Source organism: Streptomyces sp. NPDC099050 (assembly GCF_044759865.1).
Taxonomy (GTDB): Bacteria; Actinomycetota; Actinomycetes; order Streptomycetales; family Streptomycetaceae; genus Streptomyces.
In genome coordinates this window covers 1-113,787 of record NZ_JBIWAE010000006.1, presented here as the reverse complement: position 1 = coordinate 113,787, position 113,787 = coordinate 1, and the positions used below count along the sequence as shown (strand labels likewise).

Below are 113,787 nucleotides of genomic sequence, written 5' to 3'. Positions count from 1 at the left end.
GGCCTTCTCCCGGCCGGATTCGCGGGTGCCGATCTGGAAGTTCACGTAGACGTCCGGGCCGCCCGCGGCGATCAGCTTCGCGGCGAGCTTCTCGGGGTTGTCCCCGTCCATGGCCTGCTTGTTCCCCTTCCACAGCGGGGAGTCGGGGACGATGTCGACCCCGCTCGCGATGGCCGCCTTGAAGCGGTCGGGGTGCTTCAGGACGTGCTTGAAGGCACCGAATCCGCCCGCCGAGGAGCCCATGAAGGCCCAGCCGTCGCGGGAGGTGAAGGTCCGGAAATTGGCCTTCGTGAAATCCGGGACGTCTTCGACCATCCAGGTGCCCATCTTGGGCTCTCCGGGGATGTCCGAGGCGTCGAAGTGGTGCTTGGTGTCGGCGTTGTGCACCGGCATGACCAGGATGAAGGGCAGGCTCTTGCCGGACTTCGCCCCGTCGCTCACGGCCTGCTGGAGGCCGAGGCCGGGGCCCGTGCCCCAGTAGTTCGTGGGGTAGCCGCGGCCGCCGGGCAGGGAGATCAGGACCGGGAAGGCGCTGTCGGCGTAGGCCGGATCGTCGTACTCCTTCGGCACCCACACCCATACGTCGCCGGTGAACCCGGACTTCTTGCCGGTCAGGGTGGTCTTGGCGATCTGGGTGCCGTCGGGCAGCCGGGAGGTCCGGACGAACGGGGCCTTCGGCCCGGTCGGCATCCGTACGCCCGGCGCGGACGCGGTGTCGGAGGCGGCGGAGGCGGCGGAGTCTGCGGAAGGGGGCCTCCCGAAGGAGACGGGATCGCCTATGTCGGAGAAGAGGCCGAACTGGTACGCGGCCCCGCCGCCCGCCAGGAGGGCGAGCCCGAGGCCCCCGCCGATCAGGATCCGGCGGAGCCGGCGCCGGGGGCGGCGGGCCCCGGTCGCGGGGGCGCCTTCGTTCGCGGGCGCGCCCTCGGTCGTGACGGGGGCCTCCCCGGTGGGAGTGGCGGCCCTGTCACCCTGCAGGTCTTGGTGCACGGATCGTTCCCGTTCCTTCTCCGGCGCCCCTGGGAGCGCGGGCTGGACCGTGTGGTCCCCCCTTACATCCTTAACAGAGGTATGAACGACCGGATGGGTTGCCTGGGACGGGCGGACGTGGCGAGGGCCACGCCGGTCAGCCCGTTTCGGGCTTCGGACCCTTGAGGACCTTGCTGACCCATTCCAGTGAGCCTTCCTTCATGCCGCGCACGTAGTGCCAGCCGTTGTGCTCGCCGTTCTGGATGTCCCGGATGGTCACCTTGACCGGGCCCTTGCCGTACTTCTGCCGGAACTGCGCCATGCGGTCCTTGCCGGTCTCCCGGGTGCCGACCTGGAAGTTGATGTAGACCTCGGGACCGCCGGTGTCGATCAGCTTCTGGGCGAGCTTCTCGGGGTTGTTCGCGTCCATCTCCGCCTGGCGGCCCTTCCAGAACGGGGAGTCGGGGAGGATCTCGCCGCCGCTGGCGATCACGGCCTTGAACCGGTCCGGGTGCTGGAGCACCTGCTTCATGCCGACGAAGGCGCCGGAGGAGGAGCCCATGAAGGCCCAGCCGTCGCGGGACTTGTACGTACGGAAGTTGGCGCGGGTGAAGTCCGGGACGTCCTCGGCGATCCAGGTGCCCATCTTGGGCTTCCCGGGGATGTCGGAGCCGTCGTAGTAGTACTTCGCGTCCGGGTTGAGCACCGGCATGATCACGATGAACGGCAGGCTGGTGCCGGCCTTGACGCCCTCGCTGATGGCCTTCTGGAGGCCGAGGCTGCGGTCGGCCCAGTAGTTGTCCGGGAAGCCGTTGCCGCCGGGGAGGGCGATGAGCACCGGGAAGCCGCTCTTGGCGTACTTCGGGTCGCCGTACTCCTTCGGCGTCCACACCCAGACATCGCCCTCGAAGCCGGACTTGGCGCCCTTGAGGCGGGTCTTGGCGATGACCGTGCCGTCGTCGAGCTTGGCGGTCTGCTTGAACGCGGAGACCGGGCCGGTCGGCTGCTGTACGTCCGGGTCGCCGGTCGGGGCGGGCGGGCTCGCGGGGGTCTGCCCAGGGTTCCCCCGCTCCGGACCCGCGCCGGCGGGGGGCGAGGGCTGGCCGAAGCTCACCGAGGAACCGTTGCCGGAGAACCAGTCCAGCTTCCAGGCGGCGAAGCCACCACCGCCGAGGAGGAGCGCGAGGGCCAGGCCCGCGCCGGTCCACAGGACGCGGCGGGAGCGGGGGCGGGCGCGGCGCGAGCGGCGCGGGGGCTCGTCCGGAGCGGGGCCGCCGGGGGGCCCGGGTATGTGCGGGGGGACGTACGCCTCGTTGCCGTACCCCTGGTGGGACTCGGGTCGGTACGGCGGGTGTGGCTGGTGCGGCGGGTGCGGCGGGTACGGCGGGTGCGCTCGGTCAGGCTGGTCATCGGGCCGCGGGCGCTGCGGGTCCTGGTGCACGAACTTCGCTCCGAACGGTCATGACTGCCCCCCGGTGGGACAGAAGGGACTGGGCTCCCCTAGTCCTGATGTGTGAATCCCCCGGAAAGTTCCAAATCAGCGCAAAATCATGATCCGAATTCCGCTGCCCGGTTCCGTCAGCCCCGCAGGTAGGCCAGGACGGCGAGGACCCGGCGGTGGGACTCCTGTGCCGGGGGCAGGTCGAGCTTCATCAGGATGTTCCCGATGTGCTTGCCGACCGCCGCTTCCGAGACGGTGAGGCGGCGGGAGACCTCGGCGTTGGAGTGTCCCTCCGCGACCAGGGCGAGCACCTCCCGCTCGCGGGCCGTCAGCCGCTCCAGGGGGTCGCGCCGGCGGCTGATGAGCCGGCGCACCACCTCGGGATCGACCACGGTGCCGCCCGCCGCCACCCGCGCGACGGCGTCGAGGAACTCCTCCACTTGCCCGACGCGGTCCTTGAGCAGGTACCCGACGGCCGTCCCGTCGCCGGAGTCGAGCAACTCGGCGGCGTACGAGCGCTGCACGTACTGGGAGAGGACCAGGACGGGCAGGTCCGGCCGGGTCTCGCGCATCCGCACGGCCGCCCTCAGCCCTTCGTCGGTGTGGTCCGGGGGCATCCGCACGTCGGTGACGACGATGTCCGGCCGGTGCTCGGCGACGGCCGCTTCGAGCGCGGAGGCGTCGCCGACGGCCGCCACCGTGCGGTGGCCGAACCGGGCGAGCAGCCCGACGAGGCCCTCGCGGAGCAGCACGGAGTCCTCGGCGAGGACCACGCGCAGGGGCTGCCGTGCGGCTGCCGCCGCGGGGGCGGACGGGGCGGACGCGGCGGACGGGGTCACCGGGCCTTCGGTGCCTTCGGTGCCTTCGGCGCCTTCGGGGTCTTCGGAACGCAAGGGATCTCCACACGCAGCAGGGTCGGACCTCCGGGAGGACTGGTCAGGGTCAGTCTGCCGTCCACGACGGACACCCGGTCGGCCAGTCCCGTCAGTCCGCTCCCCCGCCCCGGGTCCGCGCCGCCGCGGCCGTCGTCGGTGACCTCCACGGTGAGGCGGGTTCCGTCGTGCCGCCCCGCGACGGTGATCCGGCGGGCCCCGCTGTGCTTGGCCGCGTTGGCCAGGGCCTCGCTGACGAAGAAGTACCCGGCGGACTCGGCCTGTTCAGGCAGCCTGCCCGGGAGGTCGAAGTCGGTGTCGACCGGGATCGGCGAGCGGTCCGCGACGTCGGCGACCGCGTCGGGCAGGCCCCGGTCGCTGAGCACCTGCGGGTGGATGCCGTGGACGAGCTCGCGCAGCGAGGTCAGCGCCAGCCCGGCCTCGGCGTGCGCGGCGGCCAGTTGTGCGGCGAGCGGGCTGCCGGGCGGGGCGTCGAGCCGGGCCAGGCCCAGCGTCATGGACAGCGCGACGAGCCGCTGCTGCGCGCCGTCGTGCAAGTCCCTTTCGATGCGGCGCCGTTCGGCGTCGAAGGCCGCCGCCAGCCGGGCCCGGGAGCTGGTCAGCTCGGTGACCTTGACGGCCAGGTCGCCCGGGCCGGGGCCGAGCATCAGCCGGGCCAGGGCCGCGCGGGCGGCTGCCGCCGCGCCGAGCCCGTAGAGGAAGAGCGGGAGGAGGAGCAGGCCGGCGGCGGCGCAGAGCAGGGCCTCGGGGTAGCCGGTGATGCCGTGGATCTTGAGGGGGTTGGCCTGCTGCCCGTCGAGGGCGAGCAGCACCGGGGTCGCCAGGAGGTCGGCGGGCAGCAGGATCGCGGCACCGACGGCGAGCAGTTCCAACGGCCACAGCAGGGTGGCGGCGAGCACCACGTAGCCCAGCTCCCGCCAGGTCGCCTGCTCGCGGAAGCGGGTGCCGGCCCACGCCGCGGGCCCCGTACGGTCCGGATCGCGGTGCGGGTCGGGCAGCGGCGCGGAGGCCGGGTCCCACAGCCGCAGCCGGCGGCGCTCGAGGGCCGCGAACGGTACGCCGGCCAGCGCGAGCGCGGCCAGCAGCGGAAGCCCGACGAGGACGATGGCGAGCAGCGCCCCGGACACGGCGAGCAAGGTCAGCACGGTGAACGCGAGGGCGCCGGTGATGCCGCCGGTGAGCAGGTAGGCGGCGGCGCGCCAAGGCCGGGCGGTGCGCAGGTATCGGCCCGGGACGGGGAGGGAGAGCGGCATGCGTCCACCGTAGGCGGCGCGGTGGGGCGGCGCGGTAGGGCTGGCCGTACCCCCGGGACTCGTCCCTGCCCCGCTGACCGGGGGCCGCGCGGCCGGTTGGCTGGGAACCATGCTGAAGATCGCGTTGAGGTCGCTGCGGCGGCGCTGGATGACACAGGTGGGGACGTTCGTGGCGGTGGCCCTGGGGGTCGCGCTGATGACCGTCATGGGGCTGGGGCTGGCCGCTTCGGCGGCGCTGCCGGACGGTGCGGAGGTGGTGGCGCTCAACTCGATGCTGGGCACCGCGGGCGGGGTGAGCTCGTTCGTGGCGGCCTTCGTGGTGGCGTCGACCTTCTCGTACGCGGTGGCCGCGCGGCGGCGCGAGCTGGGGCTGCTGCGGCTGGCCGGGTCGACGCCGGGGCAGCTGCGGCGCCTGGTGATGACGGAGGCGGCGGCCGTCGGGCTGGTCGGTTCGGCGGCCGGGATCGCCCTGGGCGCGGCGGGCGCGCCGCTGATGGCCCGTTGGACGGTGGCGCAGGGGCTGGCGCCCGCCGGGTACGCGATCGGGGATCAGAGCTGGCCGCTGCACACGGCGTTCTGGACGGGTCTGCTGGTCGCGCTGTCGGGTGCGTACGCCGCTTCCCGGCGGGCCGGCCGGGTCGGTCCGCTGGAGGCGCTGCGCGAGGACGTGACCGACGAGCGGCCCATGACCCCGGGGCGCTGGGTGGCCGGGGGCGGGCTGCTGCTGTGCGCGGTCGCCTTCGTGGGGTGGCGGCTCGGGTCGGACCCGGGCTCGCTGCTCAAGCGCAAGACGTACACCGTGCAGCCGATGCTGCTGATCTCCGCGTGCGGGCTGCTGGCGCCCGTGCTCGTACGGCCCGTCGTACGGCTGCTGATGTGGCTCCCGGCCCGGCTGACCTCCTACGCGGGCCGGCTGGTGCGGGCGAACGCCGCCGCCGGGATCCGCCGCACGGCCGCGGTGGCGGCGCCGGTGCTGGTGATGGTCGCGCTGACCGGATCGCTGCTGGGCGCGGCGTGGACCCTGAAGGGGGCGAAGGCGGTGGAGGCCCGGGCCCGGACCGGGGCGGACTACGTACTGACGGGCGGTCGGCTGCCGGACCCGTCGGCGGGACGGGTGATGGACGGTGTCCCGGGGGCGAGCGTCCTCGCGGTGGCCGACACCCGGCTGACGGTGCTGGAGGAGGGGTTCGTGAAGGTGCCGACGGAGGCCTTCGCGGTGGACCCGGCGGCGCTGGCGGAGGTCTCGCGGCTGCCGGTGGTGGCGGGGGCCGTCGCGGACCTGGACGACGGCGGCATCATCGTCACCGAGGAGTGGTGGCAGCACCGGCTCGGCGACTCGGTACCGCTGTGGCGTGCGGACGGCACCGCCGCCCGGCTGCGGATCGTGGCCGTGATGCGGACGGGGACCGGCGACAACGGGGCGTACGTCACCCCGCGCAACGCGCCCGGCGCGAAGGTCTCGCGCCTCGAGGTCAGGGCCCCCGCGGCGGCGTACGGCGCGGTCCGCGAGGCGGCGGCCCGGTACGGGGCCACGGCCCGCACCACGCAGGAGTGGGTGGCGGCCACGCACCCGCGCACGAACCGCTTCACGGTGCTCGGCTACGTGCTGGTGCTCGGCATCGCCCTGGCCTACACGGCGATCGCGCTGGCCAACACCCTGCTGATGGCCACCTCCGACCGGGCCGGCGACCTGCGCCTGCTGCGGCTGGCCGGAGCCACCCGCGGCCAGGTCCTCGCCGTGACGGCGGCCGAATCCCTGCTGGCGGTCACGGTCGGCGCCCTGCTCGGGACGGCGGTCACCGCGGTCAACCTGGCGGGCGTGCGCGCCGCCCTCGCGGTCCTCGGGGTGGACGCGCCGGTGGTGGTCCCCTGGCTCGCGATGGGCGCGGTCACCGGTGTCTGCGCCGCGCTCGGGGCCCTGTGCACCCTGCTCCCGACGGCCCGCGCCCTGCGCCGCCGGACAGGGCGGCGCAGGGCGCGGTCGGGTGAAGTGCCCGGTGGTGTAGCCGGTGGTGCAGCCGGGTTGGCCTCGGCCTGAGGTCCGCCGGCCGAGCCCGGGTCCACCGGTCGAGCCCCGGGTCCTCCGGTCGAGCCCCGGGTCAGTCCAGGGTCGGGGCCTGGCGCAGGATCTCGACCTCCAGGCGCTGGAGCGCGGGGCTCGACGAGATGCCCAGGTCCTCGGCCATGCGCCGCTGGTGCATGCGCAGCACCGAGAGCGCGTCGGCCTGCCGTCCGGCCCGGTACAGGGCCAGGCTGAAGAGTTCGCAGCCGTATTCGCGGAGCGGGTGGGCCTGGGTGAAGCCCGCAAGTTCCGAGACGGCCACTTCGTGGGCGCCGACCGCGATCAGTGCCGCGCAGCGGCCTTCGACCACCGAGAGGCGCAGTTCTTCGAGGCGCACCACCTCGGGCGAGACGTGCGTGGCATCGGAGACTTCCGCGTACGCCTCCCCGCGCCACAGGGCGAGCCCGGCCTCGAACTCGTCGAGGGCCCGCTGCGGGTCACACCGGTCAAGGGCCTGCCAGCCGGCGGTCGCGCAGGTGCCGAACCGGTGGGCGTCGACGTCGACGGCACCGCTGTCGAGTAAGTAGCCGCGGCCCCGGGTGCGCAGGACCTTCGCGGGCTTGCGCGGCGCCCGGTCCGGCTCCAGCACGCGCCTCAGGTTGGCGATGTAGGCGTGCAGCGAGGAGATCGCCGACTGGGGCGGCTGGCCGTCCCACAGCGCTTCGACGAGCACGTCGACCGATACGGGCTGGCCCACCTGGCTGACCAGCAGGGTGAGCGCGGCCCGCTGCTTGGTGGCCCCGAGATCCACGTAGCGTCCGCCGATGGTCGCCTCGATCGGACCCAGTACCCGGAACTCGACCTTGGCCGGCGCGGCGTCCCGGGCCTCCTCCGGGTCCTCCTGTGCCCACCGGACCCCGCCGTGCGGCCGCGGGGCGGGGGGCTGGGGCGCGACGGCGTGCGCACCAGCCCGTTCGCGGGCCATGTCGAAGACGGCGGCGGGAGGCGGGGACTGGAGATCGAGCTCCAGCGCCATCGTGAAGTACATCTTCAGCGTCTCGTTCGCGTGCCGGAGTTCCCTCACTTCCCGTTCCAGCTCGGCGACGCTCCGTGTTCCCCTGGTGCTGCCTCCCAAACGCTGTCCGACGACAATGTCCGTACTTCGCCTACCGCCTCCCCTGAGGTCCGCGGTCAACTCGCCAAAATCAATTTGTTCGTTCACTGCCTCTGTACTCATCAAGCTCCCCCGAAAGATGCGTACGTCCCGGCCTCGGCCGGATGACGAGTGTCGTCACCTCTGCACCAGGAAGGATCCAGCATGCCGATCAAGAATTACAACCCCCGTTTAAAATCTGGTGAGTTGAACTTTGGCCAGCCGGAAGGCATATGCCCGAGGAGGTAGATCCGGGCAACGTTCGGAATCCCCCGCTCCTCCGTGCGGTGACGTTCTGCTCGTCACTGATCATGCTCGGAGCGCCGGGGTGGGGATCATTCCGCTTCCCCTCCGACCGGCGCTCCGCATTTGGGCCTTCGACTACCGCGCGAAGATCAACGTGGTCGGCGAAGGCGTGCTCTGGAAGGTGATTTCAGCGAAGCCCGCCTTGGTGAGCCAGGCGTGGTAATCGGCCCTGCTCCAGGTACCCCCGTGCCTGCTCTTGAGCAGCATTTCCGAGGCGAAGGTCAGCGCGAAGGCGGGGCCGCTGCGGTCGTCCTCGACGATGTAGTCGGAGACGACGAGCGTACCGCCGGGCTTCAGGGCGCCCCGGGCCCTGGCGAAGATCGCGATGTTCTCCTCCGGACCCTCCTGGTGGGCGATGTTGGAGTACATCACGACGTCGTGCGCGGAGTCTCCGAAACCGGTCGTGTGGAAGTCCCCGTCGATGTAGCTGACGCGGTCGCCCACGCCCCGCTCGGTGAGCAGCCGGCGGGCGATCGAGTTGATCGGCTCCCAGTCGAGCTGGGTGGAGCGCGCGTCGGGGTTCAGTTCCAGCCAGATGCCCGAACAGACGCCCGAGCCGCCGCCGATGTCGAGGATCGAGATCTCCCCGGCCTCCGACAGGCGCAGCGCCTCGGCGGCGATCTTCGCGACCGGAACCGACTGCGCGGCGATGGCCTGCACCAACTGCTCCCAGTGCGGGTTGTCGGCCACCTCCACCACGGCGTCGGAGAGCGGGCCGCCCGCGCGGACGACCTCGGGCAGCACCGAGAGGCTGCCCATGTGGCCCATCTTGAGCTTGGCGAACCCGCTGAGCGATTCGGCGCGGCCCTCCACCAGGAAGGCGGAGGCCTCGGCGGTGTTGCGGTAGCCGCCCTCCGCCGTCTCCACCAGGCCCATGCTGACCAGGCCGTCGAGGAGGGCCTGCGCGCCCCGCTCGGATATCCCGGCGCGGTCGGCCAGGTGGGCGGCGGAGGTGGCGCCCTCCTCCAGGTGCGTGAAGAGGGAGCAGCTCGCCGCCGTGCCCAGGATGCCGGTCGCCCAGTACCCGGTGATGAGCCGCATGATCCGATCCGACGTCGGCTGGCCGTTGCTCATGCCGTTCCCACCATGCTTCCCGAAAGCTGACGCGGTACCGACCGGGCGGCCGGGTTCGCTTCGACGTGCTGCGGGGCGGCCGGAACCCAGCTCCCCAGGACCATTTCCGCGGTGATTCCCGGACCGAATCCGGCGATCACACCGGTGGACCCGGCCGACAGGCGCTCGGCTTCTTCGAACTGCCGGCGAAGGGCGTCGAACACGACCGCGCTGGCGATGTTCCCGTATTCGGTCAGCGTGGACCAGCTGTGCCGGAAGACCGTCCGGTCGACGTTCAGGAACTTGGCGAGGTCGTCCAGAATGCGGGGGCCCCCGGCGTGGATGATGTAGAAATCCAGATCGCCGATGTCCCAGCCGTGGAGCGCGGCCAGGTCGCTCAGCACCGGAGCGATCGGTTCCATCGTTCCGGGAACTCGGCGGTCGAGCTGGAAGTGGAATCCGGTGTCGCGGACGGAGTACGAGATCCAGTCCTCGGTGTTCGGAATGAGGTAGGAGGCGTTGCGCTCCAGCAGGACCCCGGAGCCGCCGCTGCCCCGCACCACCGCGGCCGCGACCGCGTCACCGAACAGCCCGTCGGACAGCAGCGAGCCGACGTCGTCGGCGGTGGGCTGGTAGCACAGCGAGCACAGCTCACAGGAGACGATCAGGACGTTGCTCTCGGGGTGAGCCACGCAGAAGTCGTGGGCGCGGTTGATCGCCGCACCACCCGCGGCGCATCCGAGCTGCGCGATGGGGAGCTGACGGGTGTCGTAGCGGAACCCCATCTCGTTGATCAGCCACGCGGTGAGCGAGGGCATCATGAACCCGGTGCACGACACGTAGATGATCGCGTCGATGTCCGTCGCCACCAGGCCCGCGTTCTCCAGGGCCTTTTCTATGACTTCCGGGCACCGCTTCTTCGATTCCAGCTCGTAGATGCGATTGCGTTCCTGGAAACCGGGGTGGCTCAGCGTCTTTTCGATCGGCTGGACCAGGTGCCGCTTCCGCACCCCCGTGTTCTCTATCAGTCGAAGGGCCAGCGGAAGCTGCGGCTTGCCCGCGTGCGCTTCCCTGGCGAATGCCAGAGTGTCTTCCATCGTGATGATGTGTTCCGGCACGCTCACCGAAGGCTTACATAGAATTGGCATACCTGGCATCTATCTCTCTGATGTAGAGAATGTTCTGCTGCCCTCACAGCGTGTACGTTCCCCAACATCGCGTATGGCGCTTGCTGCTGGCTTGGCGGCGACTTGCCTTCCCCGCATCCATTCGCCCGCACCTTTCACCGAGGACTTTCGCCGGGCCTTTCACCGGGGCCCGGCGGATTGGGGCGGGGCGGCCCGCGGGCACACTGGCCGAAACTCGTCTGCGCCGGGACCCCGGACGCGGGGAAGCCCCGGCCGGGGGCGGCGACCCCGAAGGTCGTCCGCCCCGGCCGGGGCTTCCCCGCCGCGCCGGTGGAACCGGTCGCCGCCCTGCCTGCCTGCCGCCGCCCTAACGCGCCTGCGCGTGCGCGTGCCCCTGCGCCTGCGCCTGCGGGGCTCCGCCCGCGCCGGCCAACTCCTGATCCACCAGGGACGGTGCGGCGCCGGTGTAGCCCTCCGGATCCAGCAGCCGGACGATCTGGGCGTCCGTGAGGTGCCGCTTCACCTTGGGCATCGCGCCCAAGACCTCGGCCAGCGAGCCGCCGGTGCGGTCCGCCTCGGCGGAGGCCCGGGTCAGCAGCTCCTTCGCCTCGGCCTTGCCCAGGCGCGGCGCCAGGACGGCGGACATCCTCTCCGACACCACTTGACTTCCCGTCAACTTCAGGTTCTCCCGCATCCGTTCGGGCCGTACGACCAGCCCCTCGGCCAGTTCGACGGCGGTGTGCGCGGCTCCGCCGGCCAGCCGCAGGCATTCGCGCAGCAGCTGCCACTCGGCGTGCCACACCCCGGCCGAGCGCTCGTCCTCGCACACCAGGCACTGCGTCACCCCGGCCGCCAGCAGGGGCACTTGGAGCGCGGCACTGCGGATCAGGGTGGCCAGGACGGGGTTGCGCTTGTGCGGCATCGCCGAGGACGCGCCTCGCCCCTCCACCGCCGGCTCGGAGACCTCTCCCACCTCGGTCCGGGTCAGCGACTGCACGTCCACGGCGATCTTGCCCAGGGCGCCCGTGACGAACGCCAGGGCCGCCGCGAGATCGGCCATCGGGGTGCGCAGCGCGTGCCACGGCAGCGGCGGGCGGGCCAGCCCGGTCTCGGCGGCGTAGGCGTCCAGCAGCCGGTCCGCGTAGTCGCCGTGGTCGCCGCGGTCGCCGTGGTCGCCGCGGTCGCCGCGGTCGCCGTGGTCGCCGTAGCTGCCGCCTTCTCCGGGCGGGGCGAACTCCAGGTATCCGGCGAGGGTCCCGGCTGCTCCGCCGAGCGATACGGGCAGACCTCCCTCGAGGACGGCGGCCACCCGGTCGCGGGCGTCCAGCAGGAGCCTGCGCCAGCCGGCCGCCTTCAGTCCGAAGGTGGTGGGCACCGCGTGCAGGCCCAGCGTGCGGCCCGCCATGGCGGTGTCCCGGTGCCGGGCGGCGAGGACCGCCAGGGCTTCGGCGGCCCGCTCCAGGTCCGCGCGGATCAGCCGCAGCGTGCGGTCGGCGACGAGCATGGCGCCGGTATCGAAGACGTCCTGGCTGGTGGAGCCGTGGTGGACGAACTCGGCGGCTTCCGGGGACTCCGCGGCGACCAGCCGGGTGAGTTCCCGGACCAGTCCGACCACGGGGTTCGCGGTCTCCCGCGCGACCAGCGCGAGTGCGCGCACGTCGAGGCGTTCGGCGCGCGCCGCGCGGCTGATGGCGGCGGCCGCCGCGGCGGGCACGCTGCCGACCTTGGCCTGGGCGCGGGCGAGGGCCGCCTCCGCGTCGAGCATGGCCTGCAGCCAGGCCAGGTCGGAGGTGACGGCCTCGGCGGGCGTGCCGGCCCGGACCGGGGACAGCAGCCCGGAGTCGGGGCCGCATCCGGCCGGTTCCGCGTCCGGCGCGCTCGCCCGGTTCTCTGCGCTCATGCGGTCACCTCGAGGGGATCGGCGGGCGAGCGCCGGTGCCTTCCGGGCGGACGCTCCGTCCCGGGGGCGGAGGGCAGCGCGAGGACGGCGCAGGCGATGGCGTCCGCGTCGCCGAGGGTCATGGAGTTGACGCCCGGGCGGCTTCCGGCGGCGGTCACCCAGTGCACCGCCTCCGTGGGCACGCCGTAGGCGAACCGGCGCGGGTGGGCCCGGCCCGCGGCGTCGAGAAGCCGGTAGGGCCGCTCGGTCACGGCCAGCCCCTTCGTCTCGTACGCGATGCCGCAGGCGCCCTCGATGCGGTGTCGGGCGGCCTGGCCGCTCTCCAGCAGGTCCCGCAGCAGCGGCTCCGCCGTGCGCGGCAGGTCCGGCTCCGGCAGCCGGGCCTCGACGAGGGCGGTGGCGGCGACCGGCGGGCCCGGAACCACGTCGGAGGTGACCGTGAACACCGCGGGACCGGCCTCGCGGCCGTCCGCGGAGGGGGCGCGCACCCGCACGCCGGGGCCCATCACCTCCACGACTCCGGCCTCGATCAGCGCGATCAGTTCCTCGATGCGCGAGGCGGGCGGCCCGATGGACAGGAACGCGTTGAGCGGGGTGTACCAGCTCTGGAGGTCGTCCCGGTAGGAGGCGCCCTCGAGTTTTCCGTGGTCGACCGCCAGGCGTATCTCGTTGCGCAGATCGCGCAGGACGTCCAGGGCCGCCTTCAGCGGGCCGCGGACATTGCCGGCCCTGGCCTGGCGGACGTCCTCGGCCAGGTGGCCGAGGAGCCAGGCCCGGTGCTCGGCGCGGTCGCCGAGGAAGCGGCCCCGGTAGGGCCGGGCCAGCGTCTCCCAGTCCCAGCGGTCCCCGGGGGCGATGCCGGCGGAGTCCAGCAGCAGGTCCTGCGACTCGGGGTCCGGTGCGGCGAGGTAGTGCTCGACGAAGGACTCGCGCTGGCGCTCCTGGCCCCGGGCGGTCAGCAGGGCCCCGTAATAGACGCCCTCCACTTCCTTGGCGATCAGCGGCCACAGGTCGGTGAGGAAGTGCAGCCGCTCGCCGTCCGCCGCCCGCCGGTGCATCCGGTCGATGGCCCGGGGGGTGAGCAGCCGCGGCTCGTGGCGTTCGTACGGGCCCTTCTGGTTCTCGCCGCGCGCGTGGTACGGCACCCCGCGCCGCGAGCCGGCGACGATCTTCGGCTCCCGGCCCGAGGGCAGGTAGCGCAGCGCGTCCCCCTCGCGGGCGAAGGTGCCGCCGCGGCCCTCGGTGAGCAGGGCGAGCACGTCGAAGCAGTTCAGCCCGAGGCCGCGGACGAAGACCGTCTCCCCCGGCGCCACCGCGGAGAAGTCCACGTCCGCGGGGTTCGAGGGGGCGATGTACGTCAGCCCGTGCGCGGCGGCGGCCTCCGCGAGCTGGCTCTCGCCCCGGGTGGGCCGGGCCGGTACGTGGCCCAGGGACAGGACCACGGCGTCGAGGCCGGTGAGGCGCGTGCCGTCGGCCAGTTCCAGGGTCTGCGGACCGCCGTACGCGGCCGCGTCCGTCAGGGTCACGGCCCGGGTGCGGTGCTCGACGACGGTGACGTGCGCGGGCGCGGCGGCGGTCACCGCGCGGAAGGCGTCCTCCAGGTAGGCCCCGTAGAACGCGCGGGTGGGGTAGTCGTCCGGGCCCAGCCGGCGCGCCTCGGCCAGCGCCTCTGCGGGGAACCGGTCCCGTACCCCGGGCTCCTCGGCGGTGCGGGCCAGCCCGGCCGCCCATTCGTACAGGCTGGGGCCCTCCTCGACGGGGCCGTCCATCAGCACGCTGTGGTCGGTGTAGACGGTGACCTGCGAGGCCACGGTGTTCATCAGCAGCTGGCGCGGCTGCCCGGTGCGCCACACCCGTCCGGGGCCCGGTGCGTGCGGCTCCACGACGTGCACGGTCACCGCGCGGTGGGACGGGGATTTGCGCTCGTTGGCACAGAGCCGCTCCAGGACCGCGAAACCGCGGGGCCCCGCGCCGACAAGGGAGACGGTAAGCACCAACACTCCTCACACACAGGTTCCGGCTCGGGGGACGGCGCGGCAGCAGCCGAGTCCTGCTGCCGCACCGGGGGTTCGGCGACCGCGCCGGGGGTTCGGCGACCGGGCCGGGGGTTCAGCGGCCGCGCCGGGGGTTCAGCGGCCGCGCGCGTGGGTGCGCAGTTCGGTCCGCAGGACGCTGACGACCCGCTCGACCTGCGCCTCGGTCAGTTCGGCGTGCATCGGGATGGCCAGGTTGCGCGCGAAGAGGTCGGCCGAGACCGGGCACTTGCGCTTGGACTGGTACACCGGCTGCACGTGGGTCGCCCAGGTGCCGTGTCCGCAGCCGATGTCCTGGGCGCGCAGCGCGGCGGCGAGGCCGGCGCGGTCCACCCGCGGGTCCAGGGTCACCATGTAGGACTGCCAGGCGTGGGTACGGTCCTCCGGCACGTGCGGGAGCCTCAGGAGCTCTTCCTCCGCCAGGAGTTCGCCGTACAGGGCGGCGATCTCGCTGCGGCGGACCAGCAGTTCGTCGATGCGGCCCATCTGCACGCGCAGGATCGCGGCGGCGATGTCCGACATCTTGTAGTTGTAGCCGATGTCGGTGAACTCGGGGATCGGCAGCCCGACGATCTGCGACTGGTCGAAGATGCTGCCGATGCCGAAGGAGGAGCGCAGCCGCGCGTCCTGTCCGATCACGGGATCGGCGGAGAGCAGCGCGCCGCCCTCGCCGCTGCTGGCGCCCTTGCGTCCGTGGAAGGACAGGCAGGCCACCGGTGCCAGCGTGCCGGCCTCGCGTCCCTGGTAGGTGGCGCCGACCGAGCAGGCGGCGTCCTCGACCACGAAGAGTCCGTGGCGGTCCGCGATCGCGTTCAGCTCGGTGTAATCGGCGGGGAGGCCGACCGTGTCCACCGCGATGATGCCGACGGTCCGCGGCCCGATCAGGCTCTCCACCGCCCGCGGGTCAACGGTGCCGGTGTCGGCGCGCACGTCGGCGAAGACGGGGACGGCGTCGACGTAGCGCACCGCGTGGGCGGGGGCCGGGAAGGTGTAGTCGGCGACGATCACCTCGTCGCCCGGCTCGACGCCGAGGGCGAGCATCGCCAGGTGGAGCGCGGCGCCGCAGTTGCTGAGCGAGACGGCGTCACCGACGCCGTAGCGCTCGACGAGCTGGGCCTCCAGCGCCTTGCCCTGGGGGCCCTGGCCGGCCGGCCAGCCCGAGGAGAACACCTCGGCCACGGCGGCCAGTTCCTTTTCTCCCAGACTCGCGTGAACGAGGGGAATCCTGTCCATGATGGTCACCTCTCGTTACGCCGTACGGTCGGTCGCGGACCGAAGATTCGGAAGGACTGGGGGTTCGAAGCGCAGGGGCGTGATCTGGTCGACGTCATAGCGCTCGCGCATCAGGCGGACGGCCTCGGCGTCCACCGAGGGGCCGGCCGCGAAGATCTCGACGATCTCTTCGAAATAGTGCTCGTGATCGGGCGAGGGATAGCTCTGGAAGAGCATCCGGGCCGGGGTGTCCGACGCGTTGCGAAATGCGTGCGGGGTGCCCGGGGGGACGAACATGCAACTGCCGGCGGTCGCGGTGACGGCCTTGTCCCCCTCGGCGGATTCCCAGGTGCGCCAGGTTTCCTTCGTGCGTTCGGCGGGCTCGAACGCCAGGAGTTCCAACTCCCCTTCCAGGACGTAGAAGAACTCCTGAGACTTGGTGTGCACGTGGGCGCCGACGTCGAATCCCGGCGGCACGATCACTTCGAAGACCGATATGGAGGAGCCGTCCGCCGCGGTGACCTTGAAGGTCACGTCCTGTGCCTTCGTGACCAGTTTTCGCCCCTGGCCTGGGGGAAGGATAAGCCCGCTCATGTGATTGATTTCCTCGTAGTCTGTGCGAATTCCCGCTCGGGAGCGAGCGGCCCGACGACCTGCGGCAACGGCCCGGCGAGGTGCGCCTGGGCCCGCCCGTTTCAAGCCGGTTGACTGGAGAGGCAGAGGTTCGCCCCCGTCCCCCGAGACGGCCGATTCCCACGCCGGACGGACGGAATCCGGCGGCTTTTGGGCCGCCCCCTCATTTGATTGATGGCTTGCACGAAGAGGATCACCGAGCCGGGACGGATCCGTCAAGGAGCCCTTTCCGTGCGCCTAGAATTCCCCAAGTCGAAGGGGACGCGCTCCAGTCGGGAGGCCTGCAGGGCGCGCACAGCCGATGGTCCGCGCGCGACTTGGCCGCGACTGTTTTCCGGATTGGTATCGGCTTGCCCCAAGCCAATACCAATCCGCCCCTCAGTCCCCGGCAAGCCATTTGACCGAAGATGACCGTCGCAGCTCGGAAAGCCCGAAATCCTGCGGCCTGAATTCACGCGTTCCCGGTGGCCGGATCCGTGACGGCTGCTGCCCGACGAAGTGACTGCCAAGGAGAACGTCTTGTTCAAACTTTCCGCGGAACCGGACCGGCCCGCGCCGCAGGCCCCCACAGGAAGCGCCGGCGTGGACCGTGACGCCCGCGACAAGCTCCTGGCCCGGGTCGGCGTGGTGATCGACGACCTCCTGAAGACCGAGGCCGAGCGCTGGGGGGCCGTCGACGCCCGTGTCGCGGTGCCGGTCGAGGCGATCGCGGACATCGTCAGGGCGGGCGGGAAGCGCCTGCGCCCGGCCTTCTGCGTGAGCGGCTACCTGGCGGCCGGCGGCCCGGCGGACGAGGAGGCGCGGGAGACCGTCGTCGCGGCCGCCGCCGCGCTGGAACTCCTGCACGTGTTCGCCCTCATCCACGACGACATCATGGACAACTCCGATACCCGGCGCGGGACTCCCACCGTGCACGCCAAGCACGCCGCCCTCCACGCGGAGCGCGGCTGGGCCGGCGAGCACCGCCGGTTCGGGGAGGGCATCGGCATCCTCGCCGGCGACCTGGCGCTCAGCTACGCCAACCGGCTCGCCAGCGGGCTGACCGGCCCGGCCCTGCGGATCTGGAACGACCTGGTCACCGAGGTGATCATCGGTCAGCAGCTGGACATCGCCCTGGCCGCCGAGCTGACGGCCGACCCGGCGCTGTCCCGCTGGGTCGCCGTCTGCAAGTCCGGCAACTACACCATCCACCGGCCCCTCGCGCTGGGCGCGGCCATCGCCGGACGGCCCGAACTCCTGGCTCCGTTCGAGAAGTACGGGGTCGCGGCGGGCGAGGCGTTCCAGCTCCGCGACGACCTGCTCGACGCCTTCGGCGACGGGGCGGCCACCGGGAAGCCCGCCGGGCTGGACCTCGTGGAGCACAAGATGACCCTGCTGCTGGCCCTGGCGGCCACCAAGGACGAGCGGGTGGCACGGCTCGTCGAGGACGGCAGGAGCGGTGGCTGGGACCCGGTCGAGCTCCGCGACGCGCTGCTCGCCTCCGGCGTCCGCCGGGAGGTCGAGGAGCAGATCGACCAGCTCGTCGCGGCGGCCTGCGCGGCGCTCGACGACGCGCCGCTGGCGGACGACTGGCACAAGCGCCTGGTGAAGATGGCCGAGCAAGTGGCCTACCGGGACCGCTGAGCCGTCGTCCCACCACCACGAAGGGCCTCCCGGCGGCTGCCGGGAGGCCCTTCGTGTGTGCGGGGTGTCGTCACTTGCCGCCGAGTGCGGGCTCCAGGTCGGGGGTCTCCACCCGGGGCTCGGGCTCGTCCTCGCGCAGGAAGAGCTTGCTGGGCCACCACATCCAGCGGCCCACGTCCAGGGTCAGCGCCGTGACCAGCACCGAGCGGACGATCATGGTGTCCAGCAGGACGCCGAAGGCCACCGCGAAGCCCAGCTCGGCGGCGAACACCAGCGGCAGCGAGGCCATCGCCGCGAAGGTGCCGGCCAGCACCAGACCCGCCGAGGTGATCACACCGCCGGTGGTGGACAGGCCCAGCAGCGCGCCGCGCCGGGTGCCGTGCTCCGCCGACACCTCACGCACGCGGGTGACCAGGAAGATGTTGTAGTCGATGCCGAGCGCGACCAGGAAGACGAAGGTCAGCAGCGGGAAGGAGGCTTCCGCGCCGGCGAAGCCGAAGACGTGGTTGAACACCAGGCTGCTGACGCCGATGGCCGCGCCGAAGGACAGCACCACCGTGGCCATGAGCAGGATCGGCGCGACGACCGAGCGCAGCAGCAGCATGAGGATCAGCAGCACCACGACCAGCACGATCGGGATGATCACCTTGGAGTCGCGGGCCGCGGCCGTCTGCGTGTCGAGCATGACCGCCGAGCTGCCGCCGACCTGGGCGTCGGCGCCCGCGACCGCGTGGACCGCGTCCCTGGCCTTCTTGACGGTGTCCATCGCGGTCGTGCTGCTCGGGTCGTCCTTGAGCTCCCCGAGCATGACGGCCTCGCCGTCCTTGGACGTCGGGGGCGTGACGCTCACGATGCCGGGGACGGTGAGCAGCGCGCTGCGCACCTCCACCGCCGAGTCGGCCTTGCTGACGACGAAGATGGGGTCGCCGGACCCGGCCGGGAAGTGCTCCGACTGGATCTGCTCGCCGACGGCCATCTGCGGGGTGTTGGTGAACTGGTCCTTGTTGGCGAGCCCGTCGGCCTTGAGGCCGAGCACGCCCAGCGCCATGACGGCGAGCGCCAGCGCGGTGCCGATCCACACGAGCCGCGGCCGGCCGGAGACGGCGGTGCCGACCCGGGCCCAGATGCCGCCCTCGGCGGTGACGGGCGCTCCGTACGTGGGCTTCACCGGCCAGAAGATCCAGCGGCCGCAGGCCACGAGCAGGGCCGGCATCAGGGTGATCATGGCGAGCAGGCCGACGAGGACGCCGACCGCGCAGGCCGGGCCGAGGCCCTGGGTGGAGTTCAGGGTGGCCAGCATCAGCAGCATCAGGCTGACCGCGACGGTCGCGGCGCTGGCGATGATCGCGGGGCTGGAGCGGTAGAGGGCCTCGGCCATCGCGTCGTGCCGGTCCTCGTGCCGCAACAGCTCTTCCCGGTAACGGGAGATGAGCAAGAGCGCGTAGTCCGTGGCGGCGCCGAACACCAGGACGGTCAGGATGAAGCTGGTCTGCTTGTTGACGACCAGGCCGGCGTTCTTGGCCAGTACGTAGATCACCGCCTCCGAGGTGACCAGGGCGACGCCCACGGTCAGCAACGGCAGCAGCGGCAGCAGTGGGCTTCGGTAGGTCAGCAGCAGGATCGCGACCACCACGAGCGCGGTGATCGTGGTCAGGGCCCCGCCCCCGCTGAACGCCTTGATCGAGTCGGCCGCGTAACCGCTCGGGCCGGCGACGTGGAAGCCGAGACCGTCGGCGTTCTTCTTGCCGACCTCGGTCATCGCGTCGACGACCGTGCCGATGCCCTCCCAGCCCGTCTTGTCCTTCTTGACCTGGACCACCGTCTGGATGGCCTTGCCGTCCGCGGACTTGATCGGCCCCTGGGCCGGCCCGACGATGTTCTCGATGCCCTTGAACGCCTCGACGTCGGCCTGGGCCTTGGCGAGGTCGGCATCGGTGACGCCCGCGGACCGGTCGTAGATCACGACCGCGGGCAGGGTGTCGGCGGACATGAACTTCTCGGCCCGCTCCACGACGGCGGTCGACTCCGCGTTGCCGGGCAGCCAGGCCGAATTGTCGTTCTCTTCGACGTCTCCGAGCTTTCCGGCCAGCATCAGGGCCGGAACGAGCAGGGCCGCCCAGAGTGCGATGACGACCCATTTTCCCAGCCTTCCACTGGGCAGGGCCGCTATCTTGCGCATCATGTCAATTCCTCGGTCTTCCGTCGAAGGGTAAGTCGAAGGGCAAACAGCATCGCGGTGGTGCTCCTGAGTCGTTAACAGTCAAGAGGCTAGGGCACGTTGACCCCGCACGAAGGGAGGAGGAGGTCCAAGACCCCCTCCTCCCTCAGGTGTTTCATCGGCCGTGGTGACGTTGAGTGGGCGATTCCTCAAACGCCGCGCGAACGGTTGTGGATCCGGACCTCAGTTCGCTCCCTGGAGCACGGACGCCATGTCCCAGATGCGGGAGCGGACGTGCCCGAAAGCGAGGAGCACGGGAGCGTCGGTCAGAATGGGAAAGCTGTACGGGAACGGGCGCGGGCCGACCATGTCGGGCGGGCCGCTGTAGCCGCCGTCCGCGTTCTGGTGCGCGAGCAGCCAGGACAGCGCGCGCCCGATGGGCCGGTGATCGGTCCCGTAGCACAGCGTGATCAACCCGTAGGCCGTACTGATGTCGTCGCTCGGGTCACCCGGCTGCATGCCCCAGCCGCCGTCCTCGTTCTGCGTCTCCAGCACCGTGCGCTCGATCCGCTCGGCCATGCGGGCCACGTGGTGGTCCTGCGGTCCCGCGGTGCAGGCGGCCAGGCGCGCACGGAAGATCGTGTGCAGTCGGCTGCGGCTCCAGCCCGGCTCGAAACCGCCGTCCTCCAGCTGGCTTTCGGTGAGGAAGGTCAGGGCGCGCTGCCGGGCGGCCAGCGTGTCGGGGTGCGGAGCGAGCCCGCAGATGGCCGCGGCCGTCATGCACGGTTCGGAGGAGGCCCCCGCGACGTACGTGGGGAACCCGCCGTCGGCGCCCTGGACCGCCAGCAGCCCCGCCACCCCGCGCCGTACGGAGTCCCCGTAGGCGATCGGGTCGATGGCCTGGAGGAACTCCAGGGCGCACGAGGTGTCGTCCACGTCGTTCTGCGCCACGATCTCCGACATCGACCAGCCGTCGGTCAGCGTCGCGCCGCGGGAGAGCGAGCGGGTGGGGGCGCCGCCCTGGTGGTCGACGAGCATCCCCGCCATCCGGCGCAGCAGCTCGGTGGGGGCGCCCGCCGCGACGAGGGCCGTACCGGCGGTCGAGGTGCACCAGTTGTGCATCTCCAGGACGAACGGGAAGCCGCCGTCGGCGCGTTGGTGACGCAGCAGCGTCTCCAGGCCGGCGCGCACGGTCTCCTCGTTCCCGGGGAAACCGGCGAGCCCGTGCAGCACCAGCAGGTGCATCAGGGCGTAGCCCTCCCACACCGTCGTCGCGGGGTGCGTGGCGGCCAGGGTCTCCAGGGCGGCGGCGGTGACCTTGTTGTCCACCCCCGCGGCGGCGGCCAGGATCAGGGTCACGGAGGCCTGCTGGACGGCGGCCCAGGAGTGCAGGGGGTCGGAGGGGACCTCGTCGGCGACCGCGGCCAGGACCTCGGGCGGCAGCGGGCAGCCGAGCACCGACAGCACCGCGCACACCATCATGCGGCGGCGGGCGGAGATGAAGCCCGGGGCGTCGCCGAGCACGCCCTCCGTCAGCTTGGCCACGAGCTCGGTGTCACCGGCGGACGTCCGGCCGGTGGCCCGCGCGACGGCGAGCGTCGCGAGGACGCGTTCGAGCTTGTCCGGGGTGTCCTGGTGCGCCCGCAGGAAGTCGAGCAGCCGGTCCCGGGCCGGCGACGGGTCGGCGGCGGTGCCGACGCCGGTGCGCGTCATCAGCGACAGGGCGAGCGCCGATTCCAGCACCCGGCTCTGGCACTCCTCGCGCAGCGCGCCGTCGGCGTCGACCCGGCCGGCGACGTGGGCGATCAGCCGGTCCGTGGCCTCACGCACGTGATCGGGGTCGACTTCGGCGGGCCACGGCATCGGGGCCGCGTACTCCAGATCCGCTATGTACACGGAAGGCTCCTATCTGAACGGCTGGGGAGCGGGATCGGGTTCGGATCGGCACCGGATGCCGGGGCGCGCCACCGGGCGGCCCGGCCGGCCGTGCGCCCCAGGACACGGCCGGCCGGGCCCCTGATCAGCGGATCAGCGGATCAGCGGATCAGCGGATCAGCGGACGCTCTGCGCGAACTGGAAGAACTTGTACGGGTCGTACTTGGCCTTGACCGTGCGCAGCCGCTGGTAGTTCTCGGCGTAGTACGAGCGCTCCCAGTCGGGCAGCCGCGCGTCGATGAAGTTCTGGTACGTCTCGCCGTTCGAGTAGGGGTCGATGGCGGCGAAGCCCGCGTCGACCCACCGGTTCGCCGAGGCCTTGGCCTCGTCGGCGACCGGCGCGAAGGCGTTCGCGGTCAGGAAGCTGACCGAGAAGAGGGAGTCGCGGTGGACGTACGCGGTGGCGGTGCGCGCCACCTTGTTGGCCTCTCCGCCCAGGGCGGAGATCTGCAGCTGGCGCATCTGGCCGGGCATCCGGTCGCTCTCGAAGACCTCCAGGGCCTTCGCCCAGCCCTCGCGCGGCATCGTCTGCTTGAACAGACGGCTGCGCCAGGCACCGAACGCGGCGCGCGGGACCTTGCCGCCGGGGCTGGTGTCGTCGCGGTGGCATTCGTCCACGGTGAGCTCGGCGCAGCGGTAGAGCTGCATCATCACGTTCTTGTACGGGGCGGTGAACTTCTGCTGGTACACCGGGGGCACGCCGACGATCGAGAGGAGACGGGCGATCTCCGCGTCGAAGGCGGGGCCGGTGTCCACGGAACCGAGGAAGATCGACGCGGTCGGGACGGTCCCGGGGGCCGCGTCCGTCAGCGTGACGTTCATGCCGCTGCCGATCGAGTGCGGCGCGTCGACCAGCCACTTCGCCCAGCCGTCGAGCATCTCCAGCGCCTGGGCGTAGGGCCAGACGATATTGATGGCCGCCACGTTGGTCAGGGGCGAGGGGGTGACGTCGTAGGAGGTCACGATGCCGAAGTTGCCGCCACCGCCGCCGCGCAGGGCCCAGAAGAGGTCCCGGTGCTGCTCCGCCGAGGCGGTCACGATGCGGCCGTCGGCGAGGACCACCTTCGCCGAGGTCACCTTGTCCGAGGCCATGCCGATGGACCGGGTGAACAGGCCCATGCCGCCGCCCTGGAAGAACCCGCCCGCCGCGACGGTCGGGCAGTAGCCGCCGGATATGCCCAGCCCGGCCGGCGCGAGGGTGTTCGCGATGTCGACCAGCTGCGCGCCGGTGCCGATCCGCGCCGTGCCGTTGCCGGCGCCGAGGGTGACCTCGTTGAGCCCGGACACGTCGATGACGAGGCCCTGGGTCGTGGAGTAGCCGGCGGCGCTGTGGCCACCGCTGCGCGCCGCGACCTCGACGCCGTGGTTCTGCGCGAAGGTCAGACACTTCGCCACGTCGGAGGGGGTCTTGCAGTAGGCGACCGCGCGGGGGTTCGCGGCGTCGAACTGGACCTGGTAGAGCTGCTTCGCGCGCTGGTAGTCGGCGTCGGACGGCAGGACCAGGTGTCCGCTGATGCGCTCGTCCAGCCGGCCCCACCGGATGCCGGACCGGGTCCGGGCGCTCACGGAGGCGGAGGCGGAAGCGGGGAAGACGGCGGACGCGCCGGTCACGGCGAGGGCGGCTCCGCCGGCGCCGACGAGGAACTTTCTGCGATCGATCATGTGCTGCGCTGCCTCTTCTACCAGGAGATCTTGCGTGCCGGATGGGTGAGTGCCGGGGCACTCGGGGAGGGCGCTGACCGCGCCCTCCCTGATGCGGGTCCCCGTTACGGGGCCTTCTGCTCCAGGACCTGTGAGAGCGCGGCGGCCAGGGCCGCGGCCGGGTCCTCCTCGCCGCCCGCGCTGCGCCAGGCGATGTGGTTGTCGGGCCGGACCAGCACGGCGCCGTCGGCCGCGGTCTGCCGGACGGCCTCCCACGCACCGTCGACGTCGGCGTACTGCGCGCCTTCGCCGATGGCCGCCACGGTGACCGGGACCGAGAACGTCTCGGACGCCCGCGCGGCCGCCTCGGACCACGCCGTCCCCTCCGGGCCGGTGATCAGGACGAAGCCGGTGGCGGCGCCGGTCAGGTCGTGCGTGGACAGACGGCGCCCGTCCTGCTCGATCCAGGCGTGGGGCAGCCGGTGTCCCGGGCGGGTGGTGGGCTCGTACACGTCGCCCAGGGCCGCGCGGACCGGCGGCCGGCTGCCGTCGGGGACGACGGCGCCCGCCTCGTAGGCGAAGCCGATCTCCACGTCGTGGGCCTGGCATTCGCCGCGGTGGGTCGCGAAGATCTCCGCGGCCCGCCGGCGCTGGGCGGCGCCGATCGGGGTCGGGGCGAAGTAGCCGAAGAACACCGGCGTACGGCGCTCCGCCGGAATGTGCTGGCCGAGGCCGATGGCCCCGTCGATGACCACCTGGTGGTGGGAGGCCGCGGACATGGCCCAGCCCAGGTTGAACTGGCCGACCGGCTTGCGCTCGGCCTCGTAGGTGTCGAGCAGGCTGTCGGGCGCCTTGCCGGAGACGACCGCCGCCAGCTTCCAGGCGAGGTTGTGCGCGTCCTGGATGCCGGTGTTCAGGCCGAGCCCGACGGCGGGCGGCTGGCGGTGCGCGGCGTCGCCGGCGAGGAAGACCCGTCCGTAGCGGTAGTGCTCGGCGAGCACCGCCTCCACGGTCCAGCTCGTCACGTCGTGCAGGGTCACTTCCAGCTCGGGCAGACCGAGGACCTCGCGGATCCGGGCGGTCACCGCCTCGGGGTCGGTGCGGTCCACGCCGACGAGGGCGAGGTGCAGACCCCACTCCTCGCAGTTCTTCCCCCAGGTCGGCCCCATCTCGATGAGGGCGCTGGAGAGGTCCTGGCGGTAGGGGTTGAGGAACCAGGTGATGAGCGAGCCCTCGTTCCACACCTCCGACAGGTCGGCGGAGAAGTAGACCGTCGTGGCGTCGAACAGCGAGGGCAGGCCCTGCATGTTCACGCCGAGGGCCGCGCCGACCGTACGGCCGCCGTCGGCCGCGATGGCGTACTGGGCCACGATCGTGGTGGTCTCGCCCGTCTCGACGTCGCGGACCTCGGCGGTGACGCGGTCGCCCTCCTCGGAGATCGAGGTCAGCTCGTGGCCGAACAGGACGCGTCCGGGATTGCGGCGCTCGGCGTGCTCGCGCAGGATCGGCTCCAGCCGCACCTGCGGCAGCTTCGCCGACAGGGCGGGACCGGCCGCCGCGTACGTCTCGCTGAGCTCGCCGCCGCCGAAACCGTCCATCTCGTGGATCAGCCGCTTGTCCAGCGGACCCGCGCCGGTCAGCGTGGTCTGGTAGCGGACCTTGCCGAACTTCTCCAGCGGCGCGCCCTGTTCGAGCACCTCCGCGTCGAGACCGTGCTGGCGGAAGACCTCCATCGTGCGCTGGTTGATGTAGTGCGCCTTCGGCAGCCGCGAGGTGTCCGCGCGGCGCTCCACCAGCACGTGGCCGACCCCGTGGTCGGACAGGAAGGAGGAGGCCGACAGACCGGTCCCGCCTCCGCCCACGATCAGGACCGGAACTTCGATGGTTCCCATGTTCGTCTTCGTCCTTCCAGAAAATGACAGCCCGAAATGAGCAAATGCGCAGATGAGGGAGGGTGGTGGGACCGGACGTCGTTACACCGGGCTTGCGAGCGCCCCGTCTTCCAATTGCATGATGTCGAGCACTCCGGGCTGCCACCGGTAATAGGACTGGAGTTTGTAGTACTCCCCGTCGGGCTGGGAGGCGACGGCGTACACGAACTTCGTGGCGGGATCCGCCGCCAGCACGTGCTTCACGAACCCCTCGACCTTCGGGTCGAGCGGGACGGACAGCGAGGTCGGATCCTCGGTCGCCACGGCGAAGCAGATCCGCTCGACCTTCGGGGAATCCCAGTTCAGGGTCACGTAGATGCCGAAGGCCTGGCGGCCGAGCTCGAGCATCTGCTCGCTCGGCTCCGCCTGGTCGACCTCGCGGAGCATCGACCGCACGGCATCCGGTGCGAAGCCGCCGGTGGGCGGCTCGCCGAAGTACACGTTGACGGTCTTGCTCCGGTAATCGATCCCGATGAGGCCGACCGTTTGACCCATGCCGTACCGGTCGAAGAACTCGATGCTCTTTCCGAGGCTCGGCGGCATCGACGGAATTCCGGCGAGCTTCGATATCGCCTGGAGGTCGTTCCGGGGAAAGACGATCCAGATCTTCTTGAATCCGCGGACGACCCCGAAGTCGATTCCGTAGCTTTCCACCGGACAGTTGTCCCGGATGTCCGAGAGCAGGGCGCCCACGGGGTGGTCCGTCCGCGGGGTCAGGCCGTGCTCCACGGCGAGCGCGTACGGGTCCACGTCCAGCGGGGTCGTGAACCGGCAGTCGAGCTCGCCCTCGTGCTTCTGCCCCGTCCCGAGCCGGAACGCGACGACGGCCTGCGCGAGGGCGTCGCCGTACATGTCCAGGATGGGCAGGACCTTGTCCCGCGCGCACTCCACGTCCAGCAGGCCGGCCGATTCCTCGATGGCCGCGTAGAGAACTTGCACCGGGCTTTCTTCGGTGCCCCCGGTCGCCTCACTCATGGCTGTCATCATCTTGACGCTTCATGTGGGCAAGACTCGGACACCGATCTTGCCGTCCACTGTTCCGCGACTTGCGGCCGACTTGGCGGGGATCCGCGGGCCGGACGCCCCGTACGGGGGCACGCCGAACTCCCGGCGGACCGGGGGCCCTCGTCCGAGAACCCGTCCGCCGGGAGCGTGGGGTGCGGCCGGGCCGCCGTCCCGCTCAGGCCCGCTCAGCCCGGATCAGCCCTGCTCAGCCCTGCTCAGCCCTGCTCAGCCCTGCTCAGCCCTGCTCAGCCCTGCTTCAGGAGCTTCTCCTCCAGTCGCCGGGACAGTTCCACCCGGCGCGTCTTCATCGTGGCCGTACGGGGCAGTTCGGCCAGCGGGATCTGGATCGGGTCGGCCAGCTGCGGGTAGGCGGCGACGGCCGTGCGCCAGCGGTCCTGGTCGAGCGGCACGTCACCGTGGGTGCAGACGATCGGAACGCCCCGGGAGTCCGGGCCCAGTACGACGACGAGTTCGACCAGTTCCTCCAGCCGGTCCAGCACGAGGTCCTCGATCTCCAGGCTGCTGCCCACCCCGGGGATCATGTCGATCTCCCGGTCGAGCATGTGCAGGCAGCCGAACTTGCTGCGGTAGCCGACGTCCCCGGTGCGCCACCAGCCGTCGTGCACGTTGGCGTCGTAGCGCTCCTGCTCACCGTGGTACGTCTTGGCTATGCCGTCCCAACGGGCGTCGATGAGACCGGGGTTCTGCGCGGAGGGCCGCTTGCCGTTCTGGCTCACCAGCCTCACCCGCGCACTGCCCGGCAGCGGGTAGCCCACGCAGCGCCCGTCCATCCGGTGTGCGGACCAGCGGTAGTACGGCCGGCCGACGGCGGGGCCGACCTCGCTCTGCCCGTAGATCTGGAAGAACTGCGCCCGGCGCCCCGAGGCCCCGAGGAGCCGGCGGACCGTCCTCGGGTGGATCGCGTCGAAGGTGCTGCTGAAGTACTTCACCGAGGCGAAGGGCTTGCGGGGATCGTCGGCCAGGCTCTCCCACGCCAGGAAGGAGTTGGGGAGCGCCTCGATCAGACCGGGCCGGTGCTTCAGGAAGAACTCGGCGACGTCCTCGGGGGCGCCGCGGTTGACCAGCAGCACCGGCATGCCCTTGGCGAGGCACAGGGCCATCGCCGCGAACATCCGCGAATGCCCGAAGGCGATGTGGATCGCCACCCTCTCGCGCCCCCGCATCAGCGCCAGCAGGACCAGCTGCGGCCGCAACCGGGCGCGCATCGTCCGCGGGGTGTGCACCACCAGCTTGGGTATCCCGGTGGTGCCGGACGTGTGCGTGATCATCGCCGGCTCGTCCAGACCCTGCAGCACGGGCCGCACCGCCGGAGAGCCGGCGAGCTCGGCGAGCGAGACCGCTCCGGGGGCGGACGCGCCCACGCTGATCACGCTCCGGGTGAGCTCGGCGAGCGGCAGCCCGGCCAGCGCCTCCAGCTTGGGGCCGTCCGTGAGCAGGTGCGGCTTGTCGAGCCGCTCCAAGAGGGCGGCGAGCGTCGGCCCGTCCAGCGTGTGCGACAGCATGACCGGGACCGCGCCCGTACGCGCCACGGCGGTGGCCAGCAGCCAGACGTCGAAGTTGGCGGCCTTGTGGACCACCACGTGGTCACCGGCCTTCACCCCGGCGGCCGAGATCCGGCCCGCGAGGTCCTCCACGTACCCGGCGAGCTCGGCGACCGTCAGGTGCCGGCCCGCCTCGGGCAGGACGTCGAGATCGTGATCGAGGGTCAGCGGCGTCGAGCCGTGAGCGCCCGCCGCCCGTTCCGGGACGGACCCGAGATAGAGACCCTGCTTGTGTATCGAATTCCGCCTCATGAGACCTCCGTCCAGACCCGCGTCGCTCCCGGTGTTCACTGGTCAACGGCGGTCTGTATAACGACACTTCGGAGCCCCAGCATCCGCCAGAGGACTTGGTCGGAACTGACCCCCGAGTTGGCCGCCACTTGGCCCTTCGTCACCCGCGTCAGAGCCCCGTGATGTGCTCCGCCCGGTGGCGCCGGGACCAGGAGCGGCCCGGAGCAGCTGAGGAGCCGGCGGGGCATGCGGAAGGGGCCGGACTCGGTCAGAGTCCGGCCCCTTCCGCACTGCACCAGCTACAACCGCACGGTCACAGCCGCTTCGCGCTCCGCAGGGCCGCCGCGTAGTAGCCGTTGCCGTCCAGGCGGGAGGTGCCGCCCTTGTCGCCGATGGTCGGGCCGTCGGCCTCTTCGCGGCTGGAGATGAAGATCTGGTGTCCGTCGGTGTCGGTGCCGAGGTAGATGCCCGTGTGGTCCAGCCGCTCTCCGGTGCGCCCGTCCAGCTTGAAGAACAGCAGGTCGCCCGGCTGCAGGACGTCGATGGACGTGGGGCGGCCGTCGTCGCCGATCCCCTTGAGCGGGATGACGCTCACGCCGACCTTCGAGCGCGCCATGCCGTTGGCCGTGCGCGGCAAGCCGTCGCCGGTGCCGGCGTCCGAGGCCATCAGCGGGTAGCGGGCCCGGTAGCCGAAGACGGTCCGGATGAAACCCGAGCAGTCCATCGAGCGGGCGCGCATCGCTTCGGGCTTCGCCGTGGTCCCGTTGCGGAAGGTGTACGGGATCCCCAGGTAGTCGTAGAAGTCCGACTCCTCCAGGCGGAGGTCGTTGCCGGCCGAGCCGTTGGGGTTGATCGGGCCGAAGCTCGCGTCACCGGCGTACGAGACGCCCTCCGCGTCCTTCTTGACCGGGGCCTGGTCGCCGTACTGGAAGGCCATCGCGAAGAGGTCGTCCTCCTCGCTGCCGCGGTACTTGTTGTACCACTCCTGGAACCACTGCTCCTTCTCGGCGCCGCTGCGCCAGGTCTCCGGCATCAGCCGCACCCAGTTCTCGGTGACCACCCGGGTCTTGGTGGTGGCCGGCTCGGTGAAGGTGCGGCTGGGGCCGGTCAGGGTGGCGGTGCGGGCGCCGTCCGTGAAGGTCGCGAGGATCCCGCCCTTGCCGTCGCGCAGCACGGAACGCTCCGGGTTCTTCAGCCGCTCCCACTTCTGGGCGGTCTCCTCGCCGCCCCCCTTGCCGGCGACGGGGGCGTCTACGATCGTCTGGATGGCGGGCGCCTTGGCCTGCTCATCCTTGCGCAGCTCGATCGTGAAGTAGACGCTGCCGGCCAGCAGTGCGACCACGGTGGCCGCGTGCAGGACGGGACGTGTGCGGCGCTTGGACGTGGCGGTCATCGGTTACTCCGGGCGAGGTCGGTCGAGCGGGCGAAAGGGCGGGCGGGGGCGGACGGCCGGGCCGGGGTCACGCGTGCGGCATGACGCCGAGCAGGATGCCGGCGGTCAGTACGACGTACGTCATGAGCGTCGCGGAGCCGGTGGCCAGCAGCGTGGCCCCCTTGGGCTGGCGGACCAGCTGGTAGGCGATCAGGCCGGGCACGATGAAACCGAGGGTCTGGTTCGCGTACAGCAGCGGGAACTGCATCTGCAGCAGGATCACGACACCGGCCTGGAGCAGCACGCCGATGAGCACGACGGTCGCGAACAGCCGCTTGCCGTAGAGGATCACGTAACGCTGGGCGACGAGGGTGAGCGAGTACGTCAGGACGGTGACGCCGACGACGATCGCGGCGCGCTGGAGGTCCTCGATGAGGGTGAGGGCGAGCCAGCCCGGGGTGATCATGCCGCCGGGGGACAGGTTGGTCGTCAGGTAGCAGACGAGGGAGAACAGCAGACCCAGGGCGATGCCGATCGCGGCGATCTCGGGGGTGAGGACGGCGGGGATCAACGGGGTTCTCCTGGGTTAGACCACTGCGGGGGCTGCGGGTTCTCGGGCTGGGGTCGCCGCGGCGGCGGGAGCTGCGGCTGCTGCGGCTGCTGCTGAAGGGGCAGGGGCTGGTGCTGCAGGGGCACCGGCTGCTGCGGGTGCAGGGGCAGCGGCTGGGGCTGCTGGAGTTGCGGCCACGCCGCCGACGTCAGCTCCGGACGCCGCGGCTGCTGCGCCGCCGCCGCCTGGTACTGCTCGTACGCCGGGTCGTACCCCTGCTGCTGCGGCTGCTGCTGCGGCTGCGGCTGCTGGAACTGCTGCTGCTGGAACTGCTGGTGCGGGTACTGCTGCTGCAGGAACTGCTGGTTCGCGTAGCCCTGGCTCGCATAGTGGTGCTGTCCCTCGCCGCGCGGCGTCGGGATGTGGGGGTTGCGCATCCGGCGCTCTTCCTCGGCTGCGGGCAGGTTCGCGTACGGGTCGAGGTGCTTGACGTACAGCGCCATGGTCTGGTCGTGCCGCACGTGCTGGGCCGGCGTGCCCTGCGTGCCCGGCGCGGACGGGGCCTCGCCGTCCTCCTCGAAGGAGGGCAGCTCGGCGAGGTGCTCCAGCAGGATCTCGCCCTGGCCGTGGATGTTGCCGATGGCCACGAGCGAGGACTCCTGGCCGAGGTGGCCGAGGAGCTCGTGCATGAACTCCTCGCCGTCGCGGTCGCCGCCGAGGTCGACGGCGCGGTCGCGCCAGTCGGCGGGGATCGCGTCGATGGCGCTCTTCGCCGGGTGGCCGATGACGAACACCTTGTCGGGCTGGAGATCGGGCACGATCTGGCCCATCTGGCCGTTGCGCTCGACGCGGTCGGGGCGGCAGTTGATGACCACGTTGAGCGGTCGGCTGATCGCGCCGAGGTCCAGGAGCTGGTTGATGTTCATCAGCGTGGACTCGGGGTCGTTGGCCGCGAACACGTTCGCGAACCGCAGCCGCTTGTCGCCGGGGCCGATGTAACGCTCGACGGAGAGCACACCCGGGTCCGGCGGGGCGTCGTACATGCCCTGCAGCGCGGTCTCCCGGTCGATGCCGAGCAGCTCGGCCACGACGAGCGCGATGGCCACGTTCTCCTTGAAGGTGAACCAGCTGAAGCCGCGCAGCTCCTCGTCGCTGACGATCTCGGGGTCGGCGTAGATGAGCCGGCAGTTCCGCGCGTCCGCTTCCTCCTGGAGGACGTGGAAGCGGTCCTTCTCGGCGGTGACGCAGATGCCGCCGTGCGGCATGGAGCGGGACAGCGAGCGGCCGATGTCGTCCAGGGTCGGGCCCATCTCGGCCACGTGGTCCTCACGGACGTTGCACAGCACGCCGATCGTGGACTGGATCAGCTTTTCCTGATTGAGCTCCTGGAGCGGGGGCATAACAGCCATGCACTCCATGACCAGCGCGTCGGGCTTGTAGGCCGCGGCGCGGCGCACGATGCCGATCTGCTCGACGACGTTGGCGATGCCGAACTTGCGGTAGACCGGCTCCTCGGTGGCGTCCGGGTGGATGAAGCGGGCCGCGGTGCCAGTGGTCTTGGCGACCGTGACCAGTCCGCCGCCGCGCAGCGCGCCCGCGACGAGGCGGGTGATGGAGCTCTTGCCGCGGATGCCGTTGACCAGCACCCTGGTGGGTATTTCTTCCAGGTTGGCGAAGTGTCGCCGCTGCTCGACGACGCCGGCGATCAGCATCACCACGCAGCAGACGACCAGCACGCTGAAGAGAAAGTACACGGGGTCAGTTCCTTCCGGCCTTGGCAGCCTGGCCGGACCGGCCGGCGGTTCCGCTCGCTTCCCGCTTGCGCAGCTCCTGGAGCTGCTGCCTGATGACTTCCAGGCTGCGGGTGACGGCGCCGACCTCGTCGTGGTGGCGCGGGTAGAGGACGGAACGGCGGTCGCCGTCCGCCAGGGCTTCGGCCCGCTGAGCGAGTTCGCGCAGCGCCTGGATCACCACGATGTACAGCCAGCCGAGACAGACCAGGGCGGCCGTGAGGCCGAGCAGACCGGCCAGCACCGTGCGGTTCTGCAGGTTGTACTCGGGGATGGCGAGCCCCTTGGCCGGCTGCCAGCTGACCACGGTCCAGGACAGCGGCTTCGCGGCGCCGCCGCCCGCCATCGGGACCGCGGCGGCGATGGTGATGTCGTCGTTGCCGCCGCGCAGCAGGGCGCTGCTGGGCCGCGGGCCCTTGCCGACCTTCTGGTTGGCGCCGGCCGCCAGTGCCCGGATGCTCTCGTTGGGCAGCTGCTGGAAGGCCAGGTAGCCGTTGTTGCCGCCGATGACGCGCTGCTTCTCGTCGATCACCCGGATCTCGCCCAGGCCGGGCCGCTTGAGCAGCGAGTTGAGGAAGTCGATGCGCAGCTCTCCGACCACGGACGCGCCCTTGAGGCCGGGCGCCGCGGCGGTTTCGACGATGACCGGCGCGTTGCCGGACTCGAGCAGCACGACGGGATCGCCACCGGCGGCGGGGGCCTTGCCGTTCGGGCGCCGGGGCGGGGCCCCGACCTTGGAGGTGATGGTGCCGTCCGCCTGGAGCACGTACAAGGACTCGTAGCGCTGGTGCTGGGTGCGGGTGCGCTCCAGGATGCCGGTGATCTCGGCGGGGGTGGTCTCCGGGCCGATGACCGAGCCGACGGAGGTGAGGTCCGCGTGCCCCTCGTTGAGGGCTCGGCGGACCCGGTCGGCCATGGTGTCGGTGCGTTCGCGCTGGTCGTGGACGAGCGTCTGCGGTACGGGGACCGAGTCGCCGGCCCGGTTGAGCAGCAGCACCAGGGGCGCGGACCACAGCAGCAGGAGCGCGCCGCAGGTCGCGAGCAGAGCGCGGGCGCCGATCCGGCCCCGGCCGCGGCCGGGACTGTGGGCCTTCTGGGCCTCGGCGGTCTCGCCGAGCAGCTGGCGGCGCAGCCGCTCCAGGGCGGTGCCGATGCGGGCGGCCTCGCCGTACTTGGGACGGTTGACCGGACGGTTCAGGTCGCCGCGGCTGAGCCGACGGCTCTCCAGGAAGAGCTGGAGCAGCGGCTTCTGCACGGTGCCGATGAGCAGGGAGACCGCGAGGAGGCCGATGACGAGCAGCACGGCGGCGGCGATGACCCCGAAGAGGGGGTCGACGACGGCGGTGCGGTCCTCCGTGACGCTGACGAGGGAGACGACGGTCAGACCGAGGGCGGTGGCGGCGGTGCCCTTGCCGGCCTCGGGGCCGGTCAGGCTCGCGTACCCGACGACGGTCCGCTCACCGTCGTCGGAGGGGCCGAGCAGGCTGCCGCTGACGCCGCGGAAGCCGCCCGAGCCGGGCTCCTTGGTGGTCAGCGGGTTGACCTTGGTCTTCCTCGCGGCGACCTTGGCGTACTTCTTGAGCTGCTTGCGGGCCTTCTCGGTGTCTTCCTTGACGTCCTCGGACTGGATCTGCTCGCTGTTCGCGAGGCCGTCGCTGCTGAGGATCTGTCCGGTGGAGTCCGTGACCGCGATGGCCCGGAACTTGCCGAGGCTGACGCCGGGGAACCGCAGGCTGCTGGAGGCGACGAGCAGCTTCTGGGGCTGGCCGGGCCAGGACAGTACGGCGAAGGTGAGCAGGCGGGTCTCGCCGTTCTCGAGGCGCACCATGCGCGGGACGAGGCCGTCGGCCGCGGCGAGCTTGGTGTGGTCGATGGCGGTCAGTGGCACGTTCTCGCCGCGCTGGGCCTCCAGCCGCCCCGACTTGACCTCGATGACGGCGGTGCCGCGCCACTTCTGGTAGACGTTGCCGAGCTTGTCCAGCACCGTGTCGGCGGAGACCGGGCTGCCCGCGTTGAAGAGGGTGGCGGTGCGGGAGATGTCGGTGATCGACTCGTCCAGCGAGGCCCGCATCGCGATGGCGCCGTCCTCGGCGAAGTACTGCTGGGAGGTGCGGACCGCCTCGGGGACGGACTCGTTCGCCACCTTGCCGAGGTGGAAGGCGGTGAGCGCGGCCAGTGCGAGCAGCAGCGCGGACAGCGCGGCGATGGGCGGCCGGATACCGCCCAGCAGCGACATGTCGGCTCTACGGCGGGCCTTCTGCCGCCGCTTCGTGCGCGACGCGGACAACGGGACTCCTGAGAATGTGGGTAAGGGTGCGGGTGCGGTGGTTCGCCGTATGACGGGTCAGGGATGCGTCAGCGGTTCGTCAGGGGCGCCAGCCCGTCCTTGCCGCCACCCCGGTTGAGCAGGGTGCCCTGGGTGCGCTCGTAGGCGAGCTCGTAGCGGGCGCGCCGCTCGGGCGTCACCGCGCTGCCGTTCTTGAGCGCCGCGGTGACCTCGATCAGCCGGTGGTCCTTGACCTGTCCGGTGTCGGCCACCTTGACCGCGGGGTCGGCCGCCTCCAGCTCCGGCGGCAGCTCCACGAAGGTGGGGGCGTAGCGGGCCCGGACGTCCCACTTGCCGTTCTTCTCGGCGAACTCGAACCAGCCGATGATGCCTTCCTCGGACAGTCCGCTGGGCACCTCGTGCCGGGCGAGCTGGTTGCCGAGACCGTACGCGACCCAGATGTCGCCGACCTTCTCCAAGGGCTGGACCACGTGGGCGCGGTGGCCGATGACCAGGTTGATGCCGGTCTTCTCGGAGATCTTCTTGGCGAGGCTCAGCTGGAGCGCGTTCGGGGCGGGCTGCTGTTCCGTGCCCCAGCGGATGCTGAGGATGACGACCTCGGCGCCGGCGGCCCGGGCGGCCTTCTCGGCGGCCGAGATGGCGTCCAGCGAGGTCTTGTTCACCAGCCAGGGCTTGTCCTTGGGGACCTCGCGGCCGTTGAACCCGCCGGCGAAGGAGATCTGCGCGACCTTGACGCCCTTGACGTCCATGATCAGCGGCGTGCCGGCCTCCTTCTGGCTGCGGGCGGAGCCGCTGTGCTTGAGGCCCGCCTTGTCGAGGGCGTCGAGGGTGTTCTTGACCCCGCCCTCACCGTGGTCGAGCGCGTGGTTCGACGCGGTCGAGCAGGTGTCGTACCCGATGTCCTTGAGGGTCGTGGCGATCTGCGGCGGCGCGACGAAGTCGGGGAAGCCCCGGAACGGCCCCTCCGGCTTGCCCAGCACCGTTTCCATGTGGCAGATCGCCAGGTCGGCCTTGCTGATGACCGGCTTCACCGACGCCATCATCGGGCCGAAGTCCATGCCGCCCTTGCCTCCGGCCTTGCCGTCCTGCTGGGCCTGGGTGGTCAGCTCGGGGTGGATCAGTACGTCACCGGCCGCGGCCACGGTGAACGAACGGCCCTTGGCTCCCGCCGCCAGACGACCCTTGGCATCACCACCGGATCCCCCGCCTCCGAGAAGTCCACAGCCGACGAGGGCGGTGGAGAGGAGCAGGGTGAGCGCTCCGGTGCGGAGCGTGACGAGAGAGGCGGATATCTTCACTCGGTCTATCTTTATCCGATCATGACTCCGATCCTCGCGAAACGTATAACGATTAAGGCAACTCTCTGCGCGCTGGCAGTCGTGGCCGCGATTGTGGCGTATTTCACGCTGTCATCGGGGCAACCATCAGGCGAAATGCAGGTGAATTCACGCCCCTCGGCGGGACCCGAGGTCGATCTGGAAAAGCGGATTACGGGATTCACCCAGTCATTCGGCGAGCGCGGGGGCTACCGGGTCCCCACGGCGGACGAGCGCCGGACGGTCACCCAGGGTGTCGCCCGCCTCCTGGACGGCGACCAGGAGGGGGCCCACAGAAGGCTGGCCGAGGTCGATTTCACCGTGCAGTCGTTCACGGACTCGGTGAGCGGCCGGCACTTCGCCGAGGTCGCCGACGCGGCGGGCGGTTCGGGCCCCGCGAGCCGGGGTTGGGGCCGGGTGTACGTGGACCTGGACGCCCGGCCCAGCTGGAGCGTGCAGGTTCCGCACCCGATCGCCGACCAGGAGACCGAGCGGCTCGGCGCCCGGGTGCTGCGCGGGGCTCCCGGCGGGGTGATGGTGCTGGCCGGCGCCCACCGGACGGCCGGGAAGGGGGACTCCGCCGATGTGGCGCACCGCACGGATTCGGTGTTCCACCAGGTCGTCGAGGAACTGATGGAGCGCGGCCTGCCGGGGGTGCAGCTGCACGGGTTCGCCAACGAGTCCTTCCCCGAATTCGACGCCGTGGTCTCGACGGGGGCCGGGGACCGGGCGGTGTCCGAGGCCAAGGCCCTGTCGACGGCGCTGAACGGTGAGGGCCTGGAGGTCTGCCGGGCCTACGTCCGTAAATGCAAACTGGCCGGCGCGTCGAACGAGCAGGGCTTGGTGGCGGCCGAGGAAAAGCTCCGTTTTATCCATATTGAGCTCGCACGGGCGATGAGGACCGATAGCGACCGCGTCGACGATGTCACCGAGGCGATCACCGTCCTCACCAAGCGCTGGTCCCGGTCCTGACCGGACCCGGGAAGGGGCCGGACTCCTCCGTGGAGTCCGGCCCCTTCCCGTTCGCTGCGGCGGCGGGCGCCCGCCGCCTCACTCGAGATAGGCGAGCACCGCCAGCACCCTGCGGTTGTCCGCCTCCGACAGCCCTCGGCCATGAGGGAGAGGACCTCGCGCTCGCGCGGGGTGAGGCCCCGCCACGGCCAGCCCGAGGACGGACAGCCCCCCGCCGACGGCTCGGACACCGGTGCGGATGTTCAGCTTGTTCACGATCGTCCCGTTCCCCTTTGCGCACGGCTCGCTGCCGTGGTGATGCACCGATTCTTCTCGGCTCCGGTCCGGCGTGCACGGGACCTGCGTCCCGTGTGCGGTGGTGTACCCAGGTCCCCCCTCGGACACCGCCGAGGTGGCTTCTTCGCGCAGGCCGTGGCGACTTGGCCGTACGGGTGACGACGGCTCGGTCCGGGTGAGCGCCGGCGAGGGGGCGACGCACACCACGGCGATCACGCGCCTCGGCGAAGCGGCCCGTCCGCCTCCGGCAGCCAGATTCCCGCGCCCCAGTCATCGAGTTCGGCACGCAGGTGCTCGTGGTCGGTCAGCGAGCGGCCGATGGTGCGCCAGAACTCGGGGGTGTGATGGGGATGGTGGAGGTGAGCGAGCTCGTGAACGAGGACGTAGTCGATCAGGCGAACGGGCAACTGCATGGCGGCCCAGTGGATGTTGACCGTGCCACCGGGGGAGCAAGATCCCCAACGGTAGCCGAGCGGGCGGACGTTCAGGCCCTGCGCCGGAGTGTCCATGCGCAGGGCCCACGGGGCCATGCGGGCGGGAAGCCAGGCCCGGCCCCGGGTGGTGTACCAAGCTGCGAGATCGCGCTCGGCGGTGTCACGGTGGTCGCGGCGCAAGTGGAGACGGCCGCCCTTCAACGCGACGGGGGCGGCTGCGGGGTCGCCGCCGAGTTCGAGGCGGTGGCTGCGCCCGAGGTACCAGAAGCCCTCGCCGTCGATGAAGCGCCGCTCGGGGCGTTCGGCGGCCTCGGCCCGGCGGGCGTTGACCTTGGTGTAGAGCCAGGGAAGTCGCGTACGGATCAGGGCGGCAAGCGCGTCGCGGTCGGCGTCCGCGGGCACCTGGGCAACGACGCGGGCGTCGCGCTCGACCGTGACGCGGACGCCCGTACGCCCCGCGGTGGGGACCACATGGACGGTCAACCCGCCGACGTACAGCGGGCTGTCGTTCTCGGCGGCTCTTCCGAGCGCTTCAGGCGCGATGGCGGCCGACGTCCTTGCGGTTGTGCTGGACGATGTCGCGGAGCGCGTCGGCAAGAGAGTCGGCCTTCTCGCGGGTGTGGGGGCAGGCCACGGCCTCCATCCAGATGTCGGTACGGAAGTCGTGCTGAGCCGCGGGGTTGGTCCAGAAGTCGGGTTTAGCGCTGTAGCGGACCGCCAAGTCGTGCACGGTGCGGGCGAAGGGGACGAAGGCGCCTCGTATCTCGTCACCGATCACACCATCGGTCAGCACACTGCTCAGCTGCTGGTAGAGGGCCTGTTCCAGCGGGGTGAGATCGCGCACGCCCTCGGGCAGGTCCGAGCCGGCGCCGCCCTCCATGTCCTTCACTTCCCGGGCGAGGAGCTGGAACGCGGCCAGTTGGGCGTCCCAGTCGACGGCGTGCTTCTTGAGGATCTCTTCCACCCGCTTGCGCAGTGCGGCATAGGCGGCCGGGTTCTTGCCGAAGCTCAGGTCGATGTGGTTGCGAAGGGCGTGCCGCATCATGGACGCCTTCGTGCGGCTGCCGGGAAGCTGCCGGACCTTGGTCTCGAAGTCCTCGGAGGTCAGCCTGGTGGGTTCGATCATCTTGTCCACCCCGAGGGAGCGGACGTGGTGATTGATGAGCTGCTGGACCTTCTTGCCATAGGCCGCCGGGTCGAAGGCGTCGGCTTCGCTGAAGCGCTGACGGGCCAGCTGGGCGACGAAGGTGAACAGCCGCACGGCCTCGGCATAGGGGCGGGCCGATTCCCGCGGAGTGACGACGGTGTAGGTCTCCAGGAAGTCCCGCAGGAGGGCGCGGAAGGCGATGCGGCGCTGGTCGTCCTCCAGCGAGTCCACCAAGGCGTTGACGGCCGCGATGTCGTCGGGGTCGGTGAGGGCGCGGGGGAGATCGAAGTGCTGGCGCAGAGCCGTGCACCGGGTCCGCAGTATGTGCTCCTCGACCTCGAAGTCGATGGGCTTGCCCTCGCGCTCGTCGGCGGCGTACTGGTCCATGGCCTCCTTGAGGGCCGTGGCGACTCCGGCGTAGTCCACGACGAGCCCGGCACTCTTGCCGTCAGCGGTGCGGTTGACCCGGGCAACCGCCTGGAGGAGTTCGGCCTCCTTCATCCGCCGGTCCAGGTACATGACCTGCTCGATCGGGGCGTCGAATCCGGTCAGCAGCATGGTCCGCACAATGAGGAACGCGACGGGGCGACGCGCTCCATCCAGCTGATCAGGGTCGGGGAAGGGGCTGAGGAAGGACTTTTCGGCCCTTTTGTGCGTTGATTCCTTCGTCCACTCCTTCCAGTCCTTGTGATCGTTCTGCCCCTCGGAGATGACGGGCACGAAATCGATCGCCTTGAGCAGGCGCAGGTTCTCGTACGCGGCCACCAACGTCTTCTGCTTCGCCTTGAGTTCCTCGGGCTTCTTGGCCAGCAGCCGGCGAACCCGCTCCTCGGACAAGGCCTCGACCTCGGCCACGAGCTCGTCCCGCGCGTCCTGAAGCTCCTTGCGGTAGCCCACGGCGATGCCACGGGAGTAAGCGACGACCTGCGCCTTGAATCCTTCGGGCAGCACGCTCTGCACGTAGTGGCGCAGCATGTGGCGGGCCTTGCGCCGGATCATGTCGTCCGAGTTGAGGACCGTGGTGGAGGTCGCGTACCGCTTCTGGAGCTGTTCGTACTCTTCGTCGGTGAGCTGCTCGAACTCCTCCTCCATCGACTCGTCCAGCGCGGCACCGTCTTCGACCGCGCCCCTGGCGATGTGGCCCTCGTAGTAGATCGGAACGATCGCGCCGTCCTCCTCGGCGTCGGCGATCCGGTACTTGTCGATGAACTCGCCGAAGGTCGTCTCGGTCAGCTTCCGCCGGTTCATCAGGATCGGCGTGCCGGTGAAGCCGATGCGAGCGGCGTTCGGCAGCGACTCCGTCAGGTTGTCGTGCAGGCCGGAGCTGTGCGAGCGGTGCGCCTCGTCGACGAGGATCACGATGCCCTCGTCGGCATTGACCGGGCCCCACCCGGCGACCTGCTTCTTCGCCGCCGACGCGGCACGCTCGGCACGGGTCTTCTCGCCGTCCTGCTGTTTCTGGATCATCACGAAGACCAGGCCGGCTCCGTGCCGGGCGAGCACCACCGGCACCTGATCGGCCCGAGTGATCGTGTCCGGCTTCTCCCCGGTCAGGGCGGCCGTGTCCGACAGCTGCTGCTGGAGCTGCTTGCGGTCGGTGACCACGACCACCTTCAGGTGCTCCAGGCCCGGCGTGGAACGCAGCTTGCGCACCAGGAACACCATCGTGAGCGACTTGCCCGAACCCTGGGTGTGCCAGACGATCCCGCCCCGCTTGTCCTCCTTGCCGTGCACGGCCTTGGTCTCACCGCCCCGCAACCGCGCGACGGCCTTGGCGACCGCCCGGTACTGCTGATACCGCGGCCCGATCTTCACCCGGGCCGTACGCCCCTCGGCGACTTCGACATCGCGGAACAGTACGAAGTTCCGCACGATGTCCAGCAGCCGATGCGGATGCAGCACGCCGGCGGCCAGCACCTTCTGCGCCGCCGCGTCCCGGTCCTCGGGAACGTGGCTCCGGGCGGCGACGTCCTGCGCCTTGAGCGGATACGGGTCGCGCCACACCACGTAGTCCTGCCGCCGCGCGGTGAACGTGCCCAGCCGCGCCCGGTCCCCGGTCGTGGCCACCGTCAACTGCACCGTACGGAAGAGCCGTTCGCTGCCTTCCGGGACGGCCGAGTCCCGCCGGTTCGCGTAACGCTGGAGCTGCTCCACCGCGTCGAAGAGGTTGCCGCCCAGCGCGGTGGGCTTCTTGCACTCGACGACGGCCAGGGGGATGCCGTTCACGAACAGCACGAGATCCGGTGCGATCGTCTCCCCACCACTGCCGGGGATCGTCATGCGGAACTGGGAGACGACCAGGAAATCGTTCCGCTCCGGAGACCGCCAGTCGATGAACCGCACCGTCCGGTTCCGGCCTCCGTCCCAGTCGTCGAACCCCGGAACGTCCACACCGTCGAGCAGGTGCCGGGTGGCGCCCTCGTTCGCCGCCACCAGCCCCCCGCCGGCCGCCACGGCGCCCCGCGTCAGCGCCGACACGGCCTGGTCCGCACGCGCCTCGTCCACCCACGGGCCACCGTCCGGGCGCCGGTTCAGCTCCACGAGCTTCGCCCGCAGGATCCCCTCGAGCACGGGCGCGTCATAGCCGCTCCGGACGTACGCAGGCATGCCCGGTGCCTGGAACTCGACGCCGGTCGCCCCGCGCACGTGCCGCCACCCCATGTCGCCACTGGTCAACTGTGCGATCAACGGATTCTCGACGAACAGGTACTCCGGGCCGGACTCGGCCATCAGTCATTCCTCTCGAACGGGTGATTTCAGCCGGTCCCGGCCAGCAATCCATCCATGAGCGCGCGCTTGAGGTGTTTCACCTTCTCGATGTTGGCATCGACTTGATCCAGGTAAAGGCTCGCCTGGAGCAGCACCCGGGAGATCTCCTGCTGCCTGGGCAGCGAGGGGGGCGCCATCACCTGGATCTGCGAGAACGTCGACTTGTTGACGATCGGGGTCACCTGCAGGCTGGATGCGACCTTGATCTTGGCCGACGCTTCACAGATGGCGTGGAAAAGGAAGTGGGGGTCCACTCCTTCCCCGGGAATGACGGCATTGATCTGCTGATTCACACATGCGCTGTGGCCCAGCAGGCCCACTTTCCCCGTACCGAAACCGATGCACACCACGAGGGTCGAGCCGCTCGGAATCTCCACCACATTGAAGTCTCCGCGTCGCGCTTCCCTGGCGGAGTCCAGAACCGACTCACCATCGACGATCTCGCTCGGCGTGACGAAAGGGACTCCGTCCCCTTGCCCCAGGCGAGGGCCGGCGTCCGGCGTCCTCCCGGTGACTACCTGACCCAGCCGGCCGATCTCGACGAGCTCACCGTCGCCCTGCTCGGAGATGAGACGGCGCCGCACACCTTGAAGCCAATGCGCCGCCTTCGCCCGCACGCTGCGCAATCCGGCCAGCTGCTCGTCCACTTCGTCGAGGATCTCGGCGATGTTCCGCTGCTCTTCGGGCGACGGCAGGATCATTTTGAGCGAGAAGAAATCGGGAACGCGGACATTGAGCAGCCCGTGGTTCCTGACGCCCTCCTTCGCGATGTCCCGGATGGCATCGTCGAGGACGCCCGAATCGAAATAATGCTGCAGGAATTCCGGGGACACTTTTTCGCGGTGGGGCCGAAAACAAATGTACAGGGGTGATACCACGCCCGACTCGTAGCGCTCGAGCTGGCGCACCACGCCTACGGGCCACCCGTCCGAGTAGCTCTTGTTGTAGGCGAAGTCTCCCCGCTCCAGGAGGTAGTACTGGGAGACGTCCGCGCTCGCGATGCGACGGTTGAAGAACTCCCTCTGATTCACCAAACCGTGCACGGCGGAGATGGTCAGCACGTTCTCGTTGCCGACGCTGTTGCGGGTGGCCACACGGGACACGACGTCACCCAACTGGACCTCACGCATAGCCCAGCTCCTCCAGGTACCCGCGCAGCCGCTCCGCCGACGCCTCTCGTTCGCGTTCCAGGTCCTGCAGCGTGACGGCGTACTTGTCGCCCCAGTTGCGGTAGGCGTCGGTCATGGCGCGCCGGTCGGCGGCGACGAACCGGTCCATGCGGGCACGGAGGTCGGCCTTCAGGAAGCCGAGGACGATGTGCTGGGCCTGGCCCGGGCTCAGCCTGTCGGCGGCTTCGCGCAGCTCGGTGAGGAAGCGGGCCTTGAGTACCGCGAGGTCCTTCCTGGCGGCAATGAGCTGCTTCCTCAGCGCGGCGAGTTCCTTGGGCGACAGCACTCCCGTCAGGTCGGGCTCTTCCTCGTCGTCCCCGTCGGCGCCCTTGGCCGCCTTCGGCGCCGAGCCGTCCTTGACCTCGGCCTCGAGTTCCTCGACGAGCGCCTCCGCGGTGTCCAGCCGCTCCACGTACGCGGGGATCAGTTCGGGTACGAGGCGGTGTTCGCGAGCCTTGCGCTGGGCGGCGCGGATGCGGGCCCTGGTCTTGGTGTCAGCGCTCTCCGGAGGTTCGGCGAACGCGGATTCGATGCTGGTGACCCATCGGTCGATGACGCCGGGGAAGCCGGTGAGGGCGAGGCTGCGCAGGTCGTTGCGGGAGTCGAACCACCAGGCGGCCACGGTGCCGGCGAGCTGGTGCTCGTCCAGGACCTTCAGCGGATCCAGGGCCCGGGTGAAGGTGTCGAGGAGCTCGGCACGGGTGTCGGCGAGCTGCTGGTGCTTGGGAAGCTCGTCGAGCCGGCCGCGGTGCTCCTCCCACCAGGTGTCGAAGGCGGCGCCGAGTTCGGCCTCCCGTGCGGCGGCGAGCTCCGGGATGCGGTCGGCGACGGCCTCGTGGCCCGCTTCGGGGAAGTCGTAGTAGTCCTCGTCCCGTTCGACGAAGAGCTGGCTGCCGGGGTCGATGCCGAAGGCTCGGAACTGGAGCGCACGGTCACGGACTTCCCTCTTGGGGACGCCGCCGTACAGGTGCGCGCGGACGTCCTGCGGCTCGGGGGACGGGGTGTTGTCGACGTACCGGCGGATGTTGAGGTTGTAGTCGTTCTCCTCCAGCTCCTGGAAGGGCACGACGCGCGCGAAGTTCTCGATGTTCTGCCAGCTGCGGTAGGCGGAAACGATCTTCTCGGCGTGCTGGGCTTCGAGGAGGTTCTGGGCGCGGCCGGCGGTGACCTCGCGGTCCGCGTTGATGAACAGGACACCGTCCCGGCGGCCTTCGGGGGCGCCGTCGCGTCCGCGGAGGATGAGGATGCAGGCCGGGATGCCGGTGCCGTAGAAGACATTGGCCCCGACCCCGATGACGGCCTCCAGCCGCCGGTCCTCGATGATCTTTTGCCGGATGTCCTGTTCGGCGCCGCCGCGGAAGAGGACGCCGTGCGGCATGACGGAGGCCGCGACGCCGTCGGCCTTGAGGACGGCCAGCACGTGCTGGATGAACATCAAGTCGGCCTTCTTGCCCGACTCGGGGCACCAGCCGTACTCCATCCGCTCTTGGTGCTGCATGTCCTTGCGGCGGTAGTTCTGCGCGAAGGGCGGGTTGGTGAGGATGCGGTCGAAGCGCGTCAACTCGCCGCTGGGTGAAGCGTGCTTGGGGTCGGCCAGGGTGTCGCCGTGCCGGATGTCGCCGTCGGCGACCTCGTGCATGAGCAGGTTCATGCGGGCCATGGCCCAGGCGCTGCCGTTGTCCTCCTGTCCGAAGACGGAGACATGGGCGGCGTTCCCGCCGTGCTCCTGCACGAACTCCTTGGCGAGGATGAGCATGCCGCCCGAGCCGCAGCAGGGGTCGTAGACCGACATGCCCTCACGGGGCTGGACGAGCTGGTTCATCATGCGGATCACGGAGCGGGGCGTGTAGAACTGCCCGCCCTTCTTGCCGCCTTCGTCGGCGAACTCACCGATCAGGTACTCGTACGCGTAGCCGAGCAGGTCCGGGAACTCGAAGTCCTCGTTGCTCAGCCGGTACTGGTCGAAGTGGTCGATCAACGCCTGAAGGACGGGCTTGCTCAGCTTGGTGTTGCCCGATCCGCGCTTGAAATCGATGTAGCCGAGCACACCGTCCAGCGACCGGTTCTCGGTTTCCAGACCGCCCAGGGCCACGTTCAGCGCCTCGGCCGGATCGGAGCGCGACGCTTCCTTGATCGTATTCCAGCGCGAGACCTCGGGGACGAAGAACTGGTGCGAGTGATAGGCCGAGGGGGACTCGGCCTGCAGCTCGGCCACGGACCGCTCCAGGCCCCGTTCCACGAATCGCTGGACGGCAGTCTCTCGCGCCACGTCGAACTGGTCCGAGGCCCGCTTCAGGAACAGCATCCCGAAGATGTAGTCCTGGTACTGGGCGGCATCCATCTTGCCGCGCAGAATGTCCGCCGCGGCGTAGAGGTGCCTCTCGAGCTGCGGCAACGTGAGCTGAGCCACAAGCGTTCTCCTAAATTCTTCGAGCCACCTCGCGTCTTGCACGGCGGTGTTGTGTGCGTCGGGGGTCGGGCCTCCCGGCCCCAAGGATAGAAGCGGCCTACGACAGTCTTCTCGGGCGCGGCCCCCGCGCCGTACGCCGTGCCGTTTCCGGCGCGACAGCGGGTATCGGCAGACGCTCGCCGGGGACCTCCCCACCGAGAAGGTGGGTGATCAGCGCCGGACGCAGGGCCGCCAGCCGGGCGAGCGATCGGCGATGGGTCTCCATCTGGGCGTCCACCTCGGCCAGCGCCCCGGCCAGCAGTCGCTGCTCGGCCAGCGGCGGAACGGCCACCGGCAGATCCTCGACCATGCGCGCGGTCACCGTGGTCACGGTTCCCACGTTGGCGTGCGCGAGGAGCTGGTCCACCACCTTCGGGTGTGCCAGGTAGGCGACGAGGTAGTCGGGGTCGACCTGCTCGCGGAGCGGCCGGATGCGCACGCACGCGGAGTGGTAGAGCCAGCCGCGCGAACGCTCCTCCACCAGCGCGATGCGCCCGACGGCTCCCTGGCGGACCATGACCAGGTCCCCCGGCAGCACCCTGAACCGCTCCAAGGTGTTCGGCACCGTTTCCAGGCCGCGCAGGAGGGACCGCTCCGCGACCCTCCCGCCGACGAGGTCCCCCGGGGAGATCACCGGAGTACCCCCCAGCCCTTCGCCGAGCCCCGCGAACTGGTCGCTCGAAGGGCTCGGCCTGACCTCGCTCAGGTCCCCGAGCCGCTGAATCCGGGTCACCGCACCTCCCCTCCTCTCCCGCCACCTCCCAGAAGAACCTGTCGTGTATCTAGCTACCCAGGAGGGTGGGGTTGAATTTCATATCAAGGCAAGACTAGAGTCCGTAGCGCCTTGGGGGGGATTCTAACATCGGCGCAGAGCCCCCACCAGCGGTGCCCCGTCCTGCCCCGGAGCCGCCACGAGCGACCCTCCGGACTGGGGCCAACCCCGTTGAAGAAAGGGACGATAGACGTGCGCACCACGGACAAGAGCGACCCGGACGACCCGAAGAAGCCGGCCGAGGCGGAGGGCCCGGACGAGCCGAAGGACCCGAAGGGGGCGCGCTGGCGCAAGATCCGCCTGATCGCCTCCGCGATCGCGGCCCTCAGCTCCGCCGCCTACCACATCGGTCGCCTCTCGATCTGGCTGCGCAACTGGCTGTGACCGCCAGCCCCCGAAAACGGTTTGGCGGCCGAGGGGGCTGACAGCCACTCCACGGGAGTCCCGTCGCAACCGGCGGCGGGACGCCCGCACCAGCTTGGCAGCATACGAAACGACACGACAGCCGGCCAGCCCGGAATCCCTTTCCGGGGTTCCGGGCGGCCGGCCCCGTGCGGGACCTACACGTCGAAGCGGGATGCCTGAGGTGGCCCACGCCAGGACCGCGACGACGTACCCACGGTGATCACGCGCCGAGGCAAGGAAGTCGCCGCCGTGGTGTCCATCGAGGTGCTGCGTAAGTACCAGGAATGGGAAGAGCGCGAGATCAACCGGATCATCGACGAGCGCATGGCCAACCCTGCCCCAGGCATCCCGATCGAGGACGTCATGAGGGAGACGCTGGCACGCGGTGAGTGAGTACCGAACCGTCTTCCGCCCCGAGGCTCAGGCCGAGCTCCAGAAGATCCCCCGCGACATGGCGCTGCGCATCCTGGCCAAGCTGAACGAGCTGGAGACCGACCCCCTCGGGTGCAACACCACGGCCCTCGTCTCCCAGCCCGACGTCGCCGCCTCCGCGTCGGCGACTACCGCGTCGTCTACACGATCGACAACGGGGAACTGGTTATCTGGATCGTTCACATCGGACACCGGTCCACCGTTTACGAGACCTGATGGCCACTGACCACACGCACGGTGACGACGAAGGGGTCGGACTCGCCGGAGTCCAACCCCTTCTGACCTGCATGTTTAACGAAACCGCCTAACGTGCGGTAACGAAACGGCTACACGTTGAAGCGGAACGCACACGACAGCTCTCCACCTGCGGAAACGCGGTTCTGCGAGGCTCAAGTCAGCACATAATCAGCACGGGAAAACAAGGTCGACACTCCCGCCCCGCGACCGAGCCGGCGGATCAGAGCTTCAGTAACGCGGCATGTTCGGGATCGCCTTCTCCGCGAGCTCGATGAGCGCCTCCACCTTCGCCAAGTCGCCCACAACCTCCTCCGGCGTCACAGCGGGGGCCTCCGACGACCGGTACTCGACTTCGTTGCGCCGGGCGCGCATGCGATTGAAGGGGCGCAGCATGGACCCGAGCGGCGGGTCGAGCTGCGCCCGCACAGCCTCGTAGATGACGGTATGGCCACCACGACTGGTCGCACGCAGCCCCTGGTTCTGCAATACCGCGGCCAGCGCTCTGCGTGCGGCGTCATAGGCCAGTGTGTACGCACCCTCCGGGTCCGTGGCCGCCAACTGCCGCGCGGAGCCGACATGCGTACGCGCCCGGACCAGTTCCGCTTCGGCGGCCTCCTGAGAAGCGGGGACTCGCTCAAGTCCGCCACTGGCGATGAGCGCGTCAACCGTCGACCGCCCTTGATTCCAGCGCGTCATTGCGGCTCCAAGTCAAGGTTCAGCTGCACCAGCGGACGTTCGCGAACGCTGATGAGGAACGGATCGTCCGTGGGGGCCTCCCACGCCTCGACGGAGACCCGATGAATGTTGACCTCACGACGCAAGCGCCGTGACGCCTCCTCGGCCAGGTCGAAGAGCGCGTCGGCATCGGGGGCACCCACAACGAGGACATCCACGTCAGCAGGCGGAAGCCCCGGCTCACCGTTGTACCGAGCGGCCCACGAGCCATAGATATAGGCGCGCTCCACGCCTTCGAGTCCGGCGAGTGCATCGGTGAGCACGGGCACGGGGCCGAAGGAGACGGACATGAGCTCGCTCAGCGGACGGTACAGCGGAGTATCCGTACGAGCCTTGACGAGGCGACTGCGCCCCACTCGCCGATCGGCCAGGATGCCGCCGCCGGCCAGCCGGTCAACCTCCCGCAGGACAGCAGTGGGCGTCACGCCGACCTCGGCCGCGAGCTCAGTGATGCTGTACTCGCGGTCCGGGTGCAGGAGCACCAGCGCGAGGAGCTCGCCTTGCATACGAGACCGGAGGATGGGGAGCAGACTCGGCGACACTTTCATTGGACGCAGGATATCAAGCGTCCAACGAAAGTAACAATCTGCACCCGACTGCTCACCGAATGCCCACGGGCACCTACCGCGAGGCCCCCCAGGTCAGCACCAAGTCAGCACGGGAATGCAGAAGGGGTCGAACTCGCCAGAGTTGGACCCCTTCTGACCTGCCACGGAGCCAGCGTCTTCGATGTCCGCCTCGTGTTCCGGGTTCTCCTCCACCCGGAACTCGTAGACCTTGGGCAGCTCCGAGGAGAACAGCTGATGGCCCACATCCATGACGAAGAGGATGCGGCGCTGGGGAGGAAGGGTCGCGATGCGCCGGCCTGATGTCGACTGATGTCGACGATGACGTACGGTTCCGCCTGCTCCCGTTGGGCCTTCTCCGTGGGGGCGTTGGCCTGGGCAACCGCCCTCGCCTGACGCCGGTTGTAGACGAGAGCCCAAAACGCGGCCGTCGCGGAGAAGAAGACGAGAGCCGCCACGGGACCACCGTGGCGATCTGAACCACTGAGTCGCTCATGACCGGATGCTAGGCAGATGGCTGGTTACAGCGTGGAAGTTGCCGAAAATCATCCGGCTGAGATCGCTGGCTCCCCAGCCTGAGCTTCAGGCCGCTACCGTGAAGCCATGACCGCACTGCCCGACTGGATGCGCCCGCCGCGCGCGGAAGGCTGGTTCGCGGAGGACCTCGACCGCCTCCCCGAGGCGCCCCGCCACACCGAGCTGATCGACGGAGCCCTCGTCTTTATGATGTCGCCCCAGAGGTGGTGGCATGGCCACCTCGTCACGATGCTCACGGTCGCACTCATGGAGCAGGTGCCCGCCGACACCAGAGTCGGCCGCGAGATGACCATCAAGCTCGACCCGCGCAACCGTCCCGAACCGGACCTGCTGGTGACGACGGCCGACTTCGACGGTGACCGCACCTGGTTCGCACCAGAGGACGTCCAGCTCGTCATCGAAGTCGTCTCCCCCGAGTCCGCCCATCGCGATCGCACAGTAAAGCTCCGCAAGTACGCGGAGGCCGGCATCCCGCACTACTGGTGCGTCGAGGACGAAGACGGGGCACCCGTCGTCCACGTCTACGAGCTCGACGAACCCACCGGCGCATATGCGCCCGCCGGGATCTTCCGGGGCACCCTCCAGCGCCCCGTGCCCTTCGAGGTCAGCCTGGACCTCGACAAGCTCACACCGCCCCGAAGAAGCTGAAAAGTCAGCACCAAGTCAGCACGGGAATGCAGAAGGGGTCGGACTCGCCAGAGTCCGACCCCTTCTGACCTGCCCATTTGACGAAACTAGGCAATATGCAGTAACGAAGCGACTACACGTTGAAACGGAACTCCACCACGTCGCCGTCCTGCATGACGTAGTCCTTGCCCTCCATGCGGGCCTTGCCCTTGGAGCGGGCCTCGGCGACCGAGCCGCAGGCGACCAGGTCCTCGAAGGAGATGATCTCCGCCTTGATGAAGCCGCGCTGGAAGTCCGTGTGGATCACGCCGGCGGCCTCGGGGGCGGTGGCGCCCTTCTTGATGGTCCAGGCGCGGGTTTCCTTCGGGCCGGCCGTCAGGTAGGTCTGCAGGCCCAGGGTGGCGAAGCCGACGCGGCCGAGGGTGGCCATGCCGGGCTCCTCTTGGCCAACCGACTGGAGGAGCTCCAGGGACTCGTCGTCTTCGAGCTCGATGAGCTCGGCCTCCAGCTTGGCGTTCAGGAAGATCGCCTCGGCGGGGGCGACCAGCGCGCTCTGCTCCGCCTTGAAGGCGTCGTCCGTCAGCTCGTCCTCGTCCACGTTGAAGACGTAGAGGAACGGCTTGACCGTGAGGAGGTGCAGCTCGTGGAGGAGGTCGCCCTGCTCCGTGCCCTTCATGATGCCGTGCGAGAAGAGGGTGTCGCCCGCTTCGAGGATCTTCACGGCCTTCTCGACGGCCGCCAGGACCGCGACCTTCTCCTTCTGGAGGCGGGACTCCTTCGTCAGGCGCGGCACCGCCTTCTCGATGGACTGGAGGTCCGCGAGGATCAGCTCGGTGTTGATGGTCTCGATGTCGTCCTTCGGCGAGACCTTGCCGTCGACGTGGACGACGTTCTCGTCCTTGAAGGCGCGGATGACCTGGCAGATCGCGTCCGACTCGCGGATGTTCGCGAGGAACTTGTTGCCGAGGCCCTCGCCCTCCGACGCACCTCGGACGATGCCGGCGATGTCGACGAAGTCGACCGTCGCCGGGAGGAGCTTGGCGGAACCGAAGATGCCGGCCAGGACGCCGAGGCGGGCGTCCGGAACGCCGACGACGCCGACGTTCGGCTCGATCGTGGCGAACGGGTAGTTGGCCGCCAGCACGTCGTTCTTGGTCAGGGCGTTGAACAGGGTCGACTTGCCGACATTCGGCAGGCCGACGATTCCGATCGTGAGCGACACGTTGGCGACTTCCCGTAGCTGGAGGGGGCGGCGGCCCGGAGTGGGCCAAGGAGCAGTTTACTTTCCGATGAGGGGGCCCCGATGTACGCGTGTCCGGGCACGCGATCGGCGGGCTCCCCGCCTAGTTTTGGGGGGTGGAGCGATACGAGGCGCGTGCGGTACGTCACCCGGCGGAGCGGTCTGCGGAGCGGACCGCCGAGCGGACCGCCGAGCGGGCCCCCCAGCGAGCGCCCGCCGCCGTGCGCAGGCTGCCGCGGCCCCGGCTGACCGGGCTCGGCGGCGGCCTCTTCGCCTGCGCCGCGATGTTCCTGATCGGCGGCCTCGACTGGCTGCTGTTCGACGCCTCGCTGTTCGTCTACGGCCTGCTCTTCCTGCCCGTCGCGGCCGCCACCGCCCTGTGGGTGCGGCCCGCCGACCTGATCACCGCGCCCATCACCGCCCCGATCGCCTTCGCCGCCGGAGTGTGGCCCGTGTCGGGCGGCTCCGGCGGCTTCGCCGGGGAGGTGATGGGTCTGGTGTCCGCTCTGTCCCTGCACGCCGGCTGGCTGTACGCCGGCACGCTCGTGGCCGCGCTGATCACGGTGGTGCGCAAGGCCGTCCTCATCGGCCGCCGCCGGATGCCCCGCCGCGTCGCCTGAGCGGGGTCGCCTGAGCCGGGTCGCCTGAGCCCGGTCGTACGGCCGCTCCCCCGCCGAGCCGCTCCCCCGCCGAGCCGCTCCGCCCGCCGAGCCGCTCCCCCGCCGGGCTACTCCGCCGCCGAGCGCGCCGCCATCGCCGCGCCCACGATGCCCGCGTTGTTCTGCAGCTCCGCCGGTACGATCCGGGCCCGGACGCCCTCGATCAGCGGCAGGAACTTCTCCGGCTTGCGGCTCACGCCCCCGCCGATGATGAACAGGTCCGGGGAGAACAGCATCTCCACGTGCGCCAGGTACTTCCCCACCCGGTGCGCCCAGCGCTCCCAGGTCAGGTCCCCGTCCTCCTTCGCCCTCACCGAGGCCCGCGTCTCGGCGTCGTGGCCCTTCAGCTCCAGGTGGCCCAGTTCGGTGTTGGGCACCAGCCGCCCGTCCGTGAACAGCGCACTGCCGATCCCGGTGCCCAGCGTGAGCAGGATGACGGTGCCGTCGACCCCGCGCCCCGCCCCGTAGGCCATCTCCGCGACTCCGGCCGCGTCCGCGTCGTTCAGGACCGTCACCGCACGGCCGTCGAGCTTCGAGGAGAGCAGCGCCGCCGTGTCCACACCGACCCAGGCCTTGTCCATGTTGGCCGCCGACCGGGTCACCCCGCCCGTGACCACCCCGGGGAAGGTCACCCCCACCGGGCCGTCCCAGTCGAAGTGACGCACCACCTCGACGACGCAGCCGGCCACCCCGTCGGGGGTGGCCGGCTGCGGTGTCAGTACCTTGTGGCGCTCCTGCGCCAGGTCGCCACGGTTCAGGTCCACGGGAGCGCCCTTGATCCCGGAACCGCCGATGTCCACGCCGAAGATCTCCATGGACTCACCGTACGAAAAGTCCCGCCGGAGCGCCCTGCCGGGGTGATGCCTACTTCTGTACGCCCGCCCCGGCGCCCGACCCCGCGCCCGGCGCCGCCACGAGCTCCGCCGCCTCCGCGCGCAGGTCGCGGCGCAGTTCCTTGGGCAGGGAGAACACGATGGACTCCTCGGCCGTCTTGACGATCTCCACGTCGCCGTACCCGCGCGCGGCCAGCCATTCCAGCACCTCGTCGACGAGCACCTCCGGCACCGAGGCGCCCGAGGTCAGACCGACGGTGGTGACGCCTTCGAGCCAGGCCTCGTCGATCTCGCTCGCGAAGTCCACGAGGTACGAGGCCTTCGCGCCGGCGTCGAGGGCGACCTCGACCAGCCGGATGGAGTTCGAGGAGTTCTTGGAGCCGACGACGATGACCAGGTCGCAGTCCTTGCCCATCACCTTGACCGCCTCCTGGCGGTTAGAGGTGGCGTAGCAGATGTCGTCGCTGGGCGGCGAGACGAGCAGCGGGAACTTGGTCTTCAGGGCGTCGACGGTCTCCATCGTCTCGTCGACGGAGAGGGTGGTCTGCGACAGCCAGACGACCTTCGACTCGTCGCGGACGGTGACCTTCTCCACGTCGTGCGGGCCGTCCACGATGGTGATGTGGTCCGGGGCCTCGCCGGAGGTGCCGATGACCTCCTCGTGGCCCTCGTGGCCGATGAGGAGGATGTCGAAGTCCTCGTTCGCGTAGCGGATCGCTTCCTTGTGCACCTTGGTGACCAGCGGGCAGGTGGCGTCGATCGTCGCGAGCTTGCCGCGGGCCGCCTCCTCGTGCACCACCGGGGCCACGCCGTGCGCGGAGAACATCACGATGGAGCCCTCGGGGACCTCCTCGGTCCGCTCCACGAAGATGGCGCCCTTGTTCTCCAGGGTCTTCACGACGTACTTGTTGTGCACGATCTCGTGCCGCACGTAGACCGGTGCGCCGTACTGTTCGAGAGCCTTCTCGACGGCGATCACGGCTCGGTCCACGCCCGCGCAATAGCCGCGCGGGGCGGCGAGCAGAACGCGGCGGGATGCGGGAGCGGGGGCGTCAGCAGTCATGGGCTCCATCGTACGGGGGTGTCCAGCAGGCCTGGGGTCCCCCGTTCGGCACAAACTGGGTCGAACATCCACACCGGCCCCACCCCCGGAGGAAAGATGGCGTCCGCGACGGATCCCAGCACGCCGCCCGGCGCGTCCGGCCCGGCCGGCCCGCCCGGCGGCCCCTCCGCCGCGCCCGGCACCTCGCTCCGCCGCAGTCTCGGATTCCGGGACCTGGTGGTCTACGGGCTGCTCTTCATCGCCCCCATGGCCCCGGTCGGGGTCTTCGGCACCCTCGACGCCAAGTCGCACGGGGCCGTCGCCCTCGTCTACCTCTTCGCGACGATCGCGATGGCCTTCACCGCCTTCTCCTACGCGCAGATGGTGCGCGTGGCCCCGCAGGCCGGCTCCGTCTTCACGTACGCCCGCAAGGGCCTCGGCGAGGGTCCCGGGCTGATCGCCGGCTGGATGGCGATGCTCGACTACCTGCTGATCCCGGCGGTCGCGTACCTGTTCTCCGGGATCGCCATGAACGCCCTGGTCCCGGAGGTCTCCCGGTGGGTGTGGACGGCCCTGGCGGTGGTCGTGACCACCCTGCTGAACCTGTGGGGCGTACGGGCCGCCGCGCGCGTGGGCTTCGCCGTGCTGGCCATGGAGATCGCGGTCCTGCTGGTGTTCCTGGTCTCGGCCGTGACCGTACTGGTCCAGGGCGCGGCCCACCGCGACTGGCTCTCCCCCTTCACCGGCGACGGCTCGCTCGGCGGGTTCTCCATGGCCGCCGTGCTCGGCGCGGTCTCGGTGGCGGTCCTGTCCTACCTGGGCTTCGACGCCATCGCCTCCTTCGCCGAAGAGGTGACGGGCGGCAGCGCGAAGGTGGCGCGGGCGGTGCTGTTCTGTCTGGCGCTGACCGGGGTGCTGTTCATCGCCCAGACCTATCTGGCGGCCCTCCTCAGCCCCCTCTCGGCGGCCGAGCTGGCCGCCGATCCGGGGAAGCAGGGCTCGGCCTTCTACACGACGGTCGAGGCCTCCGTGGGGATGTGGCTGCACGACCTGGTCGCCATCAGCAAGGCCATCGGGGCCGCCTTCGCCGCCCTGGCCGGGCAGGCCGCGGCGGGCCGGCTGCTCTTCGCGATGGCCCGCGAGGGGCGGCTGCCCCGCGCGCTCGCCCGCACCTCCCACGGGACCCCGCGCCCGGCCCTGCTGGTGGCCGCGACGGTCACGCTGATCGCGGCCGTGTGGGCGGCCCGGCGCGACGACGGGCTGGACCACCTGGTCTCGGTGGTGGACGTCGGGGCGCTCGTGGCGTTCACGCTGCTGCACGCCTCGGTGGTCGGCTGGTTCGTGGTCAAGCGCCGCGAGGGGGCCCCGAACTGGTTCAAGCACCTGGTGATCCCGGTCCTCGGCGCCGCCGTGACCCTGGCGGTGATCGTCGAGGCCTCGTGGACCGCGCAACTGGTGGGGGCGGTGTGGCTGCTGGTGGGCCTGGGCATCCTGGTGGCCCAGCGCGGGCGGCGCGGCGAGGACAAGGGCTCCCGGCCCGGCGCCGGTGTCGGTGCCGGCGGTTAGCCTGCGTGCATGGCTCTGAATTCGTCGGCTGACGCGCCGCTGCCGGTCGGTCAGGTGTCCCGGCTCATCGGGGGCTGGATCGACCGCCTCGGCCAGGTGTGGGTGGAAGGGCAGATCACGCAGCTCTCGCGGCGGCCGGGAGCGGGGGTGGTCTTCCTGACGCTGCGCGATCCCTCGCACGACATCTCCCTGAGCGTGACCTGCTTCCGGCAGGTCTTCGACGAGGTCGCGGACTCCGTGACGGAGGGCGCGCGCGTCGTCGTGCTCGCCAAGCCCGAGTGGTACGCCCCGCGCGGGCAGCTGTCCCTGCGGGCCACCGAGATACGGCCCGTGGGCATCGGCGAGCTGCTCGCCCGGCTGGAGCGGCTCAAGCGCTCACTGGCCTCCGAGGGGCTCTTCGCGCTGGACCGCAAGAAGCCGCTGCCGTTCTTGCCGCAGCTGATCGGGCTGGTCGTGGGACGGGCCTCGGCGGCCGAGCGCGACGTATTGGAGAACGCCCGCCGCAGGTGGCCGGCGGTCCGTTTCGAGGTCCGCAACGTCGCCGTCCAGGGGGTGCACGCGGTGCCCCAGGTGATCCAGGCGGTCAAGGAGCTGGACTCCATGCCCGAGGTCGACGTGATCATCGTGGCCCGCGGCGGCGGCAGCGTGGAGGACCTGCTGCCCTTCTCCGACGAGGAGGTCGTACGGACCGTCGCGGCGGCCCGTACGCCCGTGGTCTCGGCGATCGGGCACGAGCCGGACTCCCCGCTGCTGGACCTGGTCGCGGACCTGCGGGCCTCCACGCCCACGGACGCCGCGAAGAAGGTGGTCCCGGACGTCGGCGAGGAGCTGGAGCGGGTGCGCCAGCTGCAGGGCCGGGGGCTGCGCGCGGTGCGCGGGCTGCTCGACCGGGAGGAGCGGGGGCTCACCCACGCGCTCGCGCGGCCCGTCTTCGTCCATCCCCAGCGGATGGTGGAGACCCGGGAGGCGGAGGTGGACGCGCTGCTGGCGCGCGGCCGCCGGACCCTGGGGCACCTGCTGGACCGGGCCGATTCGGAGCTGGCGCACACGCTCGCCCGGGTGGTGGCGCTGTCCCCGGCGGCCACCCTGGAGCGCGGGTACGCGGTGCTCCAGCGGGCCGACGGGCACGTGGTGCGCTCGCCCGGGGACGTGGCGGAGGGCGACGTACTGCGGGCGCGGGTGGCGGAGGGGGAGTTCCCGGTGCGGGTCACCGCCGCCGAGGAGCCCTCGTAGGCGGTACGGGCGGTACCGGCAGGGCACTTCACTCTGCCGCAACATATTTCGTTGTACTACACAGTTAAGGTGGGAGCGGGAATGGCCGAAACCGATACGTCGCTCGGGTACGAGCAGGCCCGGGACGAGCTGATCGAGGTCGTCCGCAAGCTGGAGGCCGGCGGCACCTCGCTGGAGGACTCCCTCGCACTCTGGGAGCGCGGCGAGGAGCTCGCGAAGGTGTGCCGCCACTGGCTGGAGGGGGCCCGCGCCCGGCTGGACTCGGCGCTGGCGGCGCGCGAGGCGGCGGAGGGGTCCGGCGGGTCGGGCGGGGCCGGCCAGGAGTGATCCCCCTCACCCGCGGGCAGATTTAGTTGAATTTTCACCTATCTCCGCCGTAGTGTTTCGGACATCGCTCCAGCAGTCCCGCACAGAAGAAGGCTTTCCGATGTCTCTCGTTCTCGACGCCGCCGCTCAGGACCTCCTCTTCCGTGAGGCCCGCACCGCCAACACCTTCTCCGACGAGCCGGTGACCGAGGAGCAGGTCCAGGCGATCTACGACCTGGTGAAGTTCGGCCCGACCGCCTTCAACCAGACGCCGCTGCGCATCACCCTGGTCCGCTCCCCCGAGGCCCGCGAGCGCCTCGTGAAGCACATGGCCGAGGGCAACCAGGCCAAGACCGCCACCGCCCCGCTGGTCGCGATCCTGTCCGCGGACAACGAGTTCCACGAGGAGCTCCCGCAGCTGCTCCCCCACTTCCCGCAGGCCAAGGACGCCTTCTTCTCCGAGCGCCCGGTCCGCGAGCAGTCCGCGCTGGTCAACGCCTCGCTGCAGGCCGCGTACTTCATCATCGGCGTCCGCGCCGCCGGCCTGGCCGCCGGCCCGATGACCGGCCTGGACTTCGCCGGCCTCCAGAAGGAGTTCCTGGACGGCGACCACACCCCGCTGATGGTCGTCAACATCGGCAAGCCGGGCGAGGACGCCTGGTTCCCGCGCTCCCCGCGCCTGGAGCTCGACCAGGTCATCACGACCGTCTGAGCCCAGCCCCGCAGGCAGTGAACGAGGAAGGCCGCGCCCCCCGGAATCCCGGGGAGCGCGGCCTTCCTCATGTCCTGCCGCACCCCGAAGCCTGCCGCACCCCGAAGCCTGCCGTGCGCCGTGCCCCGAAGCGCTACGAACCCTGCTTGAACTCCAGCGCCGCGGCCATCGCGCCGAGCTGCTCGAAGGAGGCCGTCCCGGTCACCACCGTGACGTAGCCCTGCTCCTGCCGTACGAGGGCGTCGTACTTCTCGCCGTCCCAGCGCTCCCAGACCTGGTCGCCGACCTGCTGGGTCTCCCCGGTGGCCGTAGCCCTGCGGGTGACCTTCCCGATGTACCTGTCGGAGACGTCCGCGGACTGCTCCACCGCCACGTACTGCTGCGCCGGGTCCAGGAAGCCCAGGTGCCAGGCGGCGGCGTCCTTGCGCGCATAGCTGACCGAGGTCGCCCGCCACTCCGGCGGCAGCCCGACGGGCACCGCCACGGGGTACGGCGCCGCGCGCCGGGCCGTGAGGCTTTCGACGCGGTAGTCGACCACCTTCGTCGGGTCGGCCTTCTCGTCATGCGGGATGACCAAATAGATCCCCCCGACCACGAGCCCGATCACCGCCAGCGACCGGACCATGTCCACGACCGTCTGCTTGCCCTTCATACCTGCCACCCCCCCATGGTCCCGCATGGCTCCGGGCGATCACCGCCGGGGTCCGCAAGGCGCGCCGCGCGCGGCGCAAGATGTCCGCTCAGGACAATCGACTGACCGATATGGCGCTCATACGTGACCCGGTCTGCTCAATATGTCGACGTACCGATAGAGTCCAGGGACCCTCACTCCCGGCCGTCGCCGTACAGAAAGGTGCGCTCCGATGACCGAGCACAACCTGCCGCCCCAGCTCGAAGTCTCTCCGGAGGCACCCGACCGCAACCTCGCCCTGGAACTCGTACGGGTCACCGAGGCCGCCGCCATGGCCGCGGGCCGCTGGGTCGGACGCGGCGACAAGCTCGGCGCCGACGGCGCTGCCGTCAACGCGATGCGGACCCTGATCTCCACCGTCTCGATGAACGGCGTCGTCGTCATCGGCGAGGGCGAGAAGGACGAAGCCCCGATGCTGTTCAACGGCGAGCGGGTCGGCGACGGCACCGGTGCCGAGGTCGACATCGCGGTGGACCCCATCGACGGCACCACCCTGAACGCCAAGGGCATGCCGAACGCGATCGCCGTTCTGGCCGCCGCCGACCGCGGCACCATGTTCGACCCGTCCGCGGTGTTCTACATGGAGAAGCTGGTCACCGGTCCCGAGGCCGCCGACTTCGTCGACATCAACGCCCCGGTCTCCGTCAACATCCGCCGCGTCGCCAAGGCCAAGAACATGGCCGTGGAGGACGTCACGGTGATCATCCTCGACCGTCCCCGTCACGAGGGCATCGTCAAGGAGATCCGCGAGACCGGCGCGCGCATCAAGTTCATCTCCGACGGCGACGTCGCCGGGTCGGTCCTGGCCGTCACGGAGGACAGCGGCATCGATCTGCTGCTCGGCATCGGCGGCACGCCCGAGGGCATCATCTCGGCCTGCGCGATCAAGTGCATGGGCGGCACCATCCAGGGCAAGCTGTGGCCCAAGGACGAGGCCGAGCGCCAGAAGGCGATCGACGCCGGCCACGACCTGGACCGCGTCCTGTTCACGGACGACCTGGTCTCCGGCGACAACGTGTTCTTCGTCGCCACCGGCATCACGGACGGCGAGCTGCTGCGCGGCGTCCACTACCGCTCGGAGACCGCGACGACCTCCTCGCTGGTCATGCGCTCGAAGTCGGGCACGATCCGGCAGATCGACTCGACGCACCGCCTCTCGAAGCTCCGCGCGTACAGCGCGATCGACTTCGACCGCGCCAAGTAGGCCACGGGCGACGGCACGGCATCACGGAAGGGGCGCTCCCGCGTGCGGCGGGGGCGCCCCTTCCGTATGCCTACGACGCTGCGGGCCGACGGAGCGCGGGCCCTACGAGGCTTCGCGCAGTTCCCCCGCCCGGCGCCGCCGGCGGGCCAGCACCACCCGGCGCTCGGCGGCCGTCAGCCCGCCCCAGACCCCGTAGGGCTCGGGCTGGATCAGTGCGTGCTCCCGGCAGGCGACCATGACGGGGCAGCGGGCGCAGACCCGCTTGGCGGCGTCCTCACGGGACAGCCGGGCGGCGGTCGGCTCCTTGGAGGGGGCGAAGAACAGCCCGGCCTCGTCGCGCCGGCACACCGCGTCAGCGTGCCATGGGCCGTCCTCTTCCCTGGCCGGCACCCGGGGCTTCGGGACGACCGCCGCCGGGCGCCCCTCAAGACTCTGGACGGCGGCTACCTGCAGGGACTGGCGCGGCGGATGCGGCACGGTCTACTCCTGACGACGTATACGCGAGCGAGAGAGGCGACGCACCTGTCCCTACCCGCTGTGCGCGCCCCTATGCACCGCGTGCCGTCGATCCGGCCGGTTCGACCGAAAGGTGATCCCGCCCGGGTAGGCCCCTCGCGCCCCCGCCCGGCCCCGCCCCCGTCACCCGGACGTCACGCGGCGGACGGCGTCCAGTCGGGTCGGCGGCCCAGGAAGGCGAGCAGCGCACCGGCCGGATCCGCGTCCGGATCGGGCGCGGGCAGGAGCGCCGGGGCGTACGCGAACCCGCGCAGCGGCTCGGCGAGCGCCCGGGCGGCCGGGCTCAGGGCCGCCGCGAGGGCGGGGGTGAGCGGGGAAGCCTGGCCGGTGGCGACGGCGAGGTCCCAGGCGTGGACGGCGGCGTCGAGGGCGGCCGCGGCGACCGCGGTCTCGGCGGGGAGGGTGAACGGGGGCAGCGGCACGGCCACCTCGGCGGTGCCGGGCAGCACCCCGGCGAAGGCCTCCGCGGCGGCGGCGAGGGCGGGCTCCAGCAGCTCGGCGGGACTGCCCGTCAGGGCGCCGGTGGGCGCGAAGGGGTCCTCGTCCGGTCCCGGCCCGCCGGTGAGGCGGCCCGCGTAGGCGAGCTGGTCGCCGGCCGCGTGCTGGAGCACTTGGCCGACATTCCACTGGTCGCAGGGCGTCGGTGCGCCGAGGGCGCCGGCCGGTAGGGCGGCCACGACGGAGCGCAGCGCCCCGTGCGCCTGGTCGAGCAGGTCCCATGTGGATGCGGTCATGAGCGCGACCCTACGATCACCCACCACCCAAAGGGGCTTATTTCAGCGGCAGTTGTCGGAGTGTCGGCCTTACCGGGTGCCTTCCCAGCCCTTTCGGAGCCGGTTCGCCAGGTCCACCAGGCGGGCGCCGAGCTTGGGGCGGGCCTCGATGTTGCCCAGCAGGGCGAAGCCGCGGACGATCACGACCGGGGCCTGCGGGTCGGTCTCGCCGCGCCCCTCGCCCCACACTTCGAAGTTGCCGAGGACCCCGCTGCCGTAGCCGCGCAGGGTGACGTTCTCCGGGACCACGATCTCGACGTTGCCGAGGATGCTGGTCACGCTGATCTCGGTGACCTGCTGCTCGAAGACCGCCTGGGTCAGGTCGATGCTGATGTCGCCCATGACGGAGACCGCGCGGGTGTGCGCGCCCGGCCGCCAGCGGCCCTTGCGGGAGGAGCTGCTGCACACGGCGACGACCGTCTCGACGGGCGCGCCCGCCGGCGCCCCCGCGTACGCGGGCTCCTGCCGACTGCCGGCGCCGGGCGCGGGCAGGTCCCGTACGAGCACGTCCAGCTCGTCGACCGTCTTCACCGCGTACAGCGAGTCGAGCCGCTCGGAGTGCTCCTCGGCGGTCAGCCGCCCTTCGGCGACGGCGTCGGCGAGGATCTGCGCGATCCGGTCCCGGTCCGCGTCGGAGGCGCGCAGCCCGGGGGCGTGCGCGGGGGCCGGCGCGGGGGCCGGCGCGGATGAGGGCTGCTTTTCCAGGTCCACGGGCCCCAGCATAGCGAGACACGATAGATCGCGATACTGGGCAGTGAGCCTTACCTCACAACAAAAGCCACCGGAAGAGGTCCTACGCTGGACACCGCGCTGCCAAACGGTCGTCAGCGCCGTCTGCCGAGTGAGGGAATGACTGCCGTCATGCCAGAGTTTGCGTACACCGACCTGCTGCCCCTGGGCGAGGACTCCACCCCGTACCGGCTGGTGACCTCCGAAGGCGTCTCGACCTTCGGGGCCGACGGCCGTACGTTCCTCAAGGTCGAGCCGGAGGCGCTGCGCAAGCTCGCCGAAGAGGCCATCCACGACATCCAGCACTTCCTGCGCCCCGCGCACCTCGCGCAGCTGCGCCGCATCATCGACGACCCCGAGGCCTCCGCGAACGACAAGTTCGTCGCCCTCGACCTCCTGAAGAACGCGAACATCGCGGCGGCCGGCGTCCTGCCGATGTGCCAGGACACGGGCACGGCGATCGTGATGGGCAAGCGCGGCCAGAACGTACTGACGGAGGGCGCGGACGAGGCGGCCCTGTCCCACGGCATCTACGACGCGTACACCCGTCTCAACCTGCGCTACTCGCAGATGGCCCCGGTCACCATGTGGGAGGAGAAGAACACCGGCTCGAACCTGCCCGCGCAGATCGAGCTGTACGCGACCGACGGCGGCGCGTACAAGTTCCTCTTCATGGCCAAGGGCGGCGGCTCCGCCAACAAGTCCTTCCTCTACCAGGAGACCAAGGCGGTCCTCAACGAGGCCTCCATGATGAAGTTCCTGGAAGAGAAGATCCGCTCGCTCGGCACGGCGGCCTGCCCGCCGTACCACCTGGCGATCGTGGTCGGCGGCACCTCGGCGGAGCACGCCCTGAAGACCGCGAAGTACGCCTCCGCGCACTACCTGGACGAGCTGCCCACGGAGGGCTCCCCGCTGGGCCACGGCTTCCGCGACGAGGCCCTGGAGCAGCAGGTCTTCGAGCTCACCCAGAAGATCGGCATCGGCGCGCAGTTCGGCGGCAAGTACTTCTGCCACGACGTCCGCGTCGTGCGGCTCCCCCGCCACGGCGCGTCCCTCCCGATCGCGATCGCCGTCTCCTGCTCGGCGGACCGCCAGGCCACCGCGAAGATCACCGCCGAGGGCGTCTTCCTGGAGCAGCTGGAACGCGACCCGGCGCGCTTCCTCCCGGAGACGACGGACGAGCACCTGGCCGAATCCGCGGCCGACGTCGTCTCCATCGACCTGAACCAGCCGATGGACGAGATCCTCGCCACCCTCACCCAGCACCCGGTCAAGACCCGCCTCTCCCTGACCGGCCCGCTGGTCGTGGCGCGCGACATCGCGCACGCGAAGATCAAGGAACTCCTCGACTCGGGCGCGGAGATGCCGCAGTACCTGAAGGACCACCCGGTCTACTACGCGGGCCCGGCCAAGACCCCCGAGGGCTACGCGTCCGGCTCCTTCGGCCCGACCACGGCCGGCCGCATGGACTCCTACGTCGAGCAGTTCCAGGCGGCGGGCGGCTCCAAGGTCATGCTGGCCAAGGGCAACCGCTCCCAGCAGGTCACCGACGCCTGCGGCAAGCACGGCGGCTTCTACCTCGGCTCCATCGGCGGCCCCGCGGCGCGCCTCGCGCAGGACTGCATCAAGAAGGTCGAGGTCCTGGAGTACGAGGAGCTCGGCATGGAAGCCGTCTGGAAGATCGAGGTCGAAGACTTCCCGGCCTTCATCGTGGTCGACGACAAGGGCAACGACTTCTTCGTCGACCCGGCCCCGGAACCGACCTTCACCCACATCCCGGTCCGCGGCCCGGGCCTGGCCTAACGCCTCCCTGCGCCGGGGCGAGCGGATGCCCCGCCCCGGCCTCCAGGTCACTCAGTCACCGCCCGAGCGGCCTCGGTCTCGACGGCGGACAGTTCGTCCATGGCGGGGCGGAAGCTCGGATCATCCTTGCCGGTGGTGCGGTGAATGGCGGCCAGGGCGTCGTTGCGACGGGTGAAGAGATCCGGACGCCGTTCGATCTCCACCTCGCGCATCCACCAGTCGAGCCAGTGCGTGAGGTGGCCGACCTTCCCGCTGCGGATGGCGGCAGCCAGGGCGTTCTCCTTGTGCTGCTCCAGCTCGGCCACGCGGTGCGGGGCGATGCGCGCGAGGGCGACCCGCACGGCCTCGGGGGTGCGCTCAGGGCGCGGGATCAGCGCCGCGCCGTGGTCAGGCTGTGTGGTCACGGTGCCCTCCCAGGGGTGGCCCGGTCAGGGTATCCATTCCCCGGCGCCGTGAGGCCTGGCCGCCGGCTCCCCGCACGCACCGTCGAGGCTCTCGGGGGCGCGACACCCTGCCCTGCCCGGCAGGGCCACCGCATCCGGTTAACGTCGGGGACACGAGCCCGCGTCTGGGTGTTCACCCCGGTTTGCAAGGATTTCCGTATGGCAGCGACGACCGACCTCCCCCAGGCCCGCGCCACGCGGGTCATCGCTCACCGCGGGGCCTCCCACGAGCATCCCGAGCACACCATGGCCGCGTACCGGCAGGCCATCGCCGACGGGGCCGACGCGCTCGAATGCGACGTGCGGCTCACCGCCGACCACCGGCTGGTCTGCGTGCACGACCGGCGGGTCGAGCGGACCTCCGACGGGCGCGGGGTCGTCTCCGCGATGACGTACGAGGAGCTGCGCGCCCTCGACTTCGGGGCGTGGAAGGGGCCCGGCCACGCCGGGGCCGGGGTGCTGCTCTTCGAGGACCTGCTCAAGGAGGCGCTGGCCGCTCCCCACCCCGTCGGGCTGGCCGTGGAGACCAAGCACCCCACCCGCGCGGGCGGCCGCCTGGAGGCCGAGCTGGTGCGGCTGCTCGGGGAGTACGGGCTCGCCGACGGCCGAGCCGGCCGCGTCGAGGTGATGAGCTTCTCCCGGTCCGCGCTGACCCGGATGCACCGCCTCGCGCCGGGACTGCCCGCCGTGTACCTGATCGAGCGCAGGATCCGGCCGGTCCGGCCCCCGTACGCCACCCACGCGGGCCCGGGCATCGAGCTCGTACGGCGGGACCCGGGTCTGGTGGGCCGGCTGAGGGCGAAGGGGCTCCAGGTGCGCGTATGGACCGTGGACGAGCCCGAGGACGTGGAGCTCTGCGTCCGCCTGGGGGTGGACACGCTCATCACCAACCGGCCCCGGGACGTGCGCAAGCTGCTGCTCGACATGTGAGCCCATGAGGACCCGGCCGGGGTGCGCCGGCCGGGTGTGGGGGTCGTACGGATCATCGGACCCACGGGGGTACGGGTCCGGGGGCGGTCGGGGGGGTTACACGAAGCGCTGGTTGGCCGAGCCGTTGCAGGTCTGGAGGCGCAGCGGCTCGTGGGCCGCGGCCACCGTCAGGCACGTGCCCGGGGCGGCGGCGGGCCGGAGGGTGGCTCCGTCGCGGACGAACTGCTGGTTGGCGCCGCCGTGGCAATTCCAGATGATCATCGCGGTGCCGTTGCCGTAGTTGGCGCCGGGCGCGTCCAGGCAGCGGTCGTGGGTGAGTTCGACGTGGAGTGACTTCTTCGCGGAGTCGTACCACCAGCCCTGGTTGCGGCCGCCGTGGCAGTCCCAGCCGAGGACCTTGGTGTTGTTGGCGCTGGAGCTGCCGCTGGAGTCGACGCAGTTGCCCGTCGCCTCGTTCTTCAGCGGCTTGTACAGGTCGTCCCAGGCGCCGGCTTGCAGGACGGGGGTGCCGGTGCTCGCCGGGTCGGCGCAGGAGGCCTCGCGCAGGCCGGAGGCGTACAGCTGGGTCAGACAGGACGCGAAGGCGCCGTGGCCGCGGTAGTTGGGGTGGAAGGACTGCCGGGCGGTGTTCTCGTCCCACGGGAAGTGGTCCCCGAGATCGAGGTAGAGGCCGCGGGCCCAGGTGTCCTCCATGCAGACCTCGTGGCCGTGGAAGAGCCGCGAGTTGTCGAGGTAGGTCGCGCCCGCGGCGAGGGCGGCCGCGCGCATGCCCTTCTCGAAGGTGGGCACCGCGTAGTTGCGGCCCCATGTGGCGTCGGAGTCGTAGCCGGCGCAGCCGCCGGGGAGCTTGCCGGGGAAGTCGGGGTTGTCGTTGAAGTCGGGGCCGATGGGGCTGGGGTAGCCCATCACGACCAGCTTGTAGTCGGAGTCGGCGTAACCGGCGTCGCGCATGACAGACTTGAGGTCGCCGATCGTCGACTGCACCTTGGGCTTCAGCCCGTCGACGCGCGCCTGCCAGCCCGGACCGTACTTCGGCTCGCAGGTGCCCTGGCTGAGCACCCAGCGGGTGACGCAGTCGGTCATGACCGGGCCGAACTGCAGGTCGTCGTTGGCCCCGGCGACCAGCAGCACCATCTTGATCCGGGTGTTGCGGGCCTTGATGGCCAGACTGTCGCTCTGCACCAGCTCGTCAGCGTACTGCTTGCTGCCGCCGATCTTGATGTTGCCGGTGTAGCCGCCGGAGCAGGCCGCGTTGAAGGTGAGGTCCGCGGCGATGCCGGTGCGGTGGATCGCCGAGTCCGGCGAGCGGTGGCACTGGTTGGACGGGGTGTTGGTCGCCGGGTCGTAGTTGCCGATGCCCTCGCCCGAGATCTCGCTGTCGCCGAGCGAGATCAGACCGGTCTTGCGGTCGGCGAGGGGGCGGATCGCGGAGTCGCCGTAGATCTTGACTGCTTCGGCGGCCCGGATGGCCTCCAGTTCGGGCGTGAGGGCCGTCGCCACGGACCCGGCGGACCCTGCGGACCCTGCGGTGGTCGCGGACCCCGCGGTGGTCACGGTGGTCGCCGCGTGGGCCATGGGGGTGATGGCGGTGACGCCCCCGAGGGCGGCCGCCGCCGCCACGACGGCGGCGAAGGTAGATCTGAGCCTGATCCTTGATTGTGTACGGGCACGTGCCATGAACGCCTCCCCGATCTCAGTGTTACCCCCGGTATTTACTGGCCGGTAGGCGAGTTGGGAACAGTCCGAACAAGACAATTGCTCAACTTTTTGAGGAGGCACTACAGATGACCGGTGATCAGCAGAACGGCGAGGCCCTCGGCGACGCCCCCGAGGAGTACCGCACCGAGCACGACTCCATGGGGGACGTACGCGTCCCCGCGCACGCCAAATGGCGAGCTCAGACCCAGCGCGCCGTGGAGAACTTCCCCATCTCCGGACAGCGTCTGGAGCGGTCCCACATCGATGCCCTGGCGCGGATCAAGGCCGCGGCCGCCACCGTCAACGCCCGGTTCGGCGTGATCGACGCGGACATCGCCGCCGCCATCGTCTCGGCGGCCGACGAGGTCGCCGAAGGCCGCTGGGACGAGCACTTCCCCGTCGACGTGTTTCAGACGGGTTCCGGCACCTCGTCCAACATGAACGCCAACGAGGTGATCGCCACCCTGGCCACCGAGCGGCTCGGCCGCGCCGTCCACCCCAACGACCACGTCAACGCCTCGCAGAGCTCCAACGACGTCTTCCCCTCCTCCATCCACATCGCCGCCACCGCCGCCGTCACCGGCGAGCTCATCCCCGCCCTGGAACACCTGGCCGGCGCGATGGAGCGCAAGTCCGCCGAGTTCGCCGCGGTCGTCAAGGCCGGCCGGACGCACCTGATGGACGCCACCCCGGTGACCCTGGGCCAGGAGTTCGGCGGGTACGCGGTCCAGCTCCGCTACGGCGTCGAGCGGCTGCGCGCGGCGCTGCCCCGGCTGGCCGAACTGCCGCTCGGCGGAACGGCCGTGGGCACCGGGATCAACACCCCGCCCGGGTTCTCGGCGGCCGTGATCGCCGAGGTGGCGGCGGCGACGAACCTGCCGCTGACCGAGGCGCGGGACCACTTCGAGGCCCAGGGGGCCCGGGACGCCCTCGTCGAGACGTCCGGAATGCTCCGTACGGTCGCCGTCTCGCTCACCAAGATCTGCAACGACCTGCGCTGGATGGCCTCGGGTCCGCGCACCGGATTGGCCGAAATCAATCTCCCGGATCTCCAGCCGGGGTCCTCGATCATGCCCGGAAAGGTCAATCCGGTCGTCCCGGAGGCCGCCCTGATGGTCGCCGCCCAGGTGATGGGGAACGACGCCGCCGTCGCGGTGGCGGGCGCCGCGGGCAACTTCGAGCTCAACGTGATGCTCCCCGTGATGGCCCGCAACCTCCTGGAATCCATCCGGCTGCTCGGCTCCGTGAGCCGCCTGCTGGCCGACCGCACCGTCGACGGAATCACCGCCAACACGGCCCGGGCCAGGGAGTACGCCGAGTCCTCGCCCTCCGTGGTGACCCCGCTGAACCGGTACATCGGCTACGAGGAGGCCGCCAAGGTCGCCAAGAAGTCCCTCGCCGAGCGCAAGACGATCCGGGAGGTCGTCCTGGAGTCGGGCTACGTGGACCGCGGCGACCTCACCCTGGAGCAGCTCGACGAAGCGCTGGACGTGCTGCGGATGACCCGCCCCTGACCCCGGCGGGGCCGCCCCGCCGCGCCCCGTCCCGTCGCGCCCCGCCCCGTCAGGAGGGTCTGGATCCGGTCGTTTCCCGCCCTCGGACACCTCGGTGACCTGCGGCGCGGCGATCCCCGGGACCCCCGCCCTAAGATCTGCCCATGACAGGTACCGGAGGCCGCGGGGGCGGCAGTGCGCGCGACTCGGCACGGGGTTCGGCGCGACGTGCGGAGCGGGGCGGCGCGCAGGACGTCCGCTGGGCGCCCGGGGAGCAGGTCCTCTGGCGCTACCGCGATCACGCGCCCGACGCGAAGGGCGCCGTCCACATCTGCCGGCCCGTGACCGTGGTGAGCGACACCGACGAGCTGCTCGCGGTGTGGATGGCCCCCGGGACCGAGTGCGTCAAACCGGTGCTCGCCGATGGGACCCCGGTCCACGAGGAACCGCTCGCCACCCGGTACACCGCGCCGCGGACCACCGTACGGTCGCGCTGGTTCGGGGCGGGCGTGCTGAAGCTGGCCCGGCCCGGGGACCCCTGGTCGGTGTGGCTGTTCTGGGACCACGGCTGGGAATTCAAGAGCTGGTACGTGAATCTGGAGGAGCCGCGGACCCGGTGGTCCGGCGGCATCGACTCCGAGGACCACTTCCTGGACATCTCCGTCTACCCTGACCGCACGTGGAAGTGGCGGGACGAGGACGAGTTCGCACAGGCCCAGCGGTCGGGTCTGATGGACCCGGAACAGGCCCGGCGCGTGCGCGAGGCCGGCCGCGCGGCGGTGGACGTGATCAGGGCCTGGGGTCCGCCGTTCTCGGAGGGCTGGCAGGATTGGCGGCCGGACCCGGCCTGGGGCGTACCGGCCCTGCCGGAGGACTGGGACCGCACTCCGGCGCATATGACCTCATGAGACCCTTGATGCGCCCCCGGGGGGCAATCGTAGGATCGTCCTCCGCCGGGGCGTCGACGGTCAATTGTCGCCAGCAGCACCGCATTTGACCTTGGCCGACGCGATGACGAGAGGTAACGAGCGGGACGCGGAAACGCGGGGTGATGGTGTCCCCGCCGCTGAGCGGGTATACCGCGACTGACCGAGTTGAGTGCAGCGCACATCGAGCGCAAACGGACGGAATGCCACGCGTGACGGAGTACCCCACCTCTCAGGAGGGCCCACAGCCGGTTGCCTCCGGCGGTCGGACCGACGAGCCCGGCCACGGCACGGAGGAACTGGGCCACGGCAAGGCCCCGCTTCCGGCGGCCGAGGCCGTGCGCACGCATGCGCAGCCCCAGGCGGCGGACCTGCCCCGCCCCCGCGCCACCGCGGGGGCACCGTCCGCCCCCGAAGGGGCCGGGGAGCCCGGCGACCCCGCCTTCGTGCCCGGCCAGGCCTCCGTGCCCGGCCAGGGCGCCGCCCGGGTCCGGGGCGGCCGTGACGAGGCCGCCGCCGCGGAGGCCGGCAGTGCGCGCACCCGCGACGGCGAAGCCGCCCGCGAGGCGGCGGGGCGGCCCGGCGCGAGCGGGCAGGCCGGCGCCTTCGGGCAGGCCGCCGGCTCCGGACTGCCCAGCGGCATCGGGTCCGACGCGACCATCGCGCGGCGGGAGGGCGACCGGCTGCGGTTCGTCGGAGCCGCCACCCGGCGGATCGCGCGCGGCATCGACCTCGACGAGATCGTGCTCGGCCTGTGCCGGGCCACCGTGCCCACCTTCTCCGACGCCATCCTCGTCTACCTGCGCGATCCCCTGCCGGTCGGCGACGAGCGGCCCGTCGGACCGGTCGTTTTAAGGCTCCGCCGAACCGACCGGCTCCGGCCGATCGACGAGTTCACCGGAGCGGGGGCGGGAGCGGGGGCGGGAGCGGGGGCGGGAGCAGGCGCAGGAGCGGGAGCAGCGTCCGGCGCCACCGGCGCGATGACCCCCGACGGCGAGCTCGACTTCAGCCAGCTGGCCCTGGTCGGGCCGCAGGGTGACCTGCCCGCGGCCGAGCTCTGCGAGATCCGCCCCGGCGGGGCGCTGGCCGAGGTGCTGCGCGGCGTACGGCCCGTCTTCGGGTCCTCCGCCGCCGCCCGCGCCGCCCTGCCGGAGCTGCTGGGCGCCGACCACCCCGTCCCGCGCGGCCAGCGGGCCATCCTCGCGCCGCTGCGGGGCCGCCGCCGCGTCATCGGCGCGGCGGTCTTCCTGCGCACCCCCGAGCGGCCGGCCTTCGAGACGAACGACCTGCTCGTCGCCGCGCAGCTGGCCACGCACACCGCGCTGGGCATCGACAAGGCCATGCTCTACGGCCGCGAGGCCTACATCGCCGACGAGCTCCAGCGCACGATGCTGCCCGACAGCCTCCCCCAGCCCACCGGGGTCCGCCTCGCCAGCCGCTACCTGCCCGCCGCCGAGACGGCCCGGGTGGGCGGTGACTGGTACGACGCCATACCCCTGCCCGGCAGCCGGGTCGCACTCGTCGTCGGCGACGTCATGGGCCACTCCATGACCTCGGCCGCCATCATGGGACAGCTCCGCACGACGGCCCAGACGCTGGCGCAGCTCGACCTGCCGCCCGCCGAGGTCCTGCACCACCTGGACGAGCAGGCGCAGCGCCTGGGCTCCGACCGGATGGCCACCTGCCTCTACGCCGTCTACGACCCGGTCTCGCACCGGATCACCATCGCCAACGCCGGCCACCCGCCGCCGGTCCTGCTGCACCTGGGCGGCCGCGCCGAGGTGCTGCGCGTGCCCCCCGGCGCCCCGATCGGCGTCGGCGGCGTGGACTTCGAGGCCGTGGAGCTGGACGCCCCGGCCGGGGCCACCCTCGTGCTGTACACCGACGGGCTCGTCGAGTCCCGGCTGCGGGACGTGTGGACCGGCATCGAGCAGCTCCGCGAGCGCCTCGCCACCACCGCGCAGCTGACGGGCCTGGACCACCCGCCGCCGCTGGAGGCCCTGTGCGACGACATCCTGGACATGCTCGGCCCCGGTGACCGGGACGACGACATCGCGCTGCTCGCGGCCCGGTTCGACGGGATCGCGCCCAGCGACGTGGCGTACTGGTTCCTGGACCCGGAGGAGACCGCTCCGGGCCGGGCGCGCCGGTTCGCCCGCCGCGCGCTGGCGCGCTGGGGGCTGGAGGAGCTGGAGGACTCGCTGGAGCTGCTGGTCAGCGAGGTGGTCACGAATGCCGTGCGGTACGCCGAGCGGCCCGTGACCCTGCGCCTCCTGCGGACGGACGTACTGCGCTGCGAGGTCGGCGACGACTCCCCGCAGCTGCCGCGCCAGCGCCGGGCGCGGGACGACGACGAGGGCGGCCGCGGCCTGTTCCTGGTCAACCGGATGGCCCGCCGCTGGGGTGCCACCCGGCTGAGCAGCGGCAAGGTCGTCTGGTTCGAGCTCGCGCTGCCGGCCGCCGCCGGGGCGCCGGAGCGCCGCTGACCCGAAGCCCGGCCGCATCCGTACGCACCACTGCCCCGCGGGCGCGAAGCCGCGGGGCAGTGGTGCGTACGGATACCGGTCCCGCGGTGCCTACCGTTCGGGCTCCTCATCCGGCCGCGGGGGCTTCGGCGTGTTCGACTTCGAGGACGACGCGGTCGGGGTCGGCGTCTTGCTCGGCGTCTTGCTCGGCGTCCCGCTCGGCGTTCCGCTGGGAGTGCCGCTGGGCGTCTTGCTCGGCGTCTTGCTCGGCGTCGGGGTGCCGCTCGGCGACTTCGAGCTCTCGGACCCGCTCGGCGTGCCCGACGGGGTGGTGCTGGCGGTCGGCGACTGGACCTTGCCCATGTCCGCCTCGTCCAGGTCGAAGGAGCCCGTCTCCACGCCGGCCAGCGCGGCGAGGGTGTATTCCTTCCAGATCGCCGCCGGGAAGCTGGAGCCGCCCGCACGGCCGCCGCCGGCGGTACCGGTCAGGCTGACCTGGTTGTGGGTGCCGGGCTCGTCTCCGAACATCGCGACGACGGTGACCAGTTCCGGGGTGAACCCGGTGAACCAGGCGGCCTTGTTCTGCTCTGTGGTGCCGGTCTTGCCTGCGGCCTCGTAGGCCGAGCTCTTCACGGCCCTGCCGGAGCCGTCCTGGACGACGCCGGTGAGCACCTTGGTGACGGTGTCGGCGGTCTTGCGGCTGATGGCCGTGTCGCCGACGGCACGGACTGGCTTGAACTCGCGGCTCGCGTGCTTGGCGGACTTGATGATGCTCGGCGTGACCTTCTTGCCGTGGTTGTCGAGGGTGGCGTAGACGCCGGCCATCTCCAGGGTGTCGGCGCTCATGGTGCCGAGCGACATGGCCGGGTCCTCGGGCCAGGCGTCGCGGTCCTGCATGCCGAGCTGCAGGGCGGTCTTCTTCACGTTCCTCGGCTTGACGTCCACGATCATCTGGGCGTACACGGAGTTCACCGAGGAGTTGGTGGCGGACTGCACCGTCAGCAGCGGGTCGCCGTAGTCCTCGTCGTCCTGGTTCTGCGGGTTGAACGGGATGTCGCTGCCGACCACGGGGCGCTTGCTCGTGCCGTCGTAGAGGGTGCTGGGCGTGATCGGCTTCCCGTCCTGCGTCCTCGCCTTGTTCTCCAGGGCGGAGGCGAGCACGACCGGCTTGAAGGTGGAGCCCGGCTGGAAGTCCTTGCGCAGGGCGTTGCTGGCCCACTGCTCGCTCTGGCCGGTGCCGCCGTACATCGCGACGATCGCGCCGGTCTTCGGGTCCACGGAGCTGGCGCCCGCCTGCACGGCGGCGTCGACGGCGCGGCCCTTGCGGTCGAGCTTGGATTCCAGCTCGTCCTGGACGGCCTTCTCCAGCGCCGCCTGCTTCTTCGGGTCGACGGTGAGGGTGATCTCCCAGCCGCCGGCCTTGAGCTGGCCCTCGGTCATGCCGGTCTGCCGCTTGAGCTCCTCGTCGGCGGCCTGGATGAGGTAGCCCTTCTGGCCCTCCATGCCGGGGAGCGCCTTGGGCTTGACCGGCTCCTGGAACTTCATGTCCTTGCGCTTGGCCGCGTCCAGCTTGCCCATCTCGACCATGTTGTCGAGGACGGCGTTGAAGCGGATCATGACGAGGCGCTTGCCGTTCGGGCCGGCGGTGGCCCAGTCGTACTGGCTGGGGGCCTGGAGGACGGCGGCGAGGTACGCGCCCTGTTCGAGGGTCAGCTTCTCGGCGTCGACCCCGTAGTAGGCCTGGGCGGCGGCCTGGATGCCGTAGGCGTTGCGGCCGTAGAAGTTGGTGTTCAGGTAGCCCGCGAGGATCTCGGGCTTCTCCTTCGACTGGTCGACCTTGAGGGAGATGATCAGCTCCTTCAGTTTGCGGGTCGCCGTCTGGTCCTGCGTCAGGTAGAAGTTCTTGACGTACTGCTGGGTGATCGTCGAACCGCCGGCCTTGCCCTTGCCGGTGACGGTGTTGAACAGGCCGCGGCCGATGCCCTTGAGGTCGATGCCCCGGTCCTCGTAGAAGGACTTGTTCTCGATCGCGATGAAGGCCGTCTGCACCTCCGCCGGGATCTTCGCGATGGGCACGATCTGGCGGTTCTTCGCGCCGACGCGGGCGATGACGGTGCCGTCGGCCAGCTTGTAGACGTTGTTCTGGGTCAGCGCGTCCGCGTTGGGGTCCGGCTCGTCCACGTAGAAGTAGAGGCCGACCAGGGCCGCCATGCCGAGCAGGACGGCTCCGAAGAGGGCTCCGAAGATCCTCTTCCAGGTGAAGAAGCGGCGTATGCCGGCCGGCTTGCCGCCCTGCTTCCCCCCCTTGTCCTTGCCGCGCCCGCGCGGCGCGCGCCGTGCACCGCGCTGCTGCTGAGCCCTTCGCGCTTCTGCTCGGCCCATCGCTCCCGCTCCGCTCGATTACCCCCCGACGTCAGCTCAGAAAGCTAACACCGGAGCCTGTGACTAAAACCGGCCAACGGGTGCGCATAGCGGGCAATTCGGACGTGACAATGAGCACCCACCCCACCGGAACCGACGCACGGGGAGCCCCGGAGGTTGCCGCGCGCGGGGTCGCACTCCCGCCCGAGCCGAAAAAGTGATATCACTTTGCTAAGCGGCTCGACCGGCCGCCACTGATGAAACGGGGCAGATGATGACGACCACCACGGGCGGTACCGCGAGCGGCGTACGGGAGTTCCCCGCGCGGAGCGTGGGCGGCGGACTGGCGCTGCTGCTCGGCCTGGCGGGCGTGGTCGCCGGGGCGGGCCTGATCGCGCTCGGCGCGGTGTCCGGCACCGACGCGGCCAAGGCGAGCCTGATCGCCGCGGGCGTCGTCCTGGCGCTCGCCGCCCTCATCGCCATGGGCGGGCTGAACACGGTCGCGCCGGGCGAGGCCCGCGTGGTCCAGCTGTTCGGCCGTTACCGCGGCACCATCCGCACCGACGGACTGCGCTGGGTCAACCCGCTGACGTCCCGCCAGCGGCTGTCCACCCGCGTGCGCAATCACGAGACCCCCGTCATGAAGGTCAACGACGCCTACGGCAACCCGATCGAGCTGGCGGCCGTGGTCGTGTGGCGGGTCGAGGACACCGCGCGCGCCGTGTTCGAGGTCGACGACTTCACCGAGTTCGTCGAGACCCAGACCGAGGCGGCCGTCCGGCACATCGCCATCGAGTACCCCTACGACGCCCACGAGGACGGCGGCCTGTCGCTGCGCGGCAACGCCGAGGAGATCACCGAGAAGCTCGCCGTCGAACTGTCCGCCCGCGTCGAGGCGGCCGGCGTCCACATCATCGAGTCCCGCTTCACCCACCTCGCGTACGCCCCGGAGATCGCCTCCGCGATGCTCCAGCGCCAGCAGGCCGGGGCGATCGTCGCGGCGCGCAAGCAGATCGTCGAGGGCGCGGTCGGTATGGTCGAACTCGCCCTGAACCGCCTCGCGGAGCAGGAGATCGTGGACCTCGACCCGGAACGGAAGGCGGCGATGGTGTCCAACCTGATGGTGGTCCTGTGCGGTGATCGCGCGGCCCAGCCGGTCGTCAACGCGGGCACCCTCTACCAGTGAGCCCCGACAGCGGTACGGAGCCCCCCGGACCCGGCGCGGCCGGGGAGCCTGCGCCGGCGCCGAAGGGCGGGCGGCAGCCCCGCAAGCAGGTGCTGCTGCGGCTCGACCCGCAGGTGCACGACGCGCTCGCGCGATGGGCGGGGGAGGAACTGCGCAGCGCCAACGCGCAGATCGAGTTCCTGCTCCGCCGCGCCCTGTCCGAAGCCGGCCGGCTTCCCGGCGGGGCGGGCCCCATCCCGCCCCGGGGCCGTCCCCGCGCCTCTCCCGATTCCTGAAGCCGCCTCGGTACGCTCTGCGCGTCACCCGGGGGGTCTCTCACGAATGCGGGGCTCGGATGAACTCGACCGACGGGAAGCCCGGACCGGGCGGGGCGGCGGAAGCGGCCCCCGCGTCAGAAGCCGCCCCGGCACCGGCCCCCGGGGCCGAGGCGGGCCCGGGGGCAGGCGCCGGAGGCGGCCGCCGCCATCCGGTCGCGCGGAAGGCGGCCACCGCCGTCGCGGTGGCCGCCGCCTGTTCCGGGCTGATCTGGGCGGCGCTCTCCCTGACGGGAACCCCGTACGACTCCAAGCCGGCCGGAGCAGCGGCGGCGGGGGCGGCGGCAGCGGCGTGTTCGTACACCCCGACCACCGCCGGCGCGGGCGGTGTACCCGTGCACGACCCCGCACGCGCCCGCCCGTACACGGCCGAGCTGGTCACCGACCAGGGCAAGGTCGTCATCGAGGCGTACACCGAGGCCGCCCCCTGCGCCACCACCTCGTTCGCCTTCCTCGCCGGGAAGAAGTACTTCGACGGCAGCGCGTGCCACCGGATCACCACGAGCGGGATCTTCGTACTCGAATGCGGCGACCCCGCCGGCCGGGGCACGGCCGACCCCGGCTACTCCTTCCCCGACGAGAACCTGAGCGGCGCCGCCTATCCGGTGGGCACCGTCGCCCTGTCCAAGGCCCGGCCCGGCCGCAACGGCAGCCAGTTCTTCATCAGTTACGCCGACCCGAAGTTCCTCATGCCCCCCGACTGGACCCCCTTCGGCAGGGTGGTCGGCGGGTTGGACGTGCTGCGGAGGATCGCCGCGAACGGCACGGTGGACGGCTCGACCGACGGGCGGCCCAAACAGCCCGTGGTCTTCAGGTCGGTGACGGTCCACCCGGCGGACCGGAGCTGACGGAACTGACGGAGCTGACGGAGCTGACGGAGCGGCTTCCGCCCGCCCGCGCGTTCAGGACCGGCGGTTCAGCAGGACGAGGCCGTCCTGCTGAACCTCGATCCGGTACCCCTGGCTCCGCGCCCGGTCGAGGGCGATGGATTCCTGGATCGCCGACTGCGGCCACCGCAGGTGCGGCGCGACCGTGGTGTCGACGATGATCCACTCGGGATCCGGCCGGCTGTCCCCCCAGCCGAACAGACTGACGCTGGTGCGGTCGGCGAGGTGGGGCAGCAGGTACGTCGATGCCTGGACCCTGGCACCGTCCGGGATCCGGTCCATCACGCGGTGGGCCGCCACGACGTGGGGATCGTCCTTCCAGGTGGCCGGCTGGACCAGCTGCCACAGCGGGAAGTGCGGCAGCAGCAGCATGGTGACCGCCGCGGAGCCCGCCAGGTAGCGGTACGGGCCGCGCCCGCGCGCACCCCGCAGCCGCAGGGCGTCGGCGAACGCCACGAAGACGACCGGCATGAGCAGCAGCGAGTAGTGGTAGCCGGTCCCCCAGTGGTCCGGATAGGTCGAGGCGAGGCGCCACAGCACCGACGGCAGGGCGACCAGTACGAGCGGGGAGCGCAGGGCCAGGAACAGCGTGGGGGCCAGTACCAGGATGAGGGTGGTGACCTTCTCCTGCGGGGTGATGAGACCGAGCGTGAACCGGTGGAGCAGCTCCGCCGCACCGCCTCCCGACCCGTTCCCCGGCCCGTCGGCCGCGCCGCTCCCGGGGTTGTGCGAGAGGAAGTAGCCGTCGAACCCGCCCGGGTGGAAGGAGCTCAGCACCAGCAGGGCGAGCGCGCTCCCGACCAGGCCGGCCGCGGCCGTGAGGAGCCCCGTCCTGCGGCCGCCCGGCCCGCCCCGCCAGGCGATGAGCAGGCCGATCGCGGCCACGGTGAGTCCGAGGTCCTCCTTCACGAGCAGGAGCGGCAAGGACCAGTACGCGGCGGCGCGCAGCCGGCCGTCGGCGAGGGCCGTCAGGGAGAGCGTGAGCAGCGGAAGGGCGAAGGCCCACTCGTGGAAGTCGGAGGAGACCCCGCTCGCGATGCCCCACGCGAGGCCGTAGCAGGTGCCGATGACCGCGGCGGCCGCGGAGCCCACCGTCCGGCGGGCCCAGAAGGCCAGCGGCAGCACGCTCCCGGCGACCAGCGCGGCCTGCGCCACGAGGAGCACCTTCACCGACGGCCACAGCCAGTACAGGGGCGCCAACAGGGCCAGGACCGGCGAGAAGTGGTCTCCGAGGACCGGGAAGTCCGGCCCCTTGACCTCGGAAACGGGCAGCTGCCCGGACGCGTAGGAACGCACGACCTGTACGAAGATCCCCAGATCGAAGCTGCGGGAGTGCAGGCGCTCGTGGATCCGCAGGGACAGTGCCATGTAGGCGAAGAACAGGGCTCCCGCCATGGCCCAGATCCACCAGTCGGACGCGGGGCGGCCGTGCGCGGACGGCTTCGGCGCCGTCCCTACCTCGGTGCCCGTCTGCTGCGGTGGAAGGGCGGCGGCGTTGCCGGTGGGTGCTCGCATGAACCTTCAAGATGCCAGCGCCGGCACGTGGCGACGGTACGGGCCGGGCCCGGGGCCGTCTCCCGAGCGGTCAGGTTCCTTCGAATGGCGGACATCCGGGCACCGGTGACCGCCCTCCGTCACTATGCACTGCGCGTATACATCGAGCGTATACACCGCGTGTATAGTCCTCGGCATGTCCATCAGTCACGCACTCCTCGGCCTCCTCGAAGCCGGTCCCCGGCACGGTTACGACCTCAAGCGGACCTTCGACGAGAGATTCGGCCACGACAAGCCGCTCGCGTACGGGCAGGTCTACTCGACCATGTCCCGGCTGCTGAAGAACGGTCTGGTCGAGGTCGACGGCGTGGAGAGCGGCGGCGGCCCCGAGCGCAAGCGGTACGCGATCACCGACGCCGGGATCACCGACGTCGAGGCCTGGCTCGCCCAGCCCGAGAAGCCCGAGCCCTACCTCCAGTCGACCCTCTACACGAAGGTCGTGCTCGCCCTCCTCACCGGCCGCGGCGCCCAGGAGCTGCTGGACACCCAGCGCGCCGAGCACCTGCGCCTGATGCGCATCCTCACCCAGCGCAAGCGCAAGGGGGACCTCGCCGACCAGCTGGTCTGCGACCACGCCCTGTTCCACCTCGAAGCGGACCTGCGGTGGCTCGAACTGACCGCCGCCCGCCTCGACCAGCTCGCCCAGGAGATAAGCCGATGACCCCCGCCGGCACGCTGCTCAGCGCCACCGACCTCCGCAAGACCTACGGCTCCACCCACGCCCTCGACGGCGCCGAATTCTCCATCCACGCGGGCGAGGTCGTCGCCATCATGGGCCCCTCCGGATCCGGCAAGTCCACCCTGCTGCACTGCCTCGCCGGGATCGTGACCCCCGACTCCGGCACCATCACCTACGCCGGACGCGAGCTCTCCGCCATGAACGACGCCGAGCGCAGCGCCCTGCGCCGCGGCGAGTTCGGCTTCGTCTTCCAGTTCGGCCAGCTCGTCCCCGAGCTCACCTGCGTGGAGAACGTCGCCCTGCCGCTCCGCCTCACCGGCGTGAAGCGCAAGCAGGCCGAACGGACCGCGCTGGAGTGGATGGAGCGGCTCCAGGTCGACGACCTCGGCGGCAAGCGCCCCGGCGAGGTCTCCGGCGGCCAGGGCCAGCGCGTCGCCGTCGCCCGCGCCCTGGTCACCAACCCCCGGCTGATCTTCGCCGACGAGCCCACCGGCGCCCTCGACTCCCTCAACGGCGAGCTCGTCATGCAGCTCCTCACCGAGGCCGCCCGGTCCACGAACGCCGCGGTCGTCCTCGTCACGCACGAGACCCGCGTGGCCGCGTACTCCGACCGCGAGATCGTCGTGCGCGACGGCAAGTCCCGCGACATGGAGCGCGCGGTATGAGCCACGGGGCCCTCAACAAGCACGACAAGCCGGGCAAGCAGGTCAAGCCCGGCAAGCCCGGCGAACACAGCAGCCCCGCCGGCCCCAGCAGCCCCGGCAGCCCCGGCAGGCAGGGCGCGCTCGCCGTCTGGCTCCGCGACCTCCGCCTCGGTGTCCGTTTCGCCTTCGGTGGCGGCCGCCAGGGCTGGACCCGCACCCTCCTCACCGGCCTGGGCGTCGGCCTCGGCGTCGCCCTGCTGCTCGTCACCAGCGCGATCCCCAGCGCCCTGGCCGCCCGCGACGCCCGCGGCGCCGCCCGCCAGACGCACACCTCGCCCACCGCCGAGCAGCCCGGCCCCGACACGCTGCTGATCACCGACGTGAACCAGACGTACCGTTCCTACGGGGTCGACGGGCGCCTCGTACAGCCCGAGGGGCCGGACGCCCCGCTGCCCCCGGGCGTGAAGAGGTTCCCCGGCCCCGGCGAACTGGTCGTCTCCCCCGCCCTCGACAGACTGATGAAGACCGGCGAGGGCGAGCTGCTGCGCGACCGCCTCGACGGGAAGATCGTCGCGACCATCGGCCAAGCAGGCCTGGTGGGCCCCGGCGACCTCTACTTCTACGCGGGCAGCGACCGGCTCGCCCAGCTCCAGAAGGAAGCGCCCAACTACATCCAGCGGGTCACCGCCTTCGAGAGCACCTGGAAGGCGGAGGGCCTGGACCCCGTCCTCACGCTCCTCGTGGTGCTCACCTTCGTCGCCCTGCTGATGCCGGTCGCCGTGTTCATCGGCGCCGCCGTCCGCTTCGGCGGAGACCGCCGCGACCGCCGGCTCGCCGCCCTGCGCTTGGTCGGCGCCGACGCCCGGATGGTCCGCCGGATCGCCGCGGGCGAGGCCGCCGCCGGATCGCTGATCGGCCTCGCCCTGGGCACCGGCTTCTTCCTGGCCGCCCGCCAACTAGCCCCGGCCATGGACCTCTACCAGCGCAGCGTCTTCCCCTCCGACCTCAACCCGGCGCCCTGGCTGGCCGCGCTCATCGCACTCGCCGTACCCGCCGCGGCCGTCGCCGTGACCCTGTTCGCCCTGCGCGGCGTGGTCATCGAGCCGCTCGGCGTGGTCCGCGCGACCACCCCGGGCAAGCGCCGGATCTGGTGGCGGCTGCTGCTCCCGCTGGCCGGACTCGGCCTGCTGGCCCCGATGATCGGCAAGGGCAACGACAGCGGACAGTTCAACCAGTGGCAGGTCTCGGGCGGCGTGGTGCTGCTCCTCGTCGGCATCACCGTCCTGCTTCCCTGGGTACTGGAACGGGTCGTCGGCCGGATCGGCGGCGCGGGGCCGGTCTCCTGGCAGCTGGCCGCCCGCCGGCTCCAGCTCACCAGCGGCAGCTCCGCCCGCCTGGTCAACGGGATCGCCGTCGCGGTCGCCGGAGCCATCGCACTGCAGATGCTCTTCGCCTCCACCGCAGATTCGTACACCCGCGAGACCGGCCACGACCCCTCCCGGGCCTCGATCTCCGTCATGCAGCGCACCCGCGGCGGCGGCGAGGCCGTCGCCCAGGCCCTGGCCGGGACCAAGGGCATCACCCAGGTCGTCGCGGAGTCCTCGACCAATGCCGGGCGCAGCAAGGGCATGAGCTACACGGATACCGCGATCTCTGTGACGACCGGCACCTGCACCGCCCTCAAGGAGTACGCGGAGCTGCCCTCCTGCAAGGACGGCGACGCCTTCGTCATCACCGGCGGCGGTACTCCGGGCGGCATGACCGGCGATACCGCGCGGCCCGGCGAGAAGCTGTTCGCCGGGAACATCTTCAAGGAGAACGAGGGCGACGGCGCGAAGCCGGTCGCCTGGACGGTGCCCGCCGGCGCCCACACCGTCCAGGCCCGAAAGGGCCCCATGGGCGAGACGCTGACCGGGCTGCTGGTCACCCCGGCCGCCGCCCCGAAGGGCATGGGCGGCTACCAGTCCTCCCGGGTGTACGTGAAGCTGGACCCGAAGGTGCCCGACGCGATGGAGCTGGCCCGCAACGCCGTCTTCAAGGCCGACCCGCTGTCCGTCCCCATGACGATCCAGGCCACCGAGGTCAACGACCGCTTCGCCTCCATCCGGACCGGACTCTTCGTGGGCTCCGCGCTCGTGCTGATGCTGATCGGCGCCAGCCTGCTGGTCTCCCAGCTGGAGCAGCTGCGCGAACGCAGGCAACTGCTGTCGGCGCTGGTCGCCTTCGGCACCAAGCGCTCCACGCTCAGCCTCTCCGTGCTGTGGCAGACCGCCCTCCCGATCGGCCTGGGCCTCGCCCTGGCCACGGTGGTCGGACTCGCCCTCGGCACGGTGCTGATGCAGATGGCGGGCGCCGCGATCCGGATCGACTGGACCTCGATCCTGTCGATGGTGGGCATCGGCGGCGGCGTGGCCGTCCTGGTGACCCTGCTCAGCCTGCCGCCGCTGCTGCGCCTGATGCGCCCGGACGGGCTGCGCACGGAGTAGCCCGTCCCGCGCACGGAGCAACCCGTTCCGCGCACGCGGCCCCGTACGCCCGCTCCTCAGTCCGTCAGCCAGACGGGGAGCGGGCGTACGGCTTCGCGCAGCGCGTCGGCGACGGCGCGGAACTCCTCCTCGCGGGCCGTACCCGTCCGCATGGCCAGCGCGATCCGCCGCGAGGGCGCCGGTTCGGCGAAGTAGCCCGTGGCCAGGTGCTCGTTGCGGGCGGTCTCCAGGCGCAGCGCGGTGCGCGGCAGCAGCGTGACCCCGAGCCCCCCGGCGACCAGTTGTACGAGGGTGGACAGCCCGGCGGCGGTCGTGGTGACGTCCGCCCCGGCGACGCGTCCCGCGTCGTGGCAGATGTCGAGGGCCTGGTCGCGCAGGCAGTGCCCTTCGTCGAGGAGGAGCAGCCGCAGACCGCGCAGCTCCTCGCGCGGAATGTCCCTGCGGCCGGCGAGCGGATGGTCGCGCGGCGCGAGCAGGACGAAGTCCTCGTCGAAGAGCGGCAGTTCGGTGACTCCCGGCACCCCGAGCGGTACGGCGAGCAGCAGCAGGTCCAGCCGCCCGCCGGCCAGCCCTTCCAGCAGCGAGGCCGTCTGCTCCTCGTGTACCTGGAGGTCGAGCCGGGGGTAGCGGCGGTGGAAGAGCCCGAGCACGGTCGGCAGCAGGTACGGGGCCACGGTGGGGATCACCCCGAACCGCAGCGCCCCGGTGAAGGGGGCCCGTACCGCCTCGGCCTCCTCCAGCAGCCCGCCCATCGCGTCGAGCACGGCCCGCGCGCGGCCCGCGATCCGCTCTCCGGCGGGCGTGAGCAGCACCTTGCGGGTGGTCCGCTCCAGCAGTCGCACCCCGAGCGCCTCCTCCAGCGCGGACACGGCCCCGGAGAGCGCGGGCTGACTCATGCCGATGGCGGCGGCCGCGTCCCGGAAGTGCAGGTGCTCGGCCACGGCGGCGAAGGCCCTGAGCTGGGCGAGCGTCGCCTGCTTGGCTCCTCTGTGGCCCAGGCCATGTCCCACAGCCATTGATAGGTGCCTCCGATCAGTTGGCACCAGGTTAGCTATTTCCGCAATCAATGCCGCTGTGTCAGCATGTGAGACACGTCCAACCCCCCGGAAAGCCCTCAAAAAGGTCACTTTCCTTTGCGCAAGGAGAGCACGTGCTCACTGTCGGCGACCAGTTCCCCACCTACGACCTGACGGCCTGCGTCTCGCTGGAGGCCGGAGCCGAGTTCGCGCAGATCGACCACAAGACCTACGAGGGCAAGTGGAAGATCATGTTCTCCTGGCCGCTCGACTTCACCTTCGTGTGCCCGACGGAGATCGCCGCCTTCGGCAAGCTGAACGACGAGTTCGCCGACCGTGACGCCCAGATCCTCGGCTTCTCGCTCGACTCCGAGTACGTCCACCACGCCTGGCGCAAGGACCACGCCGACCTGCGCGACCTGCCCTTCCCGATGATGTCCGACATCAAGCGCGAGCTCTGCGCCGACCTCGGCATCCTCGGTTCGGACGGTCTGCCGATGCGCGCCGTCTTCATCGTGGACCCGAACAACGAGATCCAGTTCTCCATGGTGACCGCCGGTTCCGTCGGCCGGAATCCCAAGGAGGTCCTGCGGGTCCTCGACGCCCTGCAGACCGACGAGCTGTGCCCCTGCAACTGGACCAAGGGCGAGAGCACGATCGACGCCGGTGCGCTGCTGGCCGGTGAGTGAGCGCATGTCCCTCGACTCCCTCAAGTCCGCCCTGCCGGACTTCGCCAAGGACCTGAAGCTGAACCTGGGCTCGGTCATCGGCAATCAGGACACCCTGACGCGGCAGCAGCTGTGGGGCACCGTCCTGTCCTGCGCCATCGCCGCCCGTTCCCCGCGCGTCCTGCGCGAGCTGGAGCCGGAGGCCAGGGCGGCCCTGTCGCCCGAGGCGTACACCGCCGCGAAGTCCGCCGCCGCGATCATGGCGATGAACAACGTCTTCTACCGCACCCGCCACCTGCTCTCCGACTCGGAGTACGGCGCCCTGCGCGCGGGCCTGCGGATGAACGTCATCGGCAACCCCGGTGTGGAGAAGGTCGACTTCGAGCTGTGGTCGCTCGCCGTCTCCGCGATCAACGGCTGCGGCCAGTGCCTCGACTCCCACGAGCAGGTCCTGCGCAAGGCCGGCGTGGACCGCGAGACGGTCCAGGAGGCCTTCAAGATCGCCTCGGTGATCCAGGCCGTCGCCGTCACCCTCGACTCCGAGGCCGTCCTCGCGGGCGAGTGACACCCCGAGCACGACGACGGGCCCCCGCAGCCGCTCCCGGCCGCGGGGGCCCGTCCGCACTCCCGTGGCGGCCGTGCCGGGACGGCGGGACCTAGTGCCGTGACCGGAAAGGTTCACCGTGTCGCGCCCCCCGGCACGGCACCTCGCCGCATTGTCGGACCGAGCCGGTACGTCCAGTACGAGGCACGGCCCTCCGCCTTGCGATGCACCGCACCGGACGCCGCGACCCGGCAAACCTTTCCGGCCACGGCACTAGTTCCGCAGCTTCGCCATCAGCGCCCGCACGTCCTCGATCATCGCCCCGTCGATCGCGTCCTCGTCCACGGGCTCCTGCTCGCCCGCAGAGGTCGCGAACCACTCCACGGTCAGCGTGAAGACCGCCCCGCCGTCCAGCACCATCAGCCGGTCCCCGCCGCCGCCGTAGTACTGGTCGAGCACCGCCCGGTCACCCAGCCCCGGCACCTCGCGGCGCTCCGCCGGATCCATCCGCATGGTGGTGTTCCCCAGCGGCCCGGTGGCGAACTCCGGCCCCGGGTCGGTCTTCTTGTGCAGTTCGACCAGGACCTGGGCCTGGTACGCGAGGGGCTCCTTCCCGTTCCTCAGGTGGATCCCGCAGTGCGCCCAGTCCTGGGCGCCGCTGCGGCCCTCGCTCGCGTCGTTGCTCCCGGCCTCCCTGACCGCCCGGCCGACCGTCTTGCCCACCATCTCGAGCGAGACCTCCTGGCACAGGTTCCCGGCGTGCCGGTAGTCGATGCGCGGGCTACCGGCGAAACGGTCCTGCGCAGCCAGCGTGCCCGCCCACACCGCCGAGGCGGCCACCACTCCGCCCAGCGCCCACAACCAGGGCCTGTGCGGCGCCCGTACGCGCTCGCCCGGCAGGTCCGGTGCGGCCTCCCGCACCGGCTCCGCCGTCTCCCCGGCCCCGTCGATCTCGGGCTCGCCGATCATCCCCGTGTCCCCCGTCCCCCGCGCCCCCGCGCCCACGGCGCGAACCGCGCCCCTACCTGTGCAGCGCCTTCATCAGGCCGTGCATGTCGTCGATCATCGCAGCCTGGACGGCGTCCGAGTCGGGCTTCGGCGGATCTTGCGGGGGCCCGGAGTCGGGGATGGGATTGCCGTCGGCGTCGACCGAGTCCGGGCCGTACGACCACACGGTCACGTCCACGGTGAACACCGCGCCCCCGTCGAGGACGGCGAGCCGCCACGACTGCTCGTACTCCGTCTCCCAGATCAGCGCCCGCTCCCCGAGCCCCGGCACCGAACGCGGCTCCGAGCGGCTCATGCCGGTCCAGTCCGCGGGCGCGGGATCCGCGCCGAACTCCGGCGCGGGGTCGGTCCGTTTGTGCAGGGACACCGAGGTCTGGATCTGGTACTCGAGCCGGAACCCGCTCCCCGTGGGGCCCCTCGGGGCGCTCAGCCGGCAGTACGCCTGATCCACTCCCGGGTGCTCGAACAGTTTCGGGGTGGGATTCCACTGAATCACCTCGGCCAGCCGGGCCAGCGCGGGCAGCTTCGCCGAGTCGCACAGGCTCTCGGGCAGCCCGTACCGCAGGGGCGGGCGGTCGTCCTGCGGGGCCGCGGCCCACCAGGCGCCCGCCCACAGCACGGAGGCCGTCAGGGCCCCGCCGAGCGCCCACCGCCAGGCGCGGCGGGTAGGAGTCGGGGCTCCCCCGTGGTACTCGTGCCCCTCTAGCCCCTCTGGCCCCTCAGACCTCTCCGGCCCCGGTATGCCGGACGAGCCGCCGTCGAACTCAGGCTCCGTTATCACCCGTACGTGTCTCCTCCGCCTCAAATGCCGTCTGTCCCAGGGCCGTCGCACCGTGCGGCCCGGGGCCGACCGGGGAGAGCCCGTGGTGGAGCTGTTCGCGCGAGTAGGCCCTCAGGTAGCCGACCACGGTGTTGGTGACGGCGACCAGCGGGACGGCGACCACCGCTCCGCCGATGCCGGCGACCAGTCCGCCGGCCGCCACCGAGAGCACCACCGCGAGCGGGTGGACCCGTACCGCCCGGCCCAGGATGAAGGGCTGGAGCACGTGGCCCTCGATCTGCTGCACGGCCAGCACCACCAGCAGCACCATCGTCGCGGTGAACGGGCCCTGGGTCACCAGGGCCACGACCACGGCGAGGACGCCGGAGATCACCGCGCCGACGAGCGGGATGAAGGCGAACAGGAAGATGAAGACGGCGAGCGGCACGGCCATCGTCACGTCGAGGAAGTAGAGGCCGAGTCCGATGAACACGGCGTCGATGAGGGCCACCAGGACCGTGCCGCGCACGTACGCGGTCAGGGTGCGCCAGGCGCGCGGACCGGCGCCGGCGACCCCGGGGCGGGCGGCGGCCGGGAGCAGGCCCGTGGCCCAGATCCAGATGCGCTTGCCGTCGTAGAGCAGGAAGAGCGTGGAGAACATCGCGAGCAGCATGCCCGTCAGGACCTCGACGAGGACCGTGACGCCTTGCAGGCCGGCGGAGGTGATCTGCTCGGTGTTGGTGCCGATGGTCTCGCTGAGGTTCTTGGCGATGTCGTTGATCTGCTTCTCGGTCACGTGGAACGGACTGTCCAGTGCCCAGAGTTTGAGCTCGTTGATGCCCTCGCGCAGCCGGTCGGAGAGCTCGTCGAGGTTGTCCATGACCTGCCAGACCACGAACCAGCCGACCAGCCCGATGACCACGAACCCGAGGATCGCGGTGACGGCCGTGGCCAGGCCCCGGGGCATCCCGAGCCGGCGCAGCCGGACCACGAAGGGCTGGAGCATCGCGGTCACCAGGAGGGCGGCGGCGAAGGCCAGGACGACCAGGCGCACTTCGCTGATCACCCGCATCAGGACCCAGAGCATCCCGGCGAGCAGCAGCAGCCGCCAGCTCGCCTCGGCGGCGACGCGTACGCCCCACGGGATGACGGACACGGGGTCGGGGCGCGGGGGGCCGGAGTGGCCGGAGTGGCCCGTGTGTTCGGCGCCCGGGGATGCGGGGGCCGGGACGGAGCCCGCCGGGGAGGCGGCGGGCGGAGCGGCCGGGGAACCGGGGGCGGCCGCGGCCGCGGCGGGGCCGCGCCCGGGCGCCGGGAGGTCGCCGGAGGTCTCGGCCTCGACCTCGGCGCGCCGCTCCGCGAGCCGGGCCTCCACGTCGCTCAGCCTCTTGCCGAGCCGGCCGAGCCAGCCTGTCTTCGCCATGTCGTTCCCTTCCCCCCGCCCTGGACCGCGCGTCCGCGCGCCGGGGCACGCCTCGAAAGACCGTACACGCGAAGAGCCCCGCACCGTAGGACGGTGCGGGGCTCTTCGGGGCTGAGGCGCGCTCTCGCCGCGTCGGCCTAGTAGTAGTTGTTGGCCTGGTGGAAGCTCCAGGCTCCACACGGGCCGCCGTACCTCTTGTTCATGTAGTTCAGACCCCACTCGATCTGGGTGGCGGGGTTGGTGCGCCAGTCCGCGCCGGCCGAGGCCATCTTCGAACCGGGGAGGGCCTGGACGAGGCCGTAGGCGCCCGAGGACGGGTTCACGGCCCGGTAGTTCCAGGTGGATTCCTGGTTGATGAGCTTGGAGAAGCACGAGAACTGCCCCGCCGGGACCATCTGCTGGGCGATCGCCTTGACCTGGGCCACCGTGTACGAGGCCTGCGGCGCGAAGGAGGATCCGTCGCGGGAGGCGGAACGGCTGGCGGCCTGCTCCTTCTCCTCGCGCTCCTTCTTCGCCTTCTCGTCCGCGGCCTTCTGCGCTTCGGCCTTCTTAGACTTGGCGTCCGAGGCGGCCTGGATGCGGGCGGCTTCCTCGGCCGAGCGCTTGGCGTCGGCGTCGGCGGCGTGGGCGATGGAGTCGGCCTGCTGCGTCAGGGACGCGTTCTGAACCTGCGCCTGCTCGCCGACCGGGATGTCAGTGAGGAGAGTCGTCCCGGACGCGGTCGTCTCGAGATCGTTCGAGGCGGGGTCGCCAGTGGCAACACCCACGACGGCGCCGACGGTGGTGACGGCGGTGGCCGAAGCCACCGCGAATCCCCGAACCGAGATCCGGCTCACACGGTTTCCTTCCAGCAGCGTCCGCAGTGACTGCGCGGGCGCAATAGTGCCCTTGACGCTGGCCTCCATGATGATGCGGTCACTGGAGGCGCGGGCCCGTGGGCAACTCCCTTGCGGAAGTGCCGCGTGATGCTCCGGGCGGCATACGGCGATCGGTTGTGGAGTTAGCGGTACTGCGCGCATCTCACGGGAGATACAGGTGTGCCGTATGCGGGGCCTGACGGAAAACAGACTCTGCCGGACCCCGACGCCGCAGGGCAATTCTCCGTTGCGTGGGAAAGGTCACACCTGGCATGTCGCCGCTGGTTCCGGCAAACCCCTGTGCACGGAGGCGCCGCCCGGCTAGGCTATCTGGCCTTTGCCGGGCGGCGCCAACTCGCTTTCCCGCTATGGGTGTTTTACCTGGTTTGGGGCCCGCGCGGGCGGCCCGCCGCGCCCTACAGGTTCTCCAGCATCTCGGTGACCAGCGCGGCGATCGGGGAGCGCTCGGACCGCGTCAGCGTGATGTGCGCGAAGAGCGGATGCCCCTTCAGCTTCTCGACCACGGCGACTACTCCGTCGTACCGGCCGACCCGCAGGTTGTCCCGCTGGGCCACGTCGTGGGTGAGAACCACCCGCGAATTGGCCCCGATGCGGGACAGAACGGTCAGCAGGACATTGCGCTCGAGCGACTGCGCCTCGTCCACGATCACGAACGCGTCGTGCAGCGAGCGGCCGCGGATGTGCGTGAGCGGCAGGACCTCCAGCATCCCGCGGTTGAGCACCTCCTCGATGACCGCGCGCCCGGCGACCGCCGAGAGGGTGTCGAACACCGCCTGGGCCCAGGGGCTCATCTTCTCGTTGGCGTCCCCGGGGAGGTAGCCCAGGTCCTGGCCGCCGACGGCGTACAGCGGCCGGAAGACCATCACCTTCTGGTGCTGCCTCCGCTCCAGTACGGCCTCCAGCCCCGCGCACAGCGCCAGCGCCGACTTTCCGGTGCCGGCCCGGCCGCCCATCGAGATGATCCCGATCTCGGGGTCGAGCAGGAGATCGAGCGCGATCCGCTGCTCGGCGCTGCGGCCGTGCAGCCCGAAGGCCTCGCGGTCGCCCCGTACGAGCTTCACGTTGCCGTCGGCCGTGACCCGGCCGAGCGCCTTGCCGCGCTCGGACTGGAGGACCAGGCCGGTGTGCACGGGAAGTTCCGCGGCCTCCGGCACGTAGAGCCGCTCCTCGGAGAAGAGCAGGTCCACCTGCTCCCCGGAGAGCGCCAGCTCGGTCATGCCGGTCCAGCCGGCATCGGTGATCGCGAGCTCCGCGCGGTACTCCTCTGCCATCAGCCCCACGGAGGAGGCCTTGATGCGCAGGGGGAGATCCTTCGAGACGACCGTGACGTCGTAGCCCTCGGCCTGGAGGTTGCGCGCGACCGCGAGGATCCGCGAATCGTTGTCCCCCAGCCTGAAGCCCGCGGGCAGGACGCTCTGGTCGGAGTGGTTGAGCTCGACGCGCAGGGTGCCGCCCAGATCGCCCAGCGGGATGGGTGCGTCGAGGCGACCATGGAGGACCCGGAACTCGTCGAGCAGCCGCAGGGCCTGACGGGCGAAGTAACCGAGTTCGGGATGGTGCCTCTTTGCCTCCAGCTCGGTGATCACCACGATCGGGAGCACGACCTCGTGCTCGTCGAATCGGGAGATCGCGTTGGGGTCTGCCAGCAGGACGCTGGTGTCGAGGACGTAGGTCCGCCTGTCGGGCAGGCGGCTCTTAGTGCTGGTCACCACGGAAGGACGTACCCCCTCGGAAGAGGTCGGGCCATGAAGACCGGACCGGTCATCGGCACCCCTGCGCGGGCCGACTTCCGGCCCTCCACTCCGTCCGTGCGAACCGCACGTGCGTCCTGGTGCAAAGGGCCTCCCGGGCGGACGACCCCATGCCGTCCGCTGAGACTCGACACCCGTGGATCGGGCGTCGACCTGCAAGGGATATTCCCCGAATGGGTCCAGCCATGCCATGGCATATGACGGACGCTCGGTGAATCCCTGGTGAAGGCCTCGCGCGGAGGGTCCAAGGGGGCGGGGACGGCCCTGCGGGAACACGGGTACGGCGCGCCACGGAGGAGTCCGGGCGCGCCGTGAGATGCCGAGGGGGTGTCAGATACCCGCAGGTCAGATGCCGTACGAGTGGCCCTGGCGGGCAGGTCAGCTGCCGTAGCGCCGGTGGCGGGCGGCGTAGTCGCGCAGGGCGCGCAGGAAGTCGACCTTGCGGAAGGCCGGCCAGAAGACCTCGCAGAAGTAGTACTCGGAGTGCGCGCTCTGCCACAGCATGAATCCGGACAGCCGCTGCTCCCCGCTGGTGCGGATCACCAGGTCCGGGTCGGGCTGGCCGCGCGTGTAGAGGTGCTCCGCGATGTGCTCGATGTCGAGGATCTCGGCGAGCTCCTCGAAGGAGGTGCCCTTCGAGGCGTGCTCCAGCAGCAGCGAGCGGACCGCGTCGGCGATCTCCTGGCGGCCGCCGTAGCCGACCGCGACGTTGACGAGTATCCCGTCGATGTCGCGGGTGGCCTCCATGGCCTCCTTCAGGACGCTCTGGGTCCCGGCGGGCAGGATGTCGAGGTTGCCGACGTGGTGGACGCGCCAGCGGCCGTCGGAGGCGAGGCCCCGGACGGTGTTCTCGATGATGTTGAGCAGCGGGCGGAGCTCGACCTCGGGCCGGTCCAGGTTGTCCGTGGAGAGCATCCACAGGGTGACTACCTCGACGTCCGTCTCGGTGCACCAGCCAAGCATTTCGGAGATCTTGTCGGCGCCGGCCTGGTGGCCCTGCACCGTCGTGCCTCCGGAGGCCTTGGCCCAGCGTCGGTTCCCGTCGAGAATGACGCCGATGTGCTTGGGCGCCGCGTCATGGTCGATGCGGCCTTCCACCCGGCGTGCGTAGAGCCTGTACACCAGGTCGCGCAGCTTCACGATCTTCCAGCCCCTCCGAGCGATGCCCCCGTGCGGAATACGGTGATCCCCCCAAGTCCGCCACAGTACTGCGCGACGGGATCCGGCACCCAACTCGGTCCTGTCACAAGTCCGTGATAGGGAGGACAACGTGACTGAAAACAATCCCTATCGGGCAGAGCCCTCGCGCTACGACTCCATGGAGTACCGGCGCACCGGCCGCAGCGGCCTCAAGCTCCCCGCGATCTCCCTCGGCCTCTGGCACAACTTCGGCGACGACAAGTCCCTCGGGTCCCAGCGGGCGATCCTGCGCCGGGCCTTCGACCTCGGCGTCACCCACTTCGACCTGGCGAACAACTACGGCCCGCCCCCCGGGTCGGCCGAGCTGAACTTCGGCAAGATCTTCGCGCAGGACTTCGCGTCCCACCGCGAGGAGCTGGTCCTCTCCACCAAGGCCGGCTACCTCATGCACGAGGGGCCGTACGGCGAGTGGGGCAGCCGCAAGTACCTGCTCGGGTCGCTGGACGCCTCGCTGAAGCGGATGGGCGTCGACTACGTCGACATCTTCTACTCGCACCGCTTCGACCCCGAGACCCCGCTGGAGGAGACCATGGGCGCCCTGGCGTCCGCGGTCCAGCAGGGCAAGGCGCTCTACGTGGGCGTCTCCTCCTACACCGCCGAGCAGACGGCCGAGGCGGCCCGGCTGCTGAAGGAGATGGGGATCCGTCCCCTCATCCACCAGCCCTCGTACTCCATGATCAACCGCTGGACGGAGGACGACGGCCTGCTGGACACCCTGGAGGAGGCCGGCATGGGCTGCATCTCCTTCGTGCCGCTCGCGCAGGGTCTGCTGACCGGCAAGTACCTCAAGGGCATCCCAGAGGGCTCGCGGGCCACGCAGGGCAAGTCCCTGAACCCGGACCTGCTCTCGGACGAGGTCGTGCGCCGGCTGAACGGGCTGAACGAGATCGCGGCGCGGCGCGGGCAGACGCTGGCCCAGCTCGCGCTGAACTGGGTGCTGCGGGACGAGCGGATGACCTCGGCGCTGATCGGCGCGTCGAGCGTGAAGCAGCTCGAGGAAAACGTGGCTTCCCTGGCCGGCGCACCGCTGTCGGAGCAGGAGCTGAAGGAGATCGACTCCTTCGCGGTATCCACCCCCGGCGCCAACATCTGGGCCCAGCGGGGCTGACCTGCGCGTTTGCCCGACCCCGTCCCGTGACCGCGAGGGAACGAAAAACGGGCCGGTCCGTGGGGGGGATACGGACCGGCCCGAGGGGGGGGTTCCACCATAACCCTTCGTAAAGCCTGCTGCGCGCATCACCGCGACACGACTACGCTCCGCAGCCACCCGGGAGCACTCCGCAGAGCCGGGGAGGCCCCCACAGCCCTTGCGGGGCACCGGCCGGGGCCCGTACGGACCAACCTGCGGCCGTCCCTCCCCCGGGGGACCCGGCCGGGTGCGCCGGCTTGACGCCGAAGGCCGGATCCCCCGGGCGGGCCGCCCCCAGGGCCTGTCGTCAAACTCCCGCCTGCCGCGCGACGCCCGGCCCTAGGCTGGCCCGCATGGGGAACAGGGAGCGGTGGCACGACGGCCCGGGGACGCTCTACGTCGCGCGCGGGCGGGCGGGGCGCCTGGAGGTGCCGGAGCCCGCGGAGGGCCCGGAGTCGCGCGCGGAGGTGCCGGTGGAGCTGCCCCTGGAGGCACCGGTGGAGGTGCCCCTGGAGGTGGCCGCCTCCTACCGGGCCCGCACGCGCGGTCTGCTCGGGCGGGACGGGATCGAGGGGGCGATGCTCCTCACCCCCGCGTCGAGCGTGCACACCTTCCGGATGCGCTTCGCCATCGACGTGGCCCACCTCGACCGCCGGCTCAACGTCATCGCGCTGACCACCATGGCCCCCGGCCGGCTCGGACTCCCCCGGCCGCGCGCCCGCCACGTCCTGGAGGCCGAGGCCGGAGCCATGGCCGCCTGGGGCCTGCGCGTCGGGTCCCCGCTCCGGGTCCGTCTCACCACCAGCTAGGCGCCACCCCGCGCCGGCGGTAGGTTGGGGCGGTTGAGCTGGGGTGTGGCAGGGGAGCGGCATGACCGAGAACGCGCGCGTCAAAGCGCTGGAGCAGATCATGCCGGCGACCCACGGGGCCGACGAGGACATCGACTGGCAGGCGGCCGAGGCCGTCTGGGGCAGCCGGTTCCCCTCCGATTACGTGGCCTTCATGGGCCGCTTCGGCGCGGGCTCGATCAACGGCGAGGCCAGCGTGCTGCTTCCGCTGCCCAAGCCCGGACTCCAGTGGGACCCGGCACAGATGACGGAGGAGACGGCCAACGCCCGCCAGGTCTGGGAGGCGGAGGGCGGCCGGGCCGCCTTCGACGTGGACCCGGAGTCGATCCTCGCCTGGGGCGTCACCGGCGGCTCCGACATCCTGTGCTGGCTGACGACCGACCCCGACCCCGACCGCTGGCCCGTTCTGGTGGTCGGCCGGCACACCGCCGACTCCTTCGCGGTGTACCCGTACGGCATGGCCGAGTTCCTCCACCTGCTGTGTTCCGACGAGTTCGACGTGAGCCCGGTCAGCATCACCTTCTGGGACGGCGACCACCTCAGCTTCGTGCACTGGCAGAAGGCCCAGCGCCGCTGGCAGGAGGGGCGCAACCCCGAAACGGGCGAGCCCGATCCGTACGCGGGCGACTTCGCGGACTGAGCCCCGCCTCCACGCACCCCTCCGCCCCCGCCACACCCCGTACGCCCGTTCCGCCGCGCTCCTTGGCCGGAAACGGGCGTTTCGGCATGTCTACGCGCGTCCGAATTGTTGATCACATATCGGAAAACACCATTCCGAAATGCCGCAGTTGGAGCATTGACCACAAGTGCCGACCCAATGGAACCAACCGCCCTTCCGCAGGAGAGAATTCCGGCCAACGGGCCATGGAGGGACACCGAGCCCGGAGTGACTCATAAGTAATAACGCGACTCAAAAGAAAATCAGGGGAACCCACCCGTGCGACGAAGAATCTTCAGCACGGCCGCCACCACGGTCGTGCTCGGTCTGCTGATACCGCTGGCCGGCTGCGGCAGCTCCGGCGGAAGCGCTGATGACGGCGGTACCCTCCGCCTCGTCGCCGCCGAATACGGCGACACCTCGGCCAACAGTTCCAAGGATTTCTGGGACAAGGTGACGGACGATTTCGCCGCCTCGAACCCCGGCATCAAGGTCCAGGTCGAGATCCTGCCGTGGGCCGACATCGACCGTGAAGTCTCGCGCATGGTCAAGGCCGGCAACGCCCCGGACATGGCCCTCATGGGCGGCTACTCGGACTTCGCGGCGCAGGGGAAGCTCTATTCCGCGCCCGAGCTCCTCTCGGTCAGCGCCGAGGCGAACTTCCTCAAGCCCCTCTCCGACGCCGGATCCGTCCGCAACACCCTCTACGGCCTGCCCTTCGTGGCGAGCAGCCGCCTGCTCTTCTACAACGAGAAGCTGCTCGCCGACGCCGGGGTCATCCCGAAGGACTCCAAGAGCGGCTGGCAGCCCAAGACCTGGCTGGACCTGAAGGCCGCGGCCGTGGCGCTCAAGGCCAAGGGCGTGAAGACGCCGTTCGCCCTGCCCCTGGGCCCGGAAGAGGCGCACGCCGAGGCGATGATCTGGGAGCTCAGCAACGGCGGCGGCTACGCCGACAGCAGCGGCAACTACAACCTGGCCTCCGAGCAGAACATCATGACCTTCAAGTGGATCAAGCAGCACCTGGTCGCCCCCGGGCTGCTCGGCCCCACTCCCCCGTCCCAGCTCAACCGGGCCGACGCCTTCGCCGCCTTCGCGAAGGGCGACGTCGGCATGCTCAACGGCTACCCCCAGCTCGCCCACGAGGCGCGCAACAAGGGGATCAAGGTCGGCGCCGTCGCCATGCCCGTCTCGGACACGCTGAACACCGGACAGGTCCCGCCGAACGTGGGCGTGGCCGACTGGATGATGGCCTTCAAGGAGAACGGCCACCGCGAGGAGATCGGCAAGTTCCTGGAATTCGTCTACCGGGACAAGAACCTGTCGGACTTCGCCAGCCGCTACCACCTGCTGCCGTCCACCGTCTCGGCCTCCCGCACCATGGCCGGATCCTCGGGCATGGACGAGAACGACCAGCAGTTCCTGAACGCCCTGCGCGGTGCGCAGCTCTACCCGGTCAACGACCCGTCCTGGGTGGTCATCAGCGACACCATCAAGCGCAACATCGGCCGCGCCGTGGACCCCTCCGGCGACCCGAAGGCCGTCCTGGAGGAGATCGCCGCCAAGGCCAACGAGGCCCGGAAGGCGACGCGCTGACCCGGCGCGCCACCGACGCGACCCGGCTCCCCGCCGGCGCGGAGGTACCCCCGAAGGCCCCGGCCGAAAGGGACCTTCGCCCCCTGCCGCACCCCACCCCGGGCGGCATCATGGCTGGTACGGCTTTGATCCAAGGCCGAGGCCCAGTCGCCCGCAAGCGCCCACAAGGCGCGCGGGGCGGCCGGCCCACCTCCTCCGCGCGCCCCTGCCGGCGAACGCGATGCGACGCGATCAGCTCGCGCCCTGGTTCTGCGGCGTGAACGCCACGCGGTACTGCTCGCAGCTGGAATCCCACGGCAGCGACCCCTTGAGCGTGCCGTAGCCGGTGCGGGTGACCGACCACTCCACCGTGTAGGTCCCGGTGTCGCACTTGATGCGCTTGCCACCCGGGATCTTCGTACGGCCCGTCGCGGGCCGGTCCTTGAGCTCCTGGCGCACCTGGGCCACCTCGGCGCGCCGGGCATCGCGCAGCACCGCGCGCAGGACGAGCACCTGCTTGCCGTCCTTCGTCGTCAGCACCTTCTTGACCCCCTGCGAATCCGCCACCGACCACGCGAACTCGTACCCGGGCGCCCAGGCCAGGGTCTTGGGGTCGGGGGCCTGCCGCTCGTACTCCTCGGCGCCCTTGGGGCCGCGGCGCAGGACCGTCTTGTACTGGATCGAGGGATGGAAGCGGAACTGCGCCTCCACCTTGTGCATGTCGTCCTTGGTCCACATCGACTTCATCGCCTTCTCCCCGCCGCTCGGGTCCTGGAGGTACGCCGTACCGTCCGCGGCGGTGGCCGCGCCCGAGAGGGCCGGGGCGAGGGCCGCGGTGACGGCGGCGAGGACGAGGGCGGCGGTGCGCGTGCGGTTCATGCCCGGCCCAACGGGACCCTCCGGCGGGCCGGAACGACACCGGGCGTCCTTTCACCCGTACGGGATCCGGCCCGGTGGTGGACGGGGTACGTGCGGCCGCCGTCGGACTCGGACCGGACGGCGTGTCAGGCGCTGGGGCCGGTGACCACCGGGAAGCCGGTGGGGCGGCCCTGCTCCTTCAGCCAGGCGAGGACCTGGTCGAGGGCCGCGACGCTCTGGGTGCGGTCGCCGCCGCCGTCGTGGAAGAGGACGGTCGGGCCGTTGCCGATCTCGGCCTTGACCGTGCCCACGATGGCGGCGACGCCCGGCTTGCTGAAGTCCTTGGTGTCGATGTTCCAGCCGAGCGGGCGCATGCCGTTGGCGGCGGCCAGGGCCCGGCTCCCGGGGGTGAACGCGCCGCCGGGGGCCCGGTAGTAGTCCACCTTGGCCCCGCCCGCGGCGTCCTCGATCTGCTTCTTCGCGCGGAGGATCTGCTGCTGCTGATAGGCGAGGGGCTTCTTGTCCATCCCCGTGTCGTGGTCCGTGGTGTGGTCGCAGAGCCGGTGCCCGCCGGCGACGACCTTCTTGACCAGGTCGGGGTGGTCCTCGGCCTGCGGTCCGATCATGCAGAAGACCGCCTTCACTTCGTACTTCTCCAGCACCTCCAGCACCTTCGGGGTCCACTGGGGGTCGGGCCCGTCGTCGATGGTGATGTTGACCGCGTCGCCGCCGCTCTCCGACGCGTGGGCTATGCCGTCCGGGACCTTCCCGCCCGGCTTTCCGGGGGCCTGGGGCCCGCCGTCGCCGCCCTGGGCGGGGTCGTCGGTCTGCCGGGAGACGTGTCGGTGGTTGATCTCGTGCCCCGGGTCGACGACCGCCGTCACTCCCCACGCGGTCGCGGCCACCGCCGCCACCGCTCCGGCGACGGCGATCCGTGCCTTCGTCCCCTGCGTCCGCGTGCGCGCCATGAACCCCATGTGCTGTCTCAACTCCCCGAATCGACGTCCCCGTGTGAGCTCGCACTGGTCAGGACGTCGGCCGTGGATGCGGGGTTCCAGCCGAATGGCCCATAAATTCCGGGTTGCAGGACTTTGGTCCTCCATCGTCCCGAATTCCGTCCCGGCCGAAACCGATGAGGAGCGGACCGGCCTCATACCGGACATCCCGGTCCCAAGAACCGGGCTCGAGCCGGAGGTTCACCCACCCATGCGCAAGGCAGCGACAACCCGCCCGTACGCATTGCCGGCCCTGCTCGCCGCGCTCGCCCTGGCGGTGACGGCCCGTGGGGCCGGCGGGGGCGGGGACGCCTCGGAATCCGCACGTCCCGCAGCCGAGTTGGTCCTCGTACCGGCTGACGGAGCGAAGGACGTCAAGCCGGACGAGCCGCTCACGGCGCGCGTGGAGGACCAGTGGGTCGACAAATCGATGCGCCTGACGGTCTCGGGCACGTTCGCGCACCAGGCGGAATGGGCGGAGAGCTACATCGGCTCGGCGAACAGGAGCCACGGCTGCATCGGCATGAAGACGGCCGACGCCACGTGGTTCTACGACCAGGCCCAGGTCGGCGACGTCTTCGACGTCACGGGCGGCAAGGAAACGGTGGCCGCCGCCAACGGCTTCGGCGAGTGGAACCTGTCATGGGAGGACTGGCGGAAGAAGTCGGCACTGCACCAGGGCGGCGGCCAAGGCGCAGGCCGCGGAAGAACCGTGAGTGGCCGGCGCAGTAGCCGTACTCGGCCCATCCGGCCAGGCTGAGCGTTTCGCGGTCTCCCGGGAGCATCCGCACTCCCCCGGCGTGGAGTCCACGATCCACACGTCGTCCGTCCACAGGGCGGTGTCGGTGGCCCGCCGCCCGCTTCTGTCCTTGACGAACAGCCTTCAGGCAAAGGCCAGGGCGGCTGTGGCTACGACGGGTGCCAGGTAGAGGACGGGGAACGCGACGGTCTTGTACGAGCGTGCTCGCAGGACCGTGACGATCGCGCCGAGGAAGTAGAGGATGAGGCCCGCCGCCGCAGCCCCGCCAAGTACGGGCACGGCCAACCCCACCAGCAAGCCCATCGCGCCGAGGAGCTTGAGGACCGCGAGGGCAGTCCACCACGAACGCGGCACCCCGTAGACCACCAAGGGCTCGACGACGAACGCGGCGCGCCTCAGCAGCGACACGCCGGAGAATCCCACCCACAGCGCGGTCAGGACGGTGACGACAACAGCGGTAGTGAACATCCAGGGCTCCCGGAATGGTGGGTGTGGCGCGGGTCGGCGGATCGTTCCTCCGCAGTCCCTCGCGGTGGGAGACCAGCACACCCCCCGCCCGTCGGAAATCCCATCCCGGCGGGACACCATGGGACACCCACACCCACGCTGACCAGCACGGACAACGCTTCAACTCCTACCGCACCGCCGGGACGAAACCATCGACAGGTCCACACGGCACGCGGATGGGCCCGGCCCGGAGGATCCGTAGATCCGCCGAACCGGGCCCACCCCACACCCGAGCGACTCAGTGGACGACGGCCGCCTCCGGCGCCACCTCGGCCTTCGCGGAGCCACCGCCGGCCGCGCCGGCCGGACCGGCGCCCCGCAGCGGGACCTCCTTGACGAACCAGGCGGCCACGAAGCCCAGTACGGCGATCCCCGCCCCCAGCAGGAACGCCGAGTGCGTACCGGCGGCCACCGCGTGCTGGTAGGAGTCCCGGACGAGCTCCGGGAGCTTCGCCAGGCTCGCCGCGTCCAGCTGGGCGGAGCCCGCCTTCGCCGCCGCTTCGGGGCCGAGCCGGTCGGTCATGGTGCTGGTGACCTGGCTGGTGAACAGGGAGCCCATCAGGGCCACGCCGAAGGAACCGCCGAGCGTACGGAACAGGGTCGCCGAGGAGGACGCGACGCCCATGTCCTTCATGTCGACGCTGTTCTGCGCGACCAGCATCGTGATCTGCATCAGGAAGCCGAGACCGGCGCCGAGCACCGCCATGTACACACCGGACATCAGGCGGCTCGTGCCGGTGTCCATGGTGGCGAGCAGGAAGAGTCCGGCGACCATGAGCCCGCCGCCGATGATCGGGAAGATCTTGTACCTGCCGCTGTTGGTGGTGATGCGGCCCGCGACCAGCGAGACGAGCATCATCGAGAGCAGCATCGGCAGGAGCAGCAGGCCGGAGTTGGTGGCCGAGGCGCCCTGGACCGACTGCTGGAAGAGCGGCAGGTACAGCACGCCGCCGAACATCGCGAAGCCGACCAGGAAGCCGATCACGGACATGAGGGCGAAGTTGCGGCTGCGGAAGATGTGCAGCGGCATGACCGGGTCGGCGGCCTTGGTCTCGGCGTAGAGGAAGCCGGCGATGGAGACGATGCCGACGGCGATCAGGCCGATGATCTCGGTGGAGCCCCACGCGTACTCGGTGCCGCCCCAAGTGGTGACCAGGACGGTGGAGGTGATGCCGATGGTCAGCAGGGCCGCGCCAAGGTAGTCGATCTTGGGGCGTTCCCCGTGTTCCTTCTTCGGCAGGTGCAGCACCGCGGTGACCATGGCAAGGGCCACGGCGCCGAGCGGGAGGTTGATGTAGAAGGACCAGCGCCAGCCCATGTGGTCGGTGATGGTGCCGCCGACCAGCGGTCCGCCGATCATGGCGAGGGCCATCACGCCGGCCATCATGCCCTGGTACTTGCCGCGCTCGCGGGGCGGGATCAGGTCGCCGATGATCGCCATGACGCCGACCATCAGACCACCGGCGCCGAGGCCCTGGATCGCGCGGAAGCCGATGAGCTGGCCCATGTCCTGGGCCATGCCGCTGAGCGCGGAGCCGATCAGGAAGATGACGATCGAGGTGAGGAAGGAGCCCTTCCGCCCGTACATGTCGCCGATCTTGCCCCAGATGGGAGTGGAGGCGGCGGTGGCGAGCGTGTAGGCGGTGACGACCCAGGAGAGGTGCTCCAGGCCGCCGAGCTCGCCGACGATCGTGGGCATGGCGGTGCCGATGATCATGTTGTCGAGCATGGCCAGCAGCATCGCGATCATGAGCGCCATCAGGACGACCCGCACGCTGCGCGGCTTCACCTCCTTCGAGGTGTCTGCCTTCTTCTTGATTTCCACCATGTTCCACTCCCCTGGCGCATACGCACCGGCCCTGGGACTTACTTGCCGACCGGCTAGTTCACTACACTGGGGAAGGTAGACCCGTAACTAGCCGGGCGTCAAGTAAGTAAGTCAGGGGAGAGTCATGTCCAGCAGCAGTCCGCAGCAGCGCCGGGGAGACACGCGGCAGCGCATCCAGGACGTCGCACTGGAACTCTTCGCCGAGCAGGGGTACGAGAAGACGTCGCTGCGGGAGATCGCGGAGCGGCTGGGGGTCACGAAGGCGGCGCTGTACTACCACTTCAAGACCAAGGAAGACATCATCATCAGCCTGTTCGAGGACCTGACACGGCCGATCGACGAGCTGATCCAGTGGGCCGAGGCGCAGCCGCGTTCGCTGGAGATGAAGCGCGAGGTCCTGCGCCGCTACAGCGAGGCGATGGCGGGCGGCGCCTCGCTGTACCGCTTCATGCAGGAGAACCAGGCCTCGCTGCGGGAGCTGACCATCGGCGAGACGGTGAAGAAGCGCCTCCTCACCCTGGTGGAGCTGCTCCGGTCCGGCCAGGAGGGCGCCCCGCTGGCCGACCAGGTGCGGTGCGTGAGCGCCCTGTTCACGCTGCACGCGGGAATGATGTTCCTCCAGCACGTGGACGGGGATCCGGAGGAGACCCGCCAGGCCGCCCTGGAGGTCGCGACGGACCTGATCACCCGGGCTCACGGGCAGGCATAGACGTCCGGGCGACCCAGCCTCGGCGGCCTCTGGGTGACCCTCGGGTGGCCCTCGGGTGGCCCCCGGCCCGGCACCCTCTCGTTCACTCGATCGAACGAACAAAACCCCAGATGATTACTCTCCGTAGTCATCTCGGCTACTTTTGGTGATGCGCGCAGCGGAAAGGCCGCGGCGCCGCCCGAGCCAAAGGCACCGCCGTCATGATGCGTCTCGCCCTCACCCTCACCACCGCCGCCGCCGCGGCAGCCGTCCTCGCCACCGCTCTCGCGCCGCGGGCACCGGCCGTGGCCACCCCTCTCACCTATGTCGCCCTCGGGGACTCCTACAGCGCCGCCTCCTTCGTGCGCCCCTGGAACGCCGACGGATGCGGCCGCTCCGAGCAGGACTATCCCCACCAGGCGGCGCGGCGGCTGAAGTTGGACCTCACCGACGTCACCTGCTCCGCCGCGGAGATCAGAGCGGGGCTCCTGGGTCCGCAGTCCGAGCTGAAGGGGCCGCCGTCCGTGCCCCCACCGGGCGGATGGGCCGCCAAACCGGCACAGATCAAGGCCGTTACGGCCACCACCGATCTCGTGACGGTCGGCGCCGGCGGCAACTCCGTGGGCTTCTCCGAGATCGTGGAGACCTGCGTGAAGCGCGGCCTGGCCTCCTTCGGTACGGGGACACCGTGCACCGATCACTACGCGCGGGGCGGGGGCGCCGCCGGGCTCGACGCCCGGTTCACCGCGCTGGAGACCGACTTCGCGGCCCTGCTGGGGGAGATCCGTACGCGCGCCCCGCGCGCCGGGGTGGCGGTCGTCGGGTATCCGGCCGTGGTGGACGAGTCCGCGGGCTGCGGCTGGGGGTCCTGGCACCAGCTCGGCACCGTCGCCAAGGGCGACATGCCGTGGCTCGACGGCCTGGAGCGCCGGCTCAACGCCCTCTTGCGGGAGCAGGCCCGCCGCAGCGGCGCGGTGTACGTGGACACGTACGCCTCCAGCACCGGGCACGGAGTGTGCGCGAGCGCCGGGCAGCGCTGGATGTACGGGATCAAGGACAGCCTGACCGGACCCGGCGAGCAGAGCGACCCTCCCTCCGAGCTCTGCCGCTCCATCCCGGCCCGGGGCGAGGCCTGTACCGTCCTCCACCCGAACCTCCGGGGCGCCACCCACCAGGCGGACCGCGTCACCGAGGCCCTGGCCGCACTGACCCCCCTGAAGGCGGGCCGGCCATGAGATGCAGAACCTGACATCCGAAACCTGCGCATGGCCTGCGGGTCGGGGGCGGCGAGGAAGACGCCCTCCAGCAGGTCGGCCGAAGTCACGGCGGGGCCGGCCCCCGCCCGGAGCTCGGGCGGTTCACACCGAGACCGGTCCTGCGGCGAGCGAGTCCCGGTACCAGGCGGCATGGCGGGGGAAGCGGTGAGTGAAGCCGGGGCCGGGGGCACAATCGGCGTCGGTCCAGATGAGGCTGCTGTCGAACCAGTGGTCCGAGGTCAGCATGTCCAGGTCGTGGGAGGAGATGCCCCGCGTCGCCAGGAAGTCCCTGGCCTCCTGGGCGGTGAGATCGGTGTCCGGCCGGGGCAGGGACAGGGCCGTGGAGACGGCCCGGAGCAGGTCGCTCCACAGCACCGGCTCGGGGTGGTTGGCGTGGTAGACGGACTCGGTGAGACGTCCGGCGGGTGCCAGGGCGGTGGCGACCAGGACCCGGGCGAGGTCCTCGGCCGCGATGGCCGAGGTCCGCCGGGACCAGCCCTCCACGGAGCCGGGCATGTTCACCAGCAGGCGGGCCAGGGCGGGGACCACCTTGGTGTCCTCGGCGCCGTACACCAGGTGGGGGCGCAGGACGATGCCTCCGGCGGCAAGGACGGCGTCCTCGGCGGCGGCCCGGGTGCGCGAGGTGTCGGACAGGGGGTTGCGCGCGAGGTCTGCCACGCGGGCCCGGCGGTAGCTGCCGCGGCCGTAGACGGCGACGGTGCTGAGGTAGACGATGCGCGAGACGCCGCCGCGCAGGGCTTCCTCCATCAGCGCCTCGGTGCCGCGGGCGTTGACGGCTTCGCACAGTTCGGGCGGGCCGCCTATCTGCGAGGCGCAGTGGATCAACACCTCCGCGCCCTCGCACAGTCCGCGCAGGCTCCCGGGGTCGCGCAGGTCGCCCGGGACGGTCTCGGTGCCGGGAGCGGTGGCCGGGACCCGGGTCCGGTGGGACATGAGGCGCAGTGGCAGGTGGAGGCTCTCGGCGTGACGGGTGACGTGGCTCCCGATGAAGCCGGAACCTCCGGTGATCACGATCTGGGGCACGGTTTCCCCCTTCGGTGTCAGTGGTGCGGCTGGTCAGTGGTGCGGCTGGAGGGTGACTGCGGCGGTGAAGGCCGTGCGGCCGTTCTGGCTTCCCCGGACCTCGACGGTGACGCGGCCGTCGGGGGCCGGGGTGCCGGCCTCTGCTTCGATCCAGCAGGGGGCGTCGAATTCCACGTACCTCTCGAAGGCGCTGGTGAGGTGGACGGGGAGCGCGTGGGGCAGGCCGGCGCCGGCGTGGGCGGCCTGTCGCGCCGCCTCTATGAGCACCATGCCGGGGACGTGGTCGACGGGGTGGTCGAAGAAGATGGGGTGCGTGGTGTCGAACCGAAGCTGCCACGCGGAGTCGCCCGCGGACAGGACCACGTCGCGGGAGCAGGTACGGCCGACCAGGGCGGGTGCGATGGGAGCCGACGGCGCGGGGGCGACGGTGCCCCGTTCCCCGCGGAGCCGCTCGTAGACCGAGGGGCTGGCGCAGGTGAAGGCCGCTTCGGCGACGGCGAGGGGCAGTCCGTCCCTCATCACGGTGACGCGATAGCGCAGGCCGGCCAGCCGGGTGCCCCGGCGGACGATGTCGTAGCAGTCGACGAGGAGTTCGACCTCAGTGGGGACCGGCCCCACGGCGAGGGCCCCCGCCTGTGCGGAGTACGACATGTCGCTCATCAGGAACTGGTACCCGAAGGGGACCCCGTACTCCGCGTGGGACAGGAGCGCGCCGGCCTGGCGCACCGACTCGACGAGCAGCAAGGGATCCTGGTAGCCGCCGGAGGGTACGAAGAGCGCGTGCCCGCGCGGCCACTGCGCTTTCACCGTAAAACTGTCGGGGCTGTTTGTTTCCCAGTGGGTGAGGAAGACCTCGGAGACGGACGCGCGGTGCACGAGCTCACGCGGGACGATGGTGGTGAGCGGAAGGGGCGCACCGGCCGCACTGGGACCGTCCGCATGGCTGCGATGTGCGTAAATGGTCGGCCTGTTGAGGGTTGCGAGGTTCGTCCTGCTGGTCTGCATCCACGTGCCTGTCTCTTCGTCGGCGGACTGCCCAACGGTTCGGGCGCCCACAGAATTGGCTAACGATCATCCGGAGCCCTTAAGATACAGACAAGTATGTTTGGTTTTCAAAGTGATCTAAATCAAAGCAAGGAGAAGCCGGTGGTGCGGCAGGAGCGGGGAACGCGGTCCAGACGGTCGATTCTGGAGGCGGCTGCGCAGGTCTTCGACGAGCGGGGCTACGAGGGGGCGAGCACGACCGACATCCTCGCCCGCACCGGGCTGACGCGAGGGGCCCTGTACCACCACTTCCCCTCCAAGGAGGCCATCGCGATCGCGCTGGTGGAGGCGCAGACGGAAGCCCTCGTGGCTCCGCCCCACAGCATGAAGCTGCAGGCCGCCATCGATCTGACCATGGAGTTCGCCCGACGGCTGCGGTGCGATCCGGTGCTGCGCGCCAGCGTGCGGCTGACCGTCGAGCAGACCTCGTTCACCTATCCGAAGCGCACTCCGTACCAGTGGTCGTACGAGGCGATCTCCGGGCTCCTGACGGAGGCCGAGGCGCAGGGGGAGATCCTGCCCGGCACGGACATCGACGAGCTGACCAAGTTCATCGTCGGGGCCTTCACCGGCGTTCAGCTGATGTCCCAGGTCTACACCGGACGGGATGACCTCCTCGAGCGCGTGACGTCGATGTGGCGGCTGCTGCTGCCCGGCTTCGCCACCCCCGCCATGATCAGCCGGCTGCGGACGGCCCCGGCAGAGGAGAGCTGAGCAGGGGCTCGAGCAGCGACCAGACGCGTTCCGCGGTCCCCGGGTCCCACCAGGCGGCGTCCCGGCGGCCGAGGGATTCCAGTCCCGCCGTGACGACCATGACCAGGTCGGCGAGGTCGTCCGCCTCGCACTCGCTCACCCTGCCCCGGACCAGGCCGAGCACTTCGTCGAAGAGCCGGGGACTCCCGTCGGATCCGCTCGGGCCCAGCTGCAGGCCGGCCCGCAGCGTCACGTCCTCGCCCAGGGCCCGGCCCAGTGACGTGCTGAAGCGGGCGGCTCCCGCGTAGGCGGGGGTCTCGAAGGCGTCCTCGATCAGGACGTCGAGCTCCTTGCGCGCCTTCAGCCGGACGGCGGCGACCAGCGCCTCCATGGTGTCGAAGTGGTGGTACAGCGCCCCCCTGCTCACCCCCGCCGTGCGGCAGACGTTGACCAACCCGGCGGCGTTCGGGCCTCCGTCGCCGATGAGTTCGGCGGTCGCGCGGATGAGCGCCTCACGCGTCCGCTTGGCGCGCTCCTGCATCCGGCGCTACCCCTTCCCGGTCTGGGCCCCGTGCGGTCAGTCAACCACCGCTCAGCCAGAACATACAAGTCTGTCTGTCTTTTGGAATACGACACGATGAACCCCTCGTAATTATGGGACTGATTCACCCCACTTATCCCATTCGGCAGGCCCGGGCACCCCGCCAAGATGACATAAGGAGCTTTGACAACCAGACAAGTCTGTTTGTTTACTGTCGAAGTCCTTCGTGGAGCCCCCGAGGGCGCTGAGTGACGTTGAGGAGTTCGATGGACAGCTCGTCCGCCCCCGTGTTCGCGGAAGCTCTGTACGAGGGGCTCGTACGCGCGACCCGCAGCCCCGGCGCGTCGCCGACGGCGCGGCTCCTGCCCAGGCCCCGCACACCAACGACCCTTTCCAGACGGCCTGTCGCAGCCCCGGCGATACCGACGAGCGGCCTGCTGGGGACCGACGCCGAGGCGATCCTCCAGCGGTTCACCCACGCGCTCCCCTCGCTCCGGCTGCCGGAACGGCCGGACGCGTCCGGCCTCCACGACTCCTGTGTGGCCTACGCCCGCCACGTCCTGCGGCGCGCCGAGGCGGCCTGCAGCCCCTCCCCCGAGAACACCGGGGACGCCGGGGACCCCGAGGACACCGGGGACACCGAGGCCATCGGGGATGCCGCACTCCCGGCCCCCGGCCCCGCCGAGCCGGTGGCGGGCGGTTCCGTGCCGCGGCATCTGGCCGCCGCCGGCACCCTGCTGCTCGAATGCGCCCTGCTCCAGGCGACCCAGAGCGGCACCGCCGACGACGGCGCCGCGATGGCCCGCGGCGTCGCCGTCGTCCGGATGCTCGGTGAAGCGATGCGGACCGCGGAGTTCGGCCCGGGCCAGGGCGACCCCGGTTGGAGCGAGAGCCGCCGGCTCTTCCGCTGGCTCCACGACGAGCTCGGCAACGCGCTGGCCGTGGCGCTGCACCGGATCGAACTGGGCGAGGACGACCCGGACCGGGCCGCCCCCCATCTCGCCGTCGCCAAAAGGGTCTTGGGCGAAACCGCCCAGGGGAACCGGAACCTGCTCGGCGCCCTGCGCCGGAGCTCCTCCGCACCTCCGGTCCGCGACGCCCTCCAGCAGTGGCTGTCCGACACGGGGTCGCGGGCCCAGGTGACCATCCGGGTGACGGGCGACGAGACGCTGGCCTCCGAGCGCTGCCGTCGCGAGCTGTTCCTCGTCCTGCGCGAGGCGCTGCGCAACTGCCTCGCGCACGCCGGGGCCGAGCGGATCGAGGTCTCCGTACGCACCACCCGGCGCTGGCTGTACGCACGCGTCCGGGACGACGGGGCCGGCTTCACCGTCGAGGACGCCTTCGCGGAGACGGGCGCCGGGCACGGGCTGCGGGCGATGCGGGGACGCGTCGAGGACCTCGGTGGCCGGCTGCGCGTGGGAAGCGCCCCGGGTGAGGGCACGCGCGTGGAGATCCACCTGCCGCTCAGCATCCGGCCGTGACGGGGACCCCCGCCGCGGCGCCGACCCGCATCGTCCTCGCCGATGACCACAACCTGTTCCGGGAGACGCTCGGCGACCTGCTCGAGGCGCAGCCCTCGCTGACCGTGGTGGGACATGCCGCCGACGGGGCGGCAGCCGTGCGGTGTGCCGCCGCCGTCCATCCCGACCTGCTGTTCCTGGACTTCCAGATGCCGCACAGCCGGGGTGCGGGCACGGTCAGCGACATCCTCGGCGTGTCCCCGCGCACCCGCGTGCTGTGCCTGTCGGCCTATGCGGAGCCGGGCCTGGTCAACGAAGTGCTGGCCGCCGGTGCCCGCGGCGTCCTGCACAAGGGGATCGACCGGGAGGAACTCCTCATGGCGATCGAGCGGACCCTCGCGCAGGCGGCGCACACCACGGTCCTCGTGCCCCGCGCTCCGGCCGCCCCGGCCCCGGGCGGCGACGCCCTGTCCTCGCGGGAGCGCCAGGTACTGGTCGGTGTGGCGGCGGCGATGAGCAACCGTCAGATCGCCGAAGGCCTCGACATCACCGAGGGAACGGTGAAGCGGCACCTGAACAGCGTCTTCCGGAAGCTGGGGGCCGTATCCCGGCTCGACGCGGTGAACAAGGCGGTGCAGGCGGGCCTGATTCCTTCGCCGACCCTGCCGACGGCGGCGCGCAGCGGCCACTGGGGCCCCTACCCCCGAAGGGGTACGTCCCCGTGACCGCTGCGCGCACCGGCGTTTCGCCGTGGTCAGGCGGGGGACGCCGCTCGTCTGACCACGGCCGCCGCGACCGCACCGTCGTGCCCTACGGACGTGATCAGACCGCAGCTGCCGGAGGCACCCGGCCCGCCGTCCGACCCGCCGTCCGGTCCACCGTCCGGTCCACCGCCCGGTCCACGGCCCGGCCCGCCGCCCGGTCCACCGCCCGGTCCGGCAGCCCCGTCGGCCTCCCAGTAGCCGAGCAGTGCGGCCAGCTGGAGTGCGCCGCTCGCACTGTGGGTCTCGCCCAGTACGTCCTGTACGCGCAGGATCCGCGGGGCGTGGCCGGCCAGGGCCCGGCTCCGGCCCCGGGCCTCCACCGCGGCCCAGCCGGGCCGGCTGCTCGATCCGCAGGACACGACGCCGATGTCGGCGGCCGTGCATCCGCTCGCGGTCAGGGCGGCCTCGACGCACCGCGCGAGAGCCGCCGCAACGGCCAGGGGTCCCTCGCCCAGCGGGCTGAAGGCCACCTCGCAGGCGGCGAGTTCGGCCAGGTGGGCCGAGGTTCCCGTGGCGCCTTCGAGGACGAACACCGCACTGCCCTCACCCACCGCCACACCTTCGGGAAGGTCGCCGCCGCGGTGCCAGGCCCAGGCCGACTGGGCGCTGAGCTCCTCCACGGCGCCGGTCAGCAGCCGGGTGGCGCGGCCGGTGACCAGGGCGTTGCGGGCGTAGCGCAGTGCGGACAGGCCGGAGACGTGTCCACCGGCCAGCGAGGCGTTGAGGCCGGTGAAGGAGTGACGCATGGCCACTTGGCTGGCGCAGTGGTTGAGGAGCAGACCGGGGAAGAGAGCCGGACTGACCAGGTAGGGCCGCTCCAGCTCGTAGGTGTCCCGGAAGAACTCCGCGAACGCCCGTGCGCTGCCGGTGCTGCTGCCGAGTACGACGCCGGTGTCCCCGCGCTCCGAGTCCTCGACCAGTGCCGCGAGGGTGTCGAGGGCCATCTCGGCGGCGGTCATGCCCAGGGTGCTGGTCCGGCTCAGGGCGCCGAGTCCCTTGCGGCCCAGGTGCTCCCGGGGGTTGAAGTCCGGTACGGGAAGCAGCGGCACCGGCGGTACGGGATCACCGGCCAGCACCTCGGCCGCGTCCGCGTCACCGGGGGGCAACTCCCCCGACCGGACGGCCTCGTAGAGCGCCTTGCCGCCGATTCCGGCAGCGCTCAGGACTCCATAGCCGGTGATCCTCACCGCGGGCGCGGCGGTCGCGTTCATTCGGGCCTCCCCAGCATCACGATGGCGTTGTTCCCTCCGAATGCGAACCCGTGGTTCTCCACGATCCTCGGCTGGGCCGGGCGGGCCCGCCCGGGCACGCAGTCCAGGCCGGGGCCGAGGGCCGGGTCCACCGTCCGGACCGTCGAAGTCGGCGGCAGGAAGCCCTCGTACAGGGCCATGCAGCAGGCCAGCGCACCGAACCCACTGGCCGCGCCCATGGTGTGGCCGAGCATCGACTTGATGGAGCTGACCGGGGGCAGGCGGTCGCCGAACACCGCGCGCACGGCGCCGACTTCCGTGCTGTCGTTGGCGGAGGTCCCGGTGCCGTGGGCACACACGTAGTCGACCTCCTCCGGCTTCACCCCGGCATCCCGGTGAGCGCGCCGGATGCACTCGGCAATCCCCTCGAGGTCGGGCTGCGTCGGGTGCTTGGCATCGCAGGTGATGCCGTAGCCCAGCACCTCGGCGTAGATCCGGGCGCCGCGGGCGACCGCGCCGTCCCAGGACTCCAGGACCAGCGCGGCGCCCCCTTCCGCCGTCATGATGCCGCCGCGGTGCTCGTCGAACGGGCGGCAGAGGTCCGCGGCGATGGCGCCCAGGCGGTGGAAGCCGGCGTGCGTGGCGCGGTTCACCGCGTCGGCACCGCCGACCACCATCACGTCGGCCGCACCGCTGCGGATGACGTCGAAGCCGTAGCCGATCGCGTAGTTGCTCGCGGAGCAGGCCGTGCCGAAGGTCTGGGCCTCACCGTGCAGCCCCAGCTCCGTGTTGACGGCCGAGGCGATGCGGTCGGCGGTGGCCCGGGTGACGAGGTCGGCGTCGATCCCGTCTAGCCCGTGCTCCAGCCACTGCTCGGTCAGCTCCTGGAAGACCTGGGCCTCTCCGTTGGTGGTTCCCATCGCGCTGCCCGCCCGTGCGGCGGACAACGCGTCGGGCGCCCAGCCCGCGTCCTGCGCGGCGAGCCGGGCGGCGGCGGCCGCGAACTGGCTGCTGCGGCCCCACTGTTCGGGCCGGAGCACCTTCAGGTACTCCTCGGGGTGGAAGTCGTGGACCTCACCGGCCTGCGTGTGGTTGAACCCGGTGCTGTCGAACGACCTGATCTGCGAGATTCCGCTGCGTCCCGCGCGTATGGCCTCGGTGAACGACCGGGCTCCCATGCCCAGGCTGCTCACCGCTCCGAGGCCGGTGACCGCGACGCGACGCAGCCGCGTGTCAGACACCCGACGGCGCGGTCACGTGACGCGCGATCAGGGCGTAGGCCGTGGCGAGGTCGTCCAGGTCGACGAGCTCCTCCTGCGGGATCTCCAGGCGGAGCTGCCGCTCGAAGCGGGAGAACATCTCGATGACGAGCAGGGAGTCGGCCTCGAAGTCCTCCGCGAAGCTGTGCTCCTCCCGGATCTCCTCGGGATCGACCTCCAGGACGTCCGCGATGATCTCGCGGACGCGGTCGCGAAGCTCCGGGGCGAGTTCCACGGCAAGGTTGCCGGACATGTGAAATTCCTTTGCTCTTTGAATTCTCGGTCGAACGGATTTCTCGGCTGACGCCTTCGGAAATGGATGCTGCCACAGCCCGAGCGGTGGAGAGAAGACCGTCCGGCCGATTCGCATTCAACTTCCAGGCCGGTTCTACGCGCATTCGATTTCGGCTGTAAAGAATCGACGCGTCGGGGACGGGACCGTCCCGCTGCCGAAACCAGAGGGAGCTCCTCGCATGAGATTGCCCGTGCCGGTAGGCATCGCCTCGGTGGCCCTGTGGCTGCCCGAGCACCAGGACACCGCAGAGAACGCCGTGGCCGAGCGGCGGGTCGAGGCGCGCACGGCCAGGGAGCTGGGGAACCCGCGGCTGCCCGTCGCGGGCGACGTCTCGCCCCCGGAGATGGCCGTGCTCGCCGCCCGGGAGGCCCTGCGCGGCGCCGGGGTGCCGGCGGCCGGGGTGTCACTGCTGCTGCACGCCTGGATGTACTACCAGGGCCACGACCTGTGGTCGCCGCCGCACTACATCGCCCATCAGCTGGGCGCGCACGCGGCCGTTCCCATCGGGATCCAGCAGATCTGCAACGGCGGCGCGGCCGCGCTGGAACTGGCCGCCGCCCGGCTGACGGCCGGGGATGAGGAGCGGGTGGAGGAGCGACAGGAGGAGGAGCGGCAGAAGAACGGGCGACAGGAGGACGGGCGGCAGGAGGACGGGCCGGCCCCCCGGTACTCCCTGGTCACGACGGCCGACCGGTTCGCCCTGCCCGGCTTCGACCGGTGGCGCAGCGACTACGGCGCCGCCTACGGGGACGCCGCCACGGCGGTGCTGCTGCGCCGCCCGGCCGCCCCCGGCGACCTCGTACTGCGCGCCCTGCGCACGGGCGCCGCACCGCATCTGGAACTGATGCACCGGGGCGCGGACCCGTTCGGGCGGCTGCCCCGGGAGAACCCCACGATCGACATGCGCCGCACCAAGCGGGTGTACCTGCGCGAGCACGGCGTCGAGCCGTTCAAGAAGACCAACCGGGAGATGATCCGCTACGTCGTGACCGGCGCCCTGCGCGACGCCGGGCTCGCCGCCGACGACCCCCGGATCCGGTTCGCGGTGCTTCCACGGCTGGCCCGCAAGACCCTGGACGACGCGTGGATCCCGGTGCTGGGGGAACTCCTGACCGCGCCCGCCGTGGACTGGGGCAAGGAGACCGGCCACCTCGGTACGGGTGACCTGGTGGCGGGGCTCCACGAGGTGGTGAGCCGTGCCGCGCTGGGCCCCGGTGAGTTCGGACTGCTGCTCAACGCCGGCGCGGGCTTCACCTGGTCGTGCGCCGTGATCGAGGCCCCCGCCGCGTCCGGCTGACGCCGAAAGCTGACGCCGAAAGCCAACGCCGAAGGCTGACGCCGAAGGCTGACGCCGAAGGCTGACGCCGAAGGCTGACGCCGAAAGGGGCCTGGGGCCGCCGCGAACCGGTCGGGTTCGCGGCGGCCCCAGGCCCCTTCGCGGGGCGGTCGGGCATCCGGACGGCCTACAGCGGGTAGGTGCGCCAGGCCCCCGCCGGGCGGTGCGGACCGGTGCGCTGCCAGCCGGGCGAGGGTTCGGGCGCGAGCGCCGCGAGCGCGTCCGGGCGTGCGGCCGGTCCGCTGGGCACCGTCGCCGCGAGGCGCAGCAGTACGGCGGTCACGGCGGCCATCTCCTCGGGCGTGGGATCGCCCTTCACCACGCACAGGTGCGGGGCGGGCAGGGCCGTTCTTCTCTTGCTCATCTCAGTCTTCCCGTCACATCGGAGGGTTGCCGTGCTTGCGCGGGACGAGCTGTTCCTGCTTGGTGCGCAGGACCCGCAGGGATTCCGCGAGCACGGCCCGGGTGGTGCGCGGGTCGATCACGTCGTCGACCAGTCCGCGCTCCGCCGCGTAGTACGGGTGCATCAGCGCCTCCTTGTACTCCTCGGTCAGCTCGCGCCGGGCCGCCTCCGGGTCTTCGGCCGCGGCGACCTTGCGGCGGTGGATGACGTTGACGGCGCCCTCCGCGCCCATCACCGCGATCTCGTTCGTCGGCCAGGCGAAGGAGAGGTCACAGCCGATCGAGCGGGAGTCCATGACGATGTACGCGCCGCCGTACGCCTTCCTCAGGATGACCTGGACCCGGGGAACCGTCGCGTTGCAGTAGGCGTAGAGCATCTTCGCGCCGTGCCGGATGATGCCGCCGCTCTCCTGGTCCGTGCCGGGCAGGAAGCCGGGGACGTCCACCAGGGTCACCAGCGGAATGTTGAAGGCGTCACAGGTCTGGATGAAGGAGGCGCCCTTCTGCGAGGCCTCGATGTCCAGTACGCCCGCCAGGTGCCGGGGCTGGTTGGCGACGATCCCGACGGTCTGGCCGTCGATGCGGGCCAGGACGCACAGCAGGTTCGGGGCCCACCGCTCGTGGACCTCCAGGAGTTCCCCGTCGTCGACCAGGCGCGCGATCACCTCGCGCATGTCGTAGGGCTGGTTGGGGTCGGCCGGCACCAGCCGCAGCAGTTCCTCGTCCGGGGCGTCCAGGTCCGTCGCGGGCTCGGCCGCCGGCGGCAGCTCGCGGTTGTTGGCGGGCAGCAGGGAGACCAGGTAGCGCACGTCCTCGATGCACGAGGCCTCGTCGTCGTAGGCGAAGGCCGCCGCGCCCGAGACGGCCGCGTGCAGGTCCGCGCCGCCCAGTTCCTCCTGGGTGACCCGCTCGCCGGTGACGGCCTCCACCACGTCGGGTCCGGTGATGAACATCTGCGAGATGCCGCGCACCATGAACACGAAGTCGGTCAGCGCGGGTGAGTAGGTCGCGCCGCCGGCACAGGGCCCCAGCATCACGCTGATCTGCGGGATCACGCCCGAGGCCCGCACGTTGCGGCGGAAGATGCCGCCGTAGCCGGCCAGCGCGGAGACGCCCTCCTGGATGCGGGCGCCGGCTCCGTCGTTGAGGCTGACCAGCGGAGCGCCGGCGGCCTCGGCCATGTCCATGATCTTGTGGATCTTCTCGGCGTGGGACTCGCCCAGCGAGCCGCCGAAGATCCGGAAGTCGTGCCCGAACGCGAAGACCGTACGGCCGTGGACCCGCCCCCAGCCGATGACGACGCCATCGGTGTGCGGGCGGCGGCCCTCCAGCCCGAAGCCGGACGCCCGGTGCCGCCTCAGCCCCTCGATCTCCACGAACGTCCCCTCGTCGAAGAGGAGCTCCAGCCGTTCGTGGACGGTCAGCTTGCCGCGGGCGTGCTGCGCCTCGGTGGCCTGCGCCCCGGGACCGCTGCGCACCGCCTGGCGCAGGCGCAGCAACTCGGCCGTCCGCTCCTCCATGCCGGGCCGGGCCGGCTGCGTTGTCACCGGAGCCGCGGCGAGTGGGCGATCGTCCAAAGCGGTCATTGAAAAACACTCCCATTTCTCGATGTTCCGTCGGACACAGAATGTGCGGCCATCATGAAAGTTGACTAAAAGAATGCAGCTCCGGGCCGTTTGATACGGCTCCAATGGAGCTTCCATATCCCAGGTGAATGATGACCTCAGCCCATCGGACTGAGGAGTTCTCCGCATGACAACGCTGCTCGACGCCGCCGCTTCGCCACCACCCCGCGCACTGACCTACCTGAGCACCATCGACCGTTCGCTGGTGCACAGGGCGGCGGTCTCGGAGGTGCTCGTCACGGACCTGGTGGCGACCGGTGACGAGACGTTCGCCGCCGGAGCGCAGCTGCCGCTGGGGCACGCCTACTTCGGGGACCACCTGCGGGACCCGGTGTCCTACGACTTCCTGCTGTTGCTGGAGGCCGCCCGCCAGGCCGGGGTCGCGGCGGCGCACCGGCAGTTGGGCGTCTCCGCCGAGACCGCCTTCCTCGTCCACAACTGGTCGATCGAACTCGACGACCTCGACGCCCTCGCCCCGGGGAGCCGGCCCGGCGAACTGGAGCTGACCGGGACCGTCACCCCGTCCGCGGGCCGCAACGGCCGGCTGCGCGGGGTCGGTTCCTCGGTCGCCCTGTCCATCGGCGGCCGGCCCGTGGGCCGGACCCGGATCGACGTCGGAGCGTCCAAGAGCGCGGACTACGGCAAACTCCGCTTCCTGCAGCGCCGCTCGGAGGCGCCCGTCACCGCCGACCTCGGTGTGGTGCCGCGGCCCCGGGCCGCCGGCCCCGCGGCCGTGGGCCGCCGCAGCGCGCTCAACGTCGTACTGGGCGAGCCGGTCCGCGCGGGTGGCGCGGGTGGCGCGGTCCGCGCGGGTGTCGCCGACTCCGCCGTGTCGGCGCTGGTGGAGCCGAGGTTCGAGAACGCCAGCCTCTTCGACCACACCTATGACCACATCCCCGCGATGGTCCTCACCGAAGGCGCCCGGCAGCTGTCCCACCTGGCGGGGGTGCCGACCGGCGCCGCGGTCGTCCGCTGCGCCGCCGAGTTCACGCGCTTCGCCGAGCTCGACTCCCCCATCGTGGCCACCGCGACGCCGGCTCCGGCCGCGCCCGGAACGGACCACCCCACCGAATGCGCCGTCGAGTTCCACCAGGAGGGCGCGGTGGTGGCACGCGTCTCGCTGGCCTTCGCGACGGCGTCCCCGACCACGACGGTGTCCCCGACCATGGCGGAGGCGCTGTGAGTTCCCTGAGTCAACCTCTATGCCGCCAGAGGCGTGTCGGTGGGCTTGTTGACCTTGTTGTTGCCCTGGTGGGTGACGGGGTCGTAGCAAGTGCCGGTGCGCCAGCAGGCCCACATCACGCGGAGCCAGGCGCGGGCGAGGATCCGGATCGCGTGGGGGTGTCGTTTCTTGGCGGCCCGGGCGTCGTTGTAGATTTTCGCGGCCCAGTCGCTGGAGTGCCGGCTGTTGTCGGCAAACGTCACGATGGCCAGACGGGCACGCCGGTTGGCCGCGTGGCGGAACGTGACCACGCGGGACTTGCCCGACGCCCGGGTCACGGGGACGACTC

The 113,787-nt window shown here is 71.0% G+C and carries 95 protein-coding genes and 5 pseudogenes (1 of these 100 only partly in view); 38 read left to right on the top strand and 62 right to left on the bottom strand.

Annotation, left to right across the window (positions count from 1 at the left end; translation table 11 throughout):
* From ACIQV3_RS12635 to ACIQV3_RS12620, 4 genes are all read right to left on the bottom strand, one after another.
* A protein-coding gene (locus tag ACIQV3_RS12635) for an alpha/beta hydrolase (protein WP_403712602.1) crosses the window boundary here: on the bottom strand, positions 1–858 show its 5' portion. 204 nt of this gene lie to the left of the window's left edge; only the first 858 of its 1,062 coding nucleotides appear in the window; the start codon lies at positions 856–858; the stop codon falls past the left edge of the window.
* A 268-nt stretch (positions 859–1,126) separates the two neighbouring features.
* Positions 1,127–2,410, bottom strand: coding sequence for an alpha/beta hydrolase (locus ACIQV3_RS12630; RefSeq protein WP_403712408.1), 1,284 nt, complete (start codon positions 2,408–2,410; stop codon positions 1,127–1,129).
* Positions 2,411–2,547: 137 nt separating this feature from the next.
* Positions 2,548–3,189 carry a response regulator gene (locus tag ACIQV3_RS12625; RefSeq protein WP_403712601.1) on the bottom strand — a complete coding sequence of 214 codons (642 nt, stop codon included), beginning with the start codon at positions 3,187–3,189 and terminating at the stop codon, positions 2,548–2,550.
* Positions 3,190–3,245: 56 nt separating this feature from the next.
* Positions 3,246–4,556 (bottom strand): sensor histidine kinase, encoded by a 1,311-nt coding sequence (locus ACIQV3_RS12620; RefSeq protein WP_403712407.1) that lies wholly within the window; start codon positions 4,554–4,556, stop codon positions 3,246–3,248.
* 109 nt (positions 4,557–4,665) lie between these two features.
* Here ACIQV3_RS12620 and ACIQV3_RS12615 point away from each other — a divergent pair, with 109 nt between their 5' ends.
* A complete protein-coding gene (locus ACIQV3_RS12615) occupies positions 4,666–6,594 on the top strand; it encodes an FtsX-like permease family protein (RefSeq protein ID WP_403712406.1) in 1,929 nt (642 codons plus the stop codon).
* A gap of 61 nt (positions 6,595–6,655) precedes the next feature.
* Here the strand turns inward: ACIQV3_RS12615 and ACIQV3_RS12610 are convergent, their stop codons facing one another.
* From ACIQV3_RS12610 to ACIQV3_RS12580, 7 genes are all read right to left on the bottom strand, one after another.
* Positions 6,656–7,642 (bottom strand): BTAD domain-containing putative transcriptional regulator, encoded by a 987-nt coding sequence (locus ACIQV3_RS12610; protein ID WP_403712405.1) that lies wholly within the window; start codon positions 7,640–7,642, stop codon positions 6,656–6,658.
* A gap of 450 nt (positions 7,643–8,092) precedes the next feature.
* Entirely contained in the window at positions 8,093–9,091 is a 999-nt protein-coding gene (locus ACIQV3_RS12605) for a methyltransferase dimerization domain-containing protein (protein ID WP_403712404.1), read from the bottom strand.
* A complete protein-coding gene (locus tag ACIQV3_RS12600; RefSeq protein WP_403712600.1) occupies positions 9,088–10,218 on the bottom strand; it encodes a type III polyketide synthase in 1,131 nt (376 codons plus the stop codon). The genes ACIQV3_RS12605 and ACIQV3_RS12600 overlap by 4 nt, the downstream gene beginning before the upstream one ends.
* 346 nt (positions 10,219–10,564) lie before the next feature.
* Positions 10,565–12,097, bottom strand: coding sequence for an adenylosuccinate lyase family protein (locus tag ACIQV3_RS12595; protein WP_403712403.1), 1,533 nt, complete (start codon positions 12,095–12,097; stop codon positions 10,565–10,567).
* Positions 12,094–14,094, bottom strand: coding sequence for an FAD/NAD(P)-binding protein (locus ACIQV3_RS12590; RefSeq protein WP_403712402.1), 2,001 nt, complete (start codon positions 14,092–14,094; stop codon positions 12,094–12,096). Before ACIQV3_RS12590 ends, ACIQV3_RS12595 begins: the two co-directional genes overlap by 4 nt.
* A 132-nt stretch (positions 14,095–14,226) precedes the next feature.
* Entirely contained in the window at positions 14,227–15,363 is a 1,137-nt protein-coding gene (locus tag ACIQV3_RS12585) for a DegT/DnrJ/EryC1/StrS family aminotransferase (RefSeq protein WP_403712401.1), read from the bottom strand.
* A 15-nt stretch (positions 15,364–15,378) separates the two neighbouring features.
* Entirely contained in the window at positions 15,379–15,936 is a 558-nt protein-coding gene (locus tag ACIQV3_RS12580; protein WP_403712400.1) for a cupin domain-containing protein, read from the bottom strand.
* 558 nt (positions 15,937–16,494) lie between these two features.
* Between ACIQV3_RS12580 and ACIQV3_RS12575 the strand changes: the two genes are divergently transcribed.
* Complete coding sequence (locus ACIQV3_RS12575; RefSeq protein WP_403712399.1) at positions 16,495–17,598, top strand: polyprenyl synthetase family protein; 1,104 nt, start codon at positions 16,495–16,497, stop codon at positions 17,596–17,598.
* A gap of 70 nt (positions 17,599–17,668) precedes the next feature.
* Here ACIQV3_RS12575 and ACIQV3_RS12570 read toward each other — a convergent pair whose 3' ends face one another.
* The 11 genes from ACIQV3_RS12570 to ACIQV3_RS12520 all read right to left on the bottom strand — a co-directional run bounded on the left by ACIQV3_RS12570 (position 17,669) and on the right by ACIQV3_RS12520 (position 35,358).
* Entirely contained in the window at positions 17,669–19,780 is a 2,112-nt protein-coding gene (locus tag ACIQV3_RS12570; RefSeq protein ID WP_403712398.1) for an MMPL family transporter, read from the bottom strand.
* Positions 19,781–19,999: 219 nt separating this feature from the next.
* On the bottom strand, positions 20,000–21,652 hold the full coding sequence (locus tag ACIQV3_RS12565) for a prenyltransferase/squalene oxidase repeat-containing protein (protein WP_403712397.1): 1,653 nt from the start codon (positions 21,650–21,652) through the stop codon (positions 20,000–20,002).
* A 156-nt stretch (positions 21,653–21,808) separates the two neighbouring features.
* The gene (locus ACIQV3_RS12560; protein ID WP_403712396.1) at positions 21,809–23,353 is read right to left on the bottom strand and encodes an FAD-binding oxidoreductase; all 1,545 of its coding nucleotides are present in this window, start codon (positions 23,351–23,353) and stop codon (positions 21,809–21,811) included.
* 104 nt (positions 23,354–23,457) lie between these two features.
* Entirely contained in the window at positions 23,458–25,224 is a 1,767-nt protein-coding gene (locus ACIQV3_RS12555) for an FAD-dependent monooxygenase (protein ID WP_403712395.1), read from the bottom strand.
* A gap of 81 nt (positions 25,225–25,305) precedes the next feature.
* Complete coding sequence (locus ACIQV3_RS12550; RefSeq protein ID WP_403712394.1) at positions 25,306–26,238, bottom strand: aromatic prenyltransferase; 933 nt, start codon at positions 26,236–26,238, stop codon at positions 25,306–25,308.
* Between the two features lie 275 nt (positions 26,239–26,513).
* Positions 26,514–28,082 carry an AMP-binding protein gene (locus ACIQV3_RS12545; RefSeq protein ID WP_403712393.1) on the bottom strand — a complete coding sequence of 523 codons (1,569 nt, stop codon included), beginning with the start codon at positions 28,080–28,082 and terminating at the stop codon, positions 26,514–26,516.
* A 292-nt stretch (positions 28,083–28,374) separates the two neighbouring features.
* A complete protein-coding gene (locus tag ACIQV3_RS12540) occupies positions 28,375–29,454 on the bottom strand; it encodes a C40 family peptidase (RefSeq protein WP_403712392.1) in 1,080 nt (359 codons plus the stop codon).
* A gap of 67 nt (positions 29,455–29,521) precedes the next feature.
* Positions 29,522–30,004, bottom strand: coding sequence for a poly-gamma-glutamate biosynthesis protein PgsC/CapC (locus ACIQV3_RS12535; RefSeq protein WP_403712390.1), 483 nt, complete (start codon positions 30,002–30,004; stop codon positions 29,522–29,524).
* The gene (gene pgsB, locus ACIQV3_RS12530) at positions 30,001–31,737 is read right to left on the bottom strand and encodes a poly-gamma-glutamate synthase PgsB (protein WP_403712389.1); all 1,737 of its coding nucleotides are present in this window, start codon (positions 31,735–31,737) and stop codon (positions 30,001–30,003) included. Before pgsB ends, ACIQV3_RS12535 begins: the two co-directional genes overlap by 4 nt.
* A gap of 4 nt (positions 31,738–31,741) precedes the next feature.
* Positions 31,742–34,060, bottom strand: coding sequence for a HAMP domain-containing protein (locus tag ACIQV3_RS12525; RefSeq protein ID WP_403712388.1), 2,319 nt, complete (start codon positions 34,058–34,060; stop codon positions 31,742–31,744).
* Between the two features lie 68 nt (positions 34,061–34,128).
* The gene (locus tag ACIQV3_RS12520) at positions 34,129–35,358 is read right to left on the bottom strand and encodes a CapA family protein (RefSeq protein WP_403712386.1); all 1,230 of its coding nucleotides are present in this window, start codon (positions 35,356–35,358) and stop codon (positions 34,129–34,131) included.
* Positions 35,359–35,493: 135 nt separating this feature from the next.
* Between ACIQV3_RS12520 and ACIQV3_RS12515 the strand changes: the two genes are divergently transcribed.
* Positions 35,494–36,348, top strand: a complete 855-nt coding sequence (locus tag ACIQV3_RS12515; protein WP_403712385.1) for a hypothetical protein — start codon at positions 35,494–35,496, stop codon at positions 36,346–36,348.
* Between the two features lie 488 nt (positions 36,349–36,836).
* Here ACIQV3_RS12515 and ACIQV3_RS12510 read toward each other — a convergent pair whose 3' ends face one another.
* From ACIQV3_RS12510 to ACIQV3_RS12490, 5 genes are all read right to left on the bottom strand, one after another.
* Complete coding sequence (locus tag ACIQV3_RS12510) at positions 36,837–37,541, bottom strand: M48 family metallopeptidase (protein WP_403712384.1); 705 nt, start codon at positions 37,539–37,541, stop codon at positions 36,837–36,839.
* Positions 37,542–37,590: 49 nt separating this feature from the next.
* Positions 37,591–40,935 carry a type I restriction endonuclease subunit R gene (locus ACIQV3_RS12505; protein WP_403712383.1) on the bottom strand — a complete coding sequence of 1,115 codons (3,345 nt, stop codon included), beginning with the start codon at positions 40,933–40,935 and terminating at the stop codon, positions 37,591–37,593.
* A 26-nt stretch (positions 40,936–40,961) separates the two neighbouring features.
* A complete protein-coding gene (locus ACIQV3_RS12500; protein ID WP_403712382.1) occupies positions 40,962–42,104 on the bottom strand; it encodes a restriction endonuclease subunit S in 1,143 nt (380 codons plus the stop codon).
* Positions 42,097–44,553: an N-6 DNA methylase gene (locus ACIQV3_RS12495; protein ID WP_403712381.1), complete on the bottom strand. Its 2,457-nt coding sequence runs from the start codon at positions 44,551–44,553 to the stop codon at positions 42,097–42,099. The genes ACIQV3_RS12500 and ACIQV3_RS12495 overlap by 8 nt, the downstream gene beginning before the upstream one ends.
* A 97-nt stretch (positions 44,554–44,650) precedes the next feature.
* Positions 44,651–45,325: a restriction endonuclease subunit S gene (locus ACIQV3_RS12490; protein ID WP_403712380.1), complete on the bottom strand. Its 675-nt coding sequence runs from the start codon at positions 45,323–45,325 to the stop codon at positions 44,651–44,653.
* 231 nt (positions 45,326–45,556) lie between these two features.
* Here ACIQV3_RS12490 and ACIQV3_RS12485 point away from each other — a divergent pair, with 231 nt between their 5' ends.
* The 3 genes and pseudogenes from ACIQV3_RS12485 to ACIQV3_RS12475 all read left to right on the top strand — a co-directional run bounded on the left by ACIQV3_RS12485 (position 45,557) and on the right by ACIQV3_RS12475 (position 46,417).
* Positions 45,557–45,748 (top strand): hypothetical protein, encoded by a 192-nt coding sequence (locus ACIQV3_RS12485; RefSeq protein WP_403712379.1) that lies wholly within the window; start codon positions 45,557–45,559, stop codon positions 45,746–45,748.
* 210 nt (positions 45,749–45,958) lie between these two features.
* Positions 45,959–46,162, top strand: a pseudogene (locus tag ACIQV3_RS12480) (type II toxin-antitoxin system prevent-host-death family antitoxin); the annotation flags it as partial.
* Positions 46,155–46,417, top strand: a pseudogene (locus tag ACIQV3_RS12475) (type II toxin-antitoxin system RelE/ParE family toxin). The pseudogenes ACIQV3_RS12480 and ACIQV3_RS12475, both read left to right, overlap by 8 nt.
* A gap of 249 nt (positions 46,418–46,666) precedes the next feature.
* Here the strand turns inward: ACIQV3_RS12475 and ACIQV3_RS12470 are convergent.
* The 3 genes from ACIQV3_RS12470 to ACIQV3_RS12460 form a co-directional block, all read right to left on the bottom strand.
* Positions 46,667–47,134, bottom strand: coding sequence for a hypothetical protein (locus ACIQV3_RS12470; protein WP_403712378.1), 468 nt, complete (start codon positions 47,132–47,134; stop codon positions 46,667–46,669).
* Complete coding sequence (locus ACIQV3_RS12465) at positions 47,131–47,679, bottom strand: ArsR family transcriptional regulator (protein WP_403712377.1); 549 nt, start codon at positions 47,677–47,679, stop codon at positions 47,131–47,133. The genes ACIQV3_RS12470 and ACIQV3_RS12465 overlap by 4 nt, the downstream gene beginning before the upstream one ends.
* 135 nt (positions 47,680–47,814) lie before the next feature.
* Positions 47,815–47,991 (bottom strand): hypothetical protein, encoded by a 177-nt coding sequence (locus ACIQV3_RS12460; protein ID WP_403712376.1) that lies wholly within the window; start codon positions 47,989–47,991, stop codon positions 47,815–47,817.
* 351 nt (positions 47,992–48,342) lie between these two features.
* On the opposite strand from ACIQV3_RS12460, the gene ACIQV3_RS12455 reads away from it, so the two are divergent.
* Positions 48,343–48,924: a Uma2 family endonuclease gene (locus tag ACIQV3_RS12455; RefSeq protein ID WP_403712375.1), complete on the top strand. Its 582-nt coding sequence runs from the start codon at positions 48,343–48,345 to the stop codon at positions 48,922–48,924.
* Positions 48,925–49,036: 112 nt separating this feature from the next.
* Here ACIQV3_RS12455 and ychF read toward each other — a convergent pair whose 3' ends face one another.
* Entirely contained in the window at positions 49,037–50,125 is a 1,089-nt protein-coding gene (gene ychF / locus ACIQV3_RS12450) for a redox-regulated ATPase YchF (RefSeq protein ID WP_403712374.1), read from the bottom strand.
* A 134-nt stretch (positions 50,126–50,259) separates the two neighbouring features.
* Here ychF and ACIQV3_RS12445 point away from each other — a divergent pair, with 134 nt between their 5' ends.
* Positions 50,260–50,763, top strand: a complete 504-nt coding sequence (locus ACIQV3_RS12445; RefSeq protein WP_403712373.1) for a DUF6542 domain-containing protein — start codon at positions 50,260–50,262, stop codon at positions 50,761–50,763.
* Between the two features lie 107 nt (positions 50,764–50,870).
* On the opposite strand, the gene ppgK is transcribed toward ACIQV3_RS12445, so the two are convergent.
* Both ppgK and ACIQV3_RS12435 read right to left on the bottom strand, forming a co-directional pair.
* Positions 50,871–51,617 carry a polyphosphate--glucose phosphotransferase gene (gene ppgK, locus ACIQV3_RS12440; protein WP_403712371.1) on the bottom strand — a complete coding sequence of 249 codons (747 nt, stop codon included), beginning with the start codon at positions 51,615–51,617 and terminating at the stop codon, positions 50,871–50,873.
* A gap of 49 nt (positions 51,618–51,666) precedes the next feature.
* Positions 51,667–52,698 (bottom strand): 4-hydroxy-3-methylbut-2-enyl diphosphate reductase, encoded by a 1,032-nt coding sequence (locus tag ACIQV3_RS12435; protein WP_403712370.1) that lies wholly within the window; start codon positions 52,696–52,698, stop codon positions 51,667–51,669.
* Positions 52,699–52,794: 96 nt separating this feature from the next.
* On the opposite strand from ACIQV3_RS12435, the gene ACIQV3_RS12430 reads away from it, so the two are divergent.
* The 4 genes from ACIQV3_RS12430 to ACIQV3_RS12415 all read left to right on the top strand — a co-directional run bounded on the left by ACIQV3_RS12430 (position 52,795) and on the right by ACIQV3_RS12415 (position 56,494).
* The gene (locus ACIQV3_RS12430) at positions 52,795–54,243 is read left to right on the top strand and encodes an APC family permease (RefSeq protein ID WP_403712369.1); all 1,449 of its coding nucleotides are present in this window, start codon (positions 52,795–52,797) and stop codon (positions 54,241–54,243) included.
* A gap of 9 nt (positions 54,244–54,252) precedes the next feature.
* Positions 54,253–55,476 (top strand): exodeoxyribonuclease VII large subunit, encoded by a 1,224-nt coding sequence (gene xseA / locus ACIQV3_RS12425; RefSeq protein ID WP_403712368.1) that lies wholly within the window; start codon positions 54,253–54,255, stop codon positions 55,474–55,476.
* Positions 55,477–55,557: 81 nt separating this feature from the next.
* A complete protein-coding gene (locus ACIQV3_RS12420; protein ID WP_403712367.1) occupies positions 55,558–55,803 on the top strand; it encodes an exodeoxyribonuclease VII small subunit in 246 nt (81 codons plus the stop codon).
* A gap of 100 nt (positions 55,804–55,903) precedes the next feature.
* Positions 55,904–56,494 carry a malonic semialdehyde reductase gene (locus ACIQV3_RS12415; RefSeq protein WP_403712366.1) on the top strand — a complete coding sequence of 197 codons (591 nt, stop codon included), beginning with the start codon at positions 55,904–55,906 and terminating at the stop codon, positions 56,492–56,494.
* A 133-nt stretch (positions 56,495–56,627) separates the two neighbouring features.
* On the opposite strand, the gene ACIQV3_RS12410 is transcribed toward ACIQV3_RS12415, so the two are convergent.
* Complete coding sequence (locus tag ACIQV3_RS12410) at positions 56,628–57,146, bottom strand: DUF4245 domain-containing protein (protein ID WP_403712599.1); 519 nt, start codon at positions 57,144–57,146, stop codon at positions 56,628–56,630.
* A gap of 211 nt (positions 57,147–57,357) precedes the next feature.
* On the opposite strand from ACIQV3_RS12410, the gene glpX reads away from it, so the two are divergent.
* Positions 57,358–58,389: a class II fructose-bisphosphatase gene (gene glpX, locus ACIQV3_RS12405; RefSeq protein ID WP_243335787.1), complete on the top strand. Its 1,032-nt coding sequence runs from the start codon at positions 57,358–57,360 to the stop codon at positions 58,387–58,389.
* Between the two features lie 102 nt (positions 58,390–58,491).
* Here the strand turns inward: glpX and ACIQV3_RS12400 are convergent, their stop codons facing one another.
* The 3 genes from ACIQV3_RS12400 to ACIQV3_RS12390 form a co-directional block, all read right to left on the bottom strand.
* On the bottom strand, positions 58,492–58,866 hold the full coding sequence (locus tag ACIQV3_RS12400; protein WP_403712365.1) for a WhiB family transcriptional regulator: 375 nt from the start codon (positions 58,864–58,866) through the stop codon (positions 58,492–58,494).
* A gap of 173 nt (positions 58,867–59,039) precedes the next feature.
* Entirely contained in the window at positions 59,040–59,639 is a 600-nt protein-coding gene (locus ACIQV3_RS12395; protein ID WP_403712364.1) for a TIGR03086 family metal-binding protein, read from the bottom strand.
* 69 nt (positions 59,640–59,708) lie between these two features.
* Complete coding sequence (locus tag ACIQV3_RS12390) at positions 59,709–60,389, bottom strand: DUF1707 domain-containing protein (protein ID WP_403712363.1); 681 nt, start codon at positions 60,387–60,389, stop codon at positions 59,709–59,711.
* 150 nt (positions 60,390–60,539) lie between these two features.
* On the opposite strand from ACIQV3_RS12390, the gene ACIQV3_RS12385 reads away from it, so the two are divergent.
* Positions 60,540–62,210, top strand: a complete 1,671-nt coding sequence (locus ACIQV3_RS12385) for a fumarate hydratase (RefSeq protein ID WP_403712362.1) — start codon at positions 60,540–60,542, stop codon at positions 62,208–62,210.
* A 47-nt stretch (positions 62,211–62,257) separates the two neighbouring features.
* Here the strand turns inward: ACIQV3_RS12385 and ACIQV3_RS12380 are convergent, their stop codons facing one another.
* Entirely contained in the window at positions 62,258–62,614 is a 357-nt protein-coding gene (locus tag ACIQV3_RS12380; protein ID WP_403712361.1) for a hypothetical protein, read from the bottom strand.
* 198 nt (positions 62,615–62,812) lie between these two features.
* Here ACIQV3_RS12380 and ACIQV3_RS12375 point away from each other — a divergent pair, with 198 nt between their 5' ends.
* A complete protein-coding gene (locus ACIQV3_RS12375; RefSeq protein ID WP_403712360.1) occupies positions 62,813–63,583 on the top strand; it encodes a glycerophosphodiester phosphodiesterase in 771 nt (256 codons plus the stop codon).
* Positions 63,584–63,679: 96 nt separating this feature from the next.
* Here the strand turns inward: ACIQV3_RS12375 and ACIQV3_RS12370 are convergent, their stop codons facing one another.
* Entirely contained in the window at positions 63,680–65,260 is a 1,581-nt protein-coding gene (locus ACIQV3_RS12370; protein WP_403712359.1) for a ricin-type beta-trefoil lectin domain protein, read from the bottom strand.
* A gap of 107 nt (positions 65,261–65,367) precedes the next feature.
* Here ACIQV3_RS12370 and ACIQV3_RS12365 point away from each other — a divergent pair, with 107 nt between their 5' ends.
* The 3 genes from ACIQV3_RS12365 to ACIQV3_RS12355 all read left to right on the top strand — a co-directional run bounded on the left by ACIQV3_RS12365 (position 65,368) and on the right by ACIQV3_RS12355 (position 70,186).
* Positions 65,368–66,795 (top strand): class II fumarate hydratase, encoded by a 1,428-nt coding sequence (locus tag ACIQV3_RS12365; RefSeq protein WP_403712358.1) that lies wholly within the window; start codon positions 65,368–65,370, stop codon positions 66,793–66,795.
* Between the two features lie 143 nt (positions 66,796–66,938).
* Positions 66,939–67,682: a DUF402 domain-containing protein gene (locus ACIQV3_RS12360; protein ID WP_403712357.1), complete on the top strand. Its 744-nt coding sequence runs from the start codon at positions 66,939–66,941 to the stop codon at positions 67,680–67,682.
* Positions 67,683–67,912: 230 nt separating this feature from the next.
* A complete protein-coding gene (locus tag ACIQV3_RS12355; RefSeq protein ID WP_403712356.1) occupies positions 67,913–70,186 on the top strand; it encodes a SpoIIE family protein phosphatase in 2,274 nt (757 codons plus the stop codon).
* A gap of 90 nt (positions 70,187–70,276) precedes the next feature.
* Here ACIQV3_RS12355 and ACIQV3_RS12350 read toward each other — a convergent pair whose 3' ends face one another.
* On the bottom strand, positions 70,277–72,547 hold the full coding sequence (locus ACIQV3_RS12350) for a transglycosylase domain-containing protein (protein ID WP_403712355.1): 2,271 nt from the start codon (positions 72,545–72,547) through the stop codon (positions 70,277–70,279).
* Positions 72,548–72,797: 250 nt separating this feature from the next.
* On the opposite strand from ACIQV3_RS12350, the gene ACIQV3_RS12345 reads away from it, so the two are divergent.
* Genes ACIQV3_RS12345 through ACIQV3_RS12335 form a run of 3 tightly spaced genes read left to right on the top strand, consistent with a single transcriptional unit; the run spans position 72,798 to position 74,874 of the window.
* A complete protein-coding gene (locus tag ACIQV3_RS12345) occupies positions 72,798–73,712 on the top strand; it encodes an SPFH domain-containing protein (protein ID WP_403712354.1) in 915 nt (304 codons plus the stop codon).
* Entirely contained in the window at positions 73,709–73,987 is a 279-nt protein-coding gene (locus tag ACIQV3_RS12340) for a hypothetical protein (RefSeq protein WP_403712353.1), read from the top strand. The genes ACIQV3_RS12345 and ACIQV3_RS12340 overlap by 4 nt, the downstream gene beginning before the upstream one ends.
* Positions 73,988–74,046: 59 nt before the next feature.
* Positions 74,047–74,874, top strand: a complete 828-nt coding sequence (locus tag ACIQV3_RS12335; protein WP_403712352.1) for a peptidylprolyl isomerase — start codon at positions 74,047–74,049, stop codon at positions 74,872–74,874.
* A gap of 54 nt (positions 74,875–74,928) precedes the next feature.
* Here the strand turns inward: ACIQV3_RS12335 and ACIQV3_RS12330 are convergent, their stop codons facing one another.
* Complete coding sequence (locus tag ACIQV3_RS12330; protein WP_403712351.1) at positions 74,929–76,428, bottom strand: DUF2079 domain-containing protein; 1,500 nt, start codon at positions 76,426–76,428, stop codon at positions 74,929–74,931.
* 175 nt (positions 76,429–76,603) lie between these two features.
* Between ACIQV3_RS12330 and ACIQV3_RS12325 the strand changes: the two genes are divergently transcribed.
* From ACIQV3_RS12325 to ACIQV3_RS12315, 3 genes are read left to right on the top strand one after another with little or no spacing between them, the layout of a single operon-like run.
* Positions 76,604–77,128 carry a PadR family transcriptional regulator gene (locus ACIQV3_RS12325; protein WP_403712350.1) on the top strand — a complete coding sequence of 175 codons (525 nt, stop codon included), beginning with the start codon at positions 76,604–76,606 and terminating at the stop codon, positions 77,126–77,128.
* Positions 77,125–77,811, top strand: coding sequence for an ABC transporter ATP-binding protein (locus ACIQV3_RS12320; protein WP_403712349.1), 687 nt, complete (start codon positions 77,125–77,127; stop codon positions 77,809–77,811). The genes ACIQV3_RS12325 and ACIQV3_RS12320 overlap by 4 nt, the downstream gene beginning before the upstream one ends.
* Positions 77,808–80,276: an ABC transporter permease gene (locus ACIQV3_RS12315; RefSeq protein ID WP_403712348.1), complete on the top strand. Its 2,469-nt coding sequence runs from the start codon at positions 77,808–77,810 to the stop codon at positions 80,274–80,276. The genes ACIQV3_RS12320 and ACIQV3_RS12315 overlap by 4 nt, the downstream gene beginning before the upstream one ends.
* Positions 80,277–80,332: 56 nt before the next feature.
* Here ACIQV3_RS12315 and ACIQV3_RS12310 read toward each other — a convergent pair whose 3' ends face one another.
* Positions 80,333–81,292 carry a hydrogen peroxide-inducible genes activator gene (locus ACIQV3_RS12310; RefSeq protein WP_403712347.1) on the bottom strand — a complete coding sequence of 320 codons (960 nt, stop codon included), beginning with the start codon at positions 81,290–81,292 and terminating at the stop codon, positions 80,333–80,335.
* 134 nt (positions 81,293–81,426) lie between these two features.
* Here ACIQV3_RS12310 and ACIQV3_RS12305 point away from each other — a divergent pair, with 134 nt between their 5' ends.
* Both ACIQV3_RS12305 and ACIQV3_RS12300 read left to right on the top strand, forming a co-directional pair.
* On the top strand, positions 81,427–81,981 hold the full coding sequence (locus ACIQV3_RS12305; RefSeq protein ID WP_403712346.1) for a peroxiredoxin: 555 nt from the start codon (positions 81,427–81,429) through the stop codon (positions 81,979–81,981).
* Positions 81,982–81,985: 4 nt separating this feature from the next.
* A complete protein-coding gene (locus tag ACIQV3_RS12300; protein WP_403712598.1) occupies positions 81,986–82,525 on the top strand; it encodes an alkyl hydroperoxide reductase in 540 nt (179 codons plus the stop codon).
* 252 nt (positions 82,526–82,777) lie between these two features.
* On the opposite strand, the gene ACIQV3_RS12295 is transcribed toward ACIQV3_RS12300, so the two are convergent.
* The 6 genes from ACIQV3_RS12295 to ACIQV3_RS12270 form a co-directional block, all read right to left on the bottom strand.
* Complete coding sequence (locus ACIQV3_RS12295) at positions 82,778–83,473, bottom strand: hypothetical protein (protein ID WP_403712345.1); 696 nt, start codon at positions 83,471–83,473, stop codon at positions 82,778–82,780.
* A 52-nt stretch (positions 83,474–83,525) separates the two neighbouring features.
* Positions 83,526–84,293 carry a hypothetical protein gene (locus ACIQV3_RS12290; protein WP_403712344.1) on the bottom strand — a complete coding sequence of 256 codons (768 nt, stop codon included), beginning with the start codon at positions 84,291–84,293 and terminating at the stop codon, positions 83,526–83,528.
* The gene (locus tag ACIQV3_RS12285; RefSeq protein ID WP_403712343.1) at positions 84,277–85,695 is read right to left on the bottom strand and encodes an AI-2E family transporter; all 1,419 of its coding nucleotides are present in this window, start codon (positions 85,693–85,695) and stop codon (positions 84,277–84,279) included. Before ACIQV3_RS12285 ends, ACIQV3_RS12290 begins: the two co-directional genes overlap by 17 nt.
* Positions 85,696–85,832: 137 nt before the next feature.
* The gene (locus ACIQV3_RS12280) at positions 85,833–86,600 is read right to left on the bottom strand and encodes a transglycosylase SLT domain-containing protein (RefSeq protein ID WP_403712342.1); all 768 of its coding nucleotides are present in this window, start codon (positions 86,598–86,600) and stop codon (positions 85,833–85,835) included.
* A 368-nt stretch (positions 86,601–86,968) separates the two neighbouring features.
* Positions 86,969–88,285, bottom strand: a complete 1,317-nt coding sequence (locus ACIQV3_RS12275) for a PhoH family protein (protein ID WP_266880864.1) — start codon at positions 88,283–88,285, stop codon at positions 86,969–86,971.
* Between the two features lie 417 nt (positions 88,286–88,702).
* Positions 88,703–89,464: an isoprenyl transferase gene (locus ACIQV3_RS12270; RefSeq protein ID WP_403712341.1), complete on the bottom strand. Its 762-nt coding sequence runs from the start codon at positions 89,462–89,464 to the stop codon at positions 88,703–88,705.
* A gap of 130 nt (positions 89,465–89,594) precedes the next feature.
* Between ACIQV3_RS12270 and mgrA the strand changes: the two genes are divergently transcribed.
* The 4 genes from mgrA to ACIQV3_RS12250 all read left to right on the top strand — a co-directional run bounded on the left by mgrA (position 89,595) and on the right by ACIQV3_RS12250 (position 93,752).
* Entirely contained in the window at positions 89,595–90,632 is a 1,038-nt protein-coding gene (gene mgrA, locus ACIQV3_RS12265) for an L-glyceraldehyde 3-phosphate reductase (RefSeq protein ID WP_403712340.1), read from the top strand.
* Positions 90,633–91,006: 374 nt separating this feature from the next.
* A complete protein-coding gene (locus ACIQV3_RS12260) occupies positions 91,007–91,462 on the top strand; it encodes a DUF192 domain-containing protein (protein WP_403712339.1) in 456 nt (151 codons plus the stop codon).
* Positions 91,463–91,523: 61 nt separating this feature from the next.
* Complete coding sequence (locus tag ACIQV3_RS12255) at positions 91,524–92,141, top strand: SMI1/KNR4 family protein (protein ID WP_403712338.1); 618 nt, start codon at positions 91,524–91,526, stop codon at positions 92,139–92,141.
* 297 nt (positions 92,142–92,438) lie between these two features.
* Positions 92,439–93,752 (top strand): extracellular solute-binding protein, encoded by a 1,314-nt coding sequence (locus ACIQV3_RS12250; protein WP_403712336.1) that lies wholly within the window; start codon positions 92,439–92,441, stop codon positions 93,750–93,752.
* Positions 93,753–93,983: 231 nt separating this feature from the next.
* Here the strand turns inward: ACIQV3_RS12250 and ACIQV3_RS12245 are convergent, their stop codons facing one another.
* Both ACIQV3_RS12245 and ACIQV3_RS12240 read right to left on the bottom strand, forming a co-directional pair.
* Complete coding sequence (locus tag ACIQV3_RS12245) at positions 93,984–94,610, bottom strand: hypothetical protein (protein ID WP_403712335.1); 627 nt, start codon at positions 94,608–94,610, stop codon at positions 93,984–93,986.
* A 125-nt stretch (positions 94,611–94,735) separates the two neighbouring features.
* A complete protein-coding gene (locus ACIQV3_RS12240) occupies positions 94,736–95,557 on the bottom strand; it encodes a polysaccharide deacetylase family protein (protein WP_403712334.1) in 822 nt (273 codons plus the stop codon).
* Here ACIQV3_RS12240 and ACIQV3_RS12235 point away from each other — a divergent pair.
* Positions 95,556–96,149 (top strand): annotated as a pseudogene (locus ACIQV3_RS12235) (L,D-transpeptidase family protein); the annotation flags it as partial. The gene ACIQV3_RS12240 and the pseudogene ACIQV3_RS12235 overlap by 2 nt on opposite strands.
* A 124-nt stretch (positions 96,150–96,273) precedes the next feature.
* Here the strand turns inward: ACIQV3_RS12235 and ACIQV3_RS12230 are convergent.
* The 3 genes and pseudogenes from ACIQV3_RS12230 to ACIQV3_RS12220 all read right to left on the bottom strand — a co-directional run.
* Positions 96,274–96,434: pseudogene (locus ACIQV3_RS12230) on the bottom strand (IS982 family transposase); the annotation flags it as partial.
* Between the two features lie 33 nt (positions 96,435–96,467).
* On the bottom strand, positions 96,468–96,812 hold the full coding sequence (locus tag ACIQV3_RS12225; protein ID WP_403712333.1) for a DoxX family protein: 345 nt from the start codon (positions 96,810–96,812) through the stop codon (positions 96,468–96,470).
* 277 nt (positions 96,813–97,089) lie between these two features.
* The gene (locus tag ACIQV3_RS12220; RefSeq protein WP_403712332.1) at positions 97,090–98,679 is read right to left on the bottom strand and encodes an MDR family MFS transporter; all 1,590 of its coding nucleotides are present in this window, start codon (positions 98,677–98,679) and stop codon (positions 97,090–97,092) included.
* Positions 98,680–98,803: 124 nt separating this feature from the next.
* Here ACIQV3_RS12220 and ACIQV3_RS12215 point away from each other — a divergent pair, with 124 nt between their 5' ends.
* Complete coding sequence (locus tag ACIQV3_RS12215) at positions 98,804–99,388, top strand: TetR/AcrR family transcriptional regulator (protein ID WP_403712331.1); 585 nt, start codon at positions 98,804–98,806, stop codon at positions 99,386–99,388.
* Between the two features lie 200 nt (positions 99,389–99,588).
* Positions 99,589–100,602 (top strand): SGNH/GDSL hydrolase family protein, encoded by a 1,014-nt coding sequence (locus ACIQV3_RS12210; protein ID WP_403712330.1) that lies wholly within the window; start codon positions 99,589–99,591, stop codon positions 100,600–100,602.
* A gap of 123 nt (positions 100,603–100,725) precedes the next feature.
* On the opposite strand, the gene ACIQV3_RS12205 is transcribed toward ACIQV3_RS12210, so the two are convergent.
* On the bottom strand, positions 100,726–101,667 hold the full coding sequence (locus ACIQV3_RS12205) for an NAD-dependent epimerase/dehydratase family protein (RefSeq protein ID WP_403712329.1): 942 nt from the start codon (positions 101,665–101,667) through the stop codon (positions 100,726–100,728).
* Positions 101,668–101,700: 33 nt separating this feature from the next.
* Entirely contained in the window at positions 101,701–102,672 is a 972-nt protein-coding gene (locus tag ACIQV3_RS12200; RefSeq protein ID WP_403712328.1) for a ScbA/BarX family gamma-butyrolactone biosynthesis protein, read from the bottom strand.
* Between the two features lie 141 nt (positions 102,673–102,813).
* Between ACIQV3_RS12200 and ACIQV3_RS12195 the strand changes: the two genes are divergently transcribed.
* On the top strand, positions 102,814–103,425 hold the full coding sequence (locus ACIQV3_RS12195) for a ScbR family autoregulator-binding transcription factor (protein ID WP_403712327.1): 612 nt from the start codon (positions 102,814–102,816) through the stop codon (positions 103,423–103,425).
* Here the strand turns inward: ACIQV3_RS12195 and ACIQV3_RS12190 are convergent.
* Positions 103,388–103,945 carry a TetR family transcriptional regulator gene (locus ACIQV3_RS12190; protein ID WP_403712326.1) on the bottom strand — a complete coding sequence of 186 codons (558 nt, stop codon included), beginning with the start codon at positions 103,943–103,945 and terminating at the stop codon, positions 103,388–103,390. The genes ACIQV3_RS12195 and ACIQV3_RS12190 overlap by 38 nt on opposite strands.
* Positions 103,946–104,211: 266 nt before the next feature.
* Between ACIQV3_RS12190 and ACIQV3_RS12185 the strand changes: the two genes are divergently transcribed.
* Both ACIQV3_RS12185 and ACIQV3_RS12180 read left to right on the top strand, forming a co-directional pair.
* On the top strand, positions 104,212–105,426 hold the full coding sequence (locus tag ACIQV3_RS12185; RefSeq protein WP_403712325.1) for a sensor histidine kinase: 1,215 nt from the start codon (positions 104,212–104,214) through the stop codon (positions 105,424–105,426).
* On the top strand, positions 105,423–106,130 hold the full coding sequence (locus tag ACIQV3_RS12180) for a response regulator (protein WP_403712323.1): 708 nt from the start codon (positions 105,423–105,425) through the stop codon (positions 106,128–106,130). The genes ACIQV3_RS12185 and ACIQV3_RS12180 overlap by 4 nt, the downstream gene beginning before the upstream one ends.
* Positions 106,131–106,159: 29 nt before the next feature.
* Here ACIQV3_RS12180 and ACIQV3_RS12175 read toward each other — a convergent pair whose 3' ends face one another.
* From ACIQV3_RS12175 to ACIQV3_RS12165, 3 genes are read right to left on the bottom strand one after another with little or no spacing between them, the layout of a single operon-like run.
* A complete protein-coding gene (locus ACIQV3_RS12175; protein WP_403712322.1) occupies positions 106,160–107,380 on the bottom strand; it encodes a beta-ketoacyl synthase N-terminal-like domain-containing protein in 1,221 nt (406 codons plus the stop codon).
* Positions 107,377–108,600 (bottom strand): beta-ketoacyl-[acyl-carrier-protein] synthase family protein, encoded by a 1,224-nt coding sequence (locus ACIQV3_RS12170; protein ID WP_403712321.1) that lies wholly within the window; start codon positions 108,598–108,600, stop codon positions 107,377–107,379. The genes ACIQV3_RS12175 and ACIQV3_RS12170 overlap by 4 nt, the downstream gene beginning before the upstream one ends.
* Positions 108,593–108,871, bottom strand: coding sequence for an acyl carrier protein (locus ACIQV3_RS12165; protein WP_403712320.1), 279 nt, complete (start codon positions 108,869–108,871; stop codon positions 108,593–108,595). Before ACIQV3_RS12165 ends, ACIQV3_RS12170 begins: the two co-directional genes overlap by 8 nt.
* A 220-nt stretch (positions 108,872–109,091) precedes the next feature.
* Between ACIQV3_RS12165 and ACIQV3_RS12160 the strand changes: the two genes are divergently transcribed.
* Positions 109,092–110,210 carry a ketoacyl-ACP synthase III family protein gene (locus ACIQV3_RS12160; RefSeq protein ID WP_403712319.1) on the top strand — a complete coding sequence of 373 codons (1,119 nt, stop codon included), beginning with the start codon at positions 109,092–109,094 and terminating at the stop codon, positions 110,208–110,210.
* 166 nt (positions 110,211–110,376) lie between these two features.
* On the opposite strand, the gene ACIQV3_RS12155 is transcribed toward ACIQV3_RS12160, so the two are convergent.
* On the bottom strand, positions 110,377–110,613 hold the full coding sequence (locus tag ACIQV3_RS12155; RefSeq protein ID WP_403712318.1) for an acyl-CoA carboxylase subunit epsilon: 237 nt from the start codon (positions 110,611–110,613) through the stop codon (positions 110,377–110,379).
* A 13-nt stretch (positions 110,614–110,626) separates the two neighbouring features.
* Complete coding sequence (locus ACIQV3_RS12150) at positions 110,627–112,237, bottom strand: acyl-CoA carboxylase subunit beta (protein ID WP_403712317.1); 1,611 nt, start codon at positions 112,235–112,237, stop codon at positions 110,627–110,629.
* A 166-nt stretch (positions 112,238–112,403) separates the two neighbouring features.
* On the opposite strand from ACIQV3_RS12150, the gene ACIQV3_RS12145 reads away from it, so the two are divergent.
* On the top strand, positions 112,404–113,459 hold the full coding sequence (locus ACIQV3_RS12145) for a ScbA/BarX family gamma-butyrolactone biosynthesis protein (protein ID WP_403712316.1): 1,056 nt from the start codon (positions 112,404–112,406) through the stop codon (positions 113,457–113,459).
* A gap of 17 nt (positions 113,460–113,476) precedes the next feature.
* On the opposite strand, the pseudogene ACIQV3_RS12140 reads toward ACIQV3_RS12145, so the two are convergent.
* Positions 113,477–113,787 (bottom strand): annotated as a pseudogene (locus ACIQV3_RS12140) (IS110 family transposase); the annotation flags it as partial.

Bases quoted from the DNA above. Each gene is read 5' to 3' on its own strand.
- ACIQV3_RS12365 (WP_403712358.1), top strand. From the start codon at position 65,368: ATGACCGGTGATCAGCAGAACGGCGAGGCCCTCGGCGACGCCCCCGAG.
- ACIQV3_RS12160 (WP_403712319.1), top strand. From the start codon at position 109,092: ATGAGATTGCCCGTGCCGGTAGGCATCGCCTCGGTGGCCCTGTGGCTG.
- ACIQV3_RS12145 (WP_403712316.1), top strand. From the start codon at position 112,404: ATGACAACGCTGCTCGACGCCGCCGCTTCGCCACCACCCCGCGCACTG.
- ACIQV3_RS12315 (WP_403712348.1), top strand. From the start codon at position 77,808: ATGAGCCACGGGGCCCTCAACAAGCACGACAAGCCGGGCAAGCAGGTC.
- ACIQV3_RS12330 (WP_403712351.1), bottom strand. From the start codon at position 76,428: ATGCGAGCACCCACCGGCAACGCCGCCGCCCTTCCACCGCAGCAGACG.
- ACIQV3_RS12285 (WP_403712343.1), bottom strand. From the start codon at position 85,695: ATGGCGAAGACAGGCTGGCTCGGCCGGCTCGGCAAGAGGCTGAGCGAC.
- ACIQV3_RS12500 (WP_403712382.1), bottom strand. From the start codon at position 42,104: ATGCGTGAGGTCCAGTTGGGTGACGTCGTGTCCCGTGTGGCCACCCGC.
- ACIQV3_RS12360 (WP_403712357.1), top strand. From the start codon at position 66,939: ATGACAGGTACCGGAGGCCGCGGGGGCGGCAGTGCGCGCGACTCGGCA.
- xseA (WP_403712368.1), top strand. From the start codon at position 54,253: ATGGCTCTGAATTCGTCGGCTGACGCGCCGCTGCCGGTCGGTCAGGTG.
- ACIQV3_RS12460 (WP_403712376.1), bottom strand. From the start codon at position 47,991: ATGGATGTGGGCCATCAGCTGTTCTCCTCGGAGCTGCCCAAGGTCTAC.
- ACIQV3_RS12175 (WP_403712322.1), bottom strand. From the start codon at position 107,380: ATGAACGCGACCGCCGCGCCCGCGGTGAGGATCACCGGCTATGGAGTC.
- ACIQV3_RS12580 (WP_403712400.1), bottom strand. From the start codon at position 15,936: ATGAGCGGGCTTATCCTTCCCCCAGGCCAGGGGCGAAAACTGGTCACG.
- ACIQV3_RS12585 (WP_403712401.1), bottom strand. From the start codon at position 15,363: ATGGACAGGATTCCCCTCGTTCACGCGAGTCTGGGAGAAAAGGAACTG.
- ACIQV3_RS12375 (WP_403712360.1), top strand. From the start codon at position 62,813: ATGGCAGCGACGACCGACCTCCCCCAGGCCCGCGCCACGCGGGTCATC.
- ACIQV3_RS12295 (WP_403712345.1), bottom strand. From the start codon at position 83,473: ATGATCGGCGAGCCCGAGATCGACGGGGCCGGGGAGACGGCGGAGCCG.
- ACIQV3_RS12220 (WP_403712332.1), bottom strand. From the start codon at position 98,679: ATGGTGGAAATCAAGAAGAAGGCAGACACCTCGAAGGAGGTGAAGCCG.
- ACIQV3_RS12325 (WP_403712350.1), top strand. From the start codon at position 76,604: ATGTCCATCAGTCACGCACTCCTCGGCCTCCTCGAAGCCGGTCCCCGG.
- ACIQV3_RS12185 (WP_403712325.1), top strand. From the start codon at position 104,212: ATGGACAGCTCGTCCGCCCCCGTGTTCGCGGAAGCTCTGTACGAGGGG.
- glpX (WP_243335787.1), top strand. From the start codon at position 57,358: ATGACCGAGCACAACCTGCCGCCCCAGCTCGAAGTCTCTCCGGAGGCA.
- ACIQV3_RS12545 (WP_403712393.1), bottom strand. From the start codon at position 28,082: ATGAGGCGGAATTCGATACACAAGCAGGGTCTCTATCTCGGGTCCGTC.
- ACIQV3_RS12550 (WP_403712394.1), bottom strand. From the start codon at position 26,238: ATGAGTGAGGCGACCGGGGGCACCGAAGAAAGCCCGGTGCAAGTTCTC.
- ACIQV3_RS12155 (WP_403712318.1), bottom strand. From the start codon at position 110,613: ATGAGCAAGAGAAGAACGGCCCTGCCCGCCCCGCACCTGTGCGTGGTG.
- ACIQV3_RS12345 (WP_403712354.1), top strand. From the start codon at position 72,798: ATGATGACGACCACCACGGGCGGTACCGCGAGCGGCGTACGGGAGTTC.
- ACIQV3_RS12350 (WP_403712355.1), bottom strand. From the start codon at position 72,547: ATGGGCCGAGCAGAAGCGCGAAGGGCTCAGCAGCAGCGCGGTGCACGG.
- ACIQV3_RS12165 (WP_403712320.1), bottom strand. From the start codon at position 108,871: ATGTCCGGCAACCTTGCCGTGGAACTCGCCCCGGAGCTTCGCGACCGC.
- ACIQV3_RS12465 (WP_403712377.1), bottom strand. From the start codon at position 47,679: ATGCAAGGCGAGCTCCTCGCGCTGGTGCTCCTGCACCCGGACCGCGAG.
- ACIQV3_RS12190 (WP_403712326.1), bottom strand. From the start codon at position 103,945: ATGCAGGAGCGCGCCAAGCGGACGCGTGAGGCGCTCATCCGCGCGACC.
- ACIQV3_RS12615 (WP_403712406.1), top strand. From the start codon at position 4,666: ATGCTGAAGATCGCGTTGAGGTCGCTGCGGCGGCGCTGGATGACACAG.
- ACIQV3_RS12470 (WP_403712378.1), bottom strand. From the start codon at position 47,134: ATGACGCGCTGGAATCAAGGGCGGTCGACGGTTGACGCGCTCATCGCC.
- ACIQV3_RS12395 (WP_403712364.1), bottom strand. From the start codon at position 59,639: ATGACCGCATCCACATGGGACCTGCTCGACCAGGCGCACGGGGCGCTG.
- ACIQV3_RS12310 (WP_403712347.1), bottom strand. From the start codon at position 81,292: ATGGCTGTGGGACATGGCCTGGGCCACAGAGGAGCCAAGCAGGCGACG.
- ACIQV3_RS12385 (WP_403712362.1), top strand. From the start codon at position 60,540: ATGCCAGAGTTTGCGTACACCGACCTGCTGCCCCTGGGCGAGGACTCC.
- ACIQV3_RS12430 (WP_403712369.1), top strand. From the start codon at position 52,795: ATGGCGTCCGCGACGGATCCCAGCACGCCGCCCGGCGCGTCCGGCCCG.
- ACIQV3_RS12255 (WP_403712338.1), top strand. From the start codon at position 91,524: ATGACCGAGAACGCGCGCGTCAAAGCGCTGGAGCAGATCATGCCGGCG.
- ACIQV3_RS12555 (WP_403712395.1), bottom strand. From the start codon at position 25,224: ATGGGAACCATCGAAGTTCCGGTCCTGATCGTGGGCGGAGGCGGGACC.
- ACIQV3_RS12605 (WP_403712404.1), bottom strand. From the start codon at position 9,091: ATGAGCAACGGCCAGCCGACGTCGGATCGGATCATGCGGCTCATCACC.
- ppgK (WP_403712371.1), bottom strand. From the start codon at position 51,617: ATGGAGATCTTCGGCGTGGACATCGGCGGTTCCGGGATCAAGGGCGCT.
- ACIQV3_RS12595 (WP_403712403.1), bottom strand. From the start codon at position 12,097: ATGAGCGCAGAGAACCGGGCGAGCGCGCCGGACGCGGAACCGGCCGGA.
- ACIQV3_RS12420 (WP_403712367.1), top strand. From the start codon at position 55,558: ATGGCCGAAACCGATACGTCGCTCGGGTACGAGCAGGCCCGGGACGAG.
- ACIQV3_RS12300 (WP_403712598.1), top strand. From the start codon at position 81,986: ATGTCCCTCGACTCCCTCAAGTCCGCCCTGCCGGACTTCGCCAAGGAC.
- ACIQV3_RS12150 (WP_403712317.1), bottom strand. From the start codon at position 112,237: ATGACCGCTTTGGACGATCGCCCACTCGCCGCGGCTCCGGTGACAACG.
- ACIQV3_RS12280 (WP_403712342.1), bottom strand. From the start codon at position 86,600: ATGGAGGCCAGCGTCAAGGGCACTATTGCGCCCGCGCAGTCACTGCGG.
- ACIQV3_RS12415 (WP_403712366.1), top strand. From the start codon at position 55,904: ATGTCTCTCGTTCTCGACGCCGCCGCTCAGGACCTCCTCTTCCGTGAG.
- ACIQV3_RS12435 (WP_403712370.1), bottom strand. From the start codon at position 52,698: ATGACTGCTGACGCCCCCGCTCCCGCATCCCGCCGCGTTCTGCTCGCC.
- ACIQV3_RS12260 (WP_403712339.1), top strand. From the start codon at position 91,007: ATGGGGAACAGGGAGCGGTGGCACGACGGCCCGGGGACGCTCTACGTC.
- ACIQV3_RS12245 (WP_403712335.1), bottom strand. From the start codon at position 94,610: ATGAACCGCACGCGCACCGCCGCCCTCGTCCTCGCCGCCGTCACCGCG.
- ACIQV3_RS12335 (WP_403712352.1), top strand. From the start codon at position 74,047: ATGAACTCGACCGACGGGAAGCCCGGACCGGGCGGGGCGGCGGAAGCG.
- ACIQV3_RS12410 (WP_403712599.1), bottom strand. From the start codon at position 57,146: ATGAAGGGCAAGCAGACGGTCGTGGACATGGTCCGGTCGCTGGCGGTG.
- ACIQV3_RS12215 (WP_403712331.1), top strand. From the start codon at position 98,804: ATGTCCAGCAGCAGTCCGCAGCAGCGCCGGGGAGACACGCGGCAGCGC.
- ACIQV3_RS12240 (WP_403712334.1), bottom strand. From the start codon at position 95,557: ATGGCGCGCACGCGGACGCAGGGGACGAAGGCACGGATCGCCGTCGCC.
- ACIQV3_RS12320 (WP_403712349.1), top strand. From the start codon at position 77,125: ATGACCCCCGCCGGCACGCTGCTCAGCGCCACCGACCTCCGCAAGACC.
- ACIQV3_RS12600 (WP_403712600.1), bottom strand. From the start codon at position 10,218: ATGCCAATTCTATGTAAGCCTTCGGTGAGCGTGCCGGAACACATCATC.
- ACIQV3_RS12540 (WP_403712392.1), bottom strand. From the start codon at position 29,454: ATGACCGCCACGTCCAAGCGCCGCACACGTCCCGTCCTGCACGCGGCC.
- ACIQV3_RS12370 (WP_403712359.1), bottom strand. From the start codon at position 65,260: ATGGCACGTGCCCGTACACAATCAAGGATCAGGCTCAGATCTACCTTC.
- ACIQV3_RS12505 (WP_403712383.1), bottom strand. From the start codon at position 40,935: ATGGCCGAGTCCGGCCCGGAGTACCTGTTCGTCGAGAATCCGTTGATC.
- ACIQV3_RS12560 (WP_403712396.1), bottom strand. From the start codon at position 23,353: ATGATCGATCGCAGAAAGTTCCTCGTCGGCGCCGGCGGAGCCGCCCTC.
- ACIQV3_RS12570 (WP_403712398.1), bottom strand. From the start codon at position 19,780: ATGATGCGCAAGATAGCGGCCCTGCCCAGTGGAAGGCTGGGAAAATGG.
- ACIQV3_RS12620 (WP_403712407.1), bottom strand. From the start codon at position 4,556: ATGCCGCTCTCCCTCCCCGTCCCGGGCCGATACCTGCGCACCGCCCGG.
- ACIQV3_RS12200 (WP_403712328.1), bottom strand. From the start codon at position 102,672: ATGCAGACCAGCAGGACGAACCTCGCAACCCTCAACAGGCCGACCATT.
- ACIQV3_RS12455 (WP_403712375.1), top strand. From the start codon at position 48,343: ATGACCGCACTGCCCGACTGGATGCGCCCGCCGCGCGCGGAAGGCTGG.
- ACIQV3_RS12515 (WP_403712385.1), top strand. From the start codon at position 35,494: ATGCAGGTGAATTCACGCCCCTCGGCGGGACCCGAGGTCGATCTGGAA.
- ACIQV3_RS12225 (WP_403712333.1), bottom strand. From the start codon at position 96,812: ATGTTCACTACCGCTGTTGTCGTCACCGTCCTGACCGCGCTGTGGGTG.
- ACIQV3_RS12210 (WP_403712330.1), top strand. From the start codon at position 99,589: ATGATGCGTCTCGCCCTCACCCTCACCACCGCCGCCGCCGCGGCAGCC.